General features: G+C 69.4%; 93 protein-coding genes, 1 tRNA gene and 7 pseudogenes. 41 read left to right on the top strand and 60 right to left on the bottom strand.

From position 1 onward, the window contains the following. Nucleotides 1-42 precede the first annotated feature (42 nt). From ACFT7S_RS18505 to ACFT7S_RS18495, 3 genes are all read right to left on the bottom strand, one after another. Nucleotides 43-1,482 carry a gamma-aminobutyraldehyde dehydrogenase gene (locus tag ACFT7S_RS18505; protein ID WP_382732862.1) on the bottom strand — a complete coding sequence of 480 codons (1,440 nt, stop codon included), beginning with the start codon at nt 1,480-1,482 and terminating at the stop codon, nt 43-45. A gap of 16 nt (nt 1,483-1,498) precedes the next feature. Further along, nucleotides 1,499-1,900 (bottom strand): nuclear transport factor 2 family protein, encoded by a 402-nt coding sequence (locus tag ACFT7S_RS18500; protein WP_382732859.1) that lies wholly within the window; start codon nt 1,898-1,900, stop codon nt 1,499-1,501. 74 nt (nt 1,901-1,974) lie between these two features. Continuing rightward, the gene (locus tag ACFT7S_RS18495) at nt 1,975-3,531 is read right to left on the bottom strand and encodes a purine-cytosine permease family protein (protein ID WP_382732856.1); all 1,557 of its coding nucleotides are present in this window, start codon (nt 3,529-3,531) and stop codon (nt 1,975-1,977) included. 81 nt (nt 3,532-3,612) lie between these two features. Between ACFT7S_RS18495 and ACFT7S_RS18490 the strand changes: the two genes are divergently transcribed. Continuing rightward, nucleotides 3,613-5,064 (top strand): PucR family transcriptional regulator, encoded by a 1,452-nt coding sequence (locus tag ACFT7S_RS18490; RefSeq protein ID WP_382732853.1) that lies wholly within the window; start codon nt 3,613-3,615, stop codon nt 5,062-5,064. A gap of 124 nt (nt 5,065-5,188) precedes the next feature. On the opposite strand, the gene ACFT7S_RS18485 is transcribed toward ACFT7S_RS18490, so the two are convergent. The 5 genes and pseudogenes from ACFT7S_RS18485 to ACFT7S_RS18465 all read right to left on the bottom strand — a co-directional run bounded on the left by ACFT7S_RS18485 (nt 5,189) and on the right by ACFT7S_RS18465 (nt 10,971). Then, nucleotides 5,189-6,760, bottom strand: a complete 1,572-nt coding sequence (locus tag ACFT7S_RS18485) for a GMC family oxidoreductase (protein ID WP_382732851.1) — start codon at nt 6,758-6,760, stop codon at nt 5,189-5,191. A gap of 35 nt (nt 6,761-6,795) precedes the next feature. Continuing rightward, on the bottom strand, nt 6,796-8,391 hold the full coding sequence (locus tag ACFT7S_RS18480) for an APC family permease (RefSeq protein ID WP_382732848.1): 1,596 nt from the start codon (nt 8,389-8,391) through the stop codon (nt 6,796-6,798). Next, nucleotides 8,388-9,857, bottom strand: a complete 1,470-nt coding sequence (locus tag ACFT7S_RS18475; RefSeq protein ID WP_382732845.1) for an aldehyde dehydrogenase family protein — start codon at nt 9,855-9,857, stop codon at nt 8,388-8,390. The genes ACFT7S_RS18480 and ACFT7S_RS18475 overlap by 4 nt, the downstream gene beginning before the upstream one ends. Nucleotides 9,858-10,208: 351 nt before the next feature. Continuing rightward, nucleotides 10,209-10,444: pseudogene (locus tag ACFT7S_RS18470) on the bottom strand (SHOCT domain-containing protein). Nucleotides 10,445-10,509: 65 nt separating this feature from the next. Further along, complete coding sequence (locus ACFT7S_RS18465; RefSeq protein WP_382732843.1) at nt 10,510-10,971, bottom strand: DUF6325 family protein; 462 nt, start codon at nt 10,969-10,971, stop codon at nt 10,510-10,512. A 217-nt stretch (nt 10,972-11,188) separates the two neighbouring features. Between ACFT7S_RS18465 and ACFT7S_RS18460 the strand changes: the two genes are divergently transcribed. The 8 genes from ACFT7S_RS18460 to ACFT7S_RS18425 all read left to right on the top strand — a co-directional run bounded on the left by ACFT7S_RS18460 (nt 11,189) and on the right by ACFT7S_RS18425 (nt 21,231). Continuing rightward, nucleotides 11,189-11,602, top strand: a complete 414-nt coding sequence (locus ACFT7S_RS18460; protein ID WP_382732840.1) for a hypothetical protein — start codon at nt 11,189-11,191, stop codon at nt 11,600-11,602. Next, nucleotides 11,572-13,143: a gluconokinase, GntK/IdnK-type gene (locus ACFT7S_RS18455; protein WP_382732838.1), complete on the top strand. Its 1,572-nt coding sequence runs from the start codon at nt 11,572-11,574 to the stop codon at nt 13,141-13,143. Before ACFT7S_RS18460 ends, ACFT7S_RS18455 begins: the two co-directional genes overlap by 31 nt. A 32-nt stretch (nt 13,144-13,175) precedes the next feature. After that, nucleotides 13,176-14,093: a cyclase family protein gene (locus ACFT7S_RS18450; protein ID WP_382732835.1), complete on the top strand. Its 918-nt coding sequence runs from the start codon at nt 13,176-13,178 to the stop codon at nt 14,091-14,093. Between the two features lie 151 nt (nt 14,094-14,244). Continuing rightward, nucleotides 14,245-15,825, top strand: a complete 1,581-nt coding sequence (locus ACFT7S_RS18445) for a GMC oxidoreductase (protein WP_382732874.1) — start codon at nt 14,245-14,247, stop codon at nt 15,823-15,825. Nucleotides 15,826-15,986: 161 nt separating this feature from the next. Continuing rightward, the gene (locus tag ACFT7S_RS18440) at nt 15,987-16,826 is read left to right on the top strand and encodes an SDR family oxidoreductase (RefSeq protein WP_382732832.1); all 840 of its coding nucleotides are present in this window, start codon (nt 15,987-15,989) and stop codon (nt 16,824-16,826) included. Nucleotides 16,827-16,862: 36 nt separating this feature from the next. Next, nucleotides 16,863-18,341 (top strand): cytochrome ubiquinol oxidase subunit I, encoded by a 1,479-nt coding sequence (locus ACFT7S_RS18435; RefSeq protein ID WP_382732829.1) that lies wholly within the window; start codon nt 16,863-16,865, stop codon nt 18,339-18,341. Continuing rightward, complete coding sequence (locus ACFT7S_RS18430; protein ID WP_382732827.1) at nt 18,338-19,396, top strand: cytochrome d ubiquinol oxidase subunit II; 1,059 nt, start codon at nt 18,338-18,340, stop codon at nt 19,394-19,396. Before ACFT7S_RS18435 ends, ACFT7S_RS18430 begins: the two co-directional genes overlap by 4 nt. A 59-nt stretch (nt 19,397-19,455) precedes the next feature. Beyond that, nucleotides 19,456-21,231: a cation:proton antiporter gene (locus ACFT7S_RS18425; protein ID WP_382732824.1), complete on the top strand. Its 1,776-nt coding sequence runs from the start codon at nt 19,456-19,458 to the stop codon at nt 21,229-21,231. Nucleotides 21,232-21,255: 24 nt separating this feature from the next. On the opposite strand, the gene ACFT7S_RS18420 is transcribed toward ACFT7S_RS18425, so the two are convergent. Next, a complete protein-coding gene (locus tag ACFT7S_RS18420) occupies nt 21,256-23,103 on the bottom strand; it encodes a glycoside hydrolase family 15 protein (RefSeq protein ID WP_382732821.1) in 1,848 nt (615 codons plus the stop codon). A gap of 207 nt (nt 23,104-23,310) precedes the next feature. On the opposite strand from ACFT7S_RS18420, the gene ACFT7S_RS18415 reads away from it, so the two are divergent. The 3 genes and pseudogenes from ACFT7S_RS18415 to ACFT7S_RS18405 all read left to right on the top strand — a co-directional run bounded on the left by ACFT7S_RS18415 (nt 23,311) and on the right by ACFT7S_RS18405 (nt 25,808). Then, nucleotides 23,311-24,597, top strand: a complete 1,287-nt coding sequence (locus tag ACFT7S_RS18415) for a DUF2254 domain-containing protein (protein ID WP_382732818.1) — start codon at nt 23,311-23,313, stop codon at nt 24,595-24,597. Nucleotides 24,598-24,604: 7 nt separating this feature from the next. Further along, nucleotides 24,605-24,833 (top strand): annotated as a pseudogene (locus tag ACFT7S_RS18410) (alkyl/aryl-sulfatase); the annotation flags it as partial. Nucleotides 24,834-25,010: 177 nt separating this feature from the next. Beyond that, nucleotides 25,011-25,808 (top strand): VOC family protein, encoded by a 798-nt coding sequence (locus tag ACFT7S_RS18405; RefSeq protein ID WP_382732816.1) that lies wholly within the window; start codon nt 25,011-25,013, stop codon nt 25,806-25,808. Between the two features lie 93 nt (nt 25,809-25,901). Here the strand turns inward: ACFT7S_RS18405 and ACFT7S_RS18400 are convergent, their stop codons facing one another. The 5 genes and pseudogenes from ACFT7S_RS18400 to ACFT7S_RS18380 all read right to left on the bottom strand — a co-directional run. After that, on the bottom strand, nt 25,902-26,714 hold the full coding sequence (locus ACFT7S_RS18400) for a crotonase/enoyl-CoA hydratase family protein (RefSeq protein WP_382732813.1): 813 nt from the start codon (nt 26,712-26,714) through the stop codon (nt 25,902-25,904). 152 nt (nt 26,715-26,866) lie between these two features. Further along, complete coding sequence (locus tag ACFT7S_RS18395) at nt 26,867-28,144, bottom strand: sugar ABC transporter permease (RefSeq protein ID WP_382732811.1); 1,278 nt, start codon at nt 28,142-28,144, stop codon at nt 26,867-26,869. Beyond that, the gene (locus tag ACFT7S_RS18390) at nt 28,141-28,920 is read right to left on the bottom strand and encodes an ATP-binding cassette domain-containing protein (protein ID WP_382732809.1); all 780 of its coding nucleotides are present in this window, start codon (nt 28,918-28,920) and stop codon (nt 28,141-28,143) included. The genes ACFT7S_RS18395 and ACFT7S_RS18390 overlap by 4 nt, the downstream gene beginning before the upstream one ends. 72 nt (nt 28,921-28,992) lie before the next feature. Beyond that, nucleotides 28,993-30,084 (bottom strand): substrate-binding domain-containing protein, encoded by a 1,092-nt coding sequence (locus tag ACFT7S_RS18385; RefSeq protein ID WP_382732871.1) that lies wholly within the window; start codon nt 30,082-30,084, stop codon nt 28,993-28,995. A gap of 168 nt (nt 30,085-30,252) precedes the next feature. Next, nucleotides 30,253-30,513 (bottom strand): annotated as a pseudogene (locus ACFT7S_RS18380) (CARDB domain-containing protein); the annotation flags it as partial. Between ACFT7S_RS18380 and ACFT7S_RS18375 the strand changes: the two are divergent. Next, nucleotides 30,440-30,802, top strand: a pseudogene (locus ACFT7S_RS18375) (phosphotransferase); the annotation flags it as partial. The pseudogenes ACFT7S_RS18380 and ACFT7S_RS18375 sit on opposite strands and share 74 nt — an antisense overlap. Before the next feature lie 323 nt (nt 30,803-31,125). Then, nucleotides 31,126-31,962 carry a ketose-bisphosphate aldolase gene (locus ACFT7S_RS18370; RefSeq protein ID WP_382732807.1) on the top strand — a complete coding sequence of 279 codons (837 nt, stop codon included), beginning with the start codon at nt 31,126-31,128 and terminating at the stop codon, nt 31,960-31,962. Between the two features lie 276 nt (nt 31,963-32,238). Here ACFT7S_RS18370 and ACFT7S_RS18365 read toward each other — a convergent pair whose 3' ends face one another. From ACFT7S_RS18365 to ACFT7S_RS18315, 11 genes are all read right to left on the bottom strand, one after another. Continuing rightward, nucleotides 32,239-32,898 (bottom strand): TetR/AcrR family transcriptional regulator, encoded by a 660-nt coding sequence (locus ACFT7S_RS18365; RefSeq protein WP_382732805.1) that lies wholly within the window; start codon nt 32,896-32,898, stop codon nt 32,239-32,241. Nucleotides 32,899-32,999: 101 nt separating this feature from the next. Next, nucleotides 33,000-34,796 (bottom strand): bifunctional sugar phosphate isomerase/epimerase/4-hydroxyphenylpyruvate dioxygenase family protein, encoded by a 1,797-nt coding sequence (locus tag ACFT7S_RS18360; RefSeq protein ID WP_382732803.1) that lies wholly within the window; start codon nt 34,794-34,796, stop codon nt 33,000-33,002. A 12-nt stretch (nt 34,797-34,808) separates the two neighbouring features. After that, the gene (locus ACFT7S_RS18355) at nt 34,809-35,669 is read right to left on the bottom strand and encodes a shikimate dehydrogenase (protein WP_382732801.1); all 861 of its coding nucleotides are present in this window, start codon (nt 35,667-35,669) and stop codon (nt 34,809-34,811) included. Then, nucleotides 35,666-36,172, bottom strand: a complete 507-nt coding sequence (aroQ, locus tag ACFT7S_RS18350) for a type II 3-dehydroquinate dehydratase (RefSeq protein ID WP_382732799.1) — start codon at nt 36,170-36,172, stop codon at nt 35,666-35,668. The genes ACFT7S_RS18355 and aroQ overlap by 4 nt, the downstream gene beginning before the upstream one ends. A 101-nt stretch (nt 36,173-36,273) precedes the next feature. After that, nucleotides 36,274-37,647 carry an MFS transporter gene (locus tag ACFT7S_RS18345; RefSeq protein WP_382732797.1) on the bottom strand — a complete coding sequence of 458 codons (1,374 nt, stop codon included), beginning with the start codon at nt 37,645-37,647 and terminating at the stop codon, nt 36,274-36,276. Between the two features lie 356 nt (nt 37,648-38,003). Then, nucleotides 38,004-39,125, bottom strand: coding sequence for a 3-oxoadipate enol-lactonase (pcaD, locus tag ACFT7S_RS18340; RefSeq protein WP_382732795.1), 1,122 nt, complete (start codon nt 39,123-39,125; stop codon nt 38,004-38,006). Nucleotides 39,126-39,149: 24 nt separating this feature from the next. After that, a complete protein-coding gene (gene pcaB / locus ACFT7S_RS18335) occupies nt 39,150-40,535 on the bottom strand; it encodes a 3-carboxy-cis,cis-muconate cycloisomerase (RefSeq protein ID WP_382732793.1) in 1,386 nt (461 codons plus the stop codon). Then, nucleotides 40,532-41,122 carry a protocatechuate 3,4-dioxygenase subunit alpha gene (gene pcaG, locus ACFT7S_RS18330; RefSeq protein WP_382732791.1) on the bottom strand — a complete coding sequence of 197 codons (591 nt, stop codon included), beginning with the start codon at nt 41,120-41,122 and terminating at the stop codon, nt 40,532-40,534. The genes pcaB and pcaG overlap by 4 nt, the downstream gene beginning before the upstream one ends. Before the next feature lies 1 nt (nt 41,123). Then, nucleotides 41,124-41,897, bottom strand: coding sequence for a protocatechuate 3,4-dioxygenase subunit beta (gene pcaH, locus ACFT7S_RS18325; protein ID WP_382732789.1), 774 nt, complete (start codon nt 41,895-41,897; stop codon nt 41,124-41,126). Between the two features lie 21 nt (nt 41,898-41,918). After that, nucleotides 41,919-42,578: a CoA transferase subunit B gene (locus ACFT7S_RS18320; RefSeq protein ID WP_382732787.1), complete on the bottom strand. Its 660-nt coding sequence runs from the start codon at nt 42,576-42,578 to the stop codon at nt 41,919-41,921. Further along, nucleotides 42,575-43,327: a CoA transferase subunit A gene (locus ACFT7S_RS18315; protein WP_382732785.1), complete on the bottom strand. Its 753-nt coding sequence runs from the start codon at nt 43,325-43,327 to the stop codon at nt 42,575-42,577. The genes ACFT7S_RS18320 and ACFT7S_RS18315 overlap by 4 nt, the downstream gene beginning before the upstream one ends. Before the next feature lie 179 nt (nt 43,328-43,506). Here ACFT7S_RS18315 and ACFT7S_RS18310 point away from each other — a divergent pair, with 179 nt between their 5' ends. After that, entirely contained in the window at nt 43,507-43,977 is a 471-nt protein-coding gene (locus ACFT7S_RS18310) for a MarR family winged helix-turn-helix transcriptional regulator (RefSeq protein ID WP_382732783.1), read from the top strand. After that, a complete protein-coding gene (locus ACFT7S_RS18305; protein ID WP_382732781.1) occupies nt 43,974-44,192 on the top strand; it encodes a hypothetical protein in 219 nt (72 codons plus the stop codon). Before ACFT7S_RS18310 ends, ACFT7S_RS18305 begins: the two co-directional genes overlap by 4 nt. 271 nt (nt 44,193-44,463) lie before the next feature. Here the strand turns inward: ACFT7S_RS18305 and ACFT7S_RS18300 are convergent, their stop codons facing one another. After that, a complete protein-coding gene (locus tag ACFT7S_RS18300) occupies nt 44,464-44,991 on the bottom strand; it encodes a DoxX family protein (protein WP_382732779.1) in 528 nt (175 codons plus the stop codon). A gap of 199 nt (nt 44,992-45,190) precedes the next feature. Between ACFT7S_RS18300 and ACFT7S_RS18295 the strand changes: the two genes are divergently transcribed. Together ACFT7S_RS18295 and ACFT7S_RS18290 are read left to right on the top strand one after the other, a co-directional pair. Then, nucleotides 45,191-47,206 carry an FAD-dependent oxidoreductase gene (locus ACFT7S_RS18295; protein WP_382732777.1) on the top strand — a complete coding sequence of 672 codons (2,016 nt, stop codon included), beginning with the start codon at nt 45,191-45,193 and terminating at the stop codon, nt 47,204-47,206. A 34-nt stretch (nt 47,207-47,240) separates the two neighbouring features. Next, the gene (locus ACFT7S_RS18290; RefSeq protein ID WP_382732775.1) at nt 47,241-47,783 is read left to right on the top strand and encodes a PadR family transcriptional regulator; all 543 of its coding nucleotides are present in this window, start codon (nt 47,241-47,243) and stop codon (nt 47,781-47,783) included. A 29-nt stretch (nt 47,784-47,812) separates the two neighbouring features. Here the strand turns inward: ACFT7S_RS18290 and ACFT7S_RS18285 are convergent, their stop codons facing one another. Both ACFT7S_RS18285 and ACFT7S_RS18280 read right to left on the bottom strand, forming a co-directional pair. After that, a complete protein-coding gene (locus ACFT7S_RS18285) occupies nt 47,813-48,775 on the bottom strand; it encodes a hypothetical protein (protein WP_382732773.1) in 963 nt (320 codons plus the stop codon). Further along, nucleotides 48,772-49,644 carry a phosphatase PAP2 family protein gene (locus tag ACFT7S_RS18280; protein ID WP_382732771.1) on the bottom strand — a complete coding sequence of 291 codons (873 nt, stop codon included), beginning with the start codon at nt 49,642-49,644 and terminating at the stop codon, nt 48,772-48,774. Before ACFT7S_RS18280 ends, ACFT7S_RS18285 begins: the two co-directional genes overlap by 4 nt. A gap of 162 nt (nt 49,645-49,806) precedes the next feature. On the opposite strand from ACFT7S_RS18280, the gene ACFT7S_RS18275 reads away from it, so the two are divergent. From ACFT7S_RS18275 to ACFT7S_RS18265, 3 genes and pseudogenes are all read left to right on the top strand, one after another. Then, a complete protein-coding gene (locus tag ACFT7S_RS18275; protein WP_382732769.1) occupies nt 49,807-50,442 on the top strand; it encodes a TetR/AcrR family transcriptional regulator in 636 nt (211 codons plus the stop codon). Between the two features lie 228 nt (nt 50,443-50,670). Next, a complete protein-coding gene (locus ACFT7S_RS18270) occupies nt 50,671-51,468 on the top strand; it encodes an SDR family oxidoreductase (RefSeq protein WP_382732767.1) in 798 nt (265 codons plus the stop codon). 56 nt (nt 51,469-51,524) lie between these two features. Then, a pseudogene (locus ACFT7S_RS18265) lies at nt 51,525-52,172 on the top strand (SPFH domain-containing protein); the annotation flags it as partial. A gap of 108 nt (nt 52,173-52,280) precedes the next feature. Here the strand turns inward: ACFT7S_RS18265 and ACFT7S_RS18260 are convergent. Beyond that, nucleotides 52,281-52,715 carry a VOC family protein gene (locus ACFT7S_RS18260; RefSeq protein WP_382732765.1) on the bottom strand — a complete coding sequence of 145 codons (435 nt, stop codon included), beginning with the start codon at nt 52,713-52,715 and terminating at the stop codon, nt 52,281-52,283. A 548-nt stretch (nt 52,716-53,263) separates the two neighbouring features. Between ACFT7S_RS18260 and ACFT7S_RS18255 the strand changes: the two genes are divergently transcribed. The 3 genes from ACFT7S_RS18255 to ACFT7S_RS18245 all read left to right on the top strand — a co-directional run bounded on the left by ACFT7S_RS18255 (nt 53,264) and on the right by ACFT7S_RS18245 (nt 55,845). Continuing rightward, the gene (locus ACFT7S_RS18255) at nt 53,264-53,764 is read left to right on the top strand and encodes an NUDIX hydrolase (RefSeq protein ID WP_382732763.1); all 501 of its coding nucleotides are present in this window, start codon (nt 53,264-53,266) and stop codon (nt 53,762-53,764) included. 91 nt (nt 53,765-53,855) lie between these two features. Continuing rightward, nucleotides 53,856-54,257, top strand: coding sequence for an SHOCT domain-containing protein (locus tag ACFT7S_RS18250; protein ID WP_382732761.1), 402 nt, complete (start codon nt 53,856-53,858; stop codon nt 54,255-54,257). A 478-nt stretch (nt 54,258-54,735) separates the two neighbouring features. Then, entirely contained in the window at nt 54,736-55,845 is a 1,110-nt protein-coding gene (locus tag ACFT7S_RS18245; protein WP_382732760.1) for a PP2C family protein-serine/threonine phosphatase, read from the top strand. A gap of 289 nt (nt 55,846-56,134) precedes the next feature. Here ACFT7S_RS18245 and ACFT7S_RS18240 read toward each other — a convergent pair whose 3' ends face one another. The 6 genes from ACFT7S_RS18240 to ACFT7S_RS18215 form a co-directional block, all read right to left on the bottom strand. Beyond that, nucleotides 56,135-56,422 carry a DUF4277 domain-containing protein gene (locus ACFT7S_RS18240; protein WP_382732758.1) on the bottom strand — a complete coding sequence of 96 codons (288 nt, stop codon included), beginning with the start codon at nt 56,420-56,422 and terminating at the stop codon, nt 56,135-56,137. 180 nt (nt 56,423-56,602) lie between these two features. Beyond that, on the bottom strand, nt 56,603-56,956 hold the full coding sequence (locus ACFT7S_RS18235) for a DUF4333 domain-containing protein (RefSeq protein ID WP_382732756.1): 354 nt from the start codon (nt 56,954-56,956) through the stop codon (nt 56,603-56,605). A gap of 573 nt (nt 56,957-57,529) precedes the next feature. Continuing rightward, the gene (locus ACFT7S_RS18230; protein WP_382732754.1) at nt 57,530-58,054 is read right to left on the bottom strand and encodes a hypothetical protein; all 525 of its coding nucleotides are present in this window, start codon (nt 58,052-58,054) and stop codon (nt 57,530-57,532) included. A 220-nt stretch (nt 58,055-58,274) separates the two neighbouring features. Further along, nucleotides 58,275-58,910 carry a cytochrome P450 gene (locus tag ACFT7S_RS18225; protein ID WP_382732752.1) on the bottom strand — a complete coding sequence of 212 codons (636 nt, stop codon included), beginning with the start codon at nt 58,908-58,910 and terminating at the stop codon, nt 58,275-58,277. 253 nt (nt 58,911-59,163) lie between these two features. Further along, nucleotides 59,164-59,997, bottom strand: coding sequence for a DUF4097 domain-containing protein (locus ACFT7S_RS18220; protein ID WP_382732750.1), 834 nt, complete (start codon nt 59,995-59,997; stop codon nt 59,164-59,166). 99 nt (nt 59,998-60,096) lie between these two features. Beyond that, entirely contained in the window at nt 60,097-60,630 is a 534-nt protein-coding gene (locus ACFT7S_RS18215; RefSeq protein ID WP_382732748.1) for a hypothetical protein, read from the bottom strand. 298 nt (nt 60,631-60,928) lie between these two features. Here ACFT7S_RS18215 and ACFT7S_RS18210 point away from each other — a divergent pair, with 298 nt between their 5' ends. Then, on the top strand, nt 60,929-63,178 hold the full coding sequence (locus ACFT7S_RS18210) for an MMPL family transporter (RefSeq protein WP_382732746.1): 2,250 nt from the start codon (nt 60,929-60,931) through the stop codon (nt 63,176-63,178). A 185-nt stretch (nt 63,179-63,363) separates the two neighbouring features. Here the strand turns inward: ACFT7S_RS18210 and ACFT7S_RS18205 are convergent, their stop codons facing one another. Next, a complete protein-coding gene (locus tag ACFT7S_RS18205; RefSeq protein ID WP_382732744.1) occupies nt 63,364-64,119 on the bottom strand; it encodes a DUF4118 domain-containing protein in 756 nt (251 codons plus the stop codon). 110 nt (nt 64,120-64,229) lie between these two features. Beyond that, nucleotides 64,230-66,065: an APC family permease gene (locus ACFT7S_RS18200; RefSeq protein WP_382732742.1), complete on the bottom strand. Its 1,836-nt coding sequence runs from the start codon at nt 66,063-66,065 to the stop codon at nt 64,230-64,232. Nucleotides 66,066-66,676: 611 nt separating this feature from the next. On the opposite strand from ACFT7S_RS18200, the gene ACFT7S_RS18195 reads away from it, so the two are divergent. Then, nucleotides 66,677-68,632: an amino acid transporter gene (locus ACFT7S_RS18195; protein WP_382732740.1), complete on the top strand. Its 1,956-nt coding sequence runs from the start codon at nt 66,677-66,679 to the stop codon at nt 68,630-68,632. A 724-nt stretch (nt 68,633-69,356) separates the two neighbouring features. Here ACFT7S_RS18195 and ACFT7S_RS18190 read toward each other — a convergent pair. From ACFT7S_RS18190 to ACFT7S_RS18165, 6 genes are all read right to left on the bottom strand, one after another. Further along, nucleotides 69,357-70,025, bottom strand: a complete 669-nt coding sequence (locus tag ACFT7S_RS18190; protein WP_382732739.1) for a methyltransferase domain-containing protein — start codon at nt 70,023-70,025, stop codon at nt 69,357-69,359. 257 nt (nt 70,026-70,282) lie between these two features. Further along, complete coding sequence (locus tag ACFT7S_RS18185) at nt 70,283-71,074, bottom strand: ABC transporter permease (RefSeq protein WP_382732737.1); 792 nt, start codon at nt 71,072-71,074, stop codon at nt 70,283-70,285. Then, the gene (locus ACFT7S_RS18180) at nt 71,071-72,072 is read right to left on the bottom strand and encodes an ATP-binding cassette domain-containing protein (protein WP_382732735.1); all 1,002 of its coding nucleotides are present in this window, start codon (nt 72,070-72,072) and stop codon (nt 71,071-71,073) included. Before ACFT7S_RS18180 ends, ACFT7S_RS18185 begins: the two co-directional genes overlap by 4 nt. A gap of 87 nt (nt 72,073-72,159) precedes the next feature. Continuing rightward, nucleotides 72,160-73,008, bottom strand: a complete 849-nt coding sequence (locus ACFT7S_RS18175) for a DUF4097 domain-containing protein (protein WP_382732733.1) — start codon at nt 73,006-73,008, stop codon at nt 72,160-72,162. A gap of 95 nt (nt 73,009-73,103) precedes the next feature. Further along, nucleotides 73,104-73,622: a hypothetical protein gene (locus ACFT7S_RS18170; RefSeq protein ID WP_382732731.1), complete on the bottom strand. Its 519-nt coding sequence runs from the start codon at nt 73,620-73,622 to the stop codon at nt 73,104-73,106. A gap of 527 nt (nt 73,623-74,149) precedes the next feature. Next, entirely contained in the window at nt 74,150-74,383 is a 234-nt protein-coding gene (locus ACFT7S_RS18165) for a hypothetical protein (RefSeq protein WP_382732730.1), read from the bottom strand. 633 nt (nt 74,384-75,016) lie between these two features. On the opposite strand from ACFT7S_RS18165, the gene ACFT7S_RS18160 reads away from it, so the two are divergent. Then, entirely contained in the window at nt 75,017-76,420 is a 1,404-nt protein-coding gene (locus ACFT7S_RS18160) for a sulfatase (protein ID WP_382732728.1), read from the top strand. 81 nt (nt 76,421-76,501) lie between these two features. After that, on the top strand, nt 76,502-77,560 hold the full coding sequence (locus ACFT7S_RS18155; RefSeq protein WP_382732727.1) for a formylglycine-generating enzyme family protein: 1,059 nt from the start codon (nt 76,502-76,504) through the stop codon (nt 77,558-77,560). A gap of 12 nt (nt 77,561-77,572) precedes the next feature. Here ACFT7S_RS18155 and ACFT7S_RS18150 read toward each other — a convergent pair whose 3' ends face one another. From ACFT7S_RS18150 to ACFT7S_RS18130, 5 genes are all read right to left on the bottom strand, one after another. After that, nucleotides 77,573-77,860: a hypothetical protein gene (locus tag ACFT7S_RS18150; RefSeq protein ID WP_382732725.1), complete on the bottom strand. Its 288-nt coding sequence runs from the start codon at nt 77,858-77,860 to the stop codon at nt 77,573-77,575. A gap of 135 nt (nt 77,861-77,995) precedes the next feature. Next, complete coding sequence (locus ACFT7S_RS18145; protein ID WP_382732723.1) at nt 77,996-78,811, bottom strand: ABC transporter permease; 816 nt, start codon at nt 78,809-78,811, stop codon at nt 77,996-77,998. Nucleotides 78,812-78,854: 43 nt separating this feature from the next. Then, nucleotides 78,855-79,739: an ABC transporter permease gene (locus ACFT7S_RS18140; protein ID WP_382732721.1), complete on the bottom strand. Its 885-nt coding sequence runs from the start codon at nt 79,737-79,739 to the stop codon at nt 78,855-78,857. A gap of 6 nt (nt 79,740-79,745) precedes the next feature. Further along, nucleotides 79,746-80,951 (bottom strand): ABC transporter substrate-binding protein, encoded by a 1,206-nt coding sequence (locus ACFT7S_RS18135; protein ID WP_382732719.1) that lies wholly within the window; start codon nt 80,949-80,951, stop codon nt 79,746-79,748. A 58-nt stretch (nt 80,952-81,009) separates the two neighbouring features. After that, nucleotides 81,010-82,056 carry an ABC transporter ATP-binding protein gene (locus tag ACFT7S_RS18130; RefSeq protein WP_382732717.1) on the bottom strand — a complete coding sequence of 349 codons (1,047 nt, stop codon included), beginning with the start codon at nt 82,054-82,056 and terminating at the stop codon, nt 81,010-81,012. 113 nt (nt 82,057-82,169) lie between these two features. On the opposite strand from ACFT7S_RS18130, the gene ACFT7S_RS18125 reads away from it, so the two are divergent. From ACFT7S_RS18125 to ACFT7S_RS18115, 3 genes and pseudogenes are all read left to right on the top strand, one after another. After that, complete coding sequence (locus tag ACFT7S_RS18125) at nt 82,170-82,988, top strand: FadR/GntR family transcriptional regulator (protein ID WP_382732715.1); 819 nt, start codon at nt 82,170-82,172, stop codon at nt 82,986-82,988. Then, complete coding sequence (locus ACFT7S_RS18120) at nt 82,942-83,742, top strand: cache domain-containing protein (RefSeq protein ID WP_382732714.1); 801 nt, start codon at nt 82,942-82,944, stop codon at nt 83,740-83,742. The genes ACFT7S_RS18125 and ACFT7S_RS18120 overlap by 47 nt, the downstream gene beginning before the upstream one ends. Nucleotides 83,743-84,144: 402 nt before the next feature. Continuing rightward, nucleotides 84,145-84,584: pseudogene (locus ACFT7S_RS18115) on the top strand (tyrosine-type recombinase/integrase); the annotation flags it as partial. Nucleotides 84,585-84,683: 99 nt separating this feature from the next. Here the strand turns inward: ACFT7S_RS18115 and ACFT7S_RS18110 are convergent. Next, nucleotides 84,684-84,757, bottom strand: a tRNA-Pro gene (locus ACFT7S_RS18110). 49 nt (nt 84,758-84,806) lie between these two features. Next, complete coding sequence (locus ACFT7S_RS18105) at nt 84,807-87,458, bottom strand: ATP-binding protein (RefSeq protein WP_382732712.1); 2,652 nt, start codon at nt 87,456-87,458, stop codon at nt 84,807-84,809. 110 nt (nt 87,459-87,568) lie between these two features. Between ACFT7S_RS18105 and ACFT7S_RS18100 the strand changes: the two genes are divergently transcribed. From ACFT7S_RS18100 to ACFT7S_RS18090, 3 genes are all read left to right on the top strand, one after another. Beyond that, nucleotides 87,569-88,054: a DUF309 domain-containing protein gene (locus ACFT7S_RS18100; protein WP_382732710.1), complete on the top strand. Its 486-nt coding sequence runs from the start codon at nt 87,569-87,571 to the stop codon at nt 88,052-88,054. Nucleotides 88,055-88,106: 52 nt separating this feature from the next. Then, a complete protein-coding gene (locus ACFT7S_RS18095; protein ID WP_382732708.1) occupies nt 88,107-88,451 on the top strand; it encodes a hypothetical protein in 345 nt (114 codons plus the stop codon). A 998-nt stretch (nt 88,452-89,449) separates the two neighbouring features. Then, a complete protein-coding gene (locus tag ACFT7S_RS18090) occupies nt 89,450-92,068 on the top strand; it encodes a tetratricopeptide repeat protein (protein ID WP_382732706.1) in 2,619 nt (872 codons plus the stop codon). An 811-nt stretch (nt 92,069-92,879) separates the two neighbouring features. Here ACFT7S_RS18090 and ACFT7S_RS18085 read toward each other — a convergent pair. Continuing rightward, complete coding sequence (locus tag ACFT7S_RS18085; RefSeq protein ID WP_382732704.1) at nt 92,880-93,419, bottom strand: GNAT family N-acetyltransferase; 540 nt, start codon at nt 93,417-93,419, stop codon at nt 92,880-92,882. A 51-nt stretch (nt 93,420-93,470) separates the two neighbouring features. Here ACFT7S_RS18085 and ACFT7S_RS18080 point away from each other — a divergent pair, with 51 nt between their 5' ends. After that, the gene (locus ACFT7S_RS18080) at nt 93,471-94,049 is read left to right on the top strand and encodes a TetR/AcrR family transcriptional regulator (protein WP_382732702.1); all 579 of its coding nucleotides are present in this window, start codon (nt 93,471-93,473) and stop codon (nt 94,047-94,049) included. A gap of 97 nt (nt 94,050-94,146) precedes the next feature. On the opposite strand, the gene ACFT7S_RS18075 is transcribed toward ACFT7S_RS18080, so the two are convergent. After that, nucleotides 94,147-94,878 carry an NAD(P)-dependent oxidoreductase gene (locus ACFT7S_RS18075; RefSeq protein ID WP_382732701.1) on the bottom strand — a complete coding sequence of 244 codons (732 nt, stop codon included), beginning with the start codon at nt 94,876-94,878 and terminating at the stop codon, nt 94,147-94,149. Nucleotides 94,879-95,042: 164 nt separating this feature from the next. On the opposite strand from ACFT7S_RS18075, the gene ACFT7S_RS18070 reads away from it, so the two are divergent. Beyond that, on the top strand, nt 95,043-95,720 hold the full coding sequence (locus ACFT7S_RS18070; RefSeq protein WP_382732699.1) for a TetR/AcrR family transcriptional regulator: 678 nt from the start codon (nt 95,043-95,045) through the stop codon (nt 95,718-95,720). On the opposite strand, the gene ACFT7S_RS18065 is transcribed toward ACFT7S_RS18070, so the two are convergent. From ACFT7S_RS18065 to ACFT7S_RS18055, 3 genes are read right to left on the bottom strand one after another with little or no spacing between them, the layout of a single operon-like run. After that, on the bottom strand, nt 95,707-96,966 hold the full coding sequence (locus tag ACFT7S_RS18065; protein WP_382732697.1) for an FAD-dependent oxidoreductase: 1,260 nt from the start codon (nt 96,964-96,966) through the stop codon (nt 95,707-95,709). The two genes, ACFT7S_RS18070 and ACFT7S_RS18065, sit on opposite strands and share 14 nt — an antisense overlap. Continuing rightward, nucleotides 96,963-98,441 carry an NAD(P)/FAD-dependent oxidoreductase gene (locus tag ACFT7S_RS18060; RefSeq protein WP_382732695.1) on the bottom strand — a complete coding sequence of 493 codons (1,479 nt, stop codon included), beginning with the start codon at nt 98,439-98,441 and terminating at the stop codon, nt 96,963-96,965. Before ACFT7S_RS18060 ends, ACFT7S_RS18065 begins: the two co-directional genes overlap by 4 nt. Beyond that, a complete protein-coding gene (locus ACFT7S_RS18055) occupies nt 98,438-99,871 on the bottom strand; it encodes an FGGY family carbohydrate kinase (protein WP_382732693.1) in 1,434 nt (477 codons plus the stop codon). The genes ACFT7S_RS18060 and ACFT7S_RS18055 overlap by 4 nt, the downstream gene beginning before the upstream one ends. A gap of 363 nt (nt 99,872-100,234) precedes the next feature. On the opposite strand from ACFT7S_RS18055, the gene ACFT7S_RS18050 reads away from it, so the two are divergent. Continuing rightward, nucleotides 100,235-101,242, top strand: coding sequence for a hypothetical protein (locus ACFT7S_RS18050; RefSeq protein ID WP_382732691.1), 1,008 nt, complete (start codon nt 100,235-100,237; stop codon nt 101,240-101,242). Nucleotides 101,243-101,303: 61 nt separating this feature from the next. Then, nucleotides 101,304-102,833: an amino acid permease gene (locus ACFT7S_RS18045; RefSeq protein ID WP_382732689.1), complete on the top strand. Its 1,530-nt coding sequence runs from the start codon at nt 101,304-101,306 to the stop codon at nt 102,831-102,833. Nucleotides 102,834-102,865: 32 nt separating this feature from the next. On the opposite strand, the gene ACFT7S_RS18040 is transcribed toward ACFT7S_RS18045, so the two are convergent. Next, nucleotides 102,866-103,639, bottom strand: a complete 774-nt coding sequence (locus ACFT7S_RS18040) for a sulfite exporter TauE/SafE family protein (RefSeq protein ID WP_382732687.1) — start codon at nt 103,637-103,639, stop codon at nt 102,866-102,868. Nucleotides 103,640-103,863: 224 nt separating this feature from the next. On the opposite strand from ACFT7S_RS18040, the gene ACFT7S_RS18035 reads away from it, so the two are divergent. Beyond that, nucleotides 103,864-105,750 (top strand): DUF2264 domain-containing protein, encoded by a 1,887-nt coding sequence (locus ACFT7S_RS18035; RefSeq protein ID WP_382732685.1) that lies wholly within the window; start codon nt 103,864-103,866, stop codon nt 105,748-105,750. Between the two features lie 59 nt (nt 105,751-105,809). Here the strand turns inward: ACFT7S_RS18035 and ACFT7S_RS18030 are convergent, their stop codons facing one another. The 4 genes from ACFT7S_RS18030 to ACFT7S_RS18015 form a co-directional block, all read right to left on the bottom strand. Further along, complete coding sequence (locus ACFT7S_RS18030) at nt 105,810-106,454, bottom strand: lactate utilization protein C (RefSeq protein WP_382732683.1); 645 nt, start codon at nt 106,452-106,454, stop codon at nt 105,810-105,812. Further along, nucleotides 106,451-107,986 (bottom strand): LutB/LldF family L-lactate oxidation iron-sulfur protein, encoded by a 1,536-nt coding sequence (locus tag ACFT7S_RS18025; RefSeq protein WP_382732681.1) that lies wholly within the window; start codon nt 107,984-107,986, stop codon nt 106,451-106,453. Before ACFT7S_RS18025 ends, ACFT7S_RS18030 begins: the two co-directional genes overlap by 4 nt. Next, nucleotides 107,983-108,750, bottom strand: coding sequence for a (Fe-S)-binding protein (locus tag ACFT7S_RS18020; protein WP_382732679.1), 768 nt, complete (start codon nt 108,748-108,750; stop codon nt 107,983-107,985). Before ACFT7S_RS18020 ends, ACFT7S_RS18025 begins: the two co-directional genes overlap by 4 nt. Nucleotides 108,751-108,875: 125 nt before the next feature. After that, nucleotides 108,876-109,613, bottom strand: coding sequence for a FadR/GntR family transcriptional regulator (locus ACFT7S_RS18015; protein ID WP_382732677.1), 738 nt, complete (start codon nt 109,611-109,613; stop codon nt 108,876-108,878). Nucleotides 109,614-109,863: 250 nt separating this feature from the next. Here ACFT7S_RS18015 and ACFT7S_RS18010 point away from each other — a divergent pair, with 250 nt between their 5' ends. Further along, nucleotides 109,864-110,751, top strand: a complete 888-nt coding sequence (locus ACFT7S_RS18010) for a DUF2510 domain-containing protein (RefSeq protein ID WP_382732675.1) — start codon at nt 109,864-109,866, stop codon at nt 110,749-110,751. 362 nt (nt 110,752-111,113) lie between these two features. Then, nucleotides 111,114-111,470 (top strand): annotated as a pseudogene (locus tag ACFT7S_RS18005) (hypothetical protein); the annotation flags it as partial.

The raw sequence follows: 111,470 nt of genomic DNA, 5'->3' as shown, positions 1-111,470 counted from the left end.
GGCCCCGGTGCATGGCCGGGGCGGGCGACGGGTTCCCCGATGTCAGAGCGACGTCATGACGTGCTTGATCCGGGTGTAGTCCTCGAAGCCGTACGCGGAGAGGTCCTTGCCGTAGCCGGACTTCTTGAACCCGCCATGCGGCATCTCGGCGACGAGTGCCATGTGGGTGTTGATCCATACGCAGCCGAAGTCGAGGTTCTTCGACATCCGCATCGCCCGCGCATGGTCCTTGGTCCACACCGAGGAGGCCAGAGCGTAGTCGACGCCATTGGCATACTGCAGGGCCTGGGCCTCGTCCGCGAACGACTGGACGGTCATGACCGGGCCGAAGACCTCGTTCTGGATGATCTCGTCGTCCTGCCGGAGGCCGGAGACCACAGTCGGGGCGTAGAAGTAGCCCTTCTCGCCGACCCGGTGGCCGCCCGCCTCGATCCTGGCATGGTCGGGGAGGCGCTCGATGAAGCCGCTGACCTGGGCGAGTTGGCCCGCGTTGTTGAGCGGGCCGTACAGCACGTCCTCGTCGTCCGGCTGCCCGGTCTTCGTGTCGGCCGCCGCCTTGGCGAGCGCGGTGACGAACTCGTCGTGGACCGACTCGTGGACCAGGACACGGGTCGCGGCCGTACAGTCCTGACCGGCGTTGAAGAAGCCGCCGACCACCAGGTCCTCGACCGCCTTCGCCAGGTCGGCGTCCTCGAAGATCACCGCCGGGGCCTTGCCGCCGAGCTCCAGGTGGACCCGCTTGACGTCCTTGGCCGCGCTCTGGGCAACCTGGATGCCGGCGCGTACGGAGCCGGTGATGGAGGCCATCGCAGGGGTGGGGTGCTCCACCATCAGGCGGCCGGTCTCACGGTCGCCGCAGACCACGTTGAAGATTCCGCGGGGCAGCGCAAGTTCCTCCAGGACACCGCCGATGATCTCGGCGATCAGCACCGTGGAGGCCGGGGTGGTGTCCGAGGGCTTGAGGACCACCGCGTTGCCCGCCGCAAGCGCCGGAGCGAACTTCCACACCGCCATCAGCAGGGGGTAGTTCCACGGCGCGACCTGTGCACACACACCGACCGGCTCGCGGCGGATGATGGAGGTCAGACCTTCCATGTACTCACCGGCCGAGCGGCCCTCCAGCAGCCGCGCCGCGCCCGCGAAGAAGCGGACCTGGTCGATGGCGGGGGCCAGTTCCTCACTGCGGGTGAGGTGGAGCGGCTTGCCGGTGTCCCGGCTCTCCGCCGCGACCAGCTCGTCGGCCCGTGCCTCCATTGCGTCGGCGATCTTCAGCAGCGTGCGCTGCCGCACGGACGGTGTGGTGTCGCGCCAGACGGGGAACGCCGCGGCTGCGGCCGCCATCGCCGCGTCGACGTCTGCCGCCCCCGAGAGCGGGGAGGTCGCGTAGAAGTCACCGGTGACGGGATCCACCACATCGAGCGTGCGGCCGTCCGAGGCGTCGGCGAGTGCACCGTCGATGTAGTTGCGGAACGTGGTGCTCATGGAACGTCTCTCCTGGTCAGGCAGCGGTACGGGCGGACAGGTGCTCGTGGACGGCGGTCCAGCCGCCGTCGTCGGCGCGGGCGAAGACGATGGTCTCCCGCTCGTGGACCGTCTCCTCAGCGGCCTCGGTGGCGACTCGGGTCTCCACGTCGTGGCTGAAGACGGCCGTGTCGCCGAAGTGCTGGATCAGCTGTGCGGACGAGGTGCAGCCGAGGATGCGGAAGCCGTCCTGCTCCACCCACTGCTGCCAGAGCGCGCGGTACTCGGCCGTGGAGCCGAGCCGCTCCGGGGTGGTGTGGAAGACGAAGGTCGCGTCCGGGGCGAAGGCGCCGAAGTAGTCGTCGAGGCGGCTCTCGGCGAAGGCGGCGACGAGCGCGTCCGCGGCGGCCTGGATTTCCTGGACGGTGGTGGTGCTCATGCACAGCTCCTGGTCACGGGCGTTCGGACGGGGCCGGCACGCCCGGCATTCGGTTACGGGGTGACTGCGAGGGCTCAGTGGGCCACGGCGGGCTCGATGACGGTCTCCTCGGTGCCGCCGGTGATCGGCGGCACCGAGGCGTCCGATGCCCGGACGAAGCGGGGTCCTGCCGGTCCGTACACGGCGCGCGGCTCGGGGAACACGGCGAGCAGGGCGAGGTAGAGCACGGTCGCGAGGACGAGACCGACCGGCAGCGAGACGTCCGTGCCGTTGGCGAGGTTGCCGAGCGGGCCGACGAACTGGCCGGGCAGGTTGGTGAAGAGGAGCGCCACGACGGCGGAGATGAGCCAGGTGGCCATGCCGCGCCAGTTCCAGCCGTTCGTGTACCAGTAGCGGCCGCCACGCTGACGGCGGTTGAAGACCTGCAGGGCCTCGGCGTCGTACCAGCCGCGCCGGGTGACGTACCCGAGCGCCATGACGATCATCCACGGTGCGGTGCAGGTGATGATCAGCGTGGCGAAGGTGGAGATGGACTGCGCGAGGTTGAGCGCGAAGCGGCCGACGAAGATGAACGCGATGGACAGCGCGCCGATGAAGAAGGTGGCCTGGACGCGGCTGAAGCGCGTGAAGACGCTGGAGAAGTCGAGACCCGTGCCGTACAGGGCCGTTGTGCCCGTGGAGAGGCCGCCGATCAGGGCGATCAGGCAGAGCGGCAGGAAGTACCAGCCGGGCGAGATCGCGAGCAGTCCGCCCACGTAGTTGGGGGCGGCCGGGTCGACGTACTTCGCGGCCTTCGTCGCGATGATCGACGCGGTGGCCAGGCCGAAGAGGAACGGCAGCAGGGTGGCGATCTGGGCGATGAACGCGGCCCCCATCACCCGGCGACGCGGGGCCCCGGCCGGAATGTAGCGGGACCAGTCACCGAGGAACGCGCCGAAGGAGACCGGGTTGGAGAGCACGATCAGCGCGGCGCCTATGAACGACGGCCAGAACAGCGGGTCGGCGGTGGAGGCGAAGGCTCCCGCGTAACCGGGGTCGAAGTCGCCCGCGAAGGCGAAGGCGCCGAGCACGAAGAGGGCCGACGCCGCCAGCACCGCGATCTTGTTGACCAGCAGCATGAACCGGAAACCGTAGATGCAGACGACCAGTACGAGCCCGGCGAAGATCGCGTACGCGATGCCGTAGGTGACGTCCGACTCGGGGAGGTCGACGAGCCGGTGAGCGCCGCCGACGAGCGCGTCGCCCGAGGACCACACCGAGATCGAGAAGAAGGCGATGGCGGTGAGCAGGGAGAGGAACGAGCCGACGACCCGGCCGTGCACGCCCAGGTGCGCGGAGGAGGAGACGGCGTTGTTCGTGCCGTTGGCGGGGCCGAACAGTGCCATCGGGGCCAGCAGCAGCGCACCCGCGACGAGGCCGAGGACGGTCGCTGCGAGACCCTGCCAGAAGGAGAGCCCGAAGAGGATCGGGAAGGCGCCCAGCACACAGGTCGCGAAGGTGTTGGCGCCGCCGAAGGCGAGCCGGAACAGATCGATCGGACGGGCCGTGCGGTCCGCGTCCGGGATCCGCTCGACACCATAGGTCTCGATTTCGGTGATCGAGGTCGTCACGGGGCTCCACCTTCCGTTCATGCATGGGGACGGTCCCACAGTGTGTGGCCTCTACATAACCAGCGACAATTGTGTCAATCACGGAGCAGTAGGCTGCCTTCTGTGGCCAGCAACAAACTTACCGTCGAGGATCTGCTCTCCTTCCCGGCGCTCCAGCTCTCCGTGAAGGCCGGCAGCGGCGGCCTGGGCCGGTCCGTGTCCTGGGCGCACGCCATCGAGCTCGCCGATCCGACGCCCTGGCTCCTGGGTGCCGAGGTGATCATGACGACGGGCCTGGCGGTCCCCCGTACCGCGGCCGGACAGCGCGCCTATTTGGAGCGGCTGGACGATGCCGGGGTATCCGCTCTCGCGCTCTCCGCACAGCTGCACATGCCCCCGCTCCACGACGCGTTCTTCCGGGCGGCCGAGGAGCGGGGCTTCCCGGTCCTCGAAGTGCCGCTCTCCGTCCCGTTCATCGCTGTCGCCCAGGAGGTCGCAGCCTCGGTCCAAGAGGATGCCAGGCACCGGCTGGGCGCGCAGCTCCAGGTCTTCGGCTCGCTGCGCTGGCTGGTCGCCGAGGGCCTCGACACGCCGACACTTCTGCGCCGCCTCGAACGCCTGTCCGGTTATGACGTCTACCTCTGCACGCCGCAGGGCCGCCCGCTGCTGCCCGGCGTTCCCGCGCCCGATCCCGGCGTCCTGCCCGCCTCCGTCGACGCTCCACCGACGATCCCCGGCGGATTCGTCCTCCCGGTGCCCGCACCCGGCGGCCCGGCGGGCTTTCTCGTCGCGTACGAGCGTCAGGGCGCCCAGCCGGCGGGACTGGCCGTCGTCCAGCACATCGCCACCGTAGCGGCGCTCCGGCTGGCGATGGTGCGCAACGAGCGCGAGACGCTGCGCCGCGAGGGCGCGGAGACGCTGGCCGAGCTTCTGCAGGAGGTGCTCGACCCGGAGGCGGCGCGCCGCAGGCTCGCCCGGCACGCGATCGAGGGCGACACCGTGCTCCTGGTGGTGCGCCACACCACCGACGAGGCGCTGCTGCGCTGCCTGGAGGACCATCCCCATCTGCTGCTCACCTGGGGCGATGACCGCTATGTCCTGGGGGCGCCGGAGCTGGCGGTGGCCGTCGGTGAGCTGCCGGTCGTGGCAGCCGGGATGAGCCGCCCCTTCCTGCCGGGCGCCGCACTGAAGGTCGCCCAGCGCGAGGCGCTCTGGGCGGTCTCCAAGGCCGTGGAGTCGGGCCGCCCCGTCGTCCGGTACGGCGACGACTCGACGGGCCGGTGGCTGCCCGACGACCCCACTGTGCTGACCGCACTGGTCGAGCACGTGCTCGGCGAGGTCCTGCGCTACGACGAGGCCCACGACTCGCAGCTGCTGGTCTCCGCCCGCACCTGGATGGAGCGCGACCGCCGTACCGAGACGGCTGCGGCGGCACTCCACATCCACCCGAACACCCTCGCCTACCGGCTGCGCCGCTTCGGCACACTCGCCCACCGTGATCTGGCGTCGACAGGTGCCCTGGCCGAGGTCTGGCTGGCGATCCAGGCAGCGGGAGCGCTGGGCCTCACCGACTGAGCAGGCTTGTGGCAGGCCAGGAGCAAGGAGGCAGGGCGTCACCTGGTGGGGTCATGCCACCTGCACGATCGAGGCCGTCTCCCGCTCGTGTCCTGACCGGCCGACGGGCGATCAGCCGGCCCAGTCAGTCCCGGTCCACTCGGATCATGTCTGCGCACTTCTCCCCGATCATCATCGTGGTGATGCAGGGGTTGACAGCAGGCAGGAACGGCATCACGGACGCATCGGCCACCCGCAGACCCCGCACCCCCTTCACGCGCAGCCGCGGATCGAGCACGGCCTCCGGGTCGTCGGTGGCACCCATCCGTACCGTGCCCGCCGGATGGTAGACCGTGTTGTGGGTCTGGCGGATGTAGTCGAGCAGCTCCGCGTCAGTCACGGCGTCGGCCCCCGGCGCCAGTTCCCGGCCGGCCCAGGAAGCCATCGGCGCCCGGGAGACGATGTCCCGGGCGAGCCGCAGCCCGTAGGTCATCACCCGTACGTCGTGCTCGTCGGTGAAGTAGCGCGGGTCGACCCGTGGCTTGTCACGGAAGTCACGGGTGCGCAGCCGGACAGTGCCCATGGAACGGGCGCGGGTGACGTTGGGAGTGAGGCAGAAGGCGTTCTCGGAGGTCGGGTACCCGCGCCGGTAGGTGTTCATGTCGAAGGGCACGGACCCGTAGTGGAACATCAGGTCCGGGCGGTCGAGGCCGGATTCGGTGTCGGCGAAGATGCCGATCTCCCACCACTGGGTGGACGTGGTGACCATGGGCTGCCGCGCCTCCCACATGATCACGCCCTCGGGGTGGTCCTGAAGGTGGGCACCGACCGCCGGTGAGTCGACGCGGACATCCACACCGGTCTCGCGCAGATGGTCCGCCGGGCCGATCCCGGACAGCATCAGCAGCTTCGGCGCGTCGATGGAGCCGCAGGACACAACGACTTCGCGTCGCGCGCCGACGGTACGCGTATGGATGAGGTCGGGCGTCAGGTATTCGACGCCGGTGCACCGCTGTTCGGCGTCGAGAACCAGTCGCTTGGCCTGCAGCCCGGTGCGTACTTCGAGGTTGGGACGCTGTCCGAGAATCGGGTGCAGGTAGGAGACGGAGGCGGACGAACGCGTCCCGTCGGGGCGGGCGTTGATCTGGAACCAGTGCGCCCCACGAGTGACCGTCGTACCGGTGTTGAACGGCGTGGTGGGAATTCCGGCCGCGGCGCAGGCCTCCAGCAGGGCCGCTCCGCACGGGTCGTTCGGCGGGATCGTGCGGATGGTCACCGGGCCGTTGCGCCCGTGGTGGTCGCCGGGCGCGTCGTTGGTCTCCAGCCGTTGGTAGAGCGGGAAGCAGTCCGCGGCGCTCCAGCCCTTGCATCCCAGGGCGCCCCATTCGTCGAGGTCCTCGGCCGGCGCCCAGAAGGCGATGCAGGAGTTGTGGGACGAACAGCCGCCGAGGACTTTGGCGCGGGCATGCCGCATGAAACTGTTGCCGTTGTCCTGCGGCTCCACCGGGTAGTCCCAGTCGTAGCCGGATTCCAGCAGCCCCATCCACCGGTCGAGCCGCAGGATGTTGTCGTCACCGACGTCCGAGGGACCCGCCTCCAGTACGCAGACGGTGACGGACGGGTCCTCGGACAGCCGGGCGGCGACGACCGCCCCGGCCGTACCGCCGCCGACCACCACATAGTCGAAGTCGTCCTGCAATTGACTCTCAGCCGGCATCTGTGTCTCCAGAAATCGTGGGGTGTGGGCTGCGGCTAGCCGCGCGGCGGTGCGGGCGCCGTCGGGTCGTGCACCTCGGCGCGGTGGCTCTCAAGAACGCCGGTCTTGTGCCGCTGCACGAACCAGTAGTAGGCGAATCCGCCGAGCCCGACGATGCCGATGAAGACGAATGCGCCCCAGCGCAGATACCAGTGCTGCGCTCCCGTCGCGTTGTAGACCTCGGCGCGCGGCCAGGCGAGGTTGAGCGACATGGCCGCTCCCCACAGCACGGCGGCGATGTTGATCGGCAGCCCGAGCCGGCCGAGCGTGAAGTTGCCTTCTGCGGGCTGCCAGGTGCCTCGCAGCCGGCGGATCAGCATGGGGGTCGTGACCATCAGATAGGCCACATAGATCATGATGACCGCGATGCTCGTGATCACCGAGAAGATCTGCGGCTGGTTGATGTTGATCACCAGGATGACGACGCCCACCACACCGATCACGACGGCAGGCACCACAGGGGTCTGGAAGCGGGGGCTGACCCGGGCCAGAATTGAGCCCGCAGGAAGGTTGTTGTCGCGTGCCATCGCGAACATCAGCCGGATGCCGGCGGCCTGCACAGCCAGCACGCAGACCGTGATCGCGACGACCACGCACCACAGGAAGATCTCACCGACGGTCGAGCCGAGCGTCTCCAGCACCACGTACTGCAAGCCGCCCGTCGACAGCTCCTTCGCGGCCAGATCCGGCACCGCCAGCAGCGCGAAGAGCAGGATCAGGCCGCCGATGACGAACGACGCGATGAGCGCCCGCAGGATGGCGCGGGGTGCGTTGCGGCCCGGATTGTGCGACTCCTCGCCGAGCGACGACGCCGTGTCGAAGCCGTACATCACGTACGCGGACGCGAGCGACGCAGTGAGGAACGCGCCGAAGTACCCGAGGGTCCGGCCGTCGCCGAGCCCGTACGTCTCCGTCAGGGCGGTGCTGGGGCCGCGGGTGATGTGCGCCGCCAGGAAGATGATCAGGGCGACCGCGGCGATCAGCTCGATGAACACACCTGCGGAGTTGATCCGGGCCATGAGCTGGACACCGAAGGCGTTGACCAGGGTGGAGAAGAGGATCAGTACCGTGCCGAGGAGAACGGCGTTGGCCGCCGCGTCGTTCTTGCCGGTGCCGTCGCCCACGAACTGGAACCAGCTGTCGATCTGCGGCAGCGTGATCTGGTAGGCGAGCGCCACGGCTGAGAGCGTGACCATGGTGGCGGTCATCATCATCCAGCCGCCGAGCCAGCCGATGTGCGGGCCGCCCATGCTCTTGGCCCAGTTGTAGATCGAGCCGGCCACCGGGTAGCGGGCGGCGAGCTCGCAGAAGCACAGGGCGACCATCAGCTGGCCGGCGAAGACCATGGGCCAGGACCACCAGTAGGCCGGGCCGCCGAAGCTCACGCCGAAGTAGAACAGCTGAAAGGTGCCGGTCAGGATCGAGATGTAGCTGATGCCCGCGGCGAAGGTGTGGAAGTTGCCCAGGGTTCGCTTGAGTTCGGGCTTGTAGCCGAGCTCAGCAAGTGAGTCGTCATCATGGCTGCCGTCGGCCCGGGTGCCGGGGCGCGGGGTGCTCGTCGGGTCGGGGCTTGTCGGGTCGGAAGTGCTCACTCGAACCACCTCTGCGGCCGGGCTGCGGTGTTGCGCCAGATGTGCTTGGCCTCCTGGTACTCCGCGAGACCGGCCGGGCCGAGCTCGCGGCCAACTCCGGACTGCTTCATTCCGCCCCACTCGGCCTGCGGGACATACGGATGGAAGTCGTTGATCCATACGGTCCCGGCGCGCAGCCCGGCGGCCACCCGGTGGGCGCGCTCGCCGTCCTGCGTCCAGACGGCCCCGGCCAGCCCGTAGACGGTGTCGTTGGCCAGGGCGATGGCCTCGGTCTCGTCCCGGAACCGCTCGACGGTCAGGACCGGGCCGAACGATTCATCCCGTACCACCGTCATGTCCGGCGTGCACTCGTCGAGCACGGTCGGCAGGTAGTAGAAGCCGCTCTGCAGCGCCGGGTCGTCCGGGCGGGCACCGCCGCAGCGCAGTACGGCGCCCTCCGCCAGGCCCGCGGCCACGTACGCCTCGACCTTGGCGCGATGCGCGGCCGAGATCAGCGGCCCGCTGCGGGCGTCCTCGTCGAACGGTCCACCGAGCCGAATGCCCCGGGCGCGCCGTACCAACTCGTCGACGAACGCGTCGTGCAGCTCGTCCTGTACGAGCAGCCGCGCGCCGGCCGAGCAGACCTGCCCGGCGTGCAGGAAGACTGCCATCAGCGCGTAGTCGACCGCGGTGTCGAACTCGGTGTCGGCGAACACGATATTGGGGTTCTTGCCGCCCAGTTCGAGCGCGATCTTCTTCACGGTGGGTGCGGCCGCCGCCATGATGAGCCGTCCGGTGGCCAGGCCGCCGGTGAAGGAGACCATGTCCACGCGCGCGTCCGAGCTCAGCGGTGCGCCCGCGGTGGCCCCGGCCCCGAGCACCAGATTCGCGACACCGGCCGGCAGTCCGGCCTCGGTGAGCGCCTTCATCAGGAGGATCGCGGTGTGCGGCGTCAGCTCACTGGGCTTGAGAACGAAGGTGTTGCCCGCGGCGATTGCGGGGGCCACCTTCCAGGCCGTCTGCAACAGCGGATAGTTCCACGGCGTGATCAGCGAGCAGACGCCGACCGGTTCGTGCACCACTCTGCTGTCGATCCCGCGATCACCCGCGTCGACGATGCGGTCGGTGCCGCCGGAGGCGGCCAGGTTGCCGAAGTAGCGGAAACAGTTCGCGATGTCGTCCATGTCGTACTCGCTCTCCACGAGCCGCTTCCCTGTGTCCAGGGTCTCGGCTCTGGCGAACGCGTCCTTGTCCCGTTCCATGAGGTCGGCGACGCGCAGCAGCAGCCGGCCGCGCTCTGCGGCCGACGTGCGCGGCCACGGCCCCCGATCGAACGCCTCGCGCGCCGCGGCCACTGCCGCGGCTGCGTCCTGCGGCCCCGCCTCGTCGACGGTGGCGACCAGGGCACCGTCCGCAGGGCAGCGGATCTCACGTGTTCCGCCCTCGATCGCAGCGCTCCATCGGCCACCGATGAACAGCTCAGGCATGGCGTCCCTCCAGGCCCGCACGGGGAAGGGGGAAGGCGGTGAAGCCGACCGTGGCGAGCTCGCCACCCAAAGTAAGCGCCCGACGACACACTCGCGCGGCGAGCAACGCCGTACCGCTTGGACTCCCATCGCGCTTGCCCACCCCCGCTACCCGTCGTCTGCGCTTCCCCACTCCGCAGAAGCGGCCGGACCTGCCGGATTCACTCGGCGCTGGAAGCGCGGACCAGCCCCCTCCGTCGCGTGCACGAGGTCAGCATCCGCGGGACCCGACCGGGACCGATGCTGAGTGCTCGCGGGGTGGGGATCCGACGCCCGCCTTGGGATGTGCCGTCCCGGTTCTGCACGTCCGTCTCAGGCGAGGAGTCTGGCCTTCTGAGCCGCGAATTCCTCGTCGGTCAGAATGCCTTGGGCCTTCAGGTCGCCCAGTTCACCGGGGCGGGCGGCGACGGCTGTTGCTGATACGCCTGCTGCTGTTCGCCCTGCTGTGCCCATCGGCCCGCCTGCCGCCGCGAGACTCGGTTGGACACCGCGGTGGCAGTTCCGGATATCACGGCTGTGCGGGCGACGCCACGAAGGAGTCCGGGCATGTTCGCTCATCTCCCAGAGGGGTGCGGGTGGACCGTGGCGGACCGGGTTCGCACGGCCGGAGTTTTCAGGCGGCTGCCGGTCCGCCGGGGGCCGCCGTCGGCTCGGCCGCCTCCAGCGAGGCCAGCAGGGTCTGGACGGGGATGCGGCCGCTCGCCACCAACTGGGCGCCGCCGCGCCGCAACGCCCGGGCCAAGGGAGCGGCCCACACGTTTTCGTACACGAGGACCGCGGCGGAGTTGCCGGGCTCCAGCGCGGCCCCTGCCTCGTCGATGTCGTCCTGTGCCAGCAGCCCGGACGTCGCACCTTCGAAGACGGACAGATCGACCTCGTCCCCGAATTCTCCGAGTTGGACAGCGATGACCGTGCCATCGCTGTCCTTTCGGACGAAGACCAGGTCGAGGATGCGGATGACGCCGCGATCGACGAGATCGACAAGCAAGGGAAGACCCTCGCCCGTCATACGGTTGCCCGGGAACTCGACGATCAGGTAGTCGACGGGGCCCATGTCCTCGATGTCGTCGCTCATGGCCCACCTCCAGAGCCATTGGAGCATCCGGCCGGAGGCTTCGCATGTCCGGACGTAACTGCATGGCGGCCACGGGGACCGGTCCCCACGGCGCGGCACGAACCGGCTCGTGCCGTCGACATGCGCATGGGGGCACGGGGGGTCAGATTGGAGGTAACCGACTCGCCGCACGGAAACGTGCTCGGCGGGCAGGCCGGACGACAGTGAGGAACCTGATATGACCACACACGTGAGCGAACCCGGTTCGAGAGGGGCGACGCACACCAGCGGCTGGCTGGTGTTCGCCTCTGTGATCATGGTCTTCAGCGGCATCATGGCGCTGCTCGGTGGCATCTCGGCCATTGCCAAGGACAACGTGTTCGTCGCCACCCGCAACTACGTCTACGAGCTCAACCTCACCGGATGGGGCTGGATCCATCTCATCCTGGGCATCGTGATCGTGCTTACCGGCATCGCCGTGTTCACGGGCGCCACCTGGGCCAGGATCGTCGGTGTGGTGCTGGCCGGTCTCAGCATGATCGCGAACTTCATGTGGCTCCCCTACACACCCTGGTGGGCGCTGTTGTTCATCGCGATCGACGCCCTGATCATCTGGGGGTTGTGCGTCGCGCCCCGGCCGACGAGAGACTGACGTCCGGGACCGCCGCGGCCGCGCCACGCGGGACAGGTGCCGGCCGGCTGCCCGACCTGGTGCTCGTCGTCGGCGTCGCCGGGTCGGGCAAGACGACGGTGGGGACTCTCCTCGCGCGCCGGCTCGGCCGGCCGTACCGGGACGCGGACGAGTTCCACTCCGAGGCCAACCGCGCCAAGATGGCCGCCGGCCACGCTCTCACGGACAGCGACCGGGAACCCTGGCTCGACGCCATCGGGGAGTGGATGGATCGTGAGATCGCGGCCCGTCGTCCGGCCGTCGTCACCTGCTCCGCGCTCAAGCGTGGCTCCCGGGACAAGCTGCTGGCCGGGCGCCCCGGAGTCCGTCTGGTCTACCTGCACGGATCGCGGGATCTGATCCGCTCCCGGCTGGCCGCCCGGCACGGTCACTTCTTCCCGACGGACCTGTTGGACAGCCAGATCGCGGACCTGCAGGAGCCGGAACCCGACGAACACCCGTTGGTGGTGGAGATCGACCAGCCTCCGGAGGCCGTCGTCACGGCGGTGCTCTCGCTGATACCCCGGGAATCCTCCTCCGGGGTTCTGCCGGCCGGACCCGTCACGGAGCATGCCGCAGTGAGTGAGGAGCCTTCTGTGTCCCCCAGCCCCACAGGCGCGCAGTGGCAGTTGACCCGCGGCGAACAGAGTGCCGTGGTCGTCCAGCTGGGCGGCGCCTTGCGCGACTACACGGTGAACGGCCGACCGCTGCTCGACGGGTTCTCCGCCGGGTCCGCCATCACGGGCGGGCGGGGGCAGCTGCTCGCCCCGTGGCCGAACCGCGTGGGCGGCGGACGCTACCGCTTCGGCGACAAGGATCTGCAACTCCCTCTCACCGAACCGGAGAAGAACAACGCGATCCATGGACTGCTTCGCCGGACCCTGTGGAAGCTGCTCGCCCACACCGACGACGCGGTGAGAATCGGCACGACGCTCTGCCCCCAGCCCGGATATCCCTTCCTCCTCGACGTCTGCGCGGAGTACCGGCTGGGGCCCGAAGGGCTCGAGACCGCCGTCATCGCCACCAACTCCGGTACTGCACCAGCACCTTACGGAGTGGGGCAGCACCCCTATCTGACAGTCGGCACCGACCTCGTCGACACCGCGCTGCTCACCGTTCCCGCCCGGTACCTGCTGCGTACCGACGACCAGGGCCTGCCGATCGGCAAGGAGCCCGTGGACGACACCCCGTACGACTTCCGCACCGCCCGCCCCATCGGCGATCTGCGCCTGGACACCGCCTTCACCGGACTTGACCGCGCCCCCGACGGCCGGGCCGTCGTGCGACTGGCACATCCCTCCGGGCTGCGGGGTATCGATCTGTGGCTCGGCGAAGGCACCCGGTACGTGCAGGTGTATACGGGCGACACTCTGGCCGAACCCGAACGCCGGCGCCGCGGTGTCGCCGTGGAGGCCATGTCCTGTCCGCCGGACGCTTTTCGCAGCGGCACGGATCTCACCGTCCTGGAAGCGGGTGCCACGCACGTGCTGCGGTGGGGCCTCACTCCATGGGGGTCCCCGTGACACCGCCCGCACAGCCCTCGGCCGTGCACGCTATGACCGCGCACGATTTCCGGGCGCTCTACGAGCGACTTCGGCGCGAGGCGGCGCGGTCGATGGTGGACGGTCGGCGTGGCGCGCTCTGCCATGTGACGCCCGAGCGTGTGGTGGCAGCCGCCGCGGAAGTCCGTCTCGGACGCACGGTTTCGCTGGCCGCTCCGATCGAGACCGTGCCAGGCCCCGACGACCCCGAGCCCGCGGTGCACCGGATGACCGGACCTGCCCCGGGTGACCTCTGCGCGGAGGGGCTGCACTTTGCCACCGACCGCTTCGCCATGAACGTGCACGGGGACGCGGACAGTCATCTCGACGCCCTCTGTCACGTGGTGCTCGACGGGCAGCTGTACGGCGAGGTGCCCGCGAGCAGCGTGACGGCCGAGGGTGCCCGTGCGCTCTCCGTGGACCTGATCGAGGACGGCATCGTCGGTCGGGGCGTGCTGCTGGACATCCCCCGGCTGCGTGGCGCGCCCTGGCTGGAACCGGGCGACCAGGTGACGCCGGACGATCTGACGGCCGCCGAGGCCGCGCAAGGGGTCCGCGTCGGACCGGGAGACCTGCTGTTCGTCCGGGTGGGACATCGCCTCCGTCGTACAGAACTCGGACCGTGGAACGCGGCGACGGCTCGGGCCGGGCTCCACCCGACCGCCCTCGGGTTCCTGGCCGAGCGACAGGTCGCGGTCCTGGGCGGAGACGGAAACAACGACACCGCGCCCAGCGCGGTCGAGGACATCGCCTTCCCCGTGCATGTCCTGGCGATGCAGGCCATGGGCATCCATCTGATGGACTACCTGCAGTTCGAGGACCTGGTCCCGGTCTGCGCGCAGGCCGGGCGCTGGAGTTTCCTGTGTGTGGTCGCCCCACTGCGGCTGCCCGGAGCCACGGGCTCGCCCGTGAACCCGATCGCGGTGCTGTGACCGAGGTGCCGGACCGGTGACCGCCCCTCCGGTCGCCGTTCACGGGGCAGGCGGATACGTTCGAACCGGGTGGGACCGCTCGGCCCCCGCACTGCGGGAAGACAGGGCCTGACGCCAGGTCAGGTCCGTGATCACAAGGACGGTGGTCGCCGTGGGCGACGCCCCTCACTACGACGTCATCATCGTCGGTACCGGCGCCGGCGGCGGCACCCTCGCCCATCGGCTCGCCCCGTCCGGCAAGCGCGTACTCCTCGTCGAACGCGGCGACTACCTGCCGCGTGAGCGGGACAACTGGGACTCGACGGCCGTGTTCGTCAAGGGCAAGTACCGGGCACCGGAGTTCTGGATCGACCGGCACGGGACCGAGTTCCCTCCCGAGGTCAACTACTACGTGGGGGGCAACACCAAGTTCTACGGCGCCGCCCTCTTCCGGCTGCGGCCCGAGGACTTCGGCGAAATCCGTCATCACGGCGGCCTCTCCCCCGCCTGGCCGATCGGGTACGAGGACCTGGAGCCGTACTACACGCAGGCCGAGCACCTCTACCTCGTGCACGGACGTCATGGCGAGGATCCCGGTGAGGGTTCGGTGAGCGCGCAGTACGCCCATCCGCCCGTGGAGCACGAGCCGCGCATCCAGCAGTTGAGCGACGACCTCGAGAAGCGTGGTCTGCACCCCTTCCACCTGCCGATCGGAGTCAATCTCAGCCAGGAGAACGGGGGGCGGGCCACCCACTCCAGTGTCTGCATCCGCTGCGACCGGGTGGACGGCTTTCCGTGTCTGGTGCGTGGCAAGTCCGACGCCGAAGTGATCTGTGTCGAGCCGGCCCTGGCACACCCCAACGTCGAGATGGTCACGAACACGCAGGTGGTCCGCCTGGAGACCGATGCGAGTGGACGCAGTGTCAGCGCGGTCGTCGGCCGGCTCCCCGACGGCTCGGAGGTCCGGTTCACGGCGGACGTGGTGGTCGTCTCCTGCGGGGCGGTCAACTCCGCGGCGTTGCTGCTGGCCTCGGCCAACGGGCACCACCCCAACGGCCTTGCGAACAGCTCCGACGTGGTCGGCCGCAATTACATGCGGCACAACAACGAGGCCCTGATGGCGGTGTCGAAGGAACCCAACGACACCAAGTTCCAGAAGACCCTGGCCCTGCACGACTGGTACCTCGGTGCGGACGACTGGGACTACCCGCTGGGCGGCATCCAGATGCTGGGCAAGTCGGACGCCGACCAGATCCACGGCGAGGCCCCGCGGTGGGCCGGTGCGGTCGCACCGGACATGCCGTTCGAGGTGCTGGCGCACCACGCCGTCGACTTCTGGCTGTGCGGTGAGGACCTGCCCCTGGCCGACAACCGGGTCACCCTCGACGGCGACGGACGCATCCATCTCGCTCTCGACGAGAAGAACAACGTCGAAGGCCTGAAGCGGCTGAGGCACAAGCTGGAAGGGATGCTCGGCCACCTGGGCATGCACGAGCACCACCTGCTGTCCCACAGCATCTATCTCCACAAGGGAATGCCGATCGGCGCGACGGCGCACCAGGCCGGCACCGTGCGCTTCGGCACCGACCCCGCCGCCTCCGCGCTGGACGTCAACTGCAAGGCGCACGACCTCGACAACCTGTACGTCGTCGACACGAGCTTCTTCCCGAGCATCGGCGCCGTCAACCCGTCCTTGACGGCCATCGCCAATGCCCTGCGGGTCGGCGACCACCTCCTGGCCCGGCTTGGCTGAGGCCGAGGGCCGCTGGTCCGATCGGACGAAATACTCGGCCCAACGGCCCAACTGTGGTGCGCCGGACATGCTGCCCACCGCGGCCGGTGATTGCTTGACCTCCGTGCACTGCCCGGCTGCAGCTGGGCGGACCGAGCCACGCAGCGAGGAGGCAGGGCATCATGGATTCCACCGTGGCAGCACCGCGGGGTGTGATTCCGGCAGATCTGCTGAAGGGCCAGAAGGCGCTGGTCACCGGCGCCAATTCGGGTATCGGAAAGGCCACGGCAATCGGCCTGGGCCGGGCCGGCGCGGATGTGGTCGTGAACTACGTGGCCGGCCGTGAGGCCGCCGAGGAAGTGGTCAAGGAGATCACCTCGTTCGGGGTGCGCGCGGCGGCCTACGAAGCGGACGTGTCCCAGGAGGACCAGGTCACGGCCATGATGGACCGGATGATCCAGGAGTTCGGGACGATCGACATCCTGGTCGCCAACGCCGGGCTGCAGCGGGACGCCCGGTTCACCGAGATGACCCTCGCCCAGTGGCAGAAGGTCCTCGACGTCAACCTCACCGGTCAGTTCCTCTGCGCGAGGGAGGCGACCAAGGAGTTCCGGCGCCGCGGAGTCGTCCCCGAGGTGTCGCGCGCGGCCGGGAAGATCATCTGTATGAGTTCGGTGCACCAGCTCATCCCCTGGGCGGGCCACGTCAACTACGCCTCCTCCAAGGGCGGCGTACTGATGATGATGCAGACCCTGGCCCAGGAGCTCGCACCGGAGAAGATCCGGGTGAACGCGGTCGCCCCCGGGGCGATCAGGACGCCGATCAACCGCAGCGCCTGGGAGACGCCCGAGGCCCAGAAGGATCTGCTGAAGCTGATTCCGTACCACCGGATCGGCGACCCCGAGGACATCGCGCACGCCGTGGTCGGACTCGCCTCGGACCTCATGGACTACGTGGTGGGGACCACCCTGTACGTCGACGGCGGAATGACCCTCTTCCCGGGTTTCGCCACCGGCGGCTGACCCTCTCCCGGACTGTCACGAACAGCAAAGGCTTGTATGCCCCCCTCGTTCCATCTGCTGGCGGACGCCCCGGCCCAACTCCTGCCGGCCCGGGAACTCATGGCCTTCACTCTGGCATCCCACATCATCCTGGTGCCCCTGGGCGTGGCCTTCCCGTTCATCACCCTGGTCATGCACTACCGCGGGCTGCGCCGCAAGGACGCCGCGGCGCTGCTCCTGGCGCGGCGCTGGTCGGCCGTCATGGCGGTGCAGTTCGCGCTCGGCATCGTCACCGGCACGGTGCTCTCCTTCGAGTTCGGCCTGCTGTGGCCCGGCCTGATGGGCAGGTGGGGTGATGTCTTCGGCATCGGATTCGGTGTCGAGGCCTGGGCGTTCTTCCTCGAGGCAGTACTCATCGCCATCTATCTGTACGGATGGCGGCGGCTGAAGCCCCGTACGCACTTCCTGCTCGCCCTGCCGCTCCCGGCTGCCGCACTGCTCGGGGCATTCGGCATTCTGGCGGCCAACTCCTGGATGAACACGCCACAGGGCTTCTCTCTCGACTCCCATGGCAATCCGGTCGACGTGAACGTCTGGAAGGCGATCTTCACGCCGATGTTCGGGCCGCAGTACTGGCACTTCGTCGTGGCGATGATCATCACCGCGGGCTTCATGGTGGCCGGTGTCTACGCCGTGGGCTGGCTGCGCGGCCGCCGGGACCACTACCACCGGCTCGGCTTCGCCGTTCCGTTCACCATCGCCGCCCTGGCCACTCCGGTGCAGTTCGTCCTGGGCGACTCCATCGCCCGGTCGGTGTTCCACAAGCAGCCGGTGAAGTTCGCCGCGATGGAGATCGTCTGGAAGACGGACACCCGGGTACCGGAGTACATCTTCGGGCGCCTGCAGGAGGACGGGACCATCTCGGGCGGCATCAAGATCCCGCTGCTCGACTCCGTCCTGGCCGGATTCAGTCCGGACACGAAGGTGGTGGGACTGACCTCCGTCCCGGCGGACCAGCGTCCTACAGCCACTCAGGCGACCATCGCCCACTGGGCCTTCGACATCATGGTCCTGATCGGGTCCGCCCTTGTACTGCTCGCCCTCTGGTACGGACTGATCTGGCTACGGCACCGCCGGCTGCCCGCCTCGCCGTGGTTCTACCGCTCCGCCGCGTGTGCGGGCGTCGCCTCCGTCGTGGCCGTCGAGTGCGGCTGGATCGCCACCGAGGTGGGACGCCAGCCATGGATCGTCTACCAGAACATGCGGGTCGCCGAGGCAGTGACCTCGACCCGCTCCACCAGCCTGTGGATCATGCTCGGCGTGGTGATGGTGGTGTACGTGTTCCTCTTCGGCTCGTTCGTCGTCGTCCTGCTCAAGATGCGGACGCGTTGGCGGCTCGCCGACGAGCAGCGGGCCGCGGGAGGTACGGCCCACGCGCCGGAGGCGGACACCCCCTACGGGCCGCGGGAACCCCTCCCCGCGGGTGACGCCCACGCCGGCGGCGGAGCCGCCCGACCCGAGGACGGCCGACCATGACCGCCGACCTCATCGCCGTGGTGCTGCTCCTCGCCGTGGCCGCGTACGCCTGCGCGGGCGGCACGGACTACGGCGCAGGCTTCTGGGATCTGACGGCCGGGGGGACGGAACGCGGCCGGCGTCCCCGGTGGCTCATCGACCACGCCATGGCTCCCGTATGGGAGGTCAACAACGTCTGGCTGATCTTCGTTCTCGTCATCATGTGGACCGGCTTCCCCACCGTGTTCCAGACGGTGTTCTCCGCGATGTGGCTCCCGCTGGCGCTGGCGGCCATGGGCCTGGTCCTGCGCGGCGCCGGTTTCGCGTTCCGCAAGCCCTCCCGGCGGCTCGTCGACCGACGGCTGTACGGTGCCGTGTTCGCCGTGGCATCGGTCGTCACGCCGTTCTTCCTCGGTGCCACCGTCGGCGGGGTCGCGTCGGGACGGGTGGCGCCCGGTACCGAGGCCTCGGCGGATGCCTGGTCCAACCCCACCGCCCTCATGTTCGGGCTGGTCGCCATCGCGACCACGGCCTTCCTCGGCGCGGTGTTCCTCACGGGGGACGCCCGCCGGTTCGACGCCCCCGATCTGGTCGGCTACTTCAGGCGGCGGGCGCTGAGCAGTCTCGCCGTGGTCACCGCTCTGGCGGTGATCACCGGGTTCGTCACCCATGAGGACTCCCCCCACGTGTGGCACGGGCTCACCCACGGCCTGGGGCTGCTCTTCGTCGTCGTGGCCGGGGTGGCCACACTCGCGACAGCCCTGCTGCTCCTGCGGACGCCGGGCACGTGGGTGCGCGTCACGGCGGTCGGAGTCGTCGCGTCCGCCGTCATCGCCTGGGGCATGGCCCAGCGCCCCTACCTCGTCCCCACCTCGCTGACGGTGGCCGAGGCCGCGGGCGCACCCGCCACGCTGACGTGGCTTGCGGTCGTCACCTTGGTGGCCCTGGTGCTCGTCGTGCCGGCCGTCGTCCTCCTGTACTGGCTGGACACCCACGGTGAGCTGGAAGAACTCACCGACGCCGAGCTCCGAGGAGGAAGCGGCACGGACGGTGACGGTGCGGCGAGCGGCGGCTGATCGCCCCGGCCCACGCCGAAATCCCCCCTCGCGCCCGGACTCCGACGAAGGAAGCCGCTGTGACCGACGACGAGATCCTCCTCGGACTCGCCCTGACGGTGGTGCTCGCCACGGGCTCGCAGATCCTGGCGAACAAGCTGCGCGTCCCGGCCCTGATCATCCTGCTGCCGGCCGGGTTCGCCGCCGGTGCGGCGACGGACGTCATTCACCCGGACAAGCTGGTGGGGCCGGACTTCTCGGCCCTGGTGTCGCTGTCCGTCGCGTTGATCCTCTACGACGCCGGTCTGGGGCTCGACCTGCGCAAGCTCGCCCGCCACACCCGAGGGATCGTGGGGAGGCTGCTGCTGTACGGCGTGCTGCTCACCGTCCTGGTCACAGCCGCGGTGTCGCCGGCGATGTTCGACATGCCGCTGCGCGTGGCCGCGATGCTCGGCGTGATCCTCGTCGTCTCGGGGCCCACCGTCGTGGGTCCGCTGCTCGACTTCGTGCGGCCGAGCGACAAGGTGCGACGCATCCTGATCTGGGAGGGGACGCTGACCGACCCGATCGGCGGCATCCTCGGCGCGCTCACCTTCCACGCCATCGCCTCAACGCACAAGGTCGACATCGGCCGCGGATACCAGCTGGGGCAGTTCGCCCTCAGCCTGGCCGTCGGCCTGGTCGGCGGGGCCGTGGGAACCGCGCTGCTGTGGCTCACTCTGCGCACCCTGCGGCTCGGCGAGACCCTGGGCACGCTGGTTCAACTCGCCACCGTGATCGCCGTATCGGCGGGCTGCGACATCGTGCGGGACGACACGGGGCTCATCGCCGCGATCGTCACGGGACTGGCCGTCGCCAACGTCCGCGGCTTCGACATGCCCGCGCGTCGTCCCTTCTTCGAGACCCTGGTTCAGCTCGTCATCGGGCTGCTGTTCATCTCCATCTCCTCCACCGTCACCCCTGCATCCCTGGTACCGGTACTCCTTCCCGCGCTCGCCCTCATCGCGATCCTCGTCCTGGTGGTCCGGCCGGTCGTGGCCTTCGCCGCTTCCGCGCGCACGGATCTCTCCCGAGGGGAGCGTGCCTTCGTCGGGTGGATGGACCCACGCGGCATCGTCGCGGCGGCCACGGCGTCGGCATTCTCCGCCGGCCTGGTCGACCGGGGGGTGAGCGGGGCCGCCAGGATCCTTCCGGTCACGTTCCTGGTGATCGTGGGAACCGTTCTGCTGTACGCGCTGACGGCGGCACCGGTGGCCCGACGGCTGGGCGTCGTCAAGACGGAGGGCACGCGCGTTCTCCTGGTGGGCGGCGAGCCGTGGGTGGTCGACCTGGGAAGTGCCCTGCGGTCCGCCGGCCTCGAAATCCTGATGTGGGCGGGCCTCGACGAGGAGCGGGAACGGATCAAGGAGGCAGGGATCGACCTGGCCAAGGGCGATCTGCTGGCCACGGCCATCAACCCCGGGGCGCGGCTGGAGGGAGTGACGGCCGTGTTCCTGGCCACCGAAGACGACGACTTCAACGCGCTCGCCGCGGTCGTGATGCAGGACAACGTAGAGGGGCCCGTCTACCGGGTCGGGCCACCGCACGACAGTCATGGAGTGGTCGCTCCCTACACCGGCGGCGACATCCTCTTCGGCCGTTCCCTCGTCCGTCACGTCCTGACGGACCGTTACGAGCAGGGCGCCCGATACGTGGTGCAGCCCGCCTCCGCCCCGCTGCCACCGGAGTACGACATTCTCTTCGTGGTGCGGGCCAACCACCGGCTGTACCCGGTCACCGAGAGGCAGCAGATCGTCCCGCAGGAGGGAGACACCGTCGTCCTCCTCGGTTCCGTCCCCTCGAACGCCGGACAGTGAACCTCGCACCCGGGCTCCGTGCGACTACGTCCCGCCCCTGCTCGCCCCATTGAGCCTCGCGTCCAGGGTGATCGCCGCGTCGATCAGGGCCAAGTGCGTGAAAGCCTGTGGGAAATTGCCCAGCTGTCGCCCCGTCAGGCCGATCTCCTCGGAGTACAGGCCCAGGTGATTGGCGTAGGTGAGCATCTTCTCCAGCACCAGCCTGGCCAGGTCGGTGCGTCCGGCCCGTGCCAGGGCGTCGACGTACATGAACGTACACAGGGAGAAGGTTCCCTCGGAGCCGCGCAGCCCGTCGGGTGACGCCTCGGGGTTGTAGCGGTAGACCAGGCTGTCGCTGACCAGCTCGCGCTCCATCGCGTCCAGCGTGGACTTCCACATCGGATCGTCCGGCATGATGAAGCCGACCGTCGGCATACGCAGCAGCGACGAGTCGAGCACATCGTCGCCGTAATGCTGCACGAAGGCCTGCTTCTTCGGGTCCCATCCACGGCTGAGTACCTGCCGGTAGATCGCGTCACGCGCTTCCACCCAGCGGCCGCGGGCCGCGGGGCGGCCGTCGTCGTAGGCGATCCGGATGGCACGGTCGAAGGCCACCCAGGACATCACGCGGCCGTAGGTGAAGTCCTTCCGGCCGCCACGGGTCTCCCACAGGCCTTCTCCTGGCTGGTCCCAGTGGTCGACCAGCCAGTCGAGAAGGGTGTGCAGCGCGGTCCAGCCCTTGTTGTCGAGGTGTATGCCGTGCTGGTGCGCGAAGTAGATGCTGTCGAGCGCCTCACCGTAGATGTCCAGTTGCAGCTGGCTCGCCGCTCCGTTGCCGATGCGGACCGGGGCGGAGCCGCGGTACCCCTCCCAATGGTCCAGGGTCTCCTCGACCAGGTCGGAGGAGCCGTCGACGCGGTACATGATGTTCAGTGGCCCGGTGCCGTCCCCTTGACCGGCCTCTTCCTTCACGCGGTCGTGCAGCCAGCTGATGAACTCCGTCGCCTCTTCCTTGAACCCCAGGCCCAGCAAGGCGTACACGGAGAACGACGCATCACGGATCCAGGTGAACCGGTAGTCCCAGTTACGCTCTCCACCCAGCTGCTCGGGCAGAGCCGTCGTGGGGGCGGCGACCAGGGCGCCGGTCGGCGCGTAGGTCATGAGCTTCAGCGTCACGGCCGAACGCTCCACCGCTTCCCGCCAACGGCCCGAATAGGTGGACTGGCCCAGCCACGAGCGCCAGAAGTGGACCGTCTCGTCGAAGAGTTGCTCGAACTCCGCCACTCGGACCTCGTGCGGCGGCCCGCCGGGGGAGGACTCCATGACCATGCCGCGCTGCTGCCCCGCTTGCAGAGTCAGGGAGAAGCGCAAGTCTTTGTCACCCGAGAGGATGTTCAGCAGCCGCTCGTCCTGCGGCTCACGGACGGCGTGGACAGCGAGGTCCATGTCCTGCGAAGTGAACAGGGCCCCGTGCTCCGTGAAGTGCAGCTCGTGCGGCTTACGGCCGTAGTCGAAGCGCGGAGCGATCTCCCCTTCGAACGTCATGCTGCCGCGGACACAGCGCAGCATGCGGACCAGACGGTGCCGGTCCGTCGCCGTCTTGCCGGTCACCGGCATGAAGTCGACGACCTCGCCCGCCCCGGCCTCGGTCATGAAACGCGTCACCAGAACGGCGGTGTCCGGGTGGTAGAGCTGCTTCGTGGTGTACGTCTCCGCGGCCGGCCTGACGGTGAAGTGGCCGCCCTTCCGCCGGTCGAGCAGAGCGCCGAAAATGCTGGGCGAGTCGAAGCGCGGACAACAGAACCAGTCGATCGTCGCATCCGTGGTCACGAGAGCCGCGGTCTGCAGATCACCGATCAGACCGTGGTTCTCGATCAGGGAGTAATCATCCATCTTGAGCCCCTCTCGGCCCCGATCATCAAGCCTAGGTCAACGAGGTCGCACCGTCCTGGCGAGGAGTAACGCGGGGTGGCGGCGGGGGCCCTGCCGCTGCGCCGCTCCGCGAACGGCCCTACCGTGAGGTGACAGCGGTCCCGCTGAGCGAGCCCGCGGTCCCGTGTGCCTCATGAGCACCGGACTCCTGGGTTAAGGGGGCGTGACGTGGGTGTCCTGACGTCCTGGGCGACCAGATTCAGGTTGTGGCAATACGTCAAGGCAAGCCTGTGGATCGTGCCGATGTTCGGTCTCGTCCTCGGCATCCTTCTCGCTGAGCTCGCCCTCACCGCCGACGGCGCGGACTGGCCGCCGAGCGGCTGGCACTACTCCGCGACGACCGCGAGCGACGTGCTCACCGCCATCGTGGGGGCGATGGTGGCGTTGCTCGGATTCGTCGTCACGATCGGCGTACTCGTCGTGCAGCAGGCGACAGGAACCCTGTCCCCTCGCTATATGCGCCTGTGGTACCGGGACCGGCTGCAGAAAGCAGTGCTGGCGACCTTCACCGGGACGTTCGCGTTCGCGTTCTCCTTGCTGCGCAGCATCGAGTCCGGCTCCGTCCCCGATCTCGGGGTCACCCTGGCCGGCGCGGCGGTGGCCATCAGCCTCGTACTCCTGCTCATCTACCTCAACAGGTTCACCCACAGTCTCAGACCGGTGGCCATCGCCGAGTTGGTCGCACGCATGGGAGAGGACGTCTTCACGACCGGGGCCGCGGCGATCCGGGGCGCGTCGCCGCGCGGAGACGGAACCGTGCCGTCCGACGGTCCGGTGATGCGCATTCGTACCGGACGCGGTGGAGCCATCCAGGCGTTCAATGTCACCGGGCTGGTCGCGGAGGCGGCGCGCCACGACTGCGTCTTCGTCGTGACCCGGCTGATCGGAGACTTCGTCACGCCCGGCACCGTCCTCGTCGAGGTCCACGGGGGCACGTCGAAACCGGACCCGGACCGGGTGACCGGGCTCGTCGCCCTCGGGGCCGAGCGCACCATCGAACAGGACCCCGCCTTCGCTCTGAGGGTCCTGGTCGACATCGCCATCAGGGCTCTCTCCCCCGCGGTGAACGACCCCACGACCGCGGTGCAGGTGGTCAATTACATCGAGTCGTTCCTGCACACGGTCGGCAGCACGCGCCTCCCCGGTCGTTACGTTCTGGCCGATCGCCACGGGCACGCCCGGCTCCAGCTACCGGGGCGTGACTGGGAGAACTACCTTCAGCTCGCCGTCTGCGAGATCCGCGACTACGGAAGTTCGTCGGTGCAGATCTGCCGAAGGCTGCGCGCCATGCTCGATGGCCTGCTCGACGCCCTGCCGCCACCCCAGCACACCTCTGTGCGATCAGAAATGAGCCTGCTGCAGGAGTCGGTCGAGCGGGAGTTCACCGACCCGGCCCGCCGGGCCATTGCGCAACAGGCCGACCACCAGGGCATCGGCGGGCAGTACCCCTCGTAGCCGCAACGAGTGTCCGGACACCGCGAACCCGAGCCTGTGCCGCCAGGCGCAGTTGTGTTCCAAGCAAGGTCTGTACAGCGTCAGGGCGGGCATCTACCAGGTCCGGGGCCTCGACCTTTCGAACATGACGCTGGTCGAGGGCGAGCGCGGTGTCATCGTCATCGACCCGCTGATTTCCCGGCCTGATCTACACCCACTCGCACGCGGACCACGTCGGCTGGCTCCTGCCAAGAGGGCCAACGGGGTCACCCGGGCCGGGACGCCGGGCGGTTTCTTCCGGGACCCCGGCCGAGTCAACCCAGAGCATGCGTCGGAAATCTCCGACGTGACGGCTGGCGGGAGCAGTCGAGGGGCGAGTGTCGGTGTCCGGTGTCACGCTTGGGCCAAAACAGGATGCGCGAAAGGGAACGCCCATGATCACCACTGACTTCGTCTCCGGCTCCCCCTGCTGGATCGACCTCGGTTCTCCCGACGTCCGTGCCGCCGCGGCCTTCTACGGCGCCGTACTCGGGTGGGACTACGAGTCCATGGGTGAGGGTGAGGACATGGAAGGGGGCATGTTCCGGAAGGACGGAAAGACCGTCGCCGGGCTGGGCAAGCTCACCGAGGAGAACGCACGCTCGGCCTGGATGATCTACTACAGCGTCACCGATGCGGACGCCACGACCCAGGCCGTCGAGCGCGCCGGCGGCACGGTGCGCGTGGCGACGAGGGACCTCGACGAGTGGGGCCGGATGGCGCAGTACAGCGACCCGTTGGGGGGCCAGTTCGCCGTGTGGCAGCCGGGAACGAACAAGGGTGTCGAGCTGGTGGACGAGCCGGGCTCGCTCTCCTGGGCGGAGCTGTACACGAGCGATACAGCGGCGGCCAAGAGCTTCTACGGTGATGTCTTCGGCTGGCGGTTCAGCGACATGGAGCTGCCGGGCGGCGGGGGCACGTACTCCCTCATCACCCCCGCCGGACTTCCCGAGGAGCGCATGCACGGCGGCCTCATGGAGCTGCCCGAGGAGAGCCTCACACTGGCGAACGGGCGGCCGTACTGGCACCCGGTCTTCGCCGTCGCCGACTGCGACGCCGCGGTCGCCAAGGTCACCGAGAACGGTGGCAGCGTGCAGATGGGGCCGGACGATGCCGAGGGCGTCGGCCGGCTGGCCGTCTGCCTCGACCCGTCGAACGCGGACTTCGTGCTGCTGACCCCGGCCCGGAGCTGAGCCCCTGCATGCCGGGCGTCTGCACCTCCCCTGCCCGCGGCACCTTGCTGCTCGCCCAGCAGAGTTCGTCCTGACGGGTCGAGGCTGTGCGTCTCAGCCGGTGAAAGAGCCGTGGCGGCCGGCGCCGCCCGAAAACCGGTCGGCGCCTGCCCGGGTCTCCCCCGCGGTGAGCGGAACGAGGCCGTGCCGGTACTCGGCGGCCAGGGCTTCCCGCTCACCCAGACCGTGCTGTTCCCGTACGGAGAGCCGGTCGTGCCGCAAGCACAACTGCGGGAACCCTGCGATCTCGTGGGCGAGTCGCTCCGCCGCCTGGCGGGCTTCCCCAGGCGGCACGAGGCGGTTGACGAGGCCGATCTCGTACGCCTCGACGGCGGTCACGGGGCGGCCGGTGAGGATCAGGTCCATCGCGCGGCTCTCTCCGATCAGGCGCGGCAGCCGCACCGTACCGCCGTCTATCAGCGGCACGCCCCAGCGGCGGCAGAACACGCCGAACGTCGCGTCCTCCTCGGCCACCCTCAGATCGCACCAAAGGGCCAGTTCGAGTCCGCCCGCAACGGCGTGGCCGCTGACCGCGGCGATCACCGGTTTGGTCAGGCACATTCGCGTGGGGCCCATCGGCCCGTCGCCCTCGGCCACCACCTGGTTGCCGCGGTCGGTGCCGATGGCCTTGAGGTCCGCGCCCGCACAGAACGTACCGCCCTCGCCCCACAACACGGCGACGGACGCATCCTCATCCTCCTCGAACGCACGGAAGGCATCGGAAAGTTGGGCTGCCGTCGGACCATCGACCGCATTGCGGGCCCCGGGACGGCTCAGGATGACCGTACGGACAGGGCCATCGCGTTCGATCCGGACGGCAGACGGGTCGACGGGTGTGGTCCCTGATGTTTCAGCGGTCGTGGCCACAGCGGAACTCCATGGGTCCGGTGGTGCTGTCGGATGCGTGGGAGGTGCGAACGACCACTCTGCAGCAAGTACGGAGGCGGCACGAGAGGAGGCGCACACGCGGAGCCTCTCCGGTTCCCGGGGACCGCTGCAGGCATGCGATGCGCGGCGGATCAGGCCCGGCCCGCGGCCTTCTGGCTCCTGCGGGACAGCGAGTCGACGACCACGGCGGCCAGCAGGACCGCTCCCGTGATCATGAACTGGATGGCGTTGCTGACGCCCATGATGTTCATGCCGGACTGGATGGACCCGATCACCAGGGCGCCGAGCAGCGCGGACCAGACCGAGCCGCGCCCGCCGAACAGGCTCGTGCCGCCGATGACGGCCGCGGCGATGACGTTCATCAGCAGGTTTCCGCCGCCCGAGGTCTGGCTCGCGGACTGGATCTGCCCCGCCAGAAAGATGCCGCCGACCCCGGCCATGGCCCCGGCGATCGAGAAGACGGTCATCCGGATCAACGGCACGCTGATACCGGCACGGCGCGCACCCTCGATATTGCCGCCGACGGCGAAGATCTGCCGGCCGTACGTCGTTCGGCGCAGTACGAAGTCCACGACGACGAGCAGGATCAGGAAGATCAGAAGTGCCAGCGGAAGACCCTGGTACTGGTTGAGGATGTAGGCGGTGACGAAGGCGATGGCCGCGAGGACCACCGTGCGCAGCACGATCTCGGCGATCGGCCGGAACGGCACCCCGGCGACCCGGCGGCGTGCCGCGTCCAGGAGGGACGAGGCGAGGAACAGCCCGACTCCCGCGGCCGCTGTCACGTAACTGGCTGCCGGGCTGCTGAAGATGGTCGAGTAGAGCTTGGCGACGATGCTCTCGCTGGGGATGTTGACCGTGCCGCTGGCGCCCAGGACCTGCAGCATCAGTCCGTTCCAGGCGAGGTTGCCCGCCAGGGTGACCACGAAGGCCGGCACACCGACCCGGGCGAAGAAGAAGCCCTGGATGAGTCCGACGGCTGCTCCGCCCCCGATGGCGAGCAGAAGCGCCAGCCACTCGTTCATGCCGTTCAGGACGTTGAGCACCGCGAAGATGGCGGCGCACAGGCCGCTGACGGAACCGACGGAGAGGTCGATCTCGCCGAGCAGCAGGACGAAGACGATACCGACGGCGATCATGCCGGTGCCGACGATCTGCTGGCTGAGGTCGGAGAGATTCTGCGCCGAGAGGAACGTGCTGTTCAGGCTGCCGAACACCGTCCAGATGATGATCACGGCGAGGACGACGGGAAGCGAACCCAGCTCACCGCTGCGCAGCTTGCGCCGGAACTCCCCGAGGTATCCCTTGATGCCTTCCTCGCGGACGAGCAGTCGGGTGTCGACGGCGGGCATGGCGTCGCGCGCGGGTTCCTGCGCACCGGAATCGTCGGGGCCTCTTTCGCGCCTCATTGCTCCTCCTCCCGCTTGCGGGCCTGGCGGCGGGTGACGGCGCTGTCGCTGGCACCGGTGATGGCGGAGATGATCTCCTCGGTGGTCGTGCTCCGCCTGTCGAAGAAGCCGTTGTTCCGGCCGAGGCGCATGACGGCGATCCGGTCGGCCACCGCCATCACGTCCACCATGTTGTGGCTGATCAGGATCGTTCCGAGGCCGCGCTCGCGGAGCCGCTCGACCAGGTCGAGGACTTGGGCGGTCTGCTCCACGCCGAGGGCGGCCGTGGGTTCGTCCAGAATGACGACCTTCGGTTCGCCGATCAGTGAGCGGGCGATCGCCACCGTCTGGCGCTGGCCGCCGGAGAGGGAGGCGACGGGGATACGGACGCTGGGGATGCGGATGGACAGCGTGTCGAGCAGTTCGCGCGCACGCTTGTCCATGCGGACCTCGTCGAGCACACCGAACCGGGTGATCTCGCGGCCGAGGAACAGATTGCCGACCACATCGAGGTTGTCGCACAGCGCCAGGTCCTGGTAGACGGTGGCGATGCCGAGGTTCTGGGCGTCGTGGGGCCGGTTGACGCTGACCCGGCGCCCCTCCCATTCGATGACGCCCTCGTCCGGCGGGTTCACCCCGGCGATGGCCTTGACCGCGGTGGACTTACCGGCCCCGTTGTCGCCGACGAGGGCGACGACCTCGCCGGGATGAACGTCCAGGTCGAACTCCGAGAGCGCCTGGACCGCACCGAACCGTTTGGAGATGCCACGCAGTGTGAGCACAGGTTCTTCCGGCAACGGAACCGCCTCCTCCGCTCGCCCGCTCGCGCGGGCCGCGCCTTTCCCCCGCCGCCATGAGCCGCTTCGCGGCTACTGGAGTCCGGCCTCCTTGCAGGCGTCGGCGTACGCGGGAGTGCAGATCTCCTTGACGGTGTACAGGCCGTCCTTGACGACGGTGTCCTTGATGTTGTCCTTGTTGACCACGACCGGTGTCAGCAGCGTGGACGGAACCTTCTCGCCGCTGCCGCTGGTGACGGTGGTGGGGGTCAGGGAGGCGGGGATCTCCTTGCCCTCGGCAAGGTTGACGGCCATCGTGGCGGCTACGTCGGCCTCCGGCTTGTACGGCTTCTCGATCGTGATCGTCTGCGTGCCGAGGAGGATCCGCTGGATGGCGTCGAGCTGGGCGTCCTGGCCGGTCAGCGGCACATTGATGCCGGAGGCCTTGAGAGCGGTGGCGATGCCCGCGGCCAGTCCGTCGTTGGCGGAGTAGACGCCGACGATGTTGTTCTTGCCCAGTGCGCTGATGGCGCCCGACATCTGCTGGTTGGCGTTGTTCGGGTCCCAGTTCGGGGTGTCGTACTCCTTGCCGATCTTCACCTTGCCGTCGAGGACGGAGTGCGCGCCCGCCTTGAACTCGGCGGCGTTCGGGTCGGTCGGCGAACCGTTGTGCATGACGATCTCGCCGCTCTCGGCCTTGTCACCCAGCGCGTCCAGCAGGGCCTTGCCCTGCAGCTCGCCGACCTTGTGGTTGTCGTACGAGACGTAGGCGTCGACGGGACCCTGCGCGAGGCGGTCGTACGCCACGACCTTCACACCGGCGTCACGCGCCTTCTGCACGGAGGACTGGATCGACTTGGCGTCCACGGCATCCAGGATGAGCACCTGATCGCCCTTGGCCAGGGCGGTGTTGACCTGCTGCTGCTGGGTGGTGGCGCTCTCGGCCGCGTTGTAGTAATCGATCTGGGCGTCGGGCGCCAGTTCCTTGATCTTGTCCTCGATGTACGGGCGGTCGAACTTCTCGTACCGCGTGGTCTTGCTCTCCGGCAGCAACAGCCCGATCTTCACCTCGTCCTGTGCCGCGGAATTCCCGCCCGGCACCGCCGCTCCGGTGGTCGCTACTGCGCCCAGGGACAGGGCCGCCGCTCCGGCCAGGGCTATCGCGCCCCGCAATGTACGGGTCATGGGAGGCTCCTTTCGCACGACGCCTCCCCTTCGCCCGGGTAACGCGGCAACGAGGACGCGCATACGGCCTTTCGGCCTACATATCGACATTAGCGGCAATGCCCGCACCGGCAAGCGGGTGACGCCGGGCGCACCGCATGGTGACGAACCCGTCACGGTGCGCGACTCCGGGACCGTCGCAGAGGCGCCTGCGGACAGTGCGCCCACGGAGGCGCTGCCCGCCACGACTCCTTCGACGCTCACGGCGACCGCGGTGGCGGCCGAAGCCGCCGTGCCGGAGTTACGGACGGCGGCCCGGACCGTGACGCCGTCCGTCTGGGACGGGTCGGCGAGGGTCCAGGTCAGGTCGGTCGGGGTGAGATCGAGGTTGGGCGCCGCGGTGCCGACGACCTGGAGTTCGGCAACCTGGGGGCGACACGCGGCCGACACCCTGGCGGGCTTCCTCAGAGCGCTCCCTCGCGAGGCGCCCAACGACGCGCCCACCAATCCGAACCGGGGCGCCCCCCTCTCCACCCTCACGCACGAGTCCGGCCTGCGCTGCAAGGCCCTGGCCGACAGCACCGCCTCCCCTCGCGTCGAGGGCATCTGGCACGACGCCGTCGCGGCACCCGAGTGTGCGGGTCCGCCGATGTGGCTGCACGGGGACCTCCACCCCGCGAACATCGTCGTCTCGGCAGGGACACTCTCGGGCGTGATCGACTTCGGTGAACTCTGCGCAGGTGATCCCGCAACGGATCTCGCGGCGGCCCGGGTTGCTGCTCCCCTCCGGGCGCGGCCACGCGCTTCCTCGACACATACGAGGGCGCCGACGAGGCGACGATCCGGCGCGCACGCGGATGGGCCGTCCTGCACGCAATCAGGTTCGGCTGAGGGCTCGCTCAGGGCTGGGACACCCGAGGCTCACCAACATGCTGCTCACACTTGCTTGAAACTGGCTGCAATCGAGCAGATATTGACATCGCGGGACCGGTGCGACACCGTACTGAACAGGCAGCCGGCCCGTACGAAGAGTGCCGCTCACCGCTTCCGTGGAGAAGACCCGTGCCCCTCACCCCGACCGACGCCATCACCGGCTCCGCATACACCCAGCAGTCCGGTGTCGGCGCCTTCAACGTCGTACAGATCGAGCACGCCGAGGCCATCGTCGCCGGGGCGGAGCGCGCCGGCCTGCCTGTCGTCCTCCAGATCAGCGAGAACACGGCCCTCTACCACGGCTCCCTCGCCCCCATCGGCCTCGCGTCCCTCTCGCTCGCCAGGGCGGCGAGCGTTCCCGTGGCGGTGCACCTCGACCACGCGGAATCGCCGGAGCTGGTGCACGAGGCGGTCGAACTCGGCTTCACCTCCGTCATGTTCGACGCCTCCAAGCTCCCGTACGGGCAGAACCTCGCCGCCACCCGGGAGATCACGGACCACTGCCACGGCGCGGACGTCTGGGTCGAGGCCGAGCTGGGCGAGGTCGGGGGCAAGGACGGCGCCCACGCCCCCGGGGTGCGTACCGATCCCGACGAGGCGCGCGCGTTCGTGGACGCGACGGGCGTCGACGCCCTCGCCGTCGCGGTGGGCAGCTCGCACGCCATGCTCACCCGGGACGCCGTGCTCGATTTCGCGCTCATCGAGCGGCTTCGGGCAGTTGTCGGCGTTCCGTTGGTCCTGCACGGTTCGTCGGGCGTCGGCGACACGGACCTGGCGAAGGCGGTGGCTGCGGGCATGACGAAGGTGAACATATCCACCCACCTGAACAAGATCTTCACCCGGACCGTGCGCGAGCAGCTGGCCGCGGCGCCGGAGGTCGCGGACCCGCGGAAGTACCTCGGCCCGGCCCGCCGGGCCGTGGAGTCGGAAGTGGCCAGGCTGCTGGGCGTTCTCGCGGGCGTCTGACGGCGTCGGCCCGTCAGGAGAAGGTCTCGATGTACTCCTCCGACGGGCCGAGTTCGCGGCTGTCCCGCAGTTCCACGCGCTCGCCGAAGTGTTCCAGGCCGAGCAGGGTGAGGGTGTTCTCGCCCACGACGGCGAGCGGCGCGGGGAGGTAGAGCGCGGACTGGGGCCGATGTTGGCTCCCGAGCCTGCACGCCAAATACAAGGAGACCGCCCGAGATACAAGGAGACCGCCCGAGGCGGCCTCGCCGTCAACGTCATCGAGAACTGAACACCGGACTACCGCACCGAGGTGAGGTAGGAGATGACCATGTCCCCCAGCATCGTCCGATAGTGCTCGCGGTTGGCCGCATCGGTGAGGTCGCGGCCGAAGAGTGTGCGGAACGTGTGCCGGTTGGAGATCCGGAAGAAGCAGAACGAGCTGATCATCGCGTGCAGGTCGACGGCGTCCACGTCGGCTGTGAAGACTCCCTGCTCGCGACCGGTTTCGAGAATGCGGCCGATGACGTCGATCGCGGGGGAGCTGAGGGAGCTCAGACTCGGCGAGGCGGCGATGTGCTCCGCCTCGTGGATGTTCTCGATGCTGACCAGGCGGATGAAGTCCGGGTGGGCCTCGTGGTGGTCGAAGGTGAGCTCGGCCAGTCGGCGGATCGCGGAGACCGGGTCGAGATGCTCCACGTCGAGCTGCTGCTCCTCGTGCCGGATGACCGTGTAGGACCGCTCCAGTACGGCGGTGAAGAGCTGCTCCTTGCTGCCGAAGTAGTAGTAGATCATCCGCTTCGTGGTCCGCATCCGGGCGGCGATCTCGTCCACCCGCGCCCCCGCGAAGCCCAGCCTCGCGAACTCCTCCGTGGCCACGTCGAGGATCTCCGCCCGGGTCCGGGCCGCGTCCCGGGTGCGCTTGACCGGCTGGGACGACGGGGGGACGGCGGCGGGCATGCGGCTCCTCAGGGCGGACTGTCCGGCACCGGACAGTCTAGCCGCGGCCCGCCTCGGCCCGGGGTGGGCCTTCGCGGCAGGTCGGAGTGGGTCGCGAGGGGTCACACGGCATGCTGGTGGGCGTGCTGGGCGGCCAGGCGTACGGCCGCGTTCTGGGCGCCGTATCCCCGGTAGCCGCCGGTGCGTTGCACCAGTTCGAAGAAGACCCGCCCGACCGTGGCGGTGTAGCAGTGGAAGAACTCCCCGCTCTCGTCGCGGTCGTAGAGGATGCCCAACTCCGCAAGTGTGGCCAGGATGTGCGGATCGAGCTCGTAGCGGGCGTCCAGGTCGTCGTAATAGTTCACGGGAATGGGCAGCAGCCCCGCACCCCGTGCCCGGACGCGGCGGGCGGTGGCGATGATGTCGTCCGTCGCCAGCGCGATGTGCTGCAGGCGGGCGTCGTCGTCGCCCGGCGCCGGGGCGACGTTGAGGGCGATGCGTACGCCTCCGTCCGCGGTCGCGACGGCCCGGCTGCGGCGCAGCCCGTAGGTGTCGGCCAGATCGAGGCTGTCGTCGGCCTCCAGTCCGAGGACGCCCCGGTAGAACAGCGAGGCCTCATCGAACTGGTGCCAGGGCTGGGTCAGCGCGATGTGGTCGATCCGCCCGATACCGGCCGGCTCCGCCGCCTCGTGCTGCGGTACGCCGGTGAAGTCGCCGGTCCAGCTGGGGAGGTCGCTCCGGTCGGTGCGGCAGAAGAAGAGTTCCGTGCCATCGGGTGCGGCGACCGCGTCCAGCGGTGCGTCTCCCCGGGCCCGGCGGCGCGGCACGACGGGCGCGAGCATCGCCTCCGCTCGCTGCGCGGCCCGGTCCGGGTCGGAGGTCTCCACGCCGATGGCGGCCAGCGCGGGCCCCTGGCGACGGTCGCCCGCTCCTGTGTTCAGCAGGATGCGGGCCTCGCCCTGCTCCCACAGCTCGACCGGCTTGGAGGTGTGCCGTCCCGTGCGGCCGAAGCCGAGGGCTCCCAGCACACCGCGCAGCGGTTCGGGGTCGGCCGCGGTCAGTTCGGCGAAGGCGAAGCCGGACGGGACGGCCGGGGCGGGCGGCGCGGACAGGCCGGCCGACTCCTCCAGGAGGAGCAGTGAGCGCAGCGCGTCGACCGCCGTCGATGCCGCTCCGGCCTGGCGGAAGACGTCGTTGAACACTTCGAGCGACAGCGGCCCCGTGTATCCGGCCCGTACGGCAGCCGCCACCAGACCTGCGACGTCGAAGCCGCCCTGCCCGGGGAAGCAGCGGTAGTGCCGGCTCCACTGGAGGACGTCCATCGCCATCAGCGGTGCGTCCGCGAGCTGGAGGAAGAAGATCTTCTCTCCCGGGATGTCCGCGATGCCCTTGGGGTCGGAGCCCCGGGAGAGGATGTGGAAGCTGTCGAGGCAGGTGCCGAGGGCCGGATGGCCGGCGAGTTCGACGATGCGCCATGCGTGGTCGTACGTGCTGACGTGCCGGCCCCACGCCAGCGCCTCGTAGGCGATCCGAATGCCGTGCCGCTCGGCCCGTTCGGCGAGCAGACGCAGGTGTTCGGCGGCGAGCACGTCGTCGTCCACCGCCTCGGGCGCGACGCTGGAGCAGACGAGGAGCAGGTCCGCGCCGAGTCGTTCCATGACATCGAACTTGCGCTCCGCGCGCCTCAGATTCCGGGCGAGCCGGTCGCCGGGGACGGCCTCGAAGTCGCGGAACGGCTGGTAGAGATCGATGCTCAGGCCCAGGTCGGCGCAGCGCAGCCGTATCTCCTCGGGGCTGAGCGGGCCGGCCAGCAGATCGTTCTCGAAGATCTCCACGCCGTCGAATCCGGCGGTGGCGATGGCAGTGAGCTTCTCGGAGAGCGAGCCGCTGAGCGAGACGGTGGCGATGGACTTGCGCATGATGTCCTCTTCTCAGGCCGGGGTGGCGGCCAGATCGGCGAGGTCGGCGAGCATCCGCTCGGTGTGGGGTTCGAGTCCGGTGAAGAGCCGGAAGGCGTCGGCGGCCTGGAAGACGGCCATGCCGCCGCCGTCGAGGGTGCGGCAGCCGGCGGCGCGGGCCTCGCGGAGCAGCTCGGTCTCCAGGGGCCGGTAGACGACTTCTGCCACCCACAGGCCGGGGCGGAGCAGCGCGGCGGGCAGCGGGAGGCCGGGGTGGCCGGCCATGCCGGTGGGGGTGGCGTGGACGAGTCCGTCCGCGCCGGCGAGGTGGTCGGCCGCCTCACCCGCTGCGGCGGACACGGCACGGCCGGGGCCGAAGCGCGCGGTCAGTGCTTCGGCGAGTGCGGCGGCGCGTGCCGGGTCGGTGTCGAGCAGCGTGAGCCGGTCGACCCCGAGGTTGAGCAGCGCGTGGGCCACGGCGGCGCCGGCTCCGCCCGCGCCGAGCTGGACGACGTCGCCGGTGCGTGCGTCGGGCAGGCCGCGGGCGAAGGACTGGGCGAAGCCGGTGACATCGGTGTTGTGGCCGATGGCGCGTCCGCCCCTGAAGACGACGGTGTTCACAGCGCCGAGTTCGGCGGCTTCGGGTGCCAGTTCGTCCAGGTGCTGAATGACCAGTTGCTTGCAGGGGTGGGTGATGTTCAGCCCGTCGAAGCCGAGGCTGCGAGCGGCGCGCACCAGCTCGCCGACGGCTTCGGGGGCGACGCCGAGCACGTCGATGTCGATGGTCCGGTAGACGAGGCGCACGCCGTGCCGGTCCGCCTCGCGTTCGTGCAGGGCGGGGCTGAGAGAGGGGCCGATTCCGGAGCCGATCAGGCCGGTGAGGTACGAGGTCATCGGGGGTTCCTGGGGGTTGCGGGGTGTGTTAGCCCTAGGACACGCCCTAGGTGGGTCAGCGCGAGGGCGTAGCCGTGGGCGCCGGTACCGCAGAGCACGGCGTCGGCGACCCCGGAGACGTAGGAGTGGTGCCGGAACGGCTCACGGCGGTGGATGTTCGACAGATGCACCTCGATCACGGGCAGCTCGGCCGCGGCCAGCGCGTCCCGGAGGGCGACCGAGGTGTGGGTGTATCCGGCGGGGTTGATGACGATGCCGCAGTGCGACGTACGCGCCTCGTGTACGGCGTCGATGAGCACGCCCTCGTGGTTGCTCTGGCGGAAGTCGACGCTCAGGCCGAGTTCGGCCGCGGTGTCGTGGCAGAGCTTCTCGATGCCGGCGAGTGTGTCCGTGCCGTAGACCGCCGGCTCGCGCAGACCTAGCAGATTGAGGTTGGGCCCGTTGAGGACGAGTACGGGCTTCTCGGGTGCGGCAGCGGCGGCACCGGCGGCCAGATCCTGCATGACACTCCTATGTACTAACTGGTTAGATCATTAAAACGCCAGCAGGGCCCTTGAGGGAAGCCCGCCAAGGGCCCCCTGGCTTCGCTCGGTCGGTCCGGGCTTCAGAGAGCGGCCGACTCGCGGACCGGTATCGGGGACGGCGCGACCTGCGAGCGCAGGCCGAGGTCGGCCGTGGGGACTCGGTGGGTCTCGCGCCCGGTCGCCACGGCGATCGCGCAGATCACGCAGAGCACGGCCGTGAAGATCGCGACGCCCAGCCAGTTGTCACCGTCGGGCCCCGCGATCTGCGCCGCGAAGGTCACCGCGAATCCGGCGACGGCGAAGCCGATCTGCGTACCCACCGCCATGCCCGAGAGCCGGACCCTGGCCGGGAACATCTCGCCGTAGAACGAGGGCCAGATGCCGTTGGCGGCGCTGTAGACGACACCGAAGAACAGCAGGCCGGCCGCGAAGACCAGCGGGTAGCTGCCGGTGGAGATCGCCCACAGGTAGACGAAGACCATCACGCCGCTGCCGAGGGCTCCGACGAGGAAGACGGGCTTGCGGCCGATCCGGTCCGAGAGCCTGGCCCACAGCGGGATGGCGAGCAGGGCGACCGCGTTGGCGGAGCCGTTGACCCAGAGCATGCCCGTCTTGTCGAGACCGACGGCGTCGCTCGTGGCGTACGTAAGGGCCCAGACGGAGAAGATCGTGCTGACCGTCGCGATCAGCGCCGCCGCGACCACCCGCACCACATCTGTCCAGTGGTTCCTGAAGAGCTCGGCGAGCGGCAGCTTCGCCACGTCCTTCTCGGCCGAGGCCTGCTGGAAGACGGGGGTCTCTTCGAGCGTGCGGCGGATGACGTATCCCGCAACGGCCACGACGGCGCTCAGCAGGAACGGGATGCGCCAGCCCCAGGTGTACAACTGCTCGTCCGGGAGCGCGGCGACCGGGATGAAGACGAGGGTGGCGAGGATCTGGCCGGCCTGGGTCCCGTTCAGGGTGAAGCTCGTGTAGTAGCCGCGCCGGTGTTCCGGCGCATGCTCAAGCGTCATCGCGTTCGCACTGGCCTGCTCACCTGCGGCGGACAGCCCCTGGAACACCCGCATCAGGACAAGCAGCACCGGGGCGACGGTGCCGGCCTGCGCGTACGTGGGCAGACAGCCGATGAGGAAGGTGGACAGACCCATGAGGATCAGCGTCCAGACCATGATCTTCCGGCGGCCGAGCCGGTCGCCGAAGTGGCCGAGGAAGAGTGCGCCGACGGGGCGTGCGGCGTAGGCGACACCGAAGGTCGCAAGGGAGATCAGGGTGGCGGTGGCCGGGTCGTCCGGGTCGAAGAACACCTTGGGGAAGACCAGAGCCGCGGCGCTGCCGTAGATGAAGAAGTCGTAGTACTCCAGCGCGCTGCCGATCCAGGCAGCGAACGCGGCCTTGCGGGGTTTGCCCTGGGGCGCCTCGGCCGGCACCGGGTCGGTCTGTGGTTGAGCGGACACGTGGACTCCTCGGGGAAAGCAGCCTACCCATGGGCTCGGGCGGACAGCGAGAGGGACGGGGGTCGGCGTTACGAGAGAACGCCGGAGCGGGTGGCGGTCGACGCACACCTGACACGTGCAGTTAACGCACTAGATAGTTAATTAACCTGCGGTGATGCTCCCCCGGCCCTTTGGCGGTGTCAATACATCCGGCCGTAACAAAGTGGCCGGATCACGCGGCTGAGGGGGCACGCCTCAGCGCACCCCCTCAGCCGGCCTGTCAGCACCCCGTCAGCACCCGAAAGCACTTCGCGAGCACTTCGCGAGCACCCGATACAGCTCGCTTCAGTGCGCGGCGTCGCCCCCGCGAGCCGGCGTCACAGCTCCCCGTCCTCCGCGAGCACCCGCTGCGCCACCGCGAACGCCGCGTTCGCCGCCGGAACGCCGCAGTAGACCCCGGCCTGGAGCAGCACGGCGCCGATCTCCTCGGCGCTCAGGCCGTTGCGGCGGGCCGCCCGTACATGCATCGCCAGCTCGTCGTGGTGTCCGTGGGCGACGAGGGCCGTGAGGGTCACGAGGCTGCGCTCACGGTGGCTGAGCGTGGGGTCGGCCCAGATCTCACCCCAGGCGTAGCGGCTGATGAAGTCCTGGAACCGGGCGGTGAAAGCGGTGGTACGAGCCTGGGCACGGTCGACATGGTCGTCACCGAGGACCGATCTGCGTACCGCCGTACCGGCCCCCGGCCCCGGCGCGGCGAAGTGCTCGCGCAATGCTGCCAGGACTGCCGCGGGCTGTTCGACGGGCGCGAGATGGGAGGCGTTCGCCAGTTCCGTGAGCGTCGCGCCGGGTACGGCGTCGGCGATCTCACGGGCGTGCGCGGGCGGTGTGGCGGGGTCCTGCCGGCCCGCGACGACCAGGGTCGGTGCGGTGATCGACGGCAGGTCGTCGCGCAGGTCGAGGACGGCGAGGGCGTCACAGCAGGCGGCGTACGCCTCCGGGTCGGCTCGCCGCAGGTCATCGACGAGCGCGGGCGCAGTGAAACCGGGGGTGAACCATCGTCCGGGTGCGGTCGCCGCGACCGGCTCCGTTCCCGACTCCCGTACCAGAGCGGCTCGTTCATGCCACGGTCCCGGCGGGCCGAAGTGCGCGGAGGAGCAGATGACGGCGAGCCGGTCGACCCGCTCGGGATGGTGCGCGGCCAGCCACAGGCCGACCGCGCCGCCGAGCGACACTCCTGCGTAGTGGAAGCGGTCCAGCCCGAGCGAGTCAGCCAACTCCAGTACCAATGCGCCGAGTTGGCTGACGGTGGCGCCGGGTGCGAGCAGCGACGCGGGGGATTCTCCGTGTCCCGGCAGATCCCAGCGGACGGCGCGGAAGGCCGAGCCGAGTTCGGGCGCGACGTGGTCCCACAAGGCTGTCGAGGTACCCAGGGACGGCCCGAGGAGCAGGGCGGGCCCGGCGGCCGGGCCCTCGGCACGGTGATGCAGTGTTTCGGTCATGGTCCCTGCCTGTGCATTCGTGGTTCAGTGCCGTTCGAGGGCGCGGTCGGTGAGCGCCCCGGCTGCGCCGGTGTAATCGGCCGGGTCGGTGAGGGCGTGGGGGTCGAGATCCTTCGCGCCGGGCTCGTCGGTCAGCGCGTCGGCGAGTACGTCGGCCAGTCGTGCGCCGGTCGTACGGGAGGTGTGTGCCGCGTCGTCGAGGAGCCGCCTGGCACGGGAGCGGCCCAGACGGGGCGCGAGTACGGCGGTCAGCCGCTCCGAGACGATCAGCCCTTCGGTCAGGTCCAGATGCTCACGCATCCGCGCAGGGTGCACCCGCAGGCCGGTGGCCAGTTCGGCGGTGTCACGGGCCGCTCCCCCGGCCAGCCGAAGCAGATCGCGCAGAGTCTCCCACTCCGCGTGCCACGCTCCGGCGGGCCGCTCGTCCTCGGCGGCGACGGAGCCGTACAGCACGGCGGCCAGCGCGGGCGCCCGCCGGGCGGCGGCCGCGACGAGGGTGGCCCGTACCGGATTCGCCTTGTGCGGCATGGCGGACGATCCGCCGCCGGAGCCCTCGCTCACCTCGGCGATCTCGGTGCGGGAGAGGACGAGTACGTCGGCGGCGATCTTTCCGAGCGCGCCGGTGGCGAAGGCGAGCGCACCCGCCAGGTCGGCAATCGGGGTGCGCAGGGTGTGCCAGGGCAACACGGGTGCGGCGAGCCCGAGTTGACCGGCGAATGCGGGCACCAGCCGCAGACCGGCGCCCTCCGCTTCCGCGTAGGCGTCGAATGCCGCCAACGTCCCTGCTGCACCGCCGAGTTGGGCGGGCAGTGAACTCCGCACGACGGCCAGCCGGTCACGGGCGTCGAGCACCAGGCTTCGCCAGCCCGCCGCCTTCAGCCCGAAGGTCGTGGGGACGGCGTGCTGGGACAGGGTGCGACCCGGCATGGGGGTGTCGCGATGCTCGGCGGCGAGCCGGGCCAGCGCCATGGCTGTGCGGTCCAGGTCGTCGAGGACCAGGGCCAGCGTCCCGGAGGCCACGAGCATCGCCGCCGTATCGAGGATGTCCTGACTGGTCGCCCCGCGATGGACATACGGTGCGTACGCCTCGGGCACCGCGGCCGTGAGGTCGGCCACGAGCGGGATGACCGGGTTGCCGCCGCCTCGCGCCCGCAGCGCGAGGTCCCGCAGGTCGAAACGGTCTGCGCGGGCGGCTCCGGTCACGGCATCGGCCGCCCCCTCGGGGGCCATGCCGAGCGCCGTCTGGGCGCGGGTCAAGGCGGCCTCGGTATCAAGCATGGCGCGCAGGAACGCGGAGTCGGAGGTGGCGGCCTCGGCAGGCGAGCCGACACGCCCGGGCGCGAGCAGACCGACGTCGTGGTCGTTGCCCGGGTGGCTGTCCGGGCCGTTGTCCCCGTCGTCGTTCGTCATCGGAACTCCAGGAAGACGGTCTCGGACTCCCCCTGGAGCCGGATGTCGAACCGGTACCTGCCATGGGGTTCGGCAGCCGACACCAGCGTGGCACGCCGCTCGGGCGGGAGGGCCGCGAGCAGCGGATCGGCGTACAGCGCGTCGGCCGGTTCCGGCAGATAGACCCGGGTGAAGAGGTGATGGGTGAGGCCGCGGGCGAAGACACAGACTCCGAGGTACGGGGCGTTGCCGCCGCGGGCACCGGGGCGGAGCGTCCGGACTGCCCAGTGGCCGTCCGCGTCGGTCGGGACCCGTCCGAAGCCGGTGAACGTCACACCGTCGCGGCCCAGGAATCCTCCGGTGACCGGGTCGCGGCGCAACGACCCGCCGGTGTGCGGCAGTTCGCCGTCCGGCCCGGGCCCCCAGAACTCGAGGAGCGCGTCCGGGACAGGATCTCCGGCACCGTCACTGACGTACCCGTGGACGGTGATCGTGTCCGGGTGGCCTGCCGGGGCCATGTCCGCGCCGCCGGGGAAGGGCAGCGCGTACCCGTAGAAGGGCCCCACGGTGTGGGAGGGCGTGGGGAGCACGGGAGGTGAAGTCGTCATATCAGCGTCCTTCCTCGGTCCAGGTGGCGGCGGGGCCGTCGAGCACGATGTCCCAGCGGTAGCCGAGCGACCACTCGGGCCGGGACAGTGCGTGGTCGTAGGCGGCCACGAGCCGCTCGCGCGCGGCTTCGTCGGTGACGGACTGGAGGATGGGGTCGTAGGCGAAGAGCGGGTCGTTCGGGAAGTACATCTGGGTGATCAGCCGCTGGGTGAAGGCGGATCCGAAGAGGGAGAGGTGGATGTGCGCGGGGCGCCAGGCATTGGTGTGGTTGCGCCACGGGTAGGCGCCGGGCTTGATCGTGGTGAACGTGTAGCTGCCGTCGTCACCGCTCAGCGTCCGTCCGACGCCGGTGAAGTTCGGGTCGAGCGGCGCGGGGTGCTGGTCGCGCTGATGGGCGTACCGCCCCGACGCGTTGGCCTGCCAGAGCTCGATCAACTGGCCGCGCACGGGCCGTCCTTCACGGTCGAGCAGCCGGCCGCTGACGGTGATGCGCTCGCCGAGCGGCTCGCCCTGGTGCTGTCGGGTGAGGTCGTTGTCGAGCTCGGTGACGTCGGTCTCGCCGAAGGCGGGCGAGCCCAGCTCGACGGCCTCCGGGTCCTGCCGGATGCCTATCGGGACCAGGGGCTGCTGCGGGTGGCGAAGGACGCTCGATCGGTACGGGGCGTAGTCGCGGGCCGGATGATGGGCGCGTGGAGCGCCGTCGGCGACGGACTTCTCGTACGTCTGGCGCTGCTGCGCCATCTCCTGGTCGACTGCCATCTGGGTGAGTGCCATGAGTCGGTGAACTCTCCTTGTCTACGCGGCGACCGTGGGCAGAGCGGCGTCAGCGATTCGGACCTCGGCCGCCGTCCGCGCCACGATCTCGTCGGCCGTGACACCGGGCGCGGTCTCGACGAGGAGGAGGCCGTCCTCCGTGATGTCGAGGACACCGAGGTCGGTGATGACACGGTCGACGCAGGTGCGGCCGGTCAGGGGCAGATCGCACTCCTCGACGATCTTGGGCGTGCCGTCCTTGGCGTTGTGCGTCATGGTGACGACGACCCGGCGGGCGCCGTGAACCAGGTCCATGGCGCCTCCGATGCCGGTGACGAGCTTGCCGGGGATGGCCCAGTTGGCGAGATCGCCGCGGGCGGAGACCTGCATCGCGCCCAGCACAGCGACATCGATGTGGCCGCCGCGGATCATCCCGAAGGAGAGCGCCGAGTCGAAGAACGAGGCGCCCGGCAGGACCGTGACGGTCTCCTTGCCCGCGTTGATCAGATCGGGGTCGACCTCTTCCTCATACGGGAACGGACCCGTCCCGAGGATGCCGTTCTCCGATTCGAGGACGACCTCGACGCCCTCGGGGAGGTGGTTCGGGATCAGCGTGGGGAGTCCGATCCCCAGATTGACGTACTCGCCGTCGCGCAGCTCGCGGGCTGCGCGGGCGGCCATCTGTTCCCGGCTCCAGCTCATCGGGTCGTCCTCTTCTCGATCTGCTTGTCGGCGGCCTGCCCGGAGGTGAGTGCGACGACCCGCTGTACGAAGATCCCCGGCAGATGGACCTGATCGGGGTCCAGTTCGCCCGGCTCGACCAGCTCCTCGACCTCGGCGATCGTCACCTTGCCGGCCATCGCTGCAAGCGGGTTGAAGTTGCGGGCCGACTTGTTGAAGACGAGGTTGCCGTGCCGGTCGCCCCTGGCCGCCCGTACGAGCGCGAAGTCGGTACGGATACCGCGCTCCAGGATGTACGCGACGCCGTCGAACTCGCGCACTTCCTTGGGCGGGGAGGCCACGGCCACGCCGCCTCCGCCGTCGTAACGCCAGGGCAGTCCGCCGTCCGCGACCTGAGTGCCGACCCCGGCCGGCGTGTAGAAGGCGGGGATGCCCGCGCCGCCTGCCCGCAGCCGCTCGGCCAGCGTCCCCTGCGGGATCAACTCCACCTCCAGCTCGCCGGCCAGATACTGCCTGGCGAACTCCTTGTTCGCGCCGATGTACGAGCCCGTGACCCGGCCGATCCGGCCGGCCGCGAGCAGCACCGCCAGGCCGGAGTCCATCGCGCCGCAGTTGTTCGACACGACGCCGAGGCCGTCGACGCCGCTCGCGTACACCGCCTGGATCAGTGCGTTCGGCACGCCGCTGAGGCCGAATCCGCCGACCGCGAGCGTCGCGCCGTCGCGGACATCGGCGACGGCCTCGTCGGCCGTGGACACCACTTTGTCCATCTGTCCACTCCTCCCTTGCGTCTGTCCTGCTTCTGCTTCTGTCCTGCTGCTGTCTTGCTTCTCTCTTCAGTCACATTGCTCAGTACACTGACTATTTATTGAGAGGTCAGAAGCGTGGCATCATGAAACCTCCAGGTCAATACCCTCAGTGCAAAGAGCATCTGACGAGAGGACGTACCGTGCGCGCGCTCGACCTCGGCACACACCCCGGCCATCTGGCCCGGCGTCTTCAGCAGGCGCACACCCTGCTGTGGCACACGATCGTCTCGGAAGAGGTCACCTCCCCGCAGTTCGCCGTGATCAACACCTTGGTGGGCGAGGAGGGCCTGGACCAGCGCACCGTGGGCGAACGGGTCGGACTCGACCGCTCCACCATCGCCGACGTGATCCGCCGGCTGGCCGACCGCGGCCTGGTCGACAAGGTCCGCGACGCGAAGGACGGCCGCCGGTCGGTCCTGCGGGTCACCGAGGAGGGCGAACGGGTCCACCGCAAGCTGTCCTCGCGGACCGCCCGAATGAACCAGATCTTCCTCTCCCCGCTGGACCCGGCGGAGCAGACAACCTTCCTCGACCTGCTGGGCCGGGTCTCCGATGCCGCCGAAACCCTGCGCACCCCTGCCGCACGGACACCCGAAAGGCCGACACCATGACGTACGAGGCGCGCCCGCACCACCCCTCCGCGGACTGGTGGGTCACCACGGACCTCTGCGTGGGCGCCGGCATCGAGGCACTCCTGGCCTCCGGACACCTCTGGGCCGCGATCGCGGACGCACTCGGTGCGGACTCCCCCGACGAGATCCGGCGCCTCTCCGAGAACTGGCGCGGCGATGCCCGCGAGGCGCTGGAGCACCGGCTCGCGCACTGAGCCGGTCACCGCTGACCGCATCAAAGGCAAGCGGCGCGGCACCCCCGACCGCGCGGGTCAGTACACCTGGGGCGACACCCTCACGCCCCCCTCACCGAGGGGAGCGAATCGAGGCAAAGGTCGCGGCGAGGACGGCCTCGCCATAGGAACAAGGCGGGACAAACGTCCTGAGGGGCCCTGCAGAACGTCCCCTCAGGGTCCGCCCCGCGCACCCACGTTGCCCGCATCTGCGGCATTCCTCACCGAACCCTCCGCGCCGGGCGCTCGGGCACTACGCCTCGTCGTCCTGGCCCTCCGCCTGACCCTTGGCCCTCTTGCCGACGACGACCGCCGCGGCCGCCGCGCTGCCCGCAAAGGCGAGGGCCACCACCCACAGCCGGTCGAGGACGTGTCCGGTGACCTCGTCGAGGGAGTAGCGGCCTGGGCCGCTGAGCCCGATCGCGGCGGCGGTGAAGCCGAGGAATGCCGGGTACTCGTATCCGCCGCCCTGCGCGAAGAAGCCCGCGGGTGCGTGCACGGCGACGGCGCCCGCCATCGCACCGGCAGCGGCGGCACCCGCCGCGGGAGTGGCGAGGCCGAGGGCGAGCAGCACACCGCCACCCGCCTCGCCGAGCCCGGCGGCGACCGCGCTGTGCTTGGGCGGATGGAAGCCCATGGCCTCCATGGCGGCCGTGGTGCCTTGGATGCCACCACCACCGAACCAGCCGGCCAGCTTCTGCGCGCCATGGGCGGCGAGGACCGCGCCCGTACCGACGCGCAGAACGAGCAGGCCGAGGTCACGCCGACTGAGGCAAACCATTGGGTGTCTCCCGGAGGTGGGGGTGCGAATCAGTACGCCTCCACTGTCACCGGACCCGGCCGTCCAGGTGCGGTCGGGCTACGCCGTACGGGCACCGCGCCCGCCACCAGTGCGACGTACGTCATTATGCAACTTGTTGCACAATGACGTACGACTGGTCTACAACTGGCTCGACGACACTGCGCGAGGAGACGACCGGATGAGCCCGTACCCCACACTGCTGAGCCCGTTGGACCTCGGGTTCACCACCCTCCCCAACCGAGTGCTCATGGGATCGATGCATATCGGTCTCGAGGAGGTCGAGCGCGGCTTCGAGCGCATGGCCGCCTTCTACGCGGCCCGGGCACGGGGCGGGGTCGGCCTCATGGTCACCGGTGGCATCGCGCCCAGCGCCCGCGCCTGCTCCTTCCCCGGCGGCGCGAAGATGACGACCGAGGCGGAAGCCGACCAGCACCGGCAGGTGACCGACGCCGTGCACGAGGCCGGTGGCCGGATCGCGATGCAGATCCTCCACTTCGGGCGGTACGCCCACCACGCGGACCTGGTCGCACCCAGCGCGCTCAAGGCCCCGATCAGCGGCTTCACCCCGCACGCGCTGACCGACGACGAGGTCGAGGAGACCATCGAGGACTTCGTCCGGGCCGCCGAACTGGCGCAGCGCGCGGGGTACGACGGTGTCGAGATCATGGGCTCCGAGGGCTATCTGATCAACGAGTTCATCGTCGCCGCCACCAATCACCGCACCGACCGCTGGGGCGGCAGCTACGAGAACCGCATCCGGCTGCCCCTGGAGATCGTGCGCCGTGTCCGCGAGCGCGTCGGCACCGACTTCATTCTCATCTACCGGCTCTCGATGCTGGACCTGGTGCCCGGCGGCTCCACGCTGGAAGAGGTCGTCCAACTGGCCCGCGCAGTGGAGGCGGCCGGTGCCACGATCATCAATACCGGGATCGGCTGGCACGAGGCACGCATCCCCACCATCGCCACGTCGGTGCCGCGCGGCGCCTTCACCTGGGTGACGGAAAAGGTGCGCGGCGCCGTCTCCGTACCCCTGGTGACCAGCAACCGCATCAACACCCCCGAGGTCGCCGAGGAGATCCTGGCCTCTGGCCGGGCGGACATGGTGTCGATGGCACGGCCGTTCCTCGCGGACCCCGACTTCGTCGCCAAGGCGGCGGCGGACCGCGCCGACGCGATCAACACCTGCATCGGCTGCAACCAGGCGTGCCTGGACCACATCTTCAGCCTCCAGATCACCTCCTGCCTGGTCAATCCGCGCGCCTGTCACGAGACCGAGCTGGTGCTCATCCCGACCCGGACCCGTAAGAACGTCGCCGTCGTCGGCGCCGGTCCTGCCGGTCTGGCCTGTGCGGTCACGGCGTCGGAGCGCGGGCACGCGGTGACGCTGTTCGACATGGCCGACGAGATCGGCGGCCAGCTCAATGTGGCGCGCCGCGTCCCCGGCAAAGAGGAGTTCAACGAGACCCTGCGCTACTTCCGTACGCGCCTGAGGGAGCAGGGCATCGAGGTCCGGCTCGGCACACAGGCCACGGCAGAGCTGCTCGAAGCCTTCGACGAGGTCGTTGTCGCGACCGGGGTGGAGCCCCGCTCCCCCGCGATACCGGGCGTGGACCACCCCAGCGTGGTCAACTACCTGGACGTACTGCGGGACGGGGCGCCGGTCGGCGACCGGGTCGCGATCGTCGGGGCGGGCGGTATCGGTTTCGATGTCGCCGAGTTCCTCACGGACGGCGGCGACGCGGCCTCGCTGGACGCCGAGGTGTTCTTCCGGCAGTGGGGCGTCGACACCTCGTACGCGGACCGCGGCGGGCTCCGTGCCCCCGAGCGGCCGAAGCCGCCGCGCACCGTGCACCTCGTCCAGCGCAAGGCGAGCAAGGTCGGGGCCGGTCTCGGCAAGACCACGGGATGGATCCACCGCACCGAACTGCGCCACCGCGGCGTCACCATGATCGCGGGCGCGTCCTACGACCTCATCGACGACGAGGGCCTTCACCTGACCGTGGACGGCGAGCAGCACGTGCTGGCCGTCGACACCGTGGTCCTGTGCGCGGGCCAGGAACCGCGTCGCGGGCTGTACGAGGAGATGGTCGCCGCAGGCCGCTCGGTGCACCTGATCGGCGGCGCCGACGTGGCGGCCGAGCTGGACGCCAAGCGGGCGATCCGCCAGGGCACGGAGCTCGCCGCCGCCCTGTGACCCGCCGGGCCCGTCCCTCCCTAGGATGCACTCCATGTCACTCCCGCACGCGATCCTCACCGCCCTGCTCGAGAAGCCGTCGTCGGGGCTGGAGCTGACGCGCAGGTTCGACCGGTCGATCGGCTACTTCTGGTCGTCCACGCATCAGCAGATCTATCGCGAGCTGGGGAAACTGGAGCAGTCCGGGCAGATCCGGGCCCTGCCGTCGGCTCAGCCGGCCCGTGGGCAGAAGAAGGAGTACGAGGTCCTGCCCGCGGGTCGCGAGGAGCTGGCGGCCTGGGTCGCTCTCCCCGAGGACCCGCGGCCGGTCCGCGATCCGCTGCTGCTGCGCATGCGGGCGGCAGCGGTCGTCGGGGCGGAGGGGCTGGGTGCCGAACTGCGCCGCCATCTCGCACTGCACCGGCACCAGCTGGAGGAGTATCTGCGGATCGAGGAGCGGGACTTCCCGCCCGAGCGGACCGCCGACGAGGACCGGCTGCGGCATCTGGTGCTGCGCGGCGGAATCGATATGGAGACTTTCTGGATCGGCTGGCTGACCAGGGCCCTCGCCGACGAACCGATCCTCACCGAGGACTGAGGCCCGCCGGACAGGATCGCCGGACAGGCCTAGGCGCCGCCCACCGAAGAGGTCATCGCGTCGGCGGCGAGCGGCTGCCGGTCCAGCGCGCGGGGGCTGCCGATGATCACCCTCGACGGCGTGGGGGCGGCCGGCGATGTGGTGGCCGCCGGGGTCGGCGCAGTGGCCTCCGCGGTGGCCCTGCTGAGCAGGATCACACCGCGTACGGCAGCCGCGGTGCCGAGCAGGGCCGGAATCAGACTGATCGCCCCGCCATGGAGCCGTTCCCCGAGCAGGGCCATGCCGACGGCTGCGGCGGCCACGGGGTTGGCCAGAGTGACGACCGCCAGCGGGGCGCCGAGGCCGCCCCGGAACGCGATCTGGGCCAGCAGCAGACCTCCCATCGCGAAGACCGAGATGAACAGCGCGACGGTCACCAGCCGCCAGCTGATCAGCGGCCCCGTGGTGTGGTCGGTGACGGCGACGGTGAGTGTCTGGGTGAGCGCCGAAGCGACACCTGACGTGATACCGGCCGCCGTCGCGTGACGCAGGCCCGGCCGGGTCCCGGGCCGGCCGAGTACGGCGACGATCGCCATCGTCGCCCCTCCCACACCGAGCGCCTCCGGCAGAGTCAGCGTCTGGTGCGCGGCACCGCCGCCCGCGGCGAGCAGCAGCGCGCCGAGGCCGAGCAGGGTGAGGATCGTGCCGCGCCATTCGGTACGGGTGACCCGGCGCCCCGCGGAACGCGCGCCGAGCGGGACCGCGGCGACCAGAGTGAGCGCCCCCAGCGGCTGGACCAGCGTCAGCGGACCGTACTTCAGCGCGACCACGTGCAGCAGTGCGCCTCCCGCGTTCAGACCGACCGCCGACCACCAGGCGCCCCGGCCCAGCATGCGCAACACCCCGTCGGACGGTTCGGTGCGTCCGGCGAGCCGGGCCTGCGCGACGGCGGCCAGCGCGTAGGCCACGGCGGAGACGAGGGACAGCGCGACCGCGATGAGCGTGGCGTTCATCGCGGGCCTCCGGACAGGGCGAGCGCCGCCGCCCCACTGGGCGCCGCGATGCCGGACGCGACCATCCCCGCCGCGGCGGGCGCGGGCACACCGGACACCGTTCCGGCGGTGGAGGGCCACGGGAGGTGGACCCGGGCCCGGGTGGGCTGCGGCAGCCGGAGCGCGGCGAAGGCGACGGCGAGCAGTGCCGATACGACGATGGCGTCCAGCCAGTAGTGGTTGGCGGTGCCAACGATGACGAGCAGCGTGGCCGCGGGATGCAGCAGCCACAGACAGCGCCACCGGGAGCGGGTGGCGACGATCAGGCCGACGGCGACCATCACGGCCCAGCCGAAGTGCAGCGAGGGCATCGCGGCGAACTGGTTGGCCATGGAGTCGGTCGCGGGCGTGTCCCCGTACACCGTCGGGCCGTACACCTGACCGGTGTCGACGAGGGCGGCGGCGTCCAGCATCCGGGGCGGGGCTAGCGGGAACAGCAGGTGGAGCGCGAGCGCGGCGCCGGTGAGCACGGCGAGGATGCGGCGCGACCAGACGTAATGACGGGGGCGGCGCCAGTACAGCCACACCAGGAACAGCAGTGTGGCGGGGAAGTGGACGGTCGCGTAGTAGGTGTTGGCCACCTGGATCAGCGTGTCGCTGTGCAGCAGCAGGCCCTGCACCGCTCCTTCGCCGGGGAGTCGCACGGCGCGCTCGAAGTCCCAGACGTGTCCGGCATTGCGGAACGCCTCCTCGACATGTCCGTTCGCGGCCTGACGGCCCAGTTTGTAGACGAGGAAGAGTCCTACGACGAGAAGAAGCTCGCGGACAAGGGGCGGTCGGGCAGAAGTGTCCGGCTCCCGTTCTGCAGGCTCTCTGCGGGCGTACATCACCCGGTGCCCCTTTGCTGACGAAGCGCTGTTACGGCGGCATGGCCCAGTCCATGCCGTATCGATACGCCAGTGTACCGATACGCGAACGTATCGGAACACTCGCGTATCGGTACACTGGCGTACCGAAGGACCTCGTCGCACCGTCGCTGAGAGGGAAAGCACATGTCGTCGCACGACGCCGCGCAGGAGTCAGCAGCCACATCCCGCCGATCGAAGATCACGCCGGAGCGGGCGCAGGAGCTCTATGCGGCGGTGCTGGATCTGATCCGGGAGAGCGGTTACGAGTCGCTGACCATGGAGGGAGTCGCCTCCCGCACGCGGTGCGGGAAGTCGACGCTCTACCGGCAGTGGGGCTCCAAGCCGGAGCTGGTCGTGGCTGCCCTGCACGGCACCAGGCGCATGCTGCTTCCGCCCATCGACACGGGCTCGCTCGCGGGCGACCTGCGGGAGGCCGCGCGGGCCATCGGCGCCGCCTCGGGGCGTGACACCCCGCTGTCGCACGCGCTGAGCCATGCCGCCCTGCAGAGCCCCGAGCTGCTGTGCGCCCTGCGCGAGGCACTGATCCTGCCGCAGATCGCCGCGATCGAGGACATGGTCGAGCGCGGCCGGGAGCGCGGCGAAATCGCCGCGGACGCCCCCGCGGCCGAGTTCGTGGCCACGCAGCTCCTGGGCGTCATGCGGGCCCGGCCCCTGCTGGAGGGGCGGTACGCCGATGCGGCGTATCTCACCCGCTTCGTGGAAAGCTCGATCCTTCCCGCACTGGGAATCGGAGCCGAGGCAGCCCCGCCCGGGGCCTGATGAACGTGGGCCGTCGTCCCCAGCGGAGGACGACGGCCCGCCCGCGCCGCACCGTGGGGACGGGGGCGGCGCACCGTCCGGTCGGCCGGTGACCTTGACAGAGGTCGCCGGCCGACCGCATTCCCGGCGTCATTCCTCCCACCTCACCCCCTCCTCTAACCAAACAAACAGTTGGTAGATTCACCACGGCCGGACAGCGACGTAGAGCGACAGCGGCAGAGGCGGATCATGGACTTCGGCAACCCGATCGACTTCACCGGGCGCGTAGCGATCGTCACCGGCGGAACCAAGGGCATCGGCGCCGCCATCGCCGAGGCGTTCCTCGCCGCGGGCGCGGACGTCCTCGTATGCGGCCGGAGCACACCGGCCACACTGCCGGGCAGCGGCGGGCGGCGGTGCGCGTTCCGGGCGACGGACGTCCGTGACCCGGCGGCGGCAGCGGCGCTCGTGGACACGGCCGTCGCCCGGTTCGGCCGGCTGGACGTGCTGGTCAACAACGCCGGCGGGTCACCCGCCGCGGACGCGGCCACCGCCTCCCCGCGCTTCGTGGAGAAGATCGTCGCCCTCAACCTGCTCGCCCCGTTCTACGTGGCGCAAGCCGCGAACCGGGTCATGCAGGGCCAGGACGAAGGCGGCTGCGTGATCAATATCGGCAGCGTCGCCGCCCGCACCCCGCAGCCCGGCACCGCCGCCTACACGGCCGCCAAGGCGGGCCTGCTGGGGCTGACCCGGGCCCTGGCCCTGGAGTGGGCCCCTCGGGTGCGCGTCAACCACATCACCACCGGCCTCATCCGCACCGAGGGCGCGGCAGAGGTGTACGGCGAGGACGGCGGGGCGGCCGTGGCGGGAGTCGTCCCGATGCGGCGGATGGCCGCCCCCGACGACGTCGCGCACGCCTGCCTGTATCTGGCGAGCGGTCTGGCGGCCTACGTCAACGGAGCCGATCTGGCGGTGCACGGCGGCGGGGAGCTGCCCGCCCGGTACCTCGCGGCAAAGACACCCCAAGACCCCTTTTCGTCCCCTTGACGATACAGTCGTCTCGTTATCGTCTAGGTGACGAGAATGAGGGGGACGGGATGGGCATGGCCGACATCACCAGGCGCTTCGGCTGGCGCCTCCTGCGCTCCGCGCCCACCGCGCACATCCGCCACCACAAGCGCGGCAAGCTCAGCCACGACGGCACGGGGCTCAGCTTCTGGCACCGGTCTCTGACCGCGGCGCTCTCCGAGGTGCCGGTCGACGACCGCGAGCTCGCCATGGCCTTCCACGCACGCACCGCCGACTTCCAGGACGTCACCGTGCAGGCCACCGTGACAACTTCTCCGTGGACCCGGACGCCGGCGCCTGGCGCAGCTCCACTGGAGCAGATCGGCACCCTGCTCACGGAGACCGCGTAGCAGCACACGCTCGACGCCCTGGCCCGTACGCCGCTCGCCGCCGCGCTCGTGGACGGCGTCGCCGCGGTACGGGAACGGGTCGCCGCGGGCCTCGCCGCCGAACCCCGCCTGCCCGACACCGGCATCGACGTCGCGGCCGTGCGCGTGGTGGCCATCCGGCCCGAGGCGGAGGTCGAGCGGGCGCTGCGGACCCCGGCCCGGGAACAGATCCAGCAGGAGGCCGACCGGGCCACCTACGAACGCCGGGCCGTCGCGGTCGAGCGCGAACGGACCATCGCCGAGAACGAGCTCGCCAGCCAGATCGAACTGGCCCGCAGGGAAGACCCGAAGGTACGGGATCCATCGCCGGACGATGCGGGAGGCGCTGCGGAGCCCTGACAGGTCGGGCGCGGTTCTTCGTCTTGGTCCATGGGGACAGAACGAGGACGCGTTCGCGGCCCCTCAGTCGATACAGAACTCGTTGCCCTCGATGTCCTGCATCGGGATGCACGACTCGTTGGTGCCATCGGCAAGCAGCGTTCGCACGTGTACCGCGCCGAGCGGGACCAGTCGTGCGCATTCGGTCTCAAGTGCGGCGAGGCGCTCTTTACCTACGAGTCCGGTGCCGACCCGCACGTCAAGATGCAGCCGGTTCTTGGCGGCCTTCCCTTCCGGGACGCGCTGGAAGTACAGTCGCGGGCCCACCCCTGAGGGATCACTGCAGGCGAACCATGAATCCCGCTGCTCAGGTGGCTGCGAGCGCTTGAAATCGCCCCAAGTGGCAAACCCCTCCGGTGGCGGCGGTACGACGTACCCCAACACCTCGCACCAGAAACGAGCGAGGCGCTCAGGTTCTGCGCAGTCGAAGGTGACTTGGAACTGCTTGATCGATGCCATCAGTCCTCCATAACGCGTGCTGTTCACCGAAACCCCGGATGTCATCGCCGCGTGGAGAGCAGACGCGCCACCAGGGATGCATCGATGTCCACCCGGTCGTCGTGCAACTTGGTGACCTCGGTCAAGGCTGGCGAGCCTGCCACATGATCATCCGAGGCTCAACCAATTTTCCACCTGCTGACCGGGGTTGTGCCTAACGTGCCTGGGGGCAGCCGTGCCATCCGACGCGGACAGATACTGGACAGCTATAGATAAAGATGGACGCCCGGGGCGAGCACCAGATCTTCTCGGAGCTGCGCGGGATGGCGCCGGACCGGATCACCCTGGTCGTCCCCCCACCGCCTGGACAATGTGAGGATGGCCGACCGGACCATCGTCCTCGACAAGGGCAGCATCCGGGAGGAAGGGACCTTCGAACAGCTGGCGCACGCGGGCGGACTCTTCGCCGAGCCGTACGCGCTGTCGCAGGACCACTGACGACACCGGGCGCCGCGTCCGACCCACCGGGCACGGCGCCCCCGTCCCGTACGCGCAGGGAGCAGAGCAGCATGACCACTGATTCCGTGGACCGTCATACCCGCAACACCCGTCCGCCGGTGGCGCAGGCGGCGCTCGGCGTGGGCGTCATCGTGCAGGACCAGGAGGGCCGGATCCTGCTGGGCCGGCACCGGAGCGGTACGTGGGAGCTGCCGGGCGGCAAGGTCGACCCGACGAACGAGTCCATCGCCGCCGCGGCCGCAAGGGAGCTGCGCGAGGAGACCGGGCTAGAGGTTTCCGAGAACGCGGTGACGGTCTTCGCGATGCTGCACGATGTGGTCGGCGGCATCAACCGCATCTCCATGGGGGCCGTGGTGACGGTGGGGTCCGGAGTCCCCGAGGTGACCGAGCCGGAGCTGATCAGCACCTGGCGGTGGACCGGCCTCGACGAGATCCCGGAGCCGCTGTTCCACCCCTCGGCGCAGGTCCTGACGGCATGGCGCCCGGACCTCGCCATCAAGCACCCGGCGGCGCACCGGCTGCCCATCGGAACGGCGCCCCGGGCCGATTGACCCGTACGCCAGCCCCCCAGCCTCTCCGGGATGCAGGACATCAGGTACGCATGTATGAATAGGAGACAAATCAGGCGAACGGAGTACACCTGTGGACGATTACCCGCTCCTGAATGTCTTCCTCACCATGCTGTACCTGTTTCTCTGGGTGATGTGGTTCTTCCTGCTCTTCAAGGTGGTCACGGATATCTTCCGAGACCATTCGCTGAGCGGCTGGGGCAAGGCCGGCTGGCTGGTCTTCGTCATCCTCCTGCCCTATCTCGGCGTGCTGGTCTATCTCATCGCCAGGGGCCGGAGTATGGGCGAACGCGACGTGAAGCAGGCCAAGGACCAGGAAGCCGCCTTCCAGCAGTACGTGCGGCAGGCCGCCGGCAGCGAGGGCGAAGGCGGCAAGAGCCATGTGACGGACCTGGCGAGGCTCGCCCAGCTGAAGGACAAGGGCGATCTGACCCCGGAGGAGTACGAGAAGGCGAAGGCAAAGCTGCTTGTCTGACCCACTCCTGACACGCCGAGAGGCCGTATCGGATTCCTCCGGTACGGCCTCTCGCTTACGACTCCTACGAGTCGGGACGACACGATTTCAACCTGCGACCCCTTGACTCCAGGAGTGAGGGGCGGGGGTATTTTTTGGACATAACAGGCTTAATGGGGGCGTAAGTTGAGTGCAGCAGCCGCGAGCATTGCTCGCCCCCGGCGGGCGGGTGCAGCCCAGCCGCCCTGGTGACTTCAAGCGGGTCGGCCCCTACCGCATCATCGACCGCCTCGGCTCGGACGGCATGGGCACCGTTCACGCCGGCCTCGACCTGGCCGGGTTCCCCACGCCGCGTGACCCCGCGCTGCGCTCGCCGCGCCCAACAACCTCCGTGCCATCAACCCCGAACACCAGCACCGTCGCCGGGGTGCCGGGGGCAATTGGGCCTTGATTGCCTGCTGGTGCGCGTAGGGCAGGACAGGTGTAGAGAGGAGGAGTGTTGCATCGCTTCGTCGGTCCTCGATGGTCGGCGCGAGGTGGCCGTGGGCTGGCGGCCGTCCCGATCGCGCTGATCGTGGCGGTCGTCGTGGTCGACGTTCTTGCCCCGCCCGATATCCACCTGGGTCCCTTGCTGGTCGCAGCACCAGCGATCACTGCTTCGTTCGCCGGCCCATGGGGGACGGGGCTCGTTGCCGCCCTCGCGGTGGCGGCTCAGGCGGTCGTCGCGGTGCTGCGCGATCGCGACGAACTGTTCTCAGCGAACCACCAGGCCCAGATCGCCGCCCTGGTCCTGGTCGGATCGAGCCTCGTGATCTTCTGCGTATTGCGGGAGCGCCGTGCGCATGAACTGACGCAAGTGAGGTACGTGGCCGAGACCGCCCAGCGCGTCGTCCTACCGCCGCTACCAAAGCGGATCGGGCCGCTGCAGGTCGCTTCTCTCTATCTTGCTGCCGAGGCCGAGGCGCAGATCGGCGGTGACCTGTATGCGGCCGTACGCGCCAGCTCCGGCACCCGCCTGATCATCGGCGACGTTCGGGGCAAAGGCATGACCGCCGTCGGTGACGCCGCCCTGCTACTCGGCGCGTTCCGGGCCGCCGCCCACCGCCAGGCGACTCTGGCCGAGCTGGTTACCTATCTCGACGGCAGCGTGTGCTGGAGCCTGTCTGAACCCGGAGAGACGGATCAGTCCGGAGAGACCTTCATCACCGCCGCCATTCTGGATATCCCCGACCAGGGCAGCAGGGTCCACATGATCAGCTGCGGGCACCCGTCCCCGGTCGTGCTGCGCAATGGCCGTACCTTGACGATCGATGCCTCCCAGCCCGCTCCTCCGCTAGGCCTCGGCGAACTGACGCACCCTCGCTACCACATCGACACATTCACGTTCGAGGTAGGAGACCTCCTGTTGCTCTACACGGACGGAGTAATCGAGGCCCGCGACTCCACCGGTGCCTTCTATGCACTCACCGAGCGAATCACGGGCTGGACCGAGAACAACCCCCACGCATTCCTGAATCGCCTCCGGCATGATCTGCTCGACCACGTCGGCGGACGGTTGGGCGACGACGCCGCCATGATCGCGATTGAGCGCCTACCCACGCCGACATGATGTGAAGCGGAGGCCGATCTTCGGGTTGGCCAGTGCCCAGATGATCGGCATGCCTGTGGGGGTACATACCAGGCGCCGGTCTAGCTCCGTACTTCGCGGGCAGTTCGTTCAGGTCTCTGGCCAGCGGGTGTGTGGGTTCCAGGCCGAGGAGGTCGAGCAGGTGGAGCTGGATGTCCCGGGCGATGACGGGTGGGTCGGTGGCGCTGCCGATCCGTAGCCTCAGGTCGGACAGGTGGTAGAGGATCATCCGGCCGGTGGGTCGCACCTTCTGGCCGCCCGGTGAGCTCCCTCAGGTGTGGGGCGATGGCATCCAGGGCCGCGCCAGACGGTCGTCATTGAGCAGCTCCGCCTCAATCCCGAAGACTTCCTCCGCCGCCCATTCCCGGGCCCAGCGACCCACTCGCCACAAGGGCGCGGGCGCGGTCAGCCGGTTGGCCACAAGCACCTCGACGACCTGCCCGTGCGTCACATGGGCGATGTCACGGCCCGGGCACAGCCGGTCGACGGTCCCGGTCACATCCAGCCGGCACAGGAACTCGGCAGCAACAGGCAGAGCACCCAGACGCTTCTCCACCACGGAGGTGACCACACATTCCATGCGCGGGAGCACCGTCCGCGGCCGCGGGGACCGGGAAGACTTCTTCACACCCCGGTCAACACATCCGCCCCCGGACCGGACACGGCCAGACCTCGACTCCACCGGAAACGGCGTAAACGATCTTCACTCGCGAGGAGGTAGGTCGGAAAGGCTCAGTTGTCAGTTCGCAGCCGGGGAAGCTGTGTCGTCGGCCTTGATGTCGAAGTTGATCTGGTCTCCAGCGACAGAGGAAACGGTGACCGACACGCCCACGGTGCTGCCGTCATCCGCTGTGAGCGTGCAACGGGTGGTGTTGCCGACCTTCCCGACGAGATCCTCGGGACAGGCAACGTCTGGCGTCGGCTGGCCCGTTGTGGCGGCGAGCTTTTCGGCGACTGTGGTGGCCAGCTTGTCCTTGGACAGTTTTGGCTCGGAGTTTCCAACGCTGACGGAGCCCGAGCAGCCGACGAGCAGCACGCCGGCGGCTACGGCCGAGAGGCTCCAAGTTGCTGCGGACAAGCGGGCTATGGTCATGGTGGGCTCCATTCCGGATGATCAAAATAACAAGTGGCCGGAAGCCTACTGTCCGTGCGTCAGGCGCGCACTCGCACCGCCCGGACACACCTCATCGACGATCCCGGCTGCATCCAGCCGGCGCAGAAACTCGGCAGCGACAGGCAGAACACCTAGACGCTTCTCCACCGGACGTCACCACCACTTCGAGGCGCTGACGCTCAGACCGTGGCCGCAGGGACCGGGAAGTCATCGACACACCCCGACCAACGCCACACCACCGGCCCGGGACACCCCCGGACCGGTCACACCATACGAATCAACGACCCGCGAAGTCCGGGTCCAGCCGCAGCCAGTCCCCACAGCCTTCGTGGTCGCCCGCGGAGCCGGTTCTCGTTCAGCCGCTACCTCAGACTCAGCTCCGCCTCAACAGTCTGACCTGTGCAGCGCGGCGACGGTTCCCGCGGTGCAGGTGCCGTTGAGGTGCTGCGACTGCGCGCCCTCGGCGGGCGGCCAGCTCCGGAGTTACAAACCCGTGGCCTATCGGGCGTCTTCCGCCCGCCGGCCCGCGCGGGACGCCGCCCGGCGGAACCGTCAGGCGGCGCGGCAGAGCACTGCGGGGCCGGTCGGGGCCGAGGCGCGGGCCACGGTCGCGTGCACGGGACGGGCGGTGCGGACGGTGGCCGCAGCCTGCGAGCGGCTCCGCGCGAAGACGACGAGGCGCAGCACCGCGAACCGCGCGACACCGGCGAGGGCGGAGGCCGACAGGTAGACGACCTGCTCGAGCACCGCGCTGGGCGCCGCCAACAGCTGCTGCAGGACAAGCATCGCCACGCAGGTCACCGCGTACGCGGCCGCCGCGGACCCGGCCGACTGCGCATGCTGGCGCCAGGTCGCGCGGCCGCCCGCGCCGAAGGTGAAGCGGGCGTGCAGCTCGGTGGCGAGAAGCGTGGAGGCCACGGTGATCAGGGCGTTGGCCAGGACCCAGGGAATCCAGGAGGCGAGGCCCGCCACGGCGAAGCTGGAGGCGAGCCCCACCCCGCCGCCGCAGAGCACGAAGCGGGCGAAGGCGGTGAAGGCGCCGGGTGCCGCCTGCTGCTGGCTCTGTGCTGTCTCCATGATCCAACTCCTTTGATGGCCCACCGTGCCGCCCATGACGTCATTATGGCACATCTATGGTGCCACTGTGAGCCGCACATGACGCCATCCGCGTTGCGAATGGCGCCACGGCGTGAAAGGAGTCGTGAATGTGCAGGTCAGCGTCGGCGCAGCTTCGGTGCGCGCCAGGGCGCGTTGCGGATGCCGCGTCCGTGTCACGCGGGAGCCGTTTGGGCTGCTGTCAGCCTTCCGTGCGGAGATGTCGCGTCCATGACCAGGAGGGCGGACACGTTGCTCGAGCTGACCGACGCGCTGCTGTGTGCCGAGCCCGGGGCCGGGGCGGCGTGGCGGACGGGTTCGCAGGGTGCCCGGTGGCCTTGCGGTGGATGTCGAGCCGGTCGGGGTCGGGGAACATGTGCGGGTCGCGGTTGGTGGCCTGCACGGAAATGGTCACCGTCTCGCCCGCCCTGATGAGTTCGCCCTCCACCTCCACGTCCTCGTGCGCCGACCGCGCCGGCGGGTCGGCCACGCTGAGGTAGCGCAGCAGCTCCTCCACGGCCTGCTCGGCGAGCGCGGGGTCGGCGCGCAGGGCCTCGAGCTGGTCGGGGTTGCTCAGCAGGGCGAAGGTTCCGAGGCCGAGCATGTTCGCGGTGGTGTCGAGCCCGGCGGCGAGCAGCAGCCCGCCCAGTCCGTCCAGCTCCCCGTCTGTGAGGTCGGAGGTGGTCAGATCACTGAGCAGGTCGTCGGTGGGCTCGGCGCGCTTGGCGAGGAACAGTTCGTTCACGTACTGGAGCAGCGCCATATCGGCCTCGCCCTTCGCCTCCACATCCGCCGTCTGGTCGAAGATGGTCGCCACCTGGCTCTGGAAGCGAAGCACTCCCGGGCGGCGTACTGCACGCCGAGCAGCTCGCAGATCATGAGCTCGGGCTCGGGCTCGGGCTCGGGCTCGGGCTCGGGCTCGGGCTACGCAAACGCTTCCAACAGGTCGACCGTGGGCCCGACCTGCTCCATGGCGTTCAGGCACTCGGTGGTGAACTGCTCGGCTCACGCCACAAGTTGACGCATGCGGCGGACGGTGAACCTACCGGTGAGCAGGCGCCGGTAGCAGGTGTGCTCAGGCATCTGTGGCCTCAGGCGCGGTGGATCTCGATGTCGCCGGCCGCGGTGTGGGCGCGGACCTCGACGGTGTTCTCGGAGGCTCCGGGGCCGTCGGACGGGCCGAGCGAGTTGCGTACGGCGCCGGCGCCGGTGTGCACATCGAGCCAGGCGGCGGTGGCCTCGCGGATGCCGACCCCGATGTTCCCGGCGGAGGTCCGCAGCGTGACCTTGCCGCGTACCACTTCGCCGATCCGGACGGAGCCGTTGGCGGACTTGGCCTCGACCGAGTCGTGGGCGAGTCCGACCACGACCGCGCCGTTGGACGAGCCCACCCGCAGCTCGCCGACGACCTCGTCGATCGTGGACTCGCCGTTGGAGTTCTTCACGGTGGCCCCGCCGCCGATCCGGCCGACCTGGACCCGGCCGGAGCCGCGGATCTCGGCATCGCCTGCCACGCTCGCCACGCGGATATCGCCGTGACCGGTCTTGAGGTGGGCACTGGCCGCGTTCTCCACCTGGATGTCGCCCATCCCGGTCTGGATCCTGCAGTCCGCAACGTCTCCCTCGACGGTGACGTTCACCATCGGGGACTTACACCGGATCTCGGACCCGGCCGGCAGCTCGACGGTGATGTCGACCGATGCGCTCTTGCCGAACAGAGAGCGCTTATTGGGCCCCGTGACCGTCAGCCGGCCGCCGGAGCAGCTGACTTTGGTCTGCTCCGCCGCCAGGACGTCCTTCTTGTCGTCGGTGGTCGGCCGCACTTCGACGACCGTGTCCAGGCGCTTGCCCGCGGTGATCCACAGGGAGCCCATCTCGAACTCGAGGGTGGCGGTAATGGCTTCGGGGGTTTCGAAAGTAGGCATGGCTGTCCCGTCCTCTTGGCTCTGATGGGTGTTCCCGCCGGTCGGGCGGGGCGTCGGTGCAGGGTGAAGCGGAAGTGGGTGCGGGCCGGGGCGTACGAGTCAGCGGACCCAGCCGGTGTAGCCCTTGTGCCCCGTGGAGCGGCTGTCCGGCCCGGGCCGGCGCGGCTCGGCGGCGGGTTCCAGGGCGGTGGAGACGGCCCGCACCAGCCAGGCATTGACCGAGAGGCCTTCCTTCCCGGCGGCGTCCTCGACCTTGGTCTTGAGGTGGGCGGGGAGCCGGAGGTTGATCCGGGCTGTGGCGCCGTCGTCCCCGTCGGCCGGGGCGGCGGACGGTGCGGGCGTCCACGCGGCGGCCGGCGCCGGCTCGTCCTCCTCGTACCGCTCCGGCGCGGGCGGCGCCGTCACCACGAACTCCGGGTCGAGTCCGCGCAGCCGCACGTCGACCGAGCCCGGCGCCAGCTCCCGCGTGACCTCGTCCATGGCGTCCGACAGTGCGTTCAGGAGGGTCAGGCGGGCGGCGGATTCCAGGGGGGCGGTCAGCCGCTCGGCGAGGGCGCGGGCGTCGTCCCCGCCGGCGTCCGCGGCGACGGCCAGCTCCTGCCGGAGGTTGTCGATGTAAGGCGTGAGGTCCATGACGCCATCATGGCACAGCAATTACGCCACGGCGAGCCAGATTGGCTTCCCTTTGACATCTACGGCGTTGACCTGGGCCTTCTTCCTCACATCGCTGTGTCGTGGAGCCGCATTGACGGTGAGGTGACTTGCGGTGACACAGTGGCGGTGCCATGGTGGCACCACTCGAGCGACGGGTCTGGCGTCACCGCACCGCCGGTCTGGCGCCATTAGTGAGGCCGCTCCCCGTCCCGCTGCCGCACCCCGCTCGGCCGTGTGCATTTCGGCCTTTCCAACCCACCGACAGGAGTTCCCAGCCGTGGCTACCTTCCTCTACAAACTGGGCCGTCTCGCCTTCCGGCGGCGATGGCTGATGGCGCTGCTGTGGGTGGTGATCTTCTGCGGTGCGGGTTTCGCCGCCTCCGCCGCCCCGGCGCCGCCCGCCGACACCTTCTCGATGCCCGGTACGGAGTCGCAGAAGGCCTTTGACCTGCTGGAGAAGAAGTTCCCGGACGCGAGCGCCGACGGCGCGAGTGCCCGGGTCGTGGTCCGCGCACCCGAGGGCGAGAAGATCTCCGCCCCCGTACAGAAGGCCCACGTCGCGGCGCTGGTCGCGCAGTTGAAGAAGTCCCCGCAGGTGGCCTCGGTGAGCGACCCGTTCAGGACGAAGGCGGTGAGCAAGGACGGCTCCACCGCCTACGCCATCGCCACCTACAAGGTCCCCGCCGCCAAGATCGGCGACAAGACGCACGATGCGCTCGACGACGCACTGGCCAAGGCCCGCGACGGCGGTCTGACCGCGGAGGCCGGCGGCGACGCCGTGAAGATCGACGCCGCGATGAGCGGCACCGGCGAGAAGATCGGCATCCTCGTCTCCGCCGTGGTCCTCGTCCTCACCTTCGGCTCGGTGATCGCCGCCGGGATGCCCCTGCTCACGGCCCTCATCGGCGTCGGCATCGGCCTCTCCGCGATCACGGCGCTCGGCGCCACCCTCGGCCTGTCCAGCACCACTTCCACCCTGGCGATGATGCTCGGCCTCGCCGTCGGCATCGACTACGCCCTGTTCATCGTCTCCCGCTACCGCACCGAGCTCACCGAGGGCCGCGACCGCGCCGACGCCGCCGGACGGGCGGTCGGCACCGCGGGCTCCGCGGTCGTCTTCGCCGGGCTCACCGTCATCGTGGCCCTCGCGGGCCTGGCCGTGGTGAACATCCCGATGCTCACCAAGATGGGCCTGGCCGCCGCGGGCACCGTCGCCATCGCCGTCCTCGTCGCCCTCACCTTCGTGCCGGCGCTGCTCGGCTTCGCGCCGGTCAAGGTCCTTCGCCGCCGGGACCGCAAGCAGTTCTCCGACAAGCCGCTCAGCGCCCGCCAGCAGCGCAAGGCCACCAAGCGCGCCGAGAAGGACGCCCGGCGCAAGGCCAACCTCGGCTCCCGCTGGGCCAGTTACATCCTGCGCCACCCCGTCGCCGTACTGCTCCTGGCCATCCTCGGCCTCGGCGCGGTCGCCGTGCCCGCCGCCAGCCTGGAGCTCGGTTTGCCCGGCGAGGGCACCATGGCCCCCGACACCACCCAGCGCAAGGCCTACGACATGCTCTCGGAGTCCTTCGGTGCCGGGTTCAACGGGCCGCTGATGATCACCGTGGAGGGCCAGGACGCGGCCGCCGCGGCCGACACCGTCGCCAAGCGAATCGCCGACCAGGACGGCGTCGCCACCGTCACCCCGGCCACGCCCAACGAGGCCGGCGACACCGCGATCCTGAACGTCGTCCCGGCCACCGGCCCCACCGACGGCGCGACCGAGGACTTGGTGCGCCACCTGCGCTCCCTCGCCGACGGCTTCCAGGCCGACACCGGCGCCGAGGTCCTGGTCACCGGCCAGACCGCGATGTTCATCGACTTCTCCGAGACCCTCGACGACGCGCTGCTTCCCTATCTCGGCCTGGTCGTGGGCCTGGCGTTCCTGCTCCTGATGGTGGTCTTCCGCTCGGTCCTCGTGCCCCTCAAGGCCGCGCTCGGCTTCCTGCTCTCGGTGACCGCCGCGCTCGGCGCCGTCGTCGCGGTCTTCCAATGGGGCTGGCTCGCCGACGTCTTCGGCGTCGACCAGCCGAGCCCGATCATGAGCACGATGCCGATCTTCATGATCGGTGTGGTATTCGGCCTCGCCATGGACTACGAGGTGTTCCTGGTGAGCCGCATGCGGGAGGCGTACGTCCACGGGGCGCGGCCCGCCGAGGCCGTCGTCACCGGCTTCCGCTACAGCGGCCGGGTGGTCGCCGCAGCCGCCGCCATCATGATCAGCGTGTTCTCCGGCTTCATCGTGGAGGACAACGACTTCATCAAGATGATCGGCTTCGGCCTCGCGGCCGCGGTGCTCTTCGACGCCTTCATCGTCCGCATGACAATCGTCCCCGCCCTGTTCGCCCTGCTCGGCAAGTCCGCCTGGTGGCTGCCACGCTGGCTCGACCGGCTGCTTCCCAACCTCGACGTCGAGGGCGAGAAGCTCTCCCGCACGGCCCCGGCCGGACGGGTGGCGCCTACGCGCCGCGAACATGAACTGGTCGACTAGCGACCCGGGTTGACCGTGGTCAGGCCCAGCGGCTCGGCGCCGCTGGGCCGGCCGCGTACGGCAACCGCGTGCCCGACCGGAGCCTGTGGACCCGGCGGACCGTACAGAACGGCACCCTCCGGGAGGCATGCGGGACCTCGACCGGCTCGCGCACCGCGTCGAACGGGACACCGCCCACTCGGTCTTCACGATCTCGGGCCTGTCCTGACCCCGTCGTCGTCCAGCGCGGCAGCGGCCTGAACCGCCAGGTCGAGGGCGACCAGCCGAGCCTCCAGCGGCGGCGGTACGGAGCCAGGTTCGGGGGTCAGCAGGAAGCGGCCCTGGTACCGCCCGTGGACGATAGCGCGCAGTTCGATCTCCCCCTCCGGCCAGCCCTGCCGCTCCAGGTCCCAGATCCAGCCGGCCACCTTCACCGTCCCGTCCGGGTCCAGCCGCGGCAGACGCCCGATGAGCGTGCCGTACTCGAAACGGCACGCCCGCAGCTCCAGCACCTCGACCAGTTCGTGCCGCACCCGTTGGACGACGTCGTCGGAGGACGTACTGAAGCGGGCCAAGTGGGTCGTGCCATGCAACCGCTCCAGGTGCGTGGCGTCCGTGACCGCGATCCGCTTCATCGTCCGGCCGCGCGCGGCCAGCTGGGACACGATCAGGCCGACGACCAGGAGCAGCACAGCGGTCTCGATGTCGGCCCGGTCCTGGATGTGGAAGCTCTGGTACGGCTCAGTGTGGAAGAAGTCGAACCATGCGGAGGCCGACAGGGCGGCGAGCGCGCCGGCAAACCGGTTGCCGAACGCCGACACGGCCACGATCACGACCACGAGCAGCAGCGCGAGATTGGTGTGCGTGACGGACGTCCGCAGCGGCATCAGCACAAGAGCCGCTGCAAACGGTGCCAGGGCTCCGGCGGCGACGGCGGCCGTGTCCCGAAGCGGAAAACTCATGATCCACCTCGCAGGATCCAGCCCCCCGGCATCCCTCCGACACGTCCAGCCTCCGCCCGGTGCGGTGTGGGTGGCACCGGGCGGAGGGGTCTTTGACGGATCCCTGACGGTCAGCAACGGAAGCGGAGCCGGCACACGACGGCGTTCGTGTCGCGGCGGACGGCATGGGCGACGACCGCGCCCCGCTGGTTCTGCAGGGCGCGCTGCCAGAGGTGCTCGGGTTCGGCCTCCGGGATGAGCACGGTGACCCGGGTACCCGGTTCGGTCGTCCGCAGGCCTCGCACGTACGCGGTGATGGGCCGGCCGAGGGAACGGCGCTCGGAGGGGAGCCGGACGAGGGGGACGCCGGGGTTCCACCGGGCCCAGTCGCGTTCCAGGGCCTCGGTGGCCTGCCGGTCCTCGGGGTCCGGGTGGCAGACCATGAGGGCGCGGACCTCGTCGCCGAAGGAGACGGCGGCGGTGACGGCCTCGCTGGTGAGGCGGGTCAGGGAGGAGACGGGGACCAGGACGAGTGAGCGTTCGCGGTGCGGCGGTGCGGGGATACGGCCGACGCCGAGGCGCTCGCCGATACGCCCGTAGGCGCGGTGGACGGCCTCGAAGGCGAGGACGAGAGCCGGTAGGGCGATGACGATGAGCCAGGCTCCGTCGTGGAACTTGGTGGCGGTGACGACGACTGCGGAGACGCCGGTGAGGACGGCGCCGAGGCCGTTGAGCAGGGCCTTCGCGGCCCACTTGGGTCCGCGCTCGCGTCGCCAGTGCAGGACCATGCCGGTCTGGGCGATGGTGAAGCCGACGAAGACGCCGATCGCGAAGAGCGGGACGAGGGTGTTGGTGTCACCGCCGGAGAAGACCAGCAGCGCGGCGGAGACCAGCGCGAGCCAGACGACGCCGTGACGGTGGACCTGGCGGTCTGCCTTGAGGCCGAAGACGTGCGGCACGTAGTTGTCGCGGGCCAGCAGCTTCAGCAGGACGGGCAGGCCACCGAAGGAGGTGTTCGCGGAGAGCGCGAGCAGCACCACGGTGGCGAACTGGATGACGAAGAATCCCCAGTTGTGGCCGAGGGAGGCGTCGGCGAGCTGAGCGAGGACGGTGACACCCTCGACCGGCTGGAGCCCGAAGCGGGAGATCAGTACGGACAGGCCGATCAGCATCACACCGAGCAGCGCGCCGAGCGCGAGCTCCGCACGCATCGCCCGCCGGGCCGCCGGGGCGCGGAACGACGGCACAGCGTTGGCGATGGCCTCGACGCCGGTGAGGGCCGAGCAGCCCGAGGCGAACGCCTTCAGCAGGAGCAGGGCACCCACGGTGGTGGCGTTGTCGGCGAGGACGGAGGCGTGGCCGGCGGACGCAGCTGTGGAGACCGGGCCGTCGCGGAACAGGCCGACGACGATCAGCACCAGGATCGCGCCGATGAAGACGGCGGTCGGGACGATGAACGCGCGCGCCGAGTCGACGATGCCCCGCAGGTTCACGCCCGTGACCAGAACGAGGACCGCCAGGCATATCCACAACCGGTCGCCGTACAGCTCGGGGAACGCGGAGGTCAGGGCGGCGACACCGGCCGTCACGGCCACCGCGACGTTCAGGACGTAGTCCAGGACGAGCGAACCCGCCGCGACCAGGCTGGTGCGACGGCCGAGGTGCGTCCTGGCCACCGCGTAGGAACCGCCGCCGTCCGGGAAGGCGGCGATGACCTGCCGGTAGTAGGCGACAAGGACGGCCAGGAGGCCCGCGATGGCCAGGGTGACCGGAAGCGTGAAACCGAGGCCGTATCCGCCGACCGCCGCGAGAACCAGGACGATGGCCTCGGGGCCGTACGCCACGGAGGCCATCGCGTCGAGCGAGAGCGCGGCGAGCCCGGTGGCGGCCGTCAACTTGTGGCGGCCGGTATCCGGGGGCTCCTCGGCAGCGGGCGGGGCACCGTTCTCGGTGGTCAGAGCGGACATGCGGGTGGGCTCCTTCGTACTCAGGTCTGCTCAGGGTGTGCCCCGGTCTGGGTGCTCCCTGCGGCTCCTGGCGGGTTCTTCGCGCCCGACGGCGCTCTCTTCACTCCTTCTTGACGCGAGCCTTCAGGAACCCGCCGGTCACCGAGCCCCCGTTGGGGCCCGAGGGGGCTACGGGTCATGCCATGAACCGGAACAGCGGGCGGACACCCGCCGACAGCCGCATGCGACGCATGTCGCTGTCGCTCGCTGCCCTGGCCTCTGCCCGTCAGCTCCTCGGCGTCTTACGGCACCGTGTGGCTGCTCGGCGTAGGCGCCTGGCTCCTCCTCGCGGCCGTCCTGATCGAGCTCGTCCACCGCCCATGACCTCACTGCCGGTGCCCCGGAATCGGGCACGAGCAACTCGGCTGCCTCGGACACACGCGTCTGCGTCCCGGTCTCCCAGAGCGACGACACCCTCGGTCGGCGGGCGGTACGGATGAGCCCGACCGGTGCATCTTGACGCTCTCCTGACGCGCCCGCCCCGATCGGTCCTTGACGCGTTGCTTACGCTGGCCCGGCCGTCCGCACGATGGACGGCACCCCTCATCCAGCAGCAGCGCAGGAGTACCCCCATGACATCCACGAAGGACGCGCGCACCGGACGATTGCGCGCATGGATGCTGGAGGGCCTCTCCGACATGGGGAAGGGCAAACCCTCCCGCCCCAAGGAGTCAGCCCCGGAGTCCGGGCATCAGGGGCAGCGCTGGTGGCGGGTGATGTGCCTGACCGGCGTCGACTACTTCTCCACCCTCGGCTACCAGCCCGGCATCGCCGCCCTGGCAGCCGGGCTCCTCTCGCCCGTCGCGACGATCGTCCTCGTGATCGTCACCCTGGCCGGCGCACTTCCCGTGTACCGGCGGGTGGCCGAGGAGAGCCCGCACGGCGAGGGCTCGATCGCGATGCTGTCGCGGCTGCTGTCCTTCTGGAAGGGCAAGCTCTTCGTCCTCACTCTCCTCGGCTTCGCCGCCACCGACTTCCTCATCACCATCACGCTGTCGGCAGCCGACGCCTCCACCCACCTCATCGAGAACCCGCACCTGGAGGAAGCCCTCCACAACAAGCAGGTGCTCATCACCCTCGTGCTGATCGCGCTGCTCGGCGCGGTGTTCCTCAAGGGCTTCCTGGAGGCCATCGGCGTCGCCGTCGTCCTCGTCGGGATCTACCTCGCCCTGAACGTGGTCGTCGTGGTCAACGGCCTGTGGCACGTGATCACCGAGGGCCACGTCGTCACCGACTGGAGCACGGCCCTGACCGCCGAACACGGCAACGTCTTCGCCATGGTCGGTGTGGCCCTGCTCGTCTTCCCCAAACTTGCCCTCGGCCTCTCCGGCTTCGAGACCGGCGTCGCCGTCATGCCGCACGTCAAGGGCGACCCCGGTGACACCGAGGAGAAGCCCACCGGTCGCATCCGGGACACCAAGAAGCTCCTGACGACCGCCGCGCTGATCATGAGCGTCTTCCTGATCACCACCAGCTTCATCACCACCGTCCTCATCCCTCACGAGGAGTTCGAGTCCGGCGGCGACGCCAACGGCCGCGCACTCGCCTACCTCGCGCACGAGTACCTCGGCAACACTTTCGGCACCGTCTATGACGTCTCGACCATCGCGATCCTGTGGTTCGCCGGGGCTTCGGCCATGGCCGGACTGCTCAACCTGATGCCCCGCTACCTTCCCCGCTACGGCATGGCCCCGCACTGGGCCCGCGCCGTGCGGCCCATGGTCATCGTCTTCACTCTGGTCGCGTTCCTGGTGACCTGGATCTTCGACGCCGACGTCGACGCCCAGGGCGGCGCGTACGCCACCGGCGTCCTGGTACTGATCTCCTCCGCCGCCATCGCGGTGACGATCGCAGCCCGCAAGGCCGGCCAGCGCGGCTGGACCATCGGCTTCGCCGTCATCTCGGCGGTCTTCCTCTACACCACCGTCCTCAACGTCATCGAGCGCCCCGACGGCGTGAAGATCGGTGCCTGCTTCATCGCCGGCATCATGCTCATCTCCCTGCTCTCCCGCCTCGGCCGCCTCTTCGAACTGCGCGTCACCCACGTCGAGCTGGACGAGACCGCCGAACGGTTCGTCCGCGACATCTCGCACCGCACGGCCCGGTTCATCGCCAACGAGCCCGACCGCCGCGACATCGCCGAGTACCGCGACAAGATCGAGCAGATCCGCGCCGACAACGACCTCCCCACCACCGAGGACTTCGTCTTCGTCGAGGTCACGGTCACCGACCCCTCCGAGTTCGAGGCCGAGCTGACGGTACGCGGCGAGGTCCTGCACGACCGCTACCGCGTCCTGACGGTGGAGAGCTCCTCCATCCCCAACGCGCTGGCCGCCCTCCTCCTCCACTCCCGCGACCTCACCGGCATCCGCGCCCACATCTACTTCGAGTGGACCGAGGGCAACCCCATCGCCAACTTTTTCCGCTTTTTCCTCCTCGGCCAGGGCGAAGTCGCCCCCGTCACCCGCGAAGTCCTGCGCGAGGCGGAACCGGACCGCGACCGCCGCCCCCGCGTCCACGTCGGCTGAGGGTCCCCGGAACGAAGAGGCTCGACTGCGAATGCTCGCCCGCGCTCCGACACCGCTAACCTCTGGCCGGCCTGGAGCAGGCACAGCAGCGGAGGGGGCTGTGGTTTCGGCCACCGTCCGAAGGCCTTGACGTGGGTCTGACGCTCCTTCCGACCTTGACGATCTCGGTCCTGCACTGACCCGGGCGTCGACCAGCGCGGCGGCTGCCTGAGCCGCCAGGTCGGTACGGCGACCAACCGCGCCTCCGGCGGCGGCGGTACGGAGCCAGTATCGGGGTCAATATGAAGCGGCCCTGGTACCGCCCATGGACGATGGCGCGCAGCGGCGGAGGCCCGATGAGCGTGCCGTACTCGAAACGGCACGCCCGCAGCTCCAGCACCTCGATCAGTTCGTGCCGCACCTGTTGGACGACGTCGTCGGAGGACGAAGCGGGTCATGCTGTGCAGCCGCTCCAGATGCGAGGCGTCCGTGACCGCCACCCGCTTCAGCGTCAGGGCACGTGCGGCCAACTGGGACTGGGAGTGCGGCCTTGGTACTGGTGGGCTCGCATATTCAACTATCGCCAGTTCTCTGCGAGAACGAACAAACCGGTGACGGTGTGTGGTCGTAGTTCCGTAGGCTCGCCACGCCTGTGACTGGTAGAAAGCACGTTCAACCGGCGTCGCGACCCTCCGGAGGAGCCTTGCCCGGCACGGGGCCCTGTGCCGCTCCCGGCGCCTGATTCTCAGCCGGGTTGCTTGGCCATGACGACCAGACCCGGCCCGCTTTGCTCATCTGCAGGGAGCCGAAGTTCGGCGACCGGGCGCAGTCCAGCCTGCTCGATCAGGTCCACGAGTTGTTCCGGCCGCCATTTGTGTGTCGTCCAACGAACGGGTACACCTCCGTAGGCCTCGGTGCGCACCGCGTCTTCGTCGCCGACGTGTGTTGCGGTGATGAGGTGTCCGCCTGGCTTCAGGGCGCGCGCGAACAGGGTGAGAACCTGAGGAAGGACGTCACGGGGGAGGTTGAACAGTGACCACCACCCGAGCACGCCGCCAAGGGACGCTTCACCAAGGTCGAGGTCGGTGGCAGAGGCGACGCTGAAGCGGCATTGAGGATGAAGACGGCGCGCGTTCTCGATCATGCGAGGGGAGAGGTCGACCCCGGACACGTCGAGTCCGCGTTCGGCAAGGTAGGCGGTCACCGTTCCGGGTCCGCAGCCGACGTCGAGGACAGGCCCAAGCTCGCTCACGGTGTCAGCGAAGGCGTCGATCGATGCCTTGAGCCATGGATGGCTACGGATGTCGCCGACTCCCGTCGTCACCACCATGTGGGCGTAGTTGTCGGCCACGCGGTCATAGGACTCACGGACCACGTCGAGATCGGCTGGGCGGTCAATATGGTGAGCGCGCATCAGCCAATGATAGGAGTGTGCGACGGCCTACTGGCGGGCTCGCGTCTTCAACTGTGGAGCTTCAGCATCTCGAAGAACATTGAGGTGGCTCCATGGCACGCACGAAGTTCCGGCCGCTGGCCACTGCTCCCTCTGTACCCGGGCCTGCTGGAGATGCGGACGGGGCGGCGTACGCCGACGCGGTGTCGGAGTACGCCGCCTTGAGTGGGACGAGCTGCGGGTCGCGGCCCGCGAGCTGCTGACCGGTCCTTCTCCCGCTACTTCGGATCGCGGTTGAACAACGCCGTCGACCAGCGGTAGCCGAGCGCGGTCAGGCCGATGCACCAGGCGATGGCGAGCCATCCGTTGTGGCCGATCTCGGTGCCGAGGAGGAGTCCGCGCAGGGTTTCGATGGCGGGGGTGAAGGGCTGGTATTCGGCGATGGGCCGGAACCAGCCGGGCATGGTGTCGGCCGGGATGAAGGCGCTCGAGATGAGCGGGAGGAGGATCAGCGGCATGGCCATGTTGCTGGCCGCCTCGGGGTTCGGGCTGGCCATGCCCATCCCGACCGCGATCCAGGTGAGCGCCAGGGAGAACAGCGCGATCAGCCCGAACGCCGCCAGCCACTCCAGGGCCGTGGCGTCCGTGGACCTGAAGCCGATGGCCACGGCGACGGCGCCGACGAGGACCAGGCTGGCGAGCACCTGCAGCACGCTGCCGACGACGTGCCCGATGAGCACCGACCCGCGGTAGACCGCCATCGTACGGAAGCGGGCGATGAGGCCCTCGGTCATGTCCATGGAGACGGACACCGCGGCCCCGATCACGGTGCTGCCGATGGTCATCATCAACAGGCCCGGGACGATATAGGCGATGTAGTCGGAGCGGTCCGCGCCGCCGCCACCGATGCCCGCGCTCATTACGTCGCCGAAGATGTAGACGAAGAGCAGCAGCATCATGATCGGCGTGAGCAGCAGGTTCAGGGTCATGGACGGGTAGCGCCGGGCGTGCAGCAGGTTGCGGCGCAGCATCGTGTTCGAGTCGCGAACGGCGAGGGAGAGGGCGCTCATCGGACAGTCTCCTTGGGCTGGTTGGGGACGTTGGTGGAGCTGGTCAGGGCGAAGAACACGTCGTCGAGGTCGGGGGTGTGCACGGTCAGCTCGTCCGCCTCGATGCCGGCGGAGTCCAGCCAGTCGAGGATGGAGCGCAGCTCGCGCTGGGTGCCGTCGCTGGGGATCTGCAGCGACAGCGCCTCGTCGTCCCGGGTGCTCTCGCGCAGGGCGGAGGCGGCGGACTGGTAGGCGGCCGGGTCGGTGAAGCGGAGCCGGACGTGCCCGCCGGGGATGAGCCGCTTCAGCTCGCCGGCGCTCCCCTCGGCGGCGATCCTGCCGTCGTTGAGGACCGCGATGCGGTCGGCTAGCTCGTCGGCCTCCTCCAGGTACTGGGTGGTGAGGAAGACGGTGACGCCGTCGGAGACGAGCTCTCGGATGATGCGCCACATGTTGTGGCGGCTGCGCGGGTCGAGGCCGGTAGTCGGCTCGTCGAGGAAGATGATCCGCGGGTTGCCGACCAGCGTCATGGCGAGGTCGAGGCGGCGCTTCATGCCGCCGGAGTAGGTGGAGACGGGCTTCTTCGCGGCCTCGACCAGGTCGAAGCGCTCCAGGAGTTCGGCGGCGGTACGGCGGCCCTCGCTGCGGGACAGGTGGTGCAGGTCCGCCATGAGGAGCATGTTCTCCTCGCCGGTGATCAGGCCGTCGACCGCGGAGAACTGCCCGGTGACACCGATCGCGGCCCGCACGGCCTGCGGGTCGGTGGCCAGGTCGTGGCCGCCGACGTGCAGATCGCCGGCGTCGGCGGTGATGAGGGTGGAGAGGATCTTGACGGCGGTGGTCTTGCCGGCGCCGTTGGGCCCGAGCAGAGCGAAGATCGTTCCTTCGGCGATGTTCAGGTCGATGCCGTCGAGCACGAGCTTGTCACCGTAGGACTTGCGCAGACCGACAGCGGAGACGGCGGCGGGCGACTGCGGACCACCGGCCCGCTTGGGCGCGGACATGACAGAAGAAGGCATGGAGTCCTCCCCTTTCGAAGGCTGAAACGAGTGGGCGAGTGGGCGAGTGGGCGAGTGGGCGAGTGGGCGAGTGGGCGGAGCTGGTGTTCAGGCCCGGGCGCGGCGCACGTCGATGTTGCCCCAGCGGGTGCGGGCGCGGACCTTGACGGTGTCCTCGGTCGTCTCCGGCGTATCGGACGCGGCGAGCGTGTTGCGCACCTGCCCGCGGTCGGAGCTGACGTCGAGCCAGGCGGCCGCGCCCTCGCGGACGCCGACCTCGATGGCGCCGTAGGAGGTTTCCAACTGGACCGCGCCGCGGGCCACTTCGCCCACGCGCAGGGTGCCGTGGGCGGTGGTGGCGGTGACCGAGTCCTCGGCACGCGTGATGTCGATGTCGCCGTTGGCGCCGCTCACCCGCAGGTCGCCGGTCGCGGTGCCGACGGTCGTGGTGCCGTGCGAGTTCTTCAGGACGGCCGGGCCGTCGACGGTACCGACGCGCAGGCTGCCGGAGCTGGTGGTGATCTCGGCCTTGCCCTCGATCCGGTCCACGGTGATCGAGCCGTGCGACGCGGTCAGCTTCAGTGGGCCGGTCGTGTCGAGGCGGACGTCGCCGGACGCGGTCTTCACGCGGACCTCGCCGAGCCGGCCCTCGCCGAGCACCTGGGCCCAGGCGCCGGTCATGTCGATGCTCGAGCCCGTGGGCAGTTCGACCGCCACGTCGACGGTGCCGGTGCGGCCGAGGCCGAGCAGATTGGGCTTGGGCGTCCTGACGGTCAGTACGCCATTCGCGTACGTGGCCTCGGTCTGGTCGGCCGCCCGCACGTCCTGCTCCTTCTTAGCGTCGCGGGGCCGCACCTCGACAACGGTGTCGAGGCGGTCGCCCGCGATGAACTGGACGGAACCGGCCTCCACGTGCGCCGTGGCCGAGATCGGTTCGGGAGTGTCGAAAGAAGGCATGGCTATCCCGTCCTCTTGGGTCTATGGGGCGTCCCCGCTGCTGGGACGTGGTGTGGGTGAAGTGGTGCGGGTGCAGGTGCGGGCGGGGGGTGCGGCTAGCGCACCCAGCCCGTGTAGTTCTGTCCGATGGTGCGGGCCCTCTCCGTCGGACGTGGCGCGCCACCGCCGTCGACCGCGGCCGACACGGCCCGCACCAGCCACGCGTTGACCGACAGGCCCTCGCGGCCAGCGGCCTCCTCGGCGCGGGCCTTGAGGTGGGCCGGCAGGCGCAGGTTGACGCGGGCGATGCCGCCCTCGTCGCCGTCGGCCGGGGCCGGGGTCTTGAGCGGTTCGACGGGTGCGGCCGACTCCGTGGGGGCGCCGCCGCCGGTGGGCGGCAGTGTCACCACGAAGTCGGGGTCGAGCCCGCGCAGCCGTACGTCGACCGAGCCGGGGGCGAGTTCGCGGGTGATCTCGTCCATCGCGGCGGAGAGCACGTTGAGCATGGTCAGCCGGGTCGCCGACTCGAGCGGAGCGGTGAGCCGTCCTGCCAGCTCGCGAGCTTCGTCGCCGCCGGCTTCGGCGGCCACCCCGAGTTCGCGGCGGAGGGTGTCGACGTACGGGGTGAGGTCCATGACGCCATCATGGCACCACAATGGCGCCAGGTGCAAGCGGTGAGGCGACATCTCTGGGGCCGCATCTGACACAACCATCCTGACCTGCGAAAATATGCTGGCACCTGCCTGAGCGACTGTGGCTCCATGCGTGTACATGTGCGCTTGTGGGGATGGAATGGCACCGGGCGACGCCACCCGGTGCCACCCGGTGCCATCGTGTCTCATCTGCGCCACTCAAACTTTTCTGACACGGACTCGTGTGACTGAGCGGGCGAAGTCGGCACTATTCGCCAAGTGCAGTGCCACGCAGTTCGCCTGCCTTTTGGCGCATGCTCTGCCGCTCGGATTCCGTCAGGCGCGCAGGATCGAGGTCGGGCACCTCGAACCGGCCGGTCAAGCATGCGCAGGGGGCAGGCCGCCCGGCGGATGTCGTCCAGCTCCGCCCCGTCGTGCCACGCCCAGGCAGCCCTGACCCCGCGGCCGCCGACCGCCCGGACAGCAGCCGGGCCCCGTGGTCCGGACGGCCGTCCGGCGCAGTAGCCGTGTTACCCGCAGAACACCTGCACCTTGGCGTCGGGGTCCTCCACGTCGATGTTGAGGTCGTCGAGCTGCTCGATGAGCTCCTCGAGGTGCTGCGGCTTGAGCTCAGTGAGGTCGATCGGTACTCCTGACTTGTTCAGCTCCGCGTTGACCTTGGTGAGCGAGTTGGGCTGGTGACGAGACGGGCCCGCGGCGCCGGGCCGGACGGTCGGCGCGTTCCCCGTCGTCGCATGGGTCACCGACGCCGCACCCAACCCTCCCGAGCCCGGCCTGAGGACACCCGCCTGAGCGCCGGCCGATGAGCCGCCAACCCTGCGATTTCCGGAATCCGTAACACGATCCGAGAATTCACCGCGCGGCATTGCCTTTACCTCACGGTAACTCGTATTGTCGGGGCCATGGCAGCACGAGACACTCTCGTCGGCCGCCGCCACGTCGATTTCGGTCGACTGGCCAGCGGTCTCTGTACAGCCGACTCGGCGTGACAGCCTCGGCCGACTGCCGTCCGACCAAGCGGTAATCCGGCACCTGAACGCCATATCGCCACCGGATCGTCCGGTGCTTCCTCGTGCCCTCACCTGCTGTCGCCTGCAGGCCTGTTGAGCGGGCCGGCTCAGCGTCGGCAACCAGTTGCCGCTCCGGGGGAAGCGCGGTGGGGGGCCCTGGGAGACCGGAACACCGGATCCGGATTCCTCTCGAGTATTTCCGTCGATGCTCCGTATTCGCATGCGCAGGCACGGTTCGCATTCGCATGCGCGGCCATAGTTCCGCGTTTCCGATACAGGCCTGCGAGAAATTCGGAGTATTCCCATTCACGGCACCCCTGTGTCCACTTCGTGATGCGCAGGGCGCCAAAACAGGAGTGAATATCGATGAGTCATACCAGCCAACCGCAGGTCGGGCGGCGTAATTTCCTCGCGGGTGCCGCCGCGGTGGCCGCCTCCGCGGCCGTCCCCGGCGTCGCCGGGCTCGCGGCCGCCAATACGGCGGCAGCAGCCAGCCGTCCGAACATCCTGCTCATCGTCACCGACGATCAGCCCAAGCACACCGAATGGGCACTGCAGAAGACCACCGCGTGGCTGGCCGATCAGGGCGTGCAGTTCACCAACGGCCACGTCACCACACCGCTGTGCGCGCCCTCACGGTCGTCCGTCTTCTCCGGCCGTTACGCCCACAACCACGGTGTCCGCAACAACCAGGCCTCGTACCAACTGGACCAGAGCACCACCATTCAGCGCTATCTGAAGCAGGCGGGCTATCGCACCGGTCTGTTCGGCAAGTACCTCAACTCCTGGACGCTGTCCCAGAATCCGCCGCACTTCGAGGACTTCGCGCTGCTGCAGCCGGGCTACGTCGACGCCCAGTGGAACGTCAACGGCACCGTTCAGACGATCAACGGCTACACCACCGACATCGTCAAGAACCGGACCCTGAACTTCATCGACAAGGCCGCCACCGATTCCCGTCCCTGGTTCGCATACGTCACGCCGTACGCCTCGCACGGCCCGCGTACGCCCGAGGCCAAGTACGCGGGCACGGCCGTGCCGGACTGGCACGGACGGCCCTCCGTGCCCGAGAACAACCGGGACGACAAGCCGGCGTACATCAGGAACGCGACCGGGACGCTCGCAGAGGGCAAGACGATCCGCGCGGAGCAGCTGCGGACCCTGCTGTCGGTCGACGACGCGGTGCAGGCGTTCAAGGACAAGCTCCAGGCGCTCGGCCAGCTGGACAACACTCTCGTGATCTACATCGGTGACAACGGCTTCAGCTGGGCCGATCACGGCTGGACCAAGAAGTCGGTGCCCTACCGCCCTGCCCACGAGGTGCCGTTCTACCTGTCCTGGCCGGCCGGCGGCCTGGGCACCGGGACCACCGACAACCGCATCGTCGCCAACATCGACATCGCCCCCACCATCCTCGACGCGGCCGGGATCACCCCGACCCACTCGGTGGACGGCAAGTCGCTGCTGTCCGGCTTCAACCGCGACCACCTGCTGGTGGAGTGGTGGGAGCAAGGCACCAACGCGGGCGGTCCGCCAACCTGGGCCTCATACGTCGCAAAGGACAAGCAGTACACCGAGTACTACGACCTGAACACCGACACCAACGGCACGGTGTCCGGCACCGGGCAGGTCAGGTTCCGGGAGTACTACGACTTCGCGGGCGACCCGTACCAGCTCACCAACAAGCTGTACCAGGCCACCCCCAGCGACGAGCAGAACCTGGGCATCCCCGCGCTGGCCTCCCAGCTCGCGGCCGACCGCACCAGCTAGTCACCAGCTGTAGCTGGTCAGCACACCGTCCGCCGCCCGCCCGGACACCCGGGCGGGCGGCCCGATCCCCCAGGAGACGCCATGCCCTCCTGCTGCACCCCCGGCCACGGCCACGACCCGGTCACTCTCACGATCGCCCCGCCCCCGGCCCCTGTCCGGAGTCCGGCAGCGCTCAGGGCCGCGAAGCAGCTCCTCAGCCTTCCCGGCGGCCGCTTCCTCATGGGCACCGACGTCCCGGACGGTTTTCCGGCGGACGGCGAGGGCCCTGTCCATGAGGTGACCGTCGGGGCCTTCCGCATCGCGCCCGCGACCGTGACCAACGCACAGTTCTCCTCCTTCGTGAAGGACACGGGCTACGTCACGGAGGCGGAGGAGTTCGGCTTCTCGTATGTCGTCGATGTCTTCCTCGACGGCCAGGCAGCGATCGAGTCGCAGGCCGTACCGGGAACTCCCTGGTGGCGAGCGGTATCCGGTGCGAACTGGCGCCGACCGACAGGCCCCGGCTCATCGTTCGCGGACCGGCAGAACCATCCCGTGGTCCACGTGTCCTGGAACGACGCACAGGTGTACTGCGCCTGGTCCGGAACCCGGCTGCCGACCGAGGCCGAGTGGGAGTACGCGGCCCGCGGCGGACTGGAGCAGGCCCGCTACCCGTGGGGGGACGAACTGACCCCCGGTGGGCGGGACATGTGCAACATCTGGCAGGGCGACTTCCCCGTCCGCAACACCGGCCCGCACGCCCGGACGGGCACCGCGTCGGCCAAGTCGTACCGGCCCAACGGCCACGGCCTGTACAACACGGTGGGCAACGTCTGGGAATGGTGCGCCGACTGGTTCAGCCCCGACTTCCACCGGACCGGGCCGCGCGAGGATCCGACCGGCCCGGCCACCGGAACCGCCCGCGTCATGCGCGGCGGCTCCCACATGTGCCACGACTCCTACTGCAACCGCTACCGCGTCGCCGCCCGCAGCTCCAACACACCCGACAGCTCCACCGGCAACATCGGCTTCCGCGTGGCGGCGGACGCGGGGGACAGCCCGGACCGCTGTCCGTCAGTTGCACTCGCGTCACGCAAGAAGATTTTGCCTTCCTGGCCGCGCCGCGAGGGCGAAGTACGGGACTGCCACCGTCCGCCTTAAGTCGAACCAAGCTCAGCCGACACCACGATGGGCGGCCCACAATGCCCCGGCACGGCTGGCAGCGTCGGCAACCAGGGCCGCCAGTTCGGGTTTGTCGGGGACAGGGAACGAGACGTATGCGCCCCGACCACCACCGACTGGTCGGCCATAGGCCTTTGCGGCGAGGTGACCGTCCGGGAGGAGCCGGACGTTGAGTGTGGTCAGCATGAACGCTTCACCGCGTCGAGTGTCCGTCCAGCGGAGCGCCTGGGGGATCGTGACATTGATCGCCAGAGCACTCACTTCCAGGTCTCTGCTCATGGACGGATGATCTCACGCGAGTCACCGCAGGCGGCCGCCACCGGCTTGTGTAGCAGGGAGTTTGATCACGACTCGATATGCGCCCTAGCTCCCCTAAATCCTGAGTGAGGTTGCTGCACCATGCGGTTGCAACAGTCAGCTGCGGCTGCCGGAGGCGGTGTCCGACGACAGCCGCTGGGCCAGGTAGATCGGTATGACGGACAGCAGGACGAGGACGGCGGCGACGACGTTGACGACGGGGGCCTGTTGGGGTCGGGCCATGTTGGAGAAGATCCAGACGGGGAGCGTCTGGACGCCGGGGCCCGCCGTGAAGGTGGTCACCACGATTTCGTCGAAGGACAGCGCGAAGGCCAGCAGCCCGCCCGCGACCAGCGCTGAGCGCACCAGGGGGAAGGTGATGTCGACGAAGGTACGGAAGGTGTGCGCGCCCAGGTCCATGGCGGCTTCCTCGTACGAACCGGACATCCGGCGCAGCCGGGCGATCACGTTGTTGAAGACGACCACGATGCAGAAGGTGGCGTGGCCGACGATCACCGTGAACATCCCGAGTCCCACGCCGAGGGGTTCGAGCACCGTACGGAAGGCGGAGTTGAGCGCGACGCCGGTGACGATGCCCGGCAGTGCGATCGGCAGGACGACCACGAAGGAGATGGCCTCGCGGCCGAAGAACTTGTAACGCTGCACCGCGAAGGCGATGAGCGTGCCGAGCACGAGCGCGATCACGGTGGCGCCGAGTCCGGCTTTGACCGAGGTCCACAGCGCGTTGCGGGCGCCGGTGCTGTGCCAGGCCACGGCCCACCAGTCGAAGGTGAGGCCGGGGGGCGGCCAGCCCGAACTGCGGTCCGGGTTGAGGGAGTTGACCAGAACCAGCAGCAGCGGGATGTAGATGACCGCGAAGCCGACTCCGGCAGCTATGCGCAGGGTGATGCGCGCGGGGCGGGAGAGGTTCATCGTGCAGGACTCCACTGTGCGTTCGCGTACAGATCGGATCGGATCAAAGACTGCTGAGTGCTCCGGTACGGCGCACGGCGAGCAGATAGAGGACGATGATCACTACGGGCACCGTGCCGAGCGCGGCGGCCAGCGGCGGGTCCAGGGTGATGTTGGAGTAGATGAGATTGCCGATGAGCTGGCTCTTTCCGCCGACGATCTGTACGGCGATGTAGTCGCCGAGGCTGAGCGAAAAGGTGAAGACCGAGCCGGCGGCGATGGACGGCAGGATGATCGGCAGCACCACGGAGCGGAAGGTTCGTCCGGTCCGGGCGCCGAGGTCGGCGGAGGCGTCCAGCAGGTTGGCGGGTATCTGCTCCAGTCCGGCGTGGATCGGCAGGATCATGTAAGGGAGCCACAGGTACGTCAGTACGAGGACGGTGGCGGTAAGTCCGTAGCCGGGGCCGTCGAGCCCGAACGGCTTCAGCGCCCAGTCCAGCAGACCGCCTTCGGCGAGGATGAGCCGCCAGGCGTACGCCTTGACCAGATAGCTCGCCCAGAGCGGGGTGAGGATCGCGACGATCAGCAGGGGCCGCCACTTGGGGTTCGCGATCCGGGCCGTGTAGAAGGCCACGGGGAAGGCGATCAGTACGCAGAGGGCGGTGACCGCGAGGGCGACGCCGAGACTGCGCAGGGCGACCTGCCGGTAGACGCCGGTGGTGAACAGCGCGGTGAAGTTGTCCGTGTTCCAGACCTTCACCACGTCGGAGGTGAAGGAGTCGGTCGTCCAGAACGCGGACATGAACAGTGCGGCCAGGGAGCCGAGGTAGGCCAGGACCAGCCAGGCCAGCGGTGCGGTGAGGAGCAGGGACAGCCGCAGCTTGGGATGGCGGTGCAGAGTCCCGGCAAGCCGCCGGACGAATCCGGCGGCCGGCACGGTGTTCTTCATTAATGCTTAGCCCTTGATCTCGGTCCAGGCCTGGGCCCACTTGGCGTACGGCACGCACTTGACGTCCGTACGTTCGTCCACGCACTCCTCGATGGGCGTGGTCCAGAAGTGGACGTCCTGCCAGTACAGTGCGTCGGTTGCGTGATAGGTGGTGCAGAAGTTCTTGTCCGCGGTGTAGTCGCACGCCTTTTCGTTGGACGGGGCCTCACCGAAGTACTCGGCGACCTGCGCGTTCACCTTGGGTGAGATGATCCAGTTCGTCCACTTGTAGGCGCAGTTGGGATGCTTCGCCTTGGCGGAGATCATCCAGGTGTCCGACCAGCCGGTGGAGCCCTCGTCCGGCAGGACCGCCTTGACGGGCGCCTTCTCGGCCTGGGCGGCGTTCAGGATCACCTGCCAGGTGGTGCCGATCACCGAGTTGCCGCTCTTGAAGGCGGATATCTCCTTGAGGTAGTCGCTCCAGTACTCGCCGACGTTGACGTTCTGCTCCTTCAGCAGGCTGACGGCGGCGTCGAACTGCGTCTGGTCAAGGGCGTACGGGTCCTTGATGCCGAGCGAGGGCGCGGTTGCCTTCAGGTAGAGCGCCGCGTCCGCGATGTAGATCGGCGAGTCATACGCGGTGACCTTGCCCTTGTACTTCGAGGACTTGTTGAAGACGGCGGACCAGGACGTGGGGGCCGGGGAGACCTCCTTGGTGTTGTACATCAGGAGGTTGGCGCCGCGGCCGTGCGGGATGCCGTAGGAAACGCCCTCGACCGAGTTCCACTGCTGGTTCTTGAGGTCGAAGGTGACGTCCTTGTAATTGGGCACCAAGTCAGTGTTGACAGGCGCGGCGTCGCCGGACGCGATCAGCCGCAGCGACGCGTCGCCGGAGGCGGAGACTGCGTCGTACTGCCCCGTCTTCATCAGGCTGACCATCTCGTCGGACGTACCTGCGGTCTTGGTGTTGACCTGACATCCGGTCTGCTTTTCGAAGTCGGTGACCCAGTCGACCTTGGGGTCGTTCGAGCCGTCCTCGGCGTAGCCGGCCCAGGCGATCAGGTTTACCTCGCCCTCCGTCTTGCCGAGGGTCTTCTGCGCGGTGAGCTCCGGTGGGGTGAAGCCGCTGGTGCCGGGCGAAGAGTTGGCGGTATCCGAGGAACCGCAGGCGGTGGCGAGGAGCAGGACACCGACAGCGGCGGCCGCTGCTCGGGACGTTCGGTTCAGACGCACGGGGATATCTCCACAAGTGGGGGACGGGGGATGGGGCGTGCGGGGGGTGGTGGTGCGTTTACCGGGCCTCAGGGACCCGGAAGTTGTGGCGTTGGTGCCACCGGAGCGTGACCCGGGAGCCGCGGAAAGCGGCGACGTCCTCGGATGAGGTCTCCAGGTTCTGCTGGAGGGCGGTGAGCCGGCCGCCTGCGTCGAGATCCACCAGGAAACGAGTCGCGTCCCCCAGGTAGACGACCTCCGCCACGGTGCCGGTGGCGGTGGAGTGCTCCGGCTCGTACGCGGCTGTGGACCCCGGGCTCTCGGCGAACAGACGGATCTTCTCCGGCCGGACGCTGTAGGTTCCCCGGGTGCCCACGACCTGCTCCGCGGCCCGGTCCTTCAGCAGGTTCGACGTACCGACGAAGCCCGCGACGAAAGCGGTGGCGGGCCGTTCATAGATCTCGGCCGGGGTGCCGACCTGTTCGATGCGGCCCTGGTTGAACACGGCGATCCGGTCGCTCATCGTCAGCGCTTCCTCCTGATCGTGCGTGACGAACACGAAGGTGATGCCGACCTCGCGCTGGATCGCCTTGAGCTCGACCTGCATCTGCTCGCGCAACTTGAGGTCGAGCGCGCCGAGCGGCTCGTCGAGCAGCAGTACCTTCGGTCGGCCGACCAGTGCCCGGGCCAGCGCCACGCGCTGCCGCTGGCCGCCGGAGAGCTGGGACGGGCGGCGCGAGCCGAACTCCGCGAGCCGGACGCTCGCCAGCGCCTCCCGGGCCTGCTTCGTACGCGCGGCCTTGGCCACCTTGCGGACCTTGAGGCCGTAGGCGACGTTCTCTTCCACGGTCATGTGGGGGAAGAGCGCGTAGTCCTGGAAGACGGTGTGGACGTCCCGCTCGAAGGGGGCCAGGCGGGTGACATCGGAGCCGGCGAGCTCGATGGTGCCGCTAGTGGGGGCCTCGAAGCCGGCGATCATCCGGAGCACGGTGGTCTTGCCCGAGCCGGAGGGGCCCAGCATCGAGAAGAACTCGCCATCTGCGATCTCCAGATCGACTCCGGCCACGGCATCGGTCCGGCCGAAGGACTTGCGCAGGCTCTGGAGCCGGATGGCTTTCCCCTCCATGGGTGGGAACCTTTCTGGGGAGTCGGACGTTAACGCTAAACATATTAAGTCATAGTTCTAATTTCAATACCCGGCTAAGGTAAAGCTTTGGGGCAGCCAGCGAGGTGGTACTCGTGAACCGTGACAAACCCGGCGTCCGTAGAGCCGTCTTCACACCCGTCGACACCCTGGCCCGGGTGGATGCCGTGGTGCGGCGGCTCGGTGACGCCATCGACCTCGGGCTACTGGCCGATGGCGAGCAGCTACCCGGCGAGACCGACCTCGCCGCGCAGTTCGGCGTCTCCACCGTGACCTTGCGCGAAGCCCTCATGGCGCTGCGGCAGCAGGGCCTCGTCATCACTCGCAGAGGCCGTGGCGGAGGCAGCTTCGTCACCGTGCCCGACGGGCCGGCGGAAGACCGGCTGCGCGCCCGGCTCTCCGACTGGAGCACCGAGGAACTCCGCGATCTGGCTGACCACTGGGCAGCCGTCTCGGGTGCCGCCGCCCGGCTCGCCGCCCAGCGCACCGACCCCGAGGATCTGCGGCAATTGCGCAGGTCTCTGGGAGAGTTGGCGGAGGCCGAGGGCACGGCGGCGCGCAGCCGTATCCTCGGGCGCATCCATGTCGAGCTGGCCGCGGCAGCCCAGTCCCCCCGGCTGACCAGGGAAGAGGTAACTTTCCGGACTGAGTTGGGGGCGCTGCTGCGTCTCGTTCTCGGCGAGGACGAGTGCCTCAAGGACCTTGCGGACCGTCACCGCGCTGTAATCTCCGCCGTGCATGATGGTGCGGGCGAGCGTGCCAGGGCTCTGGCCGAACAATGCGTGCAGACCTCCATGGCGCGCCTGATCGAACTCCGCCTCGGCTCTGCCGACGGCGAGCGCGGTCCCTGTCCGAAAGAGGGCTCCCATGAGTCGCAATCCCCATCTCGCAAGAGCCGGAGCGGCAGTTCTTGACGGGATGACGGTCGCCGATGTGGCCACCCGCGTCAGTGACGCCCTCGAAGGAGTCTTCGAAGCCGTGGGCCGAACCACTGCGGACTCGCAGGCGGTGCTCGCCTCGGCCGTGCGGGACGGCCGCCGTCCCGTGTCGGCCGATCTGGCCGCCCTCCGTCCCGGCCTGCACACCTGCCTCACCCAGTACGACCTGGTCTCGGGGATCGGCTTCGTGGCGACGCCCGGACTGCTCGACGACGTACCGGCGTGGCTGGAGTGGTGGCAGACCAGCGCGGCCGGGGCCGTCCGCCCGCTGCTGCTCGACCTGGACCCGGACCACTCGGCGTATCACGACTACACCCAATGGGACTGGTTCTCCCTGCCCCACGACACCGGACAGCGGGCGGTCGCGGGACCTTATGTCGACTACCTCTGCTCCGATGAGTACAGCCTCACCCTCGCCGCGCCGGTGACGGTCGAGGGCCGCTTCATGGGGGTGGCCGCGGCCGACGTCTATCTGCGGCGCTTCGAAGCGGTCGCCATGCCTCTGCTCCAACGCCTGCCGGGTCCTGCCCGCCTGGTCAACGCGCGCGGCCGGGTCACCGCCTCGACCGACCCCCACCACTTGGTCGGATCACTCACCAAGGACCCGAACTTCGCGGCGGTACTGGCCGGACCGACAGGCGGCGCCGAACACGGCGGGCTGCAACTGCGGCCCTGCGACGGTGTCCCCCTCATTCTGGTGACGGCGGCACCCCCGGCAGAACGCCCGTAAGCGTCTCTGGAACTCTTAAGGATCCTGAGTTATCGCGTAGCCCCAAGGGGTGGAAGCCACAACGAGCGCGGACGAGTCCGGGCCGATCCCGTGTTGCAGAACCCGTATGCGTCGCCGCCGGCTGCGGCGTTGCCAGCATCTGGCTTGTGCGGACCCTTGCGGACTCGCACACCCGGGGGTTGCTGCCCCGTCGGACGCCGAGCCGAGCATCTCGAAGCCGCGATGTCGGCGACGGGGGCCGCGCGCATTTCAAGCACGCGGCGGGTTCGTCCGGTAAAACGGCGATTCATATAGAAGGTTACGGCCCACTCGGGGATGGCTTCATCGAGGATCCCGAAGCCAACCGGGCAACTGTTAGAGACCCCTCCTACAGCCCATTGATCGCAACTGAAGACGCTGTGCGGGCTGACCGACAAGGGCACCAAGGGCAAGCGGGCCCGCAGGGTTCCGATCGTCGAGGAGATCCGACCTCTCGTCGCCCAGCGCATCCTGTCCGCCGGCCCCGACCCCGTCGCCCGCCTGTTCACCGGCCCACGCGGCGGACGCATCTCCACCGCCGTCCTGCGCGACGCGACCCGCTGGGACGATGTAGCCACCGCACTCGGCTACGAGCACCTGCGCCGCCACGACCTCCGGCACACCGGCCTGACCTGGTTCGCCGACGCGGGAGTCCAGATCCACGTCCTGCAACGCATCACCGGCCATGGATCGCTGACCACCACCCAGCGCTACCTCCACCCGGACATACACAAAATCACGGCCGCTGAGCCGCACTCTCCGCACATCTCAGCGTGCTGCGTGCCCCGCGCACCCTGCCGAGCCCGATCGCGCTCACCCGCTGACACCGGTCAAGGAACGCCGGTCCCCAACTGGTCCCCAAAAATGATCAAGGGCCGGTTTCGGATTGCTCCGAAACCGGCCCTGACCTCGACTCTCTCGAGTCGGGACGACAGGATTTGAACCTGCGACCCCTTGACCCCCAGTCAAGTGCGCTACCAAGCTGCGCCACGTCCCGATGCGTTTCCTCCCGGTGCCCCGGGCGGCTGCGCATGAGAAACATTACCTCACTCCGAGGACCGCAATGACGCCCGTGCCTGCTGGGCGCGGGCCGCGAGGCCCTCGGCTCCGCACGCCGTGGCCATCTTCTGGGCTCTGGCCAGTTCCCGTGCGGAACGGATCGCCACCCCGTAGTCGAGCCGGGCCAGGGCGTGCTCGTACGCCGAAGTCGTCGGGGACGCCTCCAGATAGCGGACGGCTTCGGACAACAGGTGCTCCGCCTCCTCCGGCGGCGCGAAGAGGGCGACGCAGCGCAGAGCCTCGCCGATCGCCGTGTCCGTTCCGAACCGCTCGGCGTGGACGCGGGCACCGGCGGCGAGCCGGGCGCCGCGTACCGGGTCCACGTCGACCAGGGCGCGGGCGAGGTCGCAGGCCCAGGGCGCCCAGATGACGTTGAAGCGCTCGCGTGTCTCCAACGCGGCACCCGCGGCTTCGAGTTCGGCGATGGCCTCCTTCGTACGGCCTTCGGCGAGCAGCAGCCGGCCCCGGACGCACGGGCCGTCGGGCAGCACCATGGCGCTGGGGTAGGGCGCAGCGAATTCGTACCGGTCGGCGACCAGCCGGGCCTCTGATATCCGGCCGCGGGCGAGGAGGGTATCGATGAGCAGACAGGCCGCGTCCCAGTGGACGGGCAGCCCGCTGCCGACACGGTCGGCGAGGCGCAGCCCCTCACGGAGGAACCCCTCGGCTTCGGCGAGGCGTCCGCGACGGCGGTGGACGAGTCCGAGGAGTGTGTGGGCGAAGGCGAGGTGCGCACCGCTCCAGCCGGAGATCTCGAAGGCGCGCACGGCCTCGCCGAACAGTTCCTCGGCCCGGTCGAGCTGGTCCGTGAACGCGCAGGTGATGCCGATCAGCGTGGGGAGTTCGAATCCCCACTCCGTGTCGGTCCAGCCGAGACCGCGGGCCGGATGTCCATCGACGAGGGCGCGTTCGCAGAGGTCGACGACGAGTTGGGCGTTCTCACCGCGGAGCATGGCGTCGAAGGCGCGCAGGATGAGCAGGGCCCGTTCGGAGTTGTCCCGGCCGGTGAGGTGGTCCGCGTTGCGGGAGAGCCTGCGTGAGCGGGCGGGACCGTCGTCCTCGACCGCCTGCATTCCTTCCCACAGGAAGTGCCCGGCCTGCAGTCGCATCAGACCGGGGCCCGGGGCGGTACGGGATGCCTCGGCGGCGAGTGAGATCGCCGCTTCCTTCAGCTGGTTGTTGTGGGCGAGCGCGGCCGCGAGCCGGAACGTGGCGTCGATCCGCAGGTCGTCGTCGAGCCCCGGCATGTCGAGTGCCGCGCGAAGATGCTGCACCGTGGTGGGCGGCGAGCTGAGCAGTGTGGCGCAGCCCAGTTCGTACAGGAGTGCCGCCTTGTCCTGCGGGTGCGGAGGTTCCTCCAGGGCCCGTTCGAGGCAGCGCCTGGCCGCTTCGGGGGCGCCGACCGCAAGGTGCTGGCCTGCGGCTTCGCGGAGCTGAGCGACCAGTTCCTGATCGTCGTCCGGGTGGACTTCGAGCAGGTGACGGGAGGCCGCGGCGGCGCCGAGACCGGCCCGGGTGATGGCCCAGGCGGCCCTGCCGTGGAAGGCGGTGCGCGTGGCCGGCGGGATCGAGCGGTACACGGCGGTGGCGATCAGCGGATGGACGAACTCCAGCGGGTCGAAGCCGCTGACGATACGGGCGTCGCGCAACCGTGCGGTGCAGTCCGCAGCCTCCGCCGAGCTCATTCCGGCGAGGGTGGCGGCCACTTCCTGGGAAATGTCCGTACCGAGGACGGCGGCGGCCCAGGCGAACCGGTTGGCGTTGGTGCCCAGCCGTTCGAGCCGGGCGACGAGCCCGCTGCCGCGCGCCGAGGCACCCAGCTCGCGCAGCATTCCGGCGGATTCCTCGACCGGTGGCAGTTCACGGTCCTGCACCTTGGCGACGAGTTCGACGGCCTCGTACGGGTTGCCACCGGTGACGGCCCACACCTCGCGGCAGAAGGGGTCGTCGGCATGCTCGCCGAGGCCTGCTCGGACGAGTTCGGCCGTGGCGTCCGGGGTGAGCGCGCGCAGGGCGACGCGGACGAGGCCCTTGTGTCCCACGGGCTCGGCGTGTGCGGCGGTCTGGGCCGCGTTGCGTTCGGCCAGCTCCTGCGGGCGGTGGGCCTGGACGACGAGGACCGGCAGTTCACCCAGGCGCGCGGTGAACGAGGCGAGCCAGGCGAGGGATTCGCCGTCGGCCCAGTGGGCGTCGTCCACCATGAGCAGCAGCGGCCGGTGGCTGAGCCGCGAGGCGAGCCGGCCCACGACGAAGTCGAGGCCGTCCCGGACACCCTGCGGGTCCGGCTGCGGGCCGGTCGGTTCGGCGAGGCCGAGCGCGGGCGCCGTGGTCTCGTACCAGTCGCCGAACAGGGCCCGCGTCTCGTCCTCGGGGAACTGGTCCAGCGCGGGCTGCAGCAACTGGCGTACGACATGGAACGGTACGGAGGTGACGGTCTCGCCACCGCGGGCGGACCAGATGGTGCAACGGCCGACTGCCATCGAGCGGACCTCGGCGAGCAGCGCTGTCTTGCCGATACCCGCCTCGCCGCTGAACACCAGCAGCCCGCCGGACGCCTGGCCGCCACACAGGGCGTCCACGGCTTGTGCGGCAGCGGCGAGTTCCGGTTCGCGCTCGTACAACGGCCGGGACGGCTTCATGCCTACCCTTCCCCAAAGTCCAGCAATGACGACTGCCGAGCCTAGTCGCGCGCAGTGCCTCGCGGACAGGGTTCTGAGAGTTCTTCGCAGGTGCGAGGCACAATCGGAGGGTGGACGAGACTCGCAGGGACCGTGATTCCGAAGGCCGGGCGCGCAGTGCACGCCCCCGGGACGGACTGGGGCGCCCCCTGCCCTACGGGGCTCCGGGGGTGGAGCGGCAGCCCGAGGGCGTGGTGCGCACCCCCGAGGAAACGGTGCGGGAGGCTCAACGGCTGCTGGACGCGGGCATGCCGTTCCATGCGCACGAGGTGTTCGAGGACGCCTGGAAATCGGGCCCGGACGCGGAGCGCGAGCTGTGGCGCGGCCTGGCCCAGCTCGCCGTGGGCCTGACCCACTCCGCCCGGGGCAACGCGTCGGGCGGAGCGAGGCTGTTGCGACGCGGAGCGGCCGCGGTCTCCGCCTACCGGGACGCGCCTCCGCACGGCCTCGGCATCGGCCCCCTGATCACGTGGGCCGAGGAACTGGCCGACCGGGTGGAGGCGGAGAGCCCGAAGGCGGTGGACGCAGCCGCGGAGGCACCCCGGCTACGGCCGTAGACCCCCCGGTGCCGTCCCCGGGCGAAACGGTGAACGATTACGATCCGTCGTCATGAGCACTTCTGACGGGGACCAGCACGAAGAGCAGGACCAGGGCACGGACGCGGACGCACCGATACCCGAACCGGACGCCACCGACCGCAGACTGACACCACGTCAGGCCCGCCACCTCCGGATCGCCCTCTCATCGGTGGGCATGGCGGCCATGGCCGTGGTCCTGGGCCTACGCATCGCGAGCCGGTCCTCCGTCCTGGTCGTCGGCGTATACGGGCTGGCGCTCATCCTCTGCGGAATCGTGATCGAACTCAGCAGAAACGGCCGCACACGCCTGGCCACCTGGCTCCTGGGCACCGGCCTCACCGCCGCGGTGGGCGCGGACTGGCTGCTGATCCCCTGAGACCCGCTCTCCTAAAGCGGGTGTCGCAGGTTCGAATCCTGCCGGGGACAGAGAGAAACACCTGCCCAGAGGCCCTTCCGTCGGACGGACGGAAGGGCCTTCGCACTCGCAGCACAGGCTTGGCGCCTTGGCACCACCACAGGGGCGCGATAGGCGGCGGGCCCCGAGTTCTGTCACTGGCTGGTCAACCACCCCCACAAAAGGCCCACCAGTGTCCTCAGCGCGACACCAGCCATCCACCGCACAACGAGCGCGACCATGCACCGCCTGAGCCTTGGCGTGCGCCACACGTACCGCGCTTTACGACAGAGAATGCGCATTGCCTGTCCCATCCGTGGACTTGACCAACCAAGCGATCGGTCAGACGCCACCAGACCTGTCCGGCTCGGGGTTCGGCGAGAAGCGACTCCCGCCGAACTGCAGGTATGTGGTGGTCAGACAGGCAAGGAATAGGGTTCGTAGAAGGTTCGGAACGAACGGGGAATGGCATGGTTGACATCCCGGCTGCAACCTCGCGCCTGGCCGAGGAGCTGAGGGCAAATCGGCAAGCCTCCAGACTCACGTTCGGTCAGATCATCCAGCACAGCAAGCGGCAATCTCCTCCCATCTCCCTGAACAAGAGCACTCTCAGCGCGTGGTTCAACGGTCAGAGTGTTCCGCGGGCCGGGCAGGCTTTCACCTTCCTGACCGAACTCCTCGATAGCCGCACCAGTTCGAGGCCAGATCCACGCTCCCGTGCTCGGTGGGAGAATCTGCGCCAAGCGGCCGAGCGAAGCAGGCCCTCAGCTCGCCGCGACGGTGCGGCGTCCGGGCCCCGCACGCAGAAGCAGTGCGGCGACAAGCCCCGCAGCGCAAGGCCGCTGCGCATAGGTCTGGTCCCCGACACAGCCGATGTGCTCATCAAACGGGCACAACGCGAGGCCCTGGCACGCGCTCTGGAGGGCCCCGAGGATAGAGACGTCGTCTCGGAAGCAGCTGGCGCAATGGTCAGAGGGCGCGTGATCACAGGAACCGGAGGCGTCGGTAAAACCTGTCTGGCCGCCGACTACTGCCACCGCGCCGCCGCCGGGACAGATGCTGGAGTCGACGTACTGATATGGGTCACGGCGAACACCACGCCTGCCGTGACCGGTGCCTATGCCCAGGCAGCCCGCGATCTTGAGCTGGTATCCAGTAACGAGAACACCGCTTCGGCCGCTGAGCAGTTCCTCAACTGGCTCCGTGTCACGGATCGCAGCTGGCTCATCGTCCTCGACGACGTGCACTCTCCCGGCGCGCTGGACGGGCTGTGGGCGCCTCGGCGCACAGCCGGTCGCGGCAGGGTCATCGTCACCACCCGCAGCCGCGAAAGGGATCTCGCCACCGCAAGTGGTCATCCTCTCCTGCCTGTTGGCGTATTCACCCCCGAGGAATCCCTCACTCACCTGCGCAACACACTGCAACGGGCCATGCCCGCCGGTACGGACGTGGAGCTGGCAGGACTCGCCGATGACCTTGGCCATCTCCCCCTGGCGCTGTCGCGGGCTGCCGCGTACCTCGACTACGACGCATCGTGCAGTATCGACCGCTACCGACGCCGGCTCGCGGACCGCCGGCTTACCCTCGAACGACTGATCCCAGCCGTGCGCGGCAGCGCTACGACAAGCTCACTTGCAGCGCTGTGGGACATCTCAGTCGACCAGGCCGACCAGCACACCGGCTTGCTTGCCCGGCCAATGCTCGAGTTGGCCGCCGTCCTCGACGGGACAACCGGCATTCCCGCCGCGCTGTTCACCAGTGACGCCGCACGCGCTTGGCTGACCGAGCGGAGCAGAACAGACGGACCCGTCGACGAGCTCGATGCCGAGCACACCCTGGCAACACTGGACCGACTCCACCTCATTGATCACATCCCAGACGAGGGCTGCAATGACGCATGGTTGGTCCGCATGCACCAGCTCATCCAGCGGGCCGTACGCGAGCAGCAGCCTCCTGGTTCACCGCCCGACATCCGGACGCATCGCAGGAACGCCGTCCTGCCGGCGGCTGCTCACGCCCTGCTTAGCATCTGGCCCGACACCGGTCATAACCAGGACCACGCCCTGCGGCTGCGGGCTAGCGCCCGCTTGCTGGCCACCCACGATCAGGACGGCGAGAGCCACCCTCTGTGGCAGAACGACACCGCATACACCCTCCTGTTCCGGCTAGGCACGAGCGCGGGTGAATCTGGCGACGCTTCCTGGGCACAGGCCCATTTCGTCGCGCTTTGCTCCCTCGCCCACCAGCGCCTTGGAGCCGACCACCAGCACACCCTTGTCGCCCGAGGCGAGTTGTCCCGCTGGCAAAGCCAAGCTGGAGATCACGCTGGAGCAGTTCAGATCCTGGAAAGTCTTGAGGCGGATCACATCCGGTTGTTCGGCTACGAGGCTCCAGAGACACTCGTGACTCGTCACAACCTTTCCGTAGAGCGTGGTGCGGCGGGCGACACGAGCGGCGCCATCGCGGCCCTCCAGGAGATTCTCGCTGTCCGGCAACGCAACGGAGCGAGCCGTGGGGCGATACTCGCTACTCTCCACAACCTTTGTTATTGGAAGGGCGTCGCGGGTGACGCAGTAGAGGCTGCTGCCGCTTACCGCAGGCTGATCCCCCTCATGGAAGAGGAGTTCGGTGCCGATGCCGATGGCACCCTGACCGCCCGCCACAATCTGGCCCGCTTGCTGGGCGAATCAGGCAACGCTGCCGAGGCCGTCAGCCTGCTCGAAGCGCTGCTACCCGACCAGACACGAGCGCTCGGGTCCCGGCACCTGCGCGCGCTGACCACCAGGCAAAGTCTTGCCCGTTGGCAGGGAGAGGCGGGCGAGACGGATAAGGCCATCGACGGGTATCAGGCGCTGATCCCCGACATGGGTGAGGTCCTGGGACCAGACCATCCCGAGCTGCTCACCGCGCGCCACAACCTCGCCCGTTTGCGGGCAAGAGTCGATCCGGCCACCGCATCTGAGGACCTCACCGCTGTCATCGCGGACAGAACCCGAGTCCTCGGGCCTCACCACCCCGAAACACTCAGCTCCCGGCATAGCCACGCCCTGTGCTTGGGCTGGGCAGGAAAACCTCAGAAGGCTGTACAAGCACTGGAGGATGTCCTCCGTGATCAGCAGCGCCGTCTCGTGCCAGAAGAGGCAGATATTCTCAGCACCCGCCACAGCCTCGCCGTCATGCGTGCCTCTGCAGGAGCACCCCAGGCGGCCATCGCCGCACTGCAAGAGCTCCTCCCCGATCAGGAACGCGTCCTGGGCCCTGGCCACCTCCAAACCCTGACGACCCTCGATAGCCTTGGCAACTGGCTGGGCGCAACGGGCAACGCACAGTCGGCAGGCGACACCTACCAGGCCCTGCTGACCCACATCGAACGCCACTTTGGCCCTGATCACGTCGCCACATTGTCGGTACTGGACAAGCTCGCCATGTGGCGCGGACGCGCTGGCCACCCCGGTGAGGCCGTCCGCATCCTCACCCGGATGCTCACGGGCACACGACGCCTCGTAGACCCTGCTGATCCCATCATCCCCACCATCAGCAACAACATCGACTACTGGCTGAATCAGGCCGACAATGAGGAACACCACCATCAACGTTGAGACCCGCACCCACGGGTCCCCATGAAGCCGCAGTCGTGCCTTGAATTCGGGGGAGCTAGCCCCGCAAGGTCTCGGTCCACAGAACCGACATCAGCATCGGATGCTCCCGTTGCGACCCATGCACACGCCACCGCCTACCCTGATCGGTTCACGCCGATCCGCAGGTCTCGGTGCAGGGCGTCCACTCGCCGAGCATGCTCCAACAACGCGTCGTCGCCGACTCACTCACGACATCCATTCGCCCCGGCAGCCTGCACACCGCTACGGGATCTATCTCCTGAGCGCCTCCGGGATGTGGGTTTCCACGCTCACGACGTACGTCACGCCGACCAGCGCGGCAGGCCGGGTCCACGCCGCGAGGGAAGAAGGCCCGATCCCGAGCGCCCTCGAATGTCCGTCAAAGCGGATAAAGCCCAGGCTTCAGCGCCAGTCCGCACACGGTCCCGGCCCTCTAATCGTCATTGCCGCGGCGCCGGGCACGTGTCGGCGAGAAGCCCGTCACTGATAACTCAATCAACTCTCCGCGCCTCCAACACCCCTCACGAGGGAAGGGACCGCAAACGCCTGACCCAGCGCGGTGAGATGCGTGCACGATGCGTGAGCGGACAGTCCGGCACAGGGTGTCACGAGCCGGATGGGGTGCGACGCCGCAGGGCGCTGATCAGGCAGAACAGCACCATGCAGCAGGACGGAGCACCCCCGGCAAAGATTCGATCCCACTCCTGAAGCGGGTGTCGCAGGTTCGCAAGGTCAGCCCTGCCAGCCGCACCGTGCGTCCTCGCGGTCAGCCCGGCCTGAGACTCGGGCGCAGTCAGCCCTCAACGGTTTCGTCGTTCTCGGGATTTCCGTCGGGTGCCCGCTCAAGACCGCGCTGCCAGGTCTGGGCGACGAGGTCGTGTCCGAAGCTGTGATGGGGTTCTTCCGAGACGAGTACGAAGCCCTGCTTTCGATAGATCCTCCGGGCGGATCTAAGGACATCGTTGGTCCACAGGGTGATCACCTGGTACCCGGCCTCCCGCGCGAACCGCAGGCACTCCTCGACCAGCCGGGCTCCCAGGCCCAGGCCACGCGCCGCCGGATCGACAAGCAGCAGCCGCAGCTTCGCGGTCCGGTCGTCCGCGCGTACGCAGAAGACGCACCCGGCCCGCACCCCGTCGACCTCCGCGATCCACGCCGCCTGCCGCCCGGGCCTCTTCTCATTGGCGTAGTCCGCGACGATCTGAGCAACGAGGGCCTCGAAACTCGCGTCCCAGCCGAACTCGCGGTCGTAGAACTCGCCGTGCGCCTGTACCACCCAACCCAGGTCGCCGGGCTTCCCCAGCGGCCGAACGACCACTTCACGCTCCGTCATGGCAATCTCACTTCCCACCTACTGAAACGATCGTTTCAGTAGGCTAGCCCGGTGACCCGATCCGAGACAAACCCCTCCCCACGTCGGCAGGAACTACTGGAAGCCGCCTACGCCTATGCCCTGCGCAGCGGCCTCAGCGAGCTGTCCCTGCGCCCTCTCGCCGAAGCGATCCAGTCCAGTCCACGCGTGCTGCTCTACCTGTTCGGCAGCAAGGACGGCCTGATCCGCGCCCTGCTCGCGCGGGCCAGAGCCGACGAACTGGCGCTTGTCCAGGAGGTCGCCGACTCTCGCAACGAATCCGATGGGCTGCAGTCGGTCGCACGCCGGCTGTGGCGGTGGCTGTCGGACGACGCCCACCGCGGCCTGCTGACGCTGTGGGTCGAGAGCTACGCCCGCTCCCTCATCAACCCGGGCGGGCCGTGGACCGACTTCGCCCGCGACACGGTCGGAGACTGGCTGTCGCTGCTCGCCGCCTGTCAGCCCGGAGCGGTACGTGACACCGAAGCCGCACTCGCGCAGCGCACCCTCGTGCTCGCCGTCCTACGGGGAGCACTGCTGGACCTGCTCGCCACCGGCGACGCCGCCCGCACCACCGCGGCGGTGAACCTGCAGCTGGCCAGGTTGGAGTGACGCGCGGGTGTCGCGGGTTCGTATCCCGACGGAGCCGAACCCGAAGACCTCCGGCCGCACCTGCCGGAGGTCTTCGGTCACTACCTGCATCAGCAGGTCATGCCACCGCGGCATGCCTGCGCGCCGAGGACGTCTGGCAGCCGACGATTGCCGGGGCCTCACGGATCAGTTCGTCGTCGGTGAGCGCCTCCACCATGAACAGGGCGAAGTCGATCCGGCGCGTGAGGTTGTCGGCGAGGACCGGGTCGCCGACGCGTCGGCTCCAGACCGGCAGTCCTTGGCTTGTGCCCTCTTCGAGGTTGCTGCCGCGTACGACCGTCCAGCGGGTGTCGCTCGCGAACACCCGGCGGCATGCCTCCACTTGGTCGTCGATGTCCCCCACGCGGATCAGCCGTGCCAGCGGGCCGAAGATCTTGAGGAAGGCGCGGAGTTTCAGCGAGTACACGTCCTTGCCGTCGCGGGTGATGTGCCAGCCGCAGGAGAACACCAGCCGCGCCCCCGCCGGAGCGTGGTCGAGCACCGCCTGGGCCGTGCCGGTCGAGTAGCCGTGGACGCCCCACGGGGCCAGAACCGTCAGCACTCCGTCGCAGCCGGCGACCGCGCGTCCGATGGCCTCCCGGTCGTCCGTAGCTCCCGCGACGACGGTGATGCGCTCCGCGAAGTCCGCCAGCTTTCCGACGCTCTGCTCGCGGCACACCCCCACGACCTCGTAGCCCCGGTCCAGGGCGTGTTGGACCATGTACCGCCCGAGTTTGCCCGAGGCTCCGACGATGCAGACCTTCAACCGCCCCTGGTCGTCGGCCTTTTCCTGTGTCTGTCGCGTGTCCACGCGTGCCCCCTTCCAACGGCTGCCGGATGTTCCGGCAGGCCGTCACCACCCCATGCCACTGCCTTACACCTGTAAGGGAGTGCTGAGAGCTATTATCCTTACAGTTGTAAGGCCGTCAAGCGGAAGCGGCGGCGAGAGTGTCGGCAGGACTCACGAGGTGACAGGTGGCATCGACCCCTAAGGCAGATCAGAAGCGCCGTCGCTCCCTGAGCAGGGAACTCGTCCTCGATGCGGCCGTGCGCGTGGCCGACGAGCGCGGGGTCGCCTCGGTGAGCATGCGCAAGGTGGCCGAGCAGCTCGGGGTGGAGGCGATGTCGCTGTACCACCACGTGGCCAACAAGGACGAGATCCTCGACGGGATCGTCAATCTGGTCTTCGGCGAGATCGAGCTGCCTCATGACGCGGCCGACTGGAAGACCGCCATGCGCCGGCGCGCCGCCTCCGCCCGTATGGTGCTCTCGCGCCACACCTGGGCTCTGGGGCTGCTGGAGTCCCGGCGCAACCCCGGGCCGGCGACGCTGCGGCACCACGACTGGGTGATCGGGCGGCTGCGCGGCGCGGGGTTCTCGATCGGGGCGGCGGCACATGCGTTCTCCACCCTGGACAGTTACGTCTACGGGTTCGTCCTGCAGGAGTCGAGCCTGCCGTTCGATACGTCCCAGGATCTGGAGGACGTGGCGGAGAGCATCATCGAGCAGCTGCCCGCCGATGCGTATCCCCACCTCACCGAGATGATCACCGATCATGCCCTCCGGCCGGGATACGCCTACGCGAACGAGTTCACGCCCGGGCTCGACCTGATCCTCGACGGGCTGGAGAGGCTTTTGCTTACAGAGCGGTGATGCGCACCGTCGTGCCGTGCGGGTCTATGCGCTCCAGCCACCCCGCGCCCACATACAACGGACGGCCCGGCAGGGCGGGCAGCAGGAGTCGTTGCCGGTGGAGTTCGCGCCCGTCCTGGCTGACGACGAGGTGCGGGCGGGGCAGTCGGCGTCCGGTGCGCAGGACGAATCGGCCGTCGAGCGGGAGGCTCGCGTCCGGGGCGATGCGGTTCGGTGCGACCCAGAGGAGTGGGGGGTCGACCTCCAGGGGGATCAGGCGGTCGGCGGGCCGGTCATGGCCCGTCAGGAAGCGCAGGACGGGCCCGGCGACGGCGCGGCCCTCGGCTGCGGCGACGCCCGCGCTCTCCGCGGCGTGCAGCAGATTCCCGACGGCGAACACCCCGCTGCGCGAGGTGCGGTATCCGGTGTCGTACGCGGGTCCTCGGGTGCCCGGGTCGAGTATGAGCCCGCCTCGCCTGGCCAGTTCGTGTTCGGGGACGAAGTCGCCGGTGAAGACGACGGTGTCGCAGCGCAGGGTCTTGGTGCGGCCGCCGTCGTGGCGCAGCTCCACTCCGGACAGCCGGGTCCGGCCGGTCAGGCCGGTGACGGTCGCGCCGGTGAGGAGCGGGAAGCCGGCCCGTGAGCATACGAGGGCGGGCAGCGGGGACGCGGGCTGGTCGGTCACCATGGCGACGACCTCCAGTCCGGCGGCGCGCAGGGTGTCCGCGGCGGCGTGGCCGACGGGCTCGTTGCCGATGACGACCGCGCGGGTGCCGATGTGCTGTCCGTGGACGTGGACGGCCCGTTGGAGTTCGCCGGTGGTGTAGACGCCGGCCGGTCGGCTGCCGGGAATCAGGCGGGCGCTGCGCGGGCGTTCGCGGGCGCCGGTGGCGAGGACGACGGCGCGGGCGGTGATCCGCTCGAGCCCGGCGGGTCCCGTGGTCTCGGCGGTGCGCGGTCCGTCCCAGCCCGTGACGGTGACTCCGGTACGGAGGGTGGCCCCGGCTCCGATGGCCGCCGCCACACAGCCCCGGGCGAATGCGGGGCCGGTCATTCCGCCTCTCAGTCCTGCTCCCGGTCCTCTTCCCGTATCGCGTCCGCCGAATCCGCCGTGGTGGCAGTGGCGCGGGATTCCGCCCGCGTCCGGTTCGCGTTCCAGGAGTTCGACGTGACCTGCGCCCGAGGCGGCGAGTTCTGCCGCCGCGCCCAGACCCGCGGGTCCGCCGCCGACGACGAGTACGTCCACGGACCGTTCGAGCCGGGTCACGGCCGGGCCTCCTCGTACAGTGCGCGGAGCGCGGCCCCGCAGGTGAATCCCTGGCAGCGGCCGCTCCCGGCGCGGGTGCGGCGCCGGAGGCCGTCCGGGGAGCCGGGCGGAATCGTGGAGTGCAGGGCGTCGCGGATCTCGCCCAGGGTGACCTGTTCGCAGTGGCAGACGAGTGTGCCGTAAGCGGGGTCCTCGGCGATCAGGCCGGCGCTCCGGTACGGGCGTGGGAAGGCTTCGCCGAGGTTGGGCAGGCTGACGGGCGGGAGCTCGCGTGGCGTGCCGAGTGCGAGTCCGGCTCCGGCGAGGAGTCCGGTGACATGCGCGCCGATAGCCATGGACGCGGTGAGCCCGGTGGACCGGATGCCGCCGACGGCGACGTACCGCAGGGCGGGGTGGTCCTGAATCCGGTAGTCCTCGCATCCGGTGGCGGCCCGCAGTCCGGCGTAGACGGCGGTGACCTCTTCATCGAGCAGGGCGGGCAGAATCCGGCGGCCCTTCTCCCGGAGGAAGTCGATGCCGTCCGCGGTGGAATCGGTGGCGCTCTTGTCGTCGATCTCCTCGGAGGTCGGGCCGAGCAGCACATTGCCGAAGACGGTCGGTGCCACCAGGACGCCCTTCCCTGCGGCGGTGGGCACAGGGAGGAGGATGTGGCTGACCAGATCGCGGGCGAGCTTGTCGAAGACGATGAGCTCGCCACGGCGCGGGGTCACGGTGAAGGCGTCGTGCCCGAACTGCCGGTCGATCTCGTCGGCGTACAGTCCGGCCGCGTTGACCAGGTACCGGGTGCGCAGGGTGCCTCTGGAGGTGGTGAGGAGATGGGTGCCGTGGTCGTCGGCGATGTGCTGCACACGGCAGTTGAGGTGCAGGTGGACGCCTGCCCGGACGGCCTGTGTGGCGTAGGCGAGCGGTGTCGACCAGGGGCAGATGATGCTCTCGTCGGGAATTTCCAGCGCCCCCAGCACGCCAGGACCGAGGTGCGGTTCGCACGCCGCCAGTTCCTCGGCGCCGAGCATGCGTGCCGCGTGGTAGCCGTTGCGTTCGGACTTCGCCAACAGCTTGGGGAGCATGGCCAGTTGCTCTTCGTCCCAGGCGATGAGGAGGGCGCCGACCCGCTCGACAGGGATGCCGGTCTCCGCCGCGTAGGCGGCCAGCAGGTGCCGGCCTTCGCGGACCAGGCGGGCTTCCAGAGAATCGGGGGCGGCGTCGAAACCGGTATGCAGGATCGCGGTGTTGGCCTTGGACGTACCGTTGCCGATGTCGTGGGAGGCGTCGACGAGCGCGGTACGCAGATGGTAGCGGGCCAGTTCACGGGCGATGGCCGCGCCGACGACTCCGGCGCCGATGACGGTGACGTCGTACGTGTCGCCGTACGTGTCGCCGTACGCACCCGAGCCGGTCAGTTCTCCGGCCCGAGTGATCGTGACGTCGTACGCACCGCCCGCCGGCCCTCCGGCCCCGGTGGCCTCGGCGGTCATGTGCGCTCCAGCAGGGTGTTCACCGCCGCGCGGAAACGGGCGCGGCGTGTTGCCGCCTCGTCTGCGCCGATCCGGGGTTCGTAGCGGGCCGACGGTTCCCACGCGGGCAGGGCCTCCCTGACCGGCAGGCGCGGGTCGAGACCGAGGCGGGCGACGGCGCCCGCGCCGAGCGCCGTGACATCCGGGCGGGCGGACACTTCCACGGGGTGTTGCAGCAGGTCGGCCTGGGTCTGCATGAGCAGCGCCGAGCGGGTGAGGCCGCCGTCGACGCGCAGCACCGACAAGGGGGAGCCGAGGTCGGTGGCGGCGGCGTCGGCGAGTTCGGCCACCTGGGCGGCGATGCCCTCGCACAGTGCGCGCACCAGATGACCGGCGGTGGTGTCCAGGCCGAGGCCGGTCACCGAGCCGCGCAGGTCGCTGCGCCACCAGGGGGCGGCGAGGCCCGCGAGCGCCGGCACGAAGGTGACGCCGCCGGCATCGGGTACGGAAAGGCCGACCGGATCGAGGTCGGCCGCGCCGGTGATCACTCCGAGATCGGTGAGCCAGCGCACGGCCGACGCGGCGGTGTAGACCTGCCCGTCGAGGCAGTAACTCGTGCGGCCGGCGAGCCGCCAGGCGACGCAGCTGACGAGGCCGGAGGAGCCACGGCGTGGTGCGGGCCCGGTCTGGGCGAGGAGGAAGGCCCCGGTGCCGTATGTGCATTTGGCGGTGCCCGGGTCCAGCGCGTGCTGGGCCAGGAGGGCGGCCTGCTGGTCGACGAGGAGGCCGGTCAGCGGGATGTCGGCGCCGAACGCGGTGGTGGTTCCGACCGGTCCGTCGGCGTCGACGACGGACGGGAGCCGTTCCCCGGAGAGGCCGAAGATCTCCAGTGCTGTGGGCGACCAGTCGACCCGGTCCAGGTCGAGGAGCTGGGTGCGCCCGGCGGTGGACGCGTCCGTGACAAAGGCCCCGGTCAGTTGGTGGACAAGCCAGGAGTCGCTGGTGGTGACGACTCCTTCGCGGGTCAGTTCGCGCCGTATCCAGGCCATTTTGGGAGCGGCGAAGTACGGATCGAGCGGCAGTCCGGTGAGGTGGCGTAGCTCCGGTCCACGGGCTACGAGTTCGTCGCAGAGCGCTTGTGCGCGCCGGTCCTGCCAGACGATGGCTTCGGTGAGCGGGCGGCCGGTGGCGGGGTCCCAGGCGAGGACCGTTTCGCCCTGGTTGGCGAGGCCCACGGCGCAGACAGGTTCGGCCGCCTCATGCAGCGCCTGTCGACCGGCGTCGAGGACCGAGCCGAGCAGCTCGGCGGGGTCCGTCTCGACCACTCCCCCGACGCCGTAGCGGGGCCGCACCGGAGCCGAACCGGAACCGATCACGCCACGCTCCGGGCAGATCACCAGCGCCTTGGTGCCGGAGGTCCCCTGGTCGACAGCGAGCACCGGGCCTGTCATCACCACTCCAGTCGTACGCAATCCGCCGCAATCGTGATCACTGGCCGTCCGCACACAGAATTGTGCAGACCACGACTTACGTCAACCCTGGATGGAAGGACCCTCGATCTTGGGCAACTTCCCAGGGTGGCAGGCGACTTGGGCGCCGGACCCTTTAAGATCCGGGAGTCCGCCCCAAGGAGCGCCCGACCGGCTCCATGCTCGGGCGCCGAGCAACAAGCGGACGCTCCCGGGCAGTTCGCTGCCCGAAGCCAGGCCGACCCCCCACGCCTTGAGGATTCATGACGAGCAGACCGTGCCCCTTACCCCGATGTCCGGCGCATCGCCTTGCCCCGTCAGGTCGTACCGGGGCGGGGCGAGCCGATGGCCCCCAGTGAATTCCGGCCGGTCTACCACCCCGCCGGGCACGACCACGGTCTGCGCGGGGCGTTACAGGAACTGCGGGCCGGCCGCTGGCTTTCCATGCGCGATCTGCTGGAGAGCACGCCCGACTGGGCGCTGTGGACCCAGCGGACCCAGGTGCTCGCGACCGCGGCCGCCGGCTCCGATGCCGTCGATGCCTGGCAGGCCGAGGAGCCTCTGAGCGTCGCCGCCACCGTCATGCATGCCCGGATCGCCGTCGAGCGGGCGGTCCGCGCCTACCGCGAAGGACACTGCCGGTCCCAGGAGTTGTGGCAGGAGGCGTGGGAGGGCTGCCGGTCCGCCGCACATGCCACTCCCCCGGACCCGGTGCCGTGGATCTGTCTGCTCGCCCTCGCCCAGCTCGACGAACGGCAGCGACTGAAGGAACACCGGCTGCCGCCGCCGGGGCCGATGCTCTTCCCCGGCCCCTGGGGTCTGCTCGCGGAGGCGGACAAGCGAGATCCGTACAACCGCGAGACGTACCACCGGATGCTCCAGTTCGTGTACGCGCGCCGGGCCGCCGGAACTCTGTCGGAGGCGGTCGACTTCGCCCAGTGGGCGGCTTCTTCGGCACCCGACGGCTCCGCACTCCACGTGCTTCCGCTGTATGTGAGGGTGGAGCGCTACCGCCGCGAGCACGGCCACGAGAAGGCGCTCGATCTCCACTGGGTCACCGAGGACGGCGAACGGGACGCCCAGCGGGCCCTGCATCTGTGGTTCCACCGCACGGAGCCCGCCGCCCGGTCGCTCCTCGACCTCAACCACCTGGCGCACGCGCTGTGGGGCTCACTCCAATTCACCGACGCCGCCCCGGTGTTCCGGGCTCTCGGCCCGTACTACACATCGGTCCCGTGGGCGTACCGCACCCGGACTCCCGGCGACCCCGCGGAGGCCGAGGAGGTGTTCCTGCGGGCCCGCGGCAGATGTCTCACCGCCGCATCCGATCCCGGCCCCGGCCCGCGCGGCTGAGCCCGCGAGATGCCTTTCCGTCACCGTCCCCCGTCCCGTCCCCCCACCGGAGGAATTCTCCATGTCCATACCCGCCCAGACCCGGTCGAGCTCACCGGAGGAACCCCCCAAGGACGAAGAACAGCGGCTGCGCGAGCTGGGCTACCAACCCGTACTGGCCCGCCGCATGGGCGGCTTCGGTAACTTCGCGATCAGCTTCTCCGTCATCTCGATCCTGTCCGGCTGCATGACCCTGTACGGCTTCGGCATGTCCGCGGGCGGCCCGTCGGTGATGCTCTGGGGCTGGGTCGGTGTCGGTCTGTTCGTACTCTGCGTCGGCATGGCTCTGGCCGAGGTCACCAGCGCCTACCCGACGTCCGGGGCGCTGTACTACATGGCCGACCGGCTCGGCGGCCGCAAGTGGGGCTGGTACACCGGCTGGCTGAATCTGCTCGGGCTGCTGGGCGCGATCGCCGGTATCGACTACGGCGCCGCCCTGTTCACCGGAGCGCTGCTCAACCTCCAGTGGGGTTTCGATCCGACACCCGGCTCCACGATGGTCATTTTCCTCTGCATCCTGCTGCTGCACGCCGTGCTGAACCTGTTCGGGGTGCGACTCGTGAGCGTGCTGAACTCGATCAGCGTGTGGTGGCATCTGGCGGGTGTCGCCGTGATCGTGAGCGTGCTGGCGATCGTGCCGTCCGACCACCAGTCGCCGTCCTTCGTCTTCACCGAGTTCGTCAATGACACCGGCTGGGAGAACCCGCTGTACGTGGCGGCGATCGGGCTGCTGCTGGCCCAGTACACATTCAGTGGTTACGACGCCTCCGCGCATCTGTCCGAGGAGACGTCCAACGCGTCCGTCACGGCGGCCAAGGGCATCGTCCGGGCGATCTGGGTGTCCTGGGTGGCCGGTTTCGTCCTGCTCGCCGGTCTGACCTTCGCCATCCAGGACTACGCGGGCACGCAGAACAGTGCGACGGGGGTGCCGCCCGCGCAGATCCTGATCGACGCCCTGGGCACGGCAGGCGCCACGGCCATGCTGCTCATCGTGATCGCCGCCCAGCTGTTCTGCGGAAACGCCGAAGTCGCCGCCGCCAGCCGGATGGTCTTCGCGTTCAGCCGCGACAACGCGCTGCCGGGCTCGGCCCTGTGGCGCAAGGTGAGCGCGCGCACCCAGACGCCCGTCCCGGCCGTGTGGCTGTCCGTCTGTGTCGCCGCGCTCCTCGCCGTGCCGTCGCTGTACTCCGCGACCGCGTACGGGGCGGTGACGGCGATCAACGTCATCGGCATCACGCCCGCCTACGCCATCCCCATCTACCTGAAGCTGCGGGCCGGGGACCGATTCGAGCGCGGCCCGTGGCATCTGGGCCGCTGGTCCAAGCCGATCGGCTGGATCGCCGTGGTCTGGGTCGGCATCGTGTCCGTACTGTTCCTGCTCCCGCAGTCGGCTCCGGTGACGATGGAGTCGATGAACTACGCGTCGATCGCCCTGGTCACCGTGCTGGTCCTGGCCACCGTGTGGTGGTTCGTCGCACGTCGTTCGTACGGGACTCCGAAGGCGTACGGGACCGCCCGCGAGCAGGCGGAGATCGCCGAGGGCATCGTCTGACCCACGGATCGCTTCCGTCCGGGCGGGCTCCTTCAGCGCAGCAGCAGGTGGAGCCCGCCCAGCACGGTGGCCCCGAGGACGATCCGCTCGAAGAGCGTTTGATTGATCCGGTCCACGCACTTGCGGCCGACGTAGGCACCCGGCACGACGAAGAGCACCATGCAGGCGTCCAGCAGCAACGAGTGCGCGTCAATGAGACCGAGACCCACGCTGAACGGCACCTTGGCCACGTTGACGATCAGGAAGAACCAGGCCGATGTGCCAAGAAAACCGAGCTTCCGGAATCCGGCGGAGAGCAGATAGAGGGACATGACGGGACCGCCCGCGTTGGCGACCATGGTCGTGAATCCGCCGAGTGCCCCATAGCTCCGGGCCTTGAATCGTGCGGCGCGCGACAGGCCCCCGGCCGGCTCGTCCCCCGTCGCTTTCGCACCGCTCCCGCCGCTGCGCCGGCGCCAGATGGTGACGCCCGACATGAAGAGCAGGATCGCGCCGATCGAGGTCCGTACCGCCTCGTCGCCGGCCCACATCATGAAGAGGGTTCCCGCCACGACGCCCACGGCGACGGCGGGGAAGAGCCGGAGCAGTGTCGGCCAGTGGGCATGGCGTCGGTAGACGGCCACGGCGAGGAGGTCACCGGCGATCAGGATCGGGAGCAGCACTCCGGTCGATTCGCGGGCCGGGAGCACGGCCGCGAAGACGGCGAGGCTGATCGTATTGGCTCCGCTGACGGCGGTCTTGGAGAAGCCTACGAGGGTGGATGCCGCCGCGAGGGCGGCCAGTTGCCACAGGGTGAGAGTGTCCATGCCGGATCAGATGGTAGACATCGCCGCTCTTCGGCGGCCGGTCGTGTCACTCCGTGGTCGCTCGCGGGGCAGGGCGGTCGGCACAGAGACCGCCGGACGGCACGAAGGCCCCCCTCGGCCTCTTTGATCGATTGATCGATTTGATCTTCTTCTGAGTGATCTATTGACCCCTCACCGATCGACCGATCAGGATTCGGGTGTCCCGAGAAAGGCTGCGCCCCCGAATGACCCTCCCGTTTGCATTCCCCGCCGAAGACCGCGAAACAAGCCCGTACACCGGTTACACCCGGGCGCACTGGGAAGCCACCGCGGACGGTCTGCTCGACGCGGCCTGGCGGTGGGCCACACCCGGACGTGCCCTCCTCGACCTCCCGGGCCGGCCGTCCTCCTCCGGTGTCCGCTCCGACGGACTGGAGGGATACGCCCGTACGTTCCTCGCCGCCGGCTTCCGGGTCGCGGGCGCGGAGGGCAAGGATCCGCACGGCTGGCTCGACCGGTACGCGGACGGGCTCGCCGCGGGTACGCGGACGCCGGGCCGCGACGACACCGAGTCCTGGCCGCTGATCCTGGAGCACCATGTGCAGGGTCAGCCGATGGTGGAGTCGGCATCCGTCGCCATCGGGCTGCGGCTCACCAGGCCCTGGCTGTGGGACCGGCTGGACGCCGGAGTGCAGGACCGGGCGGAGGAATGGCTGCGCGGGGCGCTGCGGCACACGCCGTCCCCCAACAACTGGTACCTCTTCCCGCACGCCGTCGCCGGATTCCTGGAGTCGGTCGGCCGCGGCGACGCGGAGACGGCCCGCGCGCTGGACCGGGCGCACGAGCTGATGGAGGGCTGGTACCGCGGCGACGGCTGGTACGCCGATGGTGACGGCCGCGCCTTCGACCACTACAACGGCTGGGCCCTGCACCTGTATCCGATGCTGCACGCGCATCTGGCGGGCGACACGGAACTGTCCGCGCACTACGGCGAGCGGCTGCGCGAGCATCTCGACGGGCTGTCGCTGCTGTTCGGCTCGGACGGGGCGCCGATCCACTTCGGACGGTCGCTCTCGTACCGCTTCGCGGCCGGTTCCGCCGTCGGACTCGGCGCCCTCACCGGACACACCCCGCTCTCCCCCGGCGCCTCGCGCCGACTGATCAGCGGGTCGCTGCGCTACTTCCTGGACCGGGGCGCGGTGGGCGAGGACGGACTGTTGAGCCTGGGCTGGCACGGACCGCACGACGCGACGCTCCAGATGTACTCGGGGCCCGCCTCGCCGTACTGGGCGTCCAAGGGCTTCGTCTCGCTGCTCGCACCGGCCGGTCACCCGTTGTGGACCGCCACCGAGGAACCGGCACCGAGCGAGGGTCCGGACCGGGTGCTGGCGCTGCCCGCTCCGGGCTTCCTCGTGCAGTCCACGCGGGCGGACGGCGTCGTACGGCTGCACAACCACGGCAGCGACCATGTCCGGCCGCACGAGGGCGAGTCGGCGGCACAGGAGGACCCGCTCTACAGCCGTCAGGCCTACTCGACCGTCACCGGCCCCACGGCAAAAGCGAATCAGGCGGACAACCATCTGGCCGTGGTCGTCGCGGGTCGGCGCAGCTACCGGCGCCGCATTCGCCCGCTGGGAACGGGCGGGGGCGACGGCTGGGGGTGGGCCGGGTCCTGGCATCTGCCGGTGTTCACCTCGGGTGCGCCGATGGTGCCGGGGATGCGGGTGGAGAGCGTGACCGTGGTCCGGGGCCGTTACGAGCTCCGGGCCCACCGCGTCCTCGGTGTGCCGACAGGGTCACGGGTCGAGCAGACGGGGTGGGCGACGGGCCGCGACGACGCGCTGACGTCCGCGCTGCACGGCCTGCACGGCTGGGGGACGCGCGAGGAGGTACGGGCTCCGCAGGGCACGGCGTACACCAACTGGGCGGTGATGCCGCGGCTGGCCGCGGACGCGGAGGGCACGGTGATCCTGCTGTCCCTCGCCTCGCTCACCGGACAGAGCGATCCGGACCCGCTCCCGGCGGTGGTGAGCCGGGTGCGTGTCGACGGCAGCCGGATCGAGGCCGACTGGGCGGACGACGGGTCCACGACACGTATCGACTTCGAACCGCTGTCGGTCACACACGGCTGAGCAGTCGGTCGAGCCCGTCCGGTTGCCGGTTCTCCCGGCCTCCGGGCGGGCTCACCGCGCTACACGTCCGTGCGGATCACGACCACAAGCGTGCGGGGGCCATGCACACCCTCGACCCGCTCCAGTTCGATGTCCGAGGTGGCGGAAGGTCCGCTGATCAGCGTGGTCGGCCGTTCCGGCACCAGCCGGGCGACCGCTTCCGGCACTCCGGCCTCGACCGTCGAGAGGTCGACGACGCACACATGGAGGTCGGGGACGAGGGAGAGCGCCCGGCGGCCCTGGCCGGGCGAGCCGTCGAGGAAGATCGTGCCGGTCTCGGCGCAGCTGACCGTGGAAGCCGTGACCACACCGTCCAGCGCGTCGAGGCTCGGCGCGGGGATGTCGGCGGAGTCCTGCTGGACCTCTCCGTCGTAGCGGCTTAGCCACCCCTCGTCGAGCCCGTCCGGCACGCCGATCCGCCGGGCGCCGAGCTCGCGCAGCACGTCGGCGACGACCTCGGCGGTACGGTCGGCGGTGCAGGTGTGCACCTGCGCCTTGTAGTCGACGAGCCGGTGGGTCAGAAGGGCGAGGCGTTCGTCGTCGGGGAGTGTGCGTCCGGTGCGGTAGGCGCGCGGGATGGCGGTCTCGGGCAGGGGGGCCAAGGCGAGGGCGTCGCGGACACGGCCGAGGACGGTTTCCCGGGCGCTCGCCTGAGGAGCAGTCACTTCTCGTTCTCCTCAACGGAATTGGTGTACTCGTCGGTGGCTGCGCGCATCGTGGCGGCGCCTTCGTCGGATGCCAGCCAGGAGCGGAAGGTCTGCTTGGGCGGGGCCGGGGTGTCCCGGCTGTCGCTCCAGCCGTTGAACGGGGCCGGCAGACGGGAGATCGTGCCGTCCCGTCCGGCGACGGCACGGCCGATACCGGAAGCCTTCTGAGCGGCCGTGAACAGCTTCGGCCGTTTCATCACGCCGGCCGCGGCCTTCATGGCGAGCTTCTCCGCCGTCGTACCGGACTCCTCGGTGTTCTGATGGCGCAGTTCGACGAGCAGCGAGGGAATGTCGATCTTCACCGGGCAGGCGTCGAAGCAGGCACCGCAGAGGCTGGAGGCGTACGGGAGCGAGCTGTTGGGGTCGTTCTTGGCCGCGTGCATCCCGGCGAGCTGCGGGGTGAGGACCGCGCCGATCGGGCCGGGGTAGGTCGAGCCGTACGCGTGCCCGCCGGCCCTCTCGTACACCGGACAGACATTGAGACAGGCCGAGCAGCGGATGCAGTTGAGCGCCTCGCGGCCGATCCTGTCGGCGAGCGCGGCGGTGCGTCCGTTGTCGAGCAGGATCAGATGGAAGTCCTGCGGTCCGTCGCCGGCTGTCACTCCGGTCCACATCGAGGTGTACGGGTTCATGCGCTCGCCGGTCGAGGAGCGCGGCAGCAACTGGAGGAAGACTTCGAGGTCCTGGAAGCGCGGCAGCACCTTCTCGATACCCATGACGGTGATGAGGGTGTCGGGCAGGGTCAGACACATCCGGCCGTTGCCCTCGGACTCGACCACGGACAGGGTGCCGGTCTCGGCGATACCGAAGTTGGCGCCGGAGACGGCCACCTTCGTCGTCATGAACTTCTCGCGCAGATAGGCGCGGGCGGCTGCGGCGAGGTGGGCGGGCACGTTGTCGAGCCCCGGGTCGACGCCGGGGATCTCGTCGAGGAAGATCTGCCGGATCTCGTCGCGGTTGCGGTGGATCGCGGGCACCAGGATGTGCGAGGGCTTGTCGTGGGCGAGCTGCACGATGAGTTCGGCCAGGTCGGTCTCGTACGGGGTGATGCCGATCGATTCCAGGTGTTCGTTGAGGCCGATCTCCTGGGTGGCCATCGACTTGATCTTGATGACGTCGCTGCTGCCCGTCTCCTGGATCAGCCGGGCGACGATCGCGTTGGCCTCGTCGCCGTCGCGTGCCCAGTGGACCGTGCCGCCGCGCTCGGTGACTTTCCGCTCCAGTTGTTCCAGGAGCTCGGGCAGCCGGTTCATGGTGTCGGTCTTGATGGCGGCGCCCGCATCGCGCAGCTCCTCCCAGTCGGGGAGTTCACCGGTGACGTTGAGGCGTTTGGCCCGGATGGTGTGGGTGGCCCTGCCGAGGTTGCGGCGCAGCTGTTCGTTGCGCAGCTCGTCATGGGCCGCCTCGGGGAACTTCCGCTCGCCGCGCAGATTGCCCGTCCCGTACGGGGAGCGGGGCGGGGTGGCGGGCATGCCGAGAAACGTACTCATGCGGCGACCTCCGTCAGGACGTACGGCGAGGTGCGGGTGGAGGCGAGGATCTGCGCGAGGTGCAGGGTGCGCGTGCCCGCCTTGATACGGGAGAGTCCGCCGCCGATGTGCATCAGGCAGGAGGAGTCGCCCGCGGTGCAGACATCGGCCGCGGTGGTGGCGATGGCGCGCATCTTGTCCTGCAGCATCGCGGTGGAGGTCTCGGCGTTCTTGACGGCGAAGGTGCCGCCGAACCCGCAGCAGGAGTCCGCTTCGGGGAGCTCGACGAGGTCGATGGAGTCGACGGCGCGCAACAGCCGTAGCGGCTTGTCACCGACCCGGAGCATCCGCAGGGAGTGACAGGTGGGGTGGTAGGTGACGCGGTACGGGAAGTGGGCGCCGACCGAGGAGACGTCGAGGATGTCGACGAGGAACTCCGAGAGTTCGTACGTCTTGGCCTTGACAGTGGCGACTCCTGCGCGCAGGGCGGCGTCGCCGTACCGCTCGGCGATGATCTCGTGCTGATGGCGGACCGAGCCCGCGCACGACCCCGACGGCATGACCACCGCTTCGATGGAGGCGTCACCGAACTGGTCGGCGAAGTTGCGCACCAGCGGGACTGGCTCGCGCTGGTAGCCGGTGTTGACGTGCATCTGGCCGCAGCAGGTCTGCTCCGGCGGGAACACCACGTCGTGGCCCAGGCGGGCGAGCAGGATCGCGGTGGATTTCACCGCCTCGGGGAAGAGCGTGTCTCCCAGACAGGTGGCGAAGAGTCCGATGCGCATGGGGCCTCCCCGGTCGTTTGTATGGTCGGACCATACTAGCCTCCGTCCGAGTGAGGAAGCGTGGGGACACGAAAGCGGGGACGGCGCACCCGGCACCGTCCCCGCTCATCCCCGCCTGTTCCTGCCTATTCGGCGTTCTCGGGGTTCTCGTTGACGAGGGTCCCGTGCAGGCCCCGGATGTGTTCCTCGACCAGGTCCGCCGCCTCGCCACCCCGCCCCTCGCGCACCAGCCGCAACAACTTCATGTGCTGGGCATTGAGCGCACCGGCCATGGCTGGCCAGTCCCCGGTCTCCTCCAGCGCTCGCAGGATCAGCGGACGGACCGATTCCCGCACCGCGGAAGTGAGTGTGGAGGTCAGCTCGTTTCCGGAGCTGCGCGCGATCAGGACATGAAAGCGGGTGTCCAGGTCGTTGAACTCGGACACGCCGACATCCGGCTCCCCCATCCGTACGAGCAGCTCCTCCGCCTGGTCGAGATCCTCGGCGGAGGCGTGCTGCGCGGCGGCCTCGAAGCTCGACCGCTCCAGCACGACCCGGGCCTCCAGCACGTCGTGCAGGCTGTAGCTTCCGAGTGCGAAGTGGAGGCGCAACAACCGTCCCAGGGCGTGATCCGGGTTACGTACGATCCGCGCGCCGGAATCCGGCCCCCGCCCGGGCTGGGCGACCAGCACACCGATGGTCTCCAGCACCCGGAGCGCCTCGCGCAGCGCGGACCGGCTGACGCCGAGCACCGGTGCCAGTTCCCGCTCGGGCGGCAGCCGGTCGCCCGCCTTGAGCTCTCCGGCGAACACCCGCTCCTCAATGCTCTGGAGCACGAGTTCGTGGGTGCGGGACTGTCGTACGGGTTGCCACTCGACGGGCATCCACTACTCCCTGGTCCGGGCGATACGCATGATCCGACTATGTCACACAGGCCGTGTGGTCGGACCAAAGCACATACACCCACGCGGACACGCCCACACCCCGTGCCCCATGCCGGACGCGACCGCCCTACGACCTCCCCTCTCCGATCAAGTCGTCCAGATGTGCGCGGAGTTACTCCTACCGCCCACTCCCCCGCGCCGCCGCCCCCAATTCATGTGATTCTCACGCTGTCCGTTTAATGTGCACACCGTGACCCAGATGAGCCCGCCCGGCTGGCATCCAGACCCCGGGCATTCAGGAATCGGCCCCGCCCAGGAACGCTGGTGGGACGGGAGCCGCTGGACGGACCAGCTCCGCATACCGCCCGCGACGGTCCGGCGCCGCCGGATACGCATCGGCGCCGGCATCGCTGCCGGCATGGTGCTGCTCGCCGCCGTCGGAGGCGGCGCATTTCTGCTGGGGCACGACTCCAGCGACAAGAAGGGCACCGCCGCCACCCCCTCCACCCCGCCCTCCGGCGCACCCGACCGGCCCGGTGCACCGAATGGCGGCGAGGACGAAGGCGGCGGCAGCAAGGCTCCCGAACAGCCGGTCCCGCAGACCGAAGAGGGATACGCGACGGACCTGGCCAGCGGTATCAGCCTCCCGGTGCCCGACGGCTGGACCGGAGAATCGGGAACCGTCGGCGCCGGGCTGACCACCGGCGAGTACGCCTGCCCCGGCGACGCAAGCCAGAAATGCGTGCGCGGCGGAGTGTTCTCCGCCCCGGCGCCGGCCCTGGAGCTCGACGCGGCCACGGCGGAAGCCGCGGCGAAGAAGGACATCGCGGCCAACGCCCAGGAATCGTACGGCGAGAAGATCTACGGAGGGATCACCTCCCACGAGACGCTCAAGTCCGCACCGGTCACCGTGGCCGGCCAGAAGGGCTACCTGGTGCGCTGGAAGGTGGTGACGAAGAGGGGCGACGACGGATACGTCGAGTCCCTGGCCTTCCCCTCCCCCACGACCAAGGACATGCTGGTCGTCATCCGGTCCGGGTTCGACATCAACACCAAGGCGCCGAAGCTCGCGGTGCTGGACGACATCACGAAGGGCATCAAGGCCGCCTCGACGGCCGGCCCCGGCCAGACCGCGTAGCGGCGAGCGGCACCCCGAGAGGACTGCCCTGACGCATCAGAGGCCGTATCGGATTTCTCCGGTACGGCCTCTGATCTGCGCCTCAGGAGAATCGGGGGCCGGCCCAGTGCCGATCCGGGACTCAGACGCCGTCAGCGGATTGGTGCTCCAGCGACGGATGAAACCTCGCTTCGGCGTAGCGTGCCGCCCAACGGGTGAATCGGTCCCTGCTGTCACACGAAGAGCCCATGGCGTACCCCCCATGCGGAGCTCTCCGGTGGCGCGGAGCCGGAGTCTGGCTGACGGTGGGTCATGTCGCCCCTGCGATCCCATGAGCCGACGAAGTGTCGGCCTTCGCAGTCGCGGCGAAAGGAATGTGCCCCATGCGCTCTGCCCGCACCCTGTTCGCATCGGCTGCCGTCACGGCAGTCCTCGCGGTCACCGCTCCCGCCGCCTATGCCGTGACCTCGGCCGACGACTGGAACAAGGACAGCGGTTCCTCCTCGAGCAACAACAGCGACCGCGAGAAGCCCGAGTCCTGGACCAAGGACAAGCCGAACGGCGGCGTCCACACCGGCGGCGGCGCCCTCTCCCTCACCACCGCCGACGACCACAACAAGGACAGCGACCGCGAGAAGCCCGAATCCTGGACCAAGGACAAGCCGAACGGCGGCGTCCACACCGGCGGCGGCGCCCTCTCCCTCACCACCGCCGACGACCACAACAAGGACAGCGACCGC

Origin of the sequence: Streptomyces sp. NPDC057136 (assembly GCF_042670885.1) — a bacterium.
Lineage (GTDB): Bacteria > Actinomycetota > Actinomycetes > Streptomycetales > Streptomycetaceae > Streptomyces.
Note: the sequence above shows the minus strand (reverse complement) of the source record. Positions and strands in the feature narration are given on the sequence as shown.

Bases quoted from the DNA above. Each gene is read 5' to 3' on its own strand.
- ACFT7S_RS18505 (WP_382732862.1), bottom strand. From the start codon at position 1,482: ATGAGCACCACGTTCCGCAACTACATCGACGGTGCACTCGCCGACGCC.
- ACFT7S_RS18500 (WP_382732859.1), bottom strand. From the start codon at position 1,900: ATGAGCACCACCACCGTCCAGGAAATCCAGGCCGCCGCGGACGCGCTC.
- ACFT7S_RS18495 (WP_382732856.1), bottom strand. From the start codon at position 3,531: ATGAACGGAAGGTGGAGCCCCGTGACGACCTCGATCACCGAAATCGAG.
- ACFT7S_RS18485 (WP_382732851.1), bottom strand. From the start codon at position 6,760: ATGCCGGCTGAGAGTCAATTGCAGGACGACTTCGACTATGTGGTGGTC.
- ACFT7S_RS18475 (WP_382732845.1), bottom strand. From the start codon at position 9,857: ATGCCTGAGCTGTTCATCGGTGGCCGATGGAGCGCTGCGATCGAGGGC.
- ACFT7S_RS18465 (WP_382732843.1), bottom strand. From the start codon at position 10,971: ATGAGCGACGACATCGAGGACATGGGCCCCGTCGACTACCTGATCGTC.
- ACFT7S_RS18460 (WP_382732840.1), top strand. From the start codon at position 11,189: ATGACCACACACGTGAGCGAACCCGGTTCGAGAGGGGCGACGCACACC.
- ACFT7S_RS18450 (WP_382732835.1), top strand. From the start codon at position 13,176: ATGACCGCGCACGATTTCCGGGCGCTCTACGAGCGACTTCGGCGCGAG.
- ACFT7S_RS18440 (WP_382732832.1), top strand. From the start codon at position 15,987: ATGGATTCCACCGTGGCAGCACCGCGGGGTGTGATTCCGGCAGATCTG.
- ACFT7S_RS18435 (WP_382732829.1), top strand. From the start codon at position 16,863: ATGCCCCCCTCGTTCCATCTGCTGGCGGACGCCCCGGCCCAACTCCTG.
- ACFT7S_RS18430 (WP_382732827.1), top strand. From the start codon at position 18,338: ATGACCGCCGACCTCATCGCCGTGGTGCTGCTCCTCGCCGTGGCCGCG.
- ACFT7S_RS18420 (WP_382732821.1), bottom strand. From the start codon at position 23,103: ATGGATGATTACTCCCTGATCGAGAACCACGGTCTGATCGGTGATCTG.
- ACFT7S_RS18405 (WP_382732816.1), top strand. From the start codon at position 25,011: ATGATCACCACTGACTTCGTCTCCGGCTCCCCCTGCTGGATCGACCTC.
- ACFT7S_RS18395 (WP_382732811.1), bottom strand. From the start codon at position 28,144: ATGAGGCGCGAAAGAGGCCCCGACGATTCCGGTGCGCAGGAACCCGCG.
- ACFT7S_RS18385 (WP_382732871.1), bottom strand. From the start codon at position 30,084: ATGACCCGTACATTGCGGGGCGCGATAGCCCTGGCCGGAGCGGCGGCC.
- ACFT7S_RS18365 (WP_382732805.1), bottom strand. From the start codon at position 32,898: ATGCCCGCCGCCGTCCCCCCGTCGTCCCAGCCGGTCAAGCGCACCCGG.
- ACFT7S_RS18360 (WP_382732803.1), bottom strand. From the start codon at position 34,796: ATGCGCAAGTCCATCGCCACCGTCTCGCTCAGCGGCTCGCTCTCCGAG.
- ACFT7S_RS18355 (WP_382732801.1), bottom strand. From the start codon at position 35,669: ATGACCTCGTACCTCACCGGCCTGATCGGCTCCGGAATCGGCCCCTCT.
- aroQ (WP_382732799.1), bottom strand. From the start codon at position 36,172: ATGCAGGATCTGGCCGCCGGTGCCGCCGCTGCCGCACCCGAGAAGCCC.
- pcaD (WP_382732795.1), bottom strand. From the start codon at position 39,125: ATGACCGAAACACTGCATCACCGTGCCGAGGGCCCGGCCGCCGGGCCC.
- pcaB (WP_382732793.1), bottom strand. From the start codon at position 40,535: ATGACGAACGACGACGGGGACAACGGCCCGGACAGCCACCCGGGCAAC.
- pcaG (WP_382732791.1), bottom strand. From the start codon at position 41,122: ATGACGACTTCACCTCCCGTGCTCCCCACGCCCTCCCACACCGTGGGG.
- pcaH (WP_382732789.1), bottom strand. From the start codon at position 41,897: ATGGCACTCACCCAGATGGCAGTCGACCAGGAGATGGCGCAGCAGCGC.
- ACFT7S_RS18320 (WP_382732787.1), bottom strand. From the start codon at position 42,578: ATGAGCTGGAGCCGGGAACAGATGGCCGCCCGCGCAGCCCGCGAGCTG.
- ACFT7S_RS18315 (WP_382732785.1), bottom strand. From the start codon at position 43,327: ATGGACAAAGTGGTGTCCACGGCCGACGAGGCCGTCGCCGATGTCCGC.
- ACFT7S_RS18305 (WP_382732781.1), top strand. From the start codon at position 43,974: ATGACGTACGAGGCGCGCCCGCACCACCCCTCCGCGGACTGGTGGGTC.
- ACFT7S_RS18300 (WP_382732779.1), bottom strand. From the start codon at position 44,991: ATGGTTTGCCTCAGTCGGCGTGACCTCGGCCTGCTCGTTCTGCGCGTC.
- ACFT7S_RS18295 (WP_382732777.1), top strand. From the start codon at position 45,191: ATGAGCCCGTACCCCACACTGCTGAGCCCGTTGGACCTCGGGTTCACC.
- ACFT7S_RS18290 (WP_382732775.1), top strand. From the start codon at position 47,241: ATGTCACTCCCGCACGCGATCCTCACCGCCCTGCTCGAGAAGCCGTCG.
- ACFT7S_RS18285 (WP_382732773.1), bottom strand. From the start codon at position 48,775: ATGAACGCCACGCTCATCGCGGTCGCGCTGTCCCTCGTCTCCGCCGTG.
- ACFT7S_RS18275 (WP_382732769.1), top strand. From the start codon at position 49,807: ATGTCGTCGCACGACGCCGCGCAGGAGTCAGCAGCCACATCCCGCCGA.
- ACFT7S_RS18270 (WP_382732767.1), top strand. From the start codon at position 50,671: ATGGACTTCGGCAACCCGATCGACTTCACCGGGCGCGTAGCGATCGTC.
- ACFT7S_RS18260 (WP_382732765.1), bottom strand. From the start codon at position 52,715: ATGGCATCGATCAAGCAGTTCCAAGTCACCTTCGACTGCGCAGAACCT.
- ACFT7S_RS18255 (WP_382732763.1), top strand. From the start codon at position 53,264: ATGACCACTGATTCCGTGGACCGTCATACCCGCAACACCCGTCCGCCG.
- ACFT7S_RS18235 (WP_382732756.1), bottom strand. From the start codon at position 56,956: ATGACCATAGCCCGCTTGTCCGCAGCAACTTGGAGCCTCTCGGCCGTA.
- ACFT7S_RS18230 (WP_382732754.1), bottom strand. From the start codon at position 58,054: ATGGAGACAGCACAGAGCCAGCAGCAGGCGGCACCCGGCGCCTTCACC.
- ACFT7S_RS18220 (WP_382732750.1), bottom strand. From the start codon at position 59,997: ATGCCTACTTTCGAAACCCCCGAAGCCATTACCGCCACCCTCGAGTTC.
- ACFT7S_RS18215 (WP_382732748.1), bottom strand. From the start codon at position 60,630: ATGGACCTCACGCCTTACATCGACAACCTCCGGCAGGAGCTGGCCGTC.
- ACFT7S_RS18205 (WP_382732744.1), bottom strand. From the start codon at position 64,119: ATGAGTTTTCCGCTTCGGGACACGGCCGCCGTCGCCGCCGGAGCCCTG.
- ACFT7S_RS18200 (WP_382732742.1), bottom strand. From the start codon at position 66,065: ATGTCCGCTCTGACCACCGAGAACGGTGCCCCGCCCGCTGCCGAGGAG.
- ACFT7S_RS18195 (WP_382732740.1), top strand. From the start codon at position 66,677: ATGACATCCACGAAGGACGCGCGCACCGGACGATTGCGCGCATGGATG.
- ACFT7S_RS18190 (WP_382732739.1), bottom strand. From the start codon at position 70,025: ATGCGCGCTCACCATATTGACCGCCCAGCCGATCTCGACGTGGTCCGT.
- ACFT7S_RS18185 (WP_382732737.1), bottom strand. From the start codon at position 71,074: ATGAGCGCCCTCTCCCTCGCCGTTCGCGACTCGAACACGATGCTGCGC.
- ACFT7S_RS18180 (WP_382732735.1), bottom strand. From the start codon at position 72,072: ATGCCTTCTTCTGTCATGTCCGCGCCCAAGCGGGCCGGTGGTCCGCAG.
- ACFT7S_RS18175 (WP_382732733.1), bottom strand. From the start codon at position 73,008: ATGCCTTCTTTCGACACTCCCGAACCGATCTCGGCCACGGCGCACGTG.
- ACFT7S_RS18170 (WP_382732731.1), bottom strand. From the start codon at position 73,622: ATGGACCTCACCCCGTACGTCGACACCCTCCGCCGCGAACTCGGGGTG.
- ACFT7S_RS18160 (WP_382732728.1), top strand. From the start codon at position 75,017: ATGAGTCATACCAGCCAACCGCAGGTCGGGCGGCGTAATTTCCTCGCG.
- ACFT7S_RS18155 (WP_382732727.1), top strand. From the start codon at position 76,502: ATGCCCTCCTGCTGCACCCCCGGCCACGGCCACGACCCGGTCACTCTC.
- ACFT7S_RS18150 (WP_382732725.1), bottom strand. From the start codon at position 77,860: ATGAGCAGAGACCTGGAAGTGAGTGCTCTGGCGATCAATGTCACGATC.
- ACFT7S_RS18145 (WP_382732723.1), bottom strand. From the start codon at position 78,811: ATGAACCTCTCCCGCCCCGCGCGCATCACCCTGCGCATAGCTGCCGGA.
- ACFT7S_RS18140 (WP_382732721.1), bottom strand. From the start codon at position 79,739: ATGAAGAACACCGTGCCGGCCGCCGGATTCGTCCGGCGGCTTGCCGGG.
- ACFT7S_RS18130 (WP_382732717.1), bottom strand. From the start codon at position 82,056: ATGGAGGGGAAAGCCATCCGGCTCCAGAGCCTGCGCAAGTCCTTCGGC.
- ACFT7S_RS18120 (WP_382732714.1), top strand. From the start codon at position 82,942: ATGAGTCGCAATCCCCATCTCGCAAGAGCCGGAGCGGCAGTTCTTGAC.
- ACFT7S_RS18105 (WP_382732712.1), bottom strand. From the start codon at position 87,458: ATGAAGCCGTCCCGGCCGTTGTACGAGCGCGAACCGGAACTCGCCGCT.
- ACFT7S_RS18095 (WP_382732708.1), top strand. From the start codon at position 88,107: ATGAGCACTTCTGACGGGGACCAGCACGAAGAGCAGGACCAGGGCACG.
- ACFT7S_RS18085 (WP_382732704.1), bottom strand. From the start codon at position 93,419: ATGACGGAGCGTGAAGTGGTCGTTCGGCCGCTGGGGAAGCCCGGCGAC.
- ACFT7S_RS18060 (WP_382732695.1), bottom strand. From the start codon at position 98,441: ATGACCGCCGAGGCCACCGGGGCCGGAGGGCCGGCGGGCGGTGCGTAC.
- ACFT7S_RS18055 (WP_382732693.1), bottom strand. From the start codon at position 99,871: ATGACAGGCCCGGTGCTCGCTGTCGACCAGGGGACCTCCGGCACCAAG.
- ACFT7S_RS18050 (WP_382732691.1), top strand. From the start codon at position 100,235: ATGGCCCCCAGTGAATTCCGGCCGGTCTACCACCCCGCCGGGCACGAC.
- ACFT7S_RS18045 (WP_382732689.1), top strand. From the start codon at position 101,304: ATGTCCATACCCGCCCAGACCCGGTCGAGCTCACCGGAGGAACCCCCC.
- ACFT7S_RS18040 (WP_382732687.1), bottom strand. From the start codon at position 103,639: ATGGACACTCTCACCCTGTGGCAACTGGCCGCCCTCGCGGCGGCATCC.
- ACFT7S_RS18035 (WP_382732685.1), top strand. From the start codon at position 103,864: ATGACCCTCCCGTTTGCATTCCCCGCCGAAGACCGCGAAACAAGCCCG.
- ACFT7S_RS18025 (WP_382732681.1), bottom strand. From the start codon at position 107,986: ATGAGTACGTTTCTCGGCATGCCCGCCACCCCGCCCCGCTCCCCGTAC.
- ACFT7S_RS18020 (WP_382732679.1), bottom strand. From the start codon at position 108,750: ATGCGCATCGGACTCTTCGCCACCTGTCTGGGAGACACGCTCTTCCCC.
- ACFT7S_RS18015 (WP_382732677.1), bottom strand. From the start codon at position 109,613: ATGCCCGTCGAGTGGCAACCCGTACGACAGTCCCGCACCCACGAACTC.